This window comes from Enterobacter sp. EGD-HP1 (genome assembly GCF_000733275.2).
Taxonomy (GTDB): domain Bacteria; phylum Pseudomonadota; class Gammaproteobacteria; order Enterobacterales; family Enterobacteriaceae; genus Enterobacter.
In genome coordinates, this window is sequence record NZ_AVOP01000035.1 from 55727 (window position 1) to 171069 (window position 115343).

104 protein-coding genes (2 of these 104 running past the window's edge) are annotated in these 115343 nt (G+C 57.9%); 58 read left to right on the top strand and 46 right to left on the bottom strand.

All coding sequences use genetic code 11. From position 1 onward, the window contains the following. Window positions 1-636: the 5' portion of an NAD-dependent epimerase/dehydratase family protein gene (locus tag N037_RS20350; RefSeq protein WP_032643044.1), read on the bottom strand. The gene continues 327 nt to the left of window position 1, outside the view; the window shows 636 of its 963 coding nt (coding positions 1-636); its start codon is at window positions 634-636; the stop codon falls past the left edge of the window. Between the two features lie 94 nt (window positions 637-730). Here N037_RS20350 and N037_RS20355 point away from each other — a divergent pair, with 94 nt between their 5' ends. Continuing rightward, entirely contained in the window at window positions 731-1639 is a 909-nt protein-coding gene (locus N037_RS20355; RefSeq protein ID WP_032643046.1) for a LysR family transcriptional regulator, read from the top strand. A gap of 259 nt (window positions 1640-1898) precedes the next feature. Here N037_RS20355 and yjjJ read toward each other — a convergent pair whose 3' ends face one another. From yjjJ to N037_RS20380, 5 genes are read right to left on the bottom strand one after another with little or no spacing between them, the layout of a single operon-like run. Continuing rightward, the gene (gene yjjJ / locus N037_RS20360; RefSeq protein WP_032643048.1) at window positions 1899-3203 is read right to left on the bottom strand and encodes a type II toxin-antitoxin system HipA family toxin YjjJ; all 1305 of its coding nucleotides are present in this window, start codon (window positions 3201-3203) and stop codon (window positions 1899-1901) included. A gap of 44 nt (window positions 3204-3247) precedes the next feature. Continuing rightward, entirely contained in the window at window positions 3248-6424 is a 3177-nt protein-coding gene (gene silA, locus N037_RS20365; protein WP_032643050.1) for a Cu(+)/Ag(+) efflux RND transporter permease subunit SilA, read from the bottom strand. Window positions 6425-6434: 10 nt separating this feature from the next. Further along, window positions 6435-7685 (bottom strand): efflux RND transporter periplasmic adaptor subunit, encoded by a 1251-nt coding sequence (locus N037_RS20370; protein WP_032643052.1) that lies wholly within the window; start codon window positions 7683-7685, stop codon window positions 6435-6437. An 11-nt stretch (window positions 7686-7696) separates the two neighbouring features. Continuing rightward, a complete protein-coding gene (gene cusF, locus N037_RS20375) occupies window positions 7697-8038 on the bottom strand; it encodes a cation efflux system protein CusF (protein WP_032643054.1) in 342 nt (113 codons plus the stop codon). 28 nt (window positions 8039-8066) lie between these two features. Further along, window positions 8067-9452: an efflux transporter outer membrane subunit gene (locus N037_RS20380; protein WP_032643055.1), complete on the bottom strand. Its 1386-nt coding sequence runs from the start codon at window positions 9450-9452 to the stop codon at window positions 8067-8069. A 162-nt stretch (window positions 9453-9614) separates the two neighbouring features. Between N037_RS20380 and N037_RS20385 the strand changes: the two genes are divergently transcribed. Both N037_RS20385 and N037_RS20390 read left to right on the top strand, forming a co-directional pair. Further along, window positions 9615-10298 carry a copper/silver response regulator transcription factor gene (locus N037_RS20385; RefSeq protein ID WP_032643057.1) on the top strand — a complete coding sequence of 228 codons (684 nt, stop codon included), beginning with the start codon at window positions 9615-9617 and terminating at the stop codon, window positions 10296-10298. Beyond that, window positions 10288-11742: a Cu(+)/Ag(+) sensor histidine kinase gene (locus N037_RS20390; protein ID WP_032643059.1), complete on the top strand. Its 1455-nt coding sequence runs from the start codon at window positions 10288-10290 to the stop codon at window positions 11740-11742. Before N037_RS20385 ends, N037_RS20390 begins: the two co-directional genes overlap by 11 nt. Before the next feature lie 3 nt (window positions 11743-11745). Here N037_RS20390 and N037_RS20395 read toward each other — a convergent pair whose 3' ends face one another. After that, window positions 11746-12651, bottom strand: a complete 906-nt coding sequence (locus tag N037_RS20395) for a LysR family transcriptional regulator (protein WP_032643061.1) — start codon at window positions 12649-12651, stop codon at window positions 11746-11748. A 117-nt stretch (window positions 12652-12768) separates the two neighbouring features. Between N037_RS20395 and N037_RS20400 the strand changes: the two genes are divergently transcribed. Beyond that, the gene (locus tag N037_RS20400; RefSeq protein WP_032643063.1) at window positions 12769-14169 is read left to right on the top strand and encodes an MFS transporter; all 1401 of its coding nucleotides are present in this window, start codon (window positions 12769-12771) and stop codon (window positions 14167-14169) included. A 92-nt stretch (window positions 14170-14261) separates the two neighbouring features. Here N037_RS20400 and N037_RS20405 read toward each other — a convergent pair whose 3' ends face one another. From N037_RS20405 to N037_RS20415, 3 genes are read right to left on the bottom strand one after another with little or no spacing between them, the layout of a single operon-like run. Then, window positions 14262-15257 carry a DUF2891 domain-containing protein gene (locus tag N037_RS20405; protein WP_032643065.1) on the bottom strand — a complete coding sequence of 332 codons (996 nt, stop codon included), beginning with the start codon at window positions 15255-15257 and terminating at the stop codon, window positions 14262-14264. Between the two features lie 9 nt (window positions 15258-15266). Then, a complete protein-coding gene (locus N037_RS20410; RefSeq protein WP_032643068.1) occupies window positions 15267-16253 on the bottom strand; it encodes a DUF979 domain-containing protein in 987 nt (328 codons plus the stop codon). Beyond that, the gene (locus N037_RS20415; RefSeq protein ID WP_021240145.1) at window positions 16250-16972 is read right to left on the bottom strand and encodes a DUF969 domain-containing protein; all 723 of its coding nucleotides are present in this window, start codon (window positions 16970-16972) and stop codon (window positions 16250-16252) included. Before N037_RS20415 ends, N037_RS20410 begins: the two co-directional genes overlap by 4 nt. Window positions 16973-17171: 199 nt before the next feature. Here N037_RS20415 and N037_RS20420 point away from each other — a divergent pair, with 199 nt between their 5' ends. Further along, the gene (locus N037_RS20420; RefSeq protein WP_023311843.1) at window positions 17172-17717 is read left to right on the top strand and encodes a winged helix DNA-binding protein; all 546 of its coding nucleotides are present in this window, start codon (window positions 17172-17174) and stop codon (window positions 17715-17717) included. A gap of 2 nt (window positions 17718-17719) precedes the next feature. Here the strand turns inward: N037_RS20420 and glgX are convergent, their stop codons facing one another. The 3 genes from glgX to treZ are packed head-to-tail and all read right to left on the bottom strand — an operon-like array spanning window position 17720 to window position 24063. Next, window positions 17720-19795: a glycogen debranching protein GlgX gene (gene glgX / locus N037_RS20425; RefSeq protein WP_032643070.1), complete on the bottom strand. Its 2076-nt coding sequence runs from the start codon at window positions 19793-19795 to the stop codon at window positions 17720-17722. A 15-nt stretch (window positions 19796-19810) separates the two neighbouring features. After that, the gene (gene treY, locus N037_RS20430; protein WP_032643072.1) at window positions 19811-22279 is read right to left on the bottom strand and encodes a malto-oligosyltrehalose synthase; all 2469 of its coding nucleotides are present in this window, start codon (window positions 22277-22279) and stop codon (window positions 19811-19813) included. Further along, entirely contained in the window at window positions 22276-24063 is a 1788-nt protein-coding gene (gene treZ / locus N037_RS20435) for a malto-oligosyltrehalose trehalohydrolase (RefSeq protein WP_032643074.1), read from the bottom strand. The genes treY and treZ overlap by 4 nt, the downstream gene beginning before the upstream one ends. Window positions 24064-24195: 132 nt before the next feature. On the opposite strand from treZ, the gene N037_RS20440 reads away from it, so the two are divergent. From N037_RS20440 to N037_RS20455, 4 genes are all read left to right on the top strand, one after another. Beyond that, window positions 24196-24723 (top strand): GNAT family N-acetyltransferase, encoded by a 528-nt coding sequence (locus tag N037_RS20440; protein WP_032643076.1) that lies wholly within the window; start codon window positions 24196-24198, stop codon window positions 24721-24723. A gap of 77 nt (window positions 24724-24800) precedes the next feature. Beyond that, window positions 24801-25559, top strand: coding sequence for a 5'-nucleotidase, lipoprotein e(P4) family (locus tag N037_RS20445; protein ID WP_032643078.1), 759 nt, complete (start codon window positions 24801-24803; stop codon window positions 25557-25559). Between the two features lie 142 nt (window positions 25560-25701). Next, window positions 25702-26688, top strand: coding sequence for an MBL fold metallo-hydrolase (locus N037_RS20450; protein ID WP_023335760.1), 987 nt, complete (start codon window positions 25702-25704; stop codon window positions 26686-26688). Between the two features lies 1 nt (window position 26689). After that, window positions 26690-27601, top strand: coding sequence for a LysR family transcriptional regulator (locus N037_RS20455; RefSeq protein WP_032643081.1), 912 nt, complete (start codon window positions 26690-26692; stop codon window positions 27599-27601). On the opposite strand, the gene N037_RS20460 is transcribed toward N037_RS20455, so the two are convergent. Then, a complete protein-coding gene (locus tag N037_RS20460) occupies window positions 27592-28476 on the bottom strand; it encodes a LysR substrate-binding domain-containing protein (protein ID WP_032643083.1) in 885 nt (294 codons plus the stop codon). The genes N037_RS20455 and N037_RS20460 overlap by 10 nt on opposite strands. Before the next feature lie 110 nt (window positions 28477-28586). Between N037_RS20460 and N037_RS20465 the strand changes: the two genes are divergently transcribed. After that, on the top strand, window positions 28587-30074 hold the full coding sequence (locus tag N037_RS20465) for a UbiD family decarboxylase (protein ID WP_032643086.1): 1488 nt from the start codon (window positions 28587-28589) through the stop codon (window positions 30072-30074). 28 nt (window positions 30075-30102) lie between these two features. On the opposite strand, the gene N037_RS20470 is transcribed toward N037_RS20465, so the two are convergent. Genes N037_RS20470 through opgC form a run of 5 tightly spaced genes read right to left on the bottom strand, consistent with a single transcriptional unit; the run spans window position 30103 to window position 34209 of the window. Then, the gene (locus N037_RS20470; RefSeq protein WP_032643088.1) at window positions 30103-30528 is read right to left on the bottom strand and encodes an ATP-binding protein; all 426 of its coding nucleotides are present in this window, start codon (window positions 30526-30528) and stop codon (window positions 30103-30105) included. Beyond that, on the bottom strand, window positions 30529-30867 hold the full coding sequence (locus N037_RS20475; protein WP_032643090.1) for an STAS domain-containing protein: 339 nt from the start codon (window positions 30865-30867) through the stop codon (window positions 30529-30531). Further along, window positions 30857-32071 carry a PP2C family protein-serine/threonine phosphatase gene (locus N037_RS20480; protein ID WP_032643092.1) on the bottom strand — a complete coding sequence of 405 codons (1215 nt, stop codon included), beginning with the start codon at window positions 32069-32071 and terminating at the stop codon, window positions 30857-30859. The genes N037_RS20475 and N037_RS20480 overlap by 11 nt, the downstream gene beginning before the upstream one ends. Window positions 32072-32080: 9 nt before the next feature. Further along, window positions 32081-32980: a hypothetical protein gene (locus tag N037_RS20485; protein ID WP_082440908.1), complete on the bottom strand. Its 900-nt coding sequence runs from the start codon at window positions 32978-32980 to the stop codon at window positions 32081-32083. 11 nt (window positions 32981-32991) lie between these two features. Further along, on the bottom strand, window positions 32992-34209 hold the full coding sequence (opgC, locus tag N037_RS20490) for an OpgC domain-containing protein (protein ID WP_032643096.1): 1218 nt from the start codon (window positions 34207-34209) through the stop codon (window positions 32992-32994). A gap of 281 nt (window positions 34210-34490) precedes the next feature. Between opgC and N037_RS20495 the strand changes: the two genes are divergently transcribed. From N037_RS20495 to N037_RS20535, 9 genes are all read left to right on the top strand, one after another. Further along, on the top strand, window positions 34491-36308 hold the full coding sequence (locus tag N037_RS20495) for a glycosyltransferase family 2 protein (RefSeq protein ID WP_032643098.1): 1818 nt from the start codon (window positions 34491-34493) through the stop codon (window positions 36306-36308). Beyond that, complete coding sequence (locus N037_RS20500) at window positions 36305-37636, top strand: DUF3131 domain-containing protein (RefSeq protein WP_032643100.1); 1332 nt, start codon at window positions 36305-36307, stop codon at window positions 37634-37636. The genes N037_RS20495 and N037_RS20500 overlap by 4 nt, the downstream gene beginning before the upstream one ends. Continuing rightward, complete coding sequence (locus N037_RS20505) at window positions 37633-39180, top strand: DUF3131 domain-containing protein (RefSeq protein WP_032643102.1); 1548 nt, start codon at window positions 37633-37635, stop codon at window positions 39178-39180. The genes N037_RS20500 and N037_RS20505 overlap by 4 nt, the downstream gene beginning before the upstream one ends. Continuing rightward, the gene (locus N037_RS20510; RefSeq protein ID WP_032643104.1) at window positions 39165-40559 is read left to right on the top strand and encodes a DUF3131 domain-containing protein; all 1395 of its coding nucleotides are present in this window, start codon (window positions 39165-39167) and stop codon (window positions 40557-40559) included. Before N037_RS20505 ends, N037_RS20510 begins: the two co-directional genes overlap by 16 nt. Continuing rightward, window positions 40556-40981 carry a globin gene (locus N037_RS20515; RefSeq protein ID WP_032643106.1) on the top strand — a complete coding sequence of 142 codons (426 nt, stop codon included), beginning with the start codon at window positions 40556-40558 and terminating at the stop codon, window positions 40979-40981. Before N037_RS20510 ends, N037_RS20515 begins: the two co-directional genes overlap by 4 nt. 11 nt (window positions 40982-40992) lie before the next feature. Next, window positions 40993-43659: a hybrid sensor histidine kinase/response regulator gene (locus tag N037_RS20520; protein WP_032643108.1), complete on the top strand. Its 2667-nt coding sequence runs from the start codon at window positions 40993-40995 to the stop codon at window positions 43657-43659. Then, window positions 43656-45827 (top strand): glycoside hydrolase family 2 protein, encoded by a 2172-nt coding sequence (locus N037_RS20525; protein ID WP_032643110.1) that lies wholly within the window; start codon window positions 43656-43658, stop codon window positions 45825-45827. The genes N037_RS20520 and N037_RS20525 overlap by 4 nt, the downstream gene beginning before the upstream one ends. Window positions 45828-45921: 94 nt before the next feature. Next, window positions 45922-46209: a VF530 family DNA-binding protein gene (locus N037_RS20530; protein ID WP_032643112.1), complete on the top strand. Its 288-nt coding sequence runs from the start codon at window positions 45922-45924 to the stop codon at window positions 46207-46209. A 7-nt stretch (window positions 46210-46216) separates the two neighbouring features. Continuing rightward, the gene (locus N037_RS20535; protein ID WP_032643114.1) at window positions 46217-47509 is read left to right on the top strand and encodes a glycoside hydrolase family 10 protein; all 1293 of its coding nucleotides are present in this window, start codon (window positions 46217-46219) and stop codon (window positions 47507-47509) included. Between the two features lie 39 nt (window positions 47510-47548). On the opposite strand, the gene dsbG is transcribed toward N037_RS20535, so the two are convergent. The 14 genes from dsbG to N037_RS20605 form a co-directional block, all read right to left on the bottom strand. Continuing rightward, the gene (dsbG, locus tag N037_RS20540; protein WP_032643116.1) at window positions 47549-48307 is read right to left on the bottom strand and encodes a thiol:disulfide interchange protein DsbG; all 759 of its coding nucleotides are present in this window, start codon (window positions 48305-48307) and stop codon (window positions 47549-47551) included. 41 nt (window positions 48308-48348) lie between these two features. Continuing rightward, window positions 48349-48960, bottom strand: a complete 612-nt coding sequence (locus N037_RS20545; protein WP_032643118.1) for a DsbA family protein — start codon at window positions 48958-48960, stop codon at window positions 48349-48351. Window positions 48961-48966: 6 nt separating this feature from the next. Beyond that, a complete protein-coding gene (locus N037_RS20550; protein ID WP_032643120.1) occupies window positions 48967-50991 on the bottom strand; it encodes a protein-disulfide reductase DsbD family protein in 2025 nt (674 codons plus the stop codon). A gap of 47 nt (window positions 50992-51038) precedes the next feature. Further along, complete coding sequence (locus tag N037_RS20555) at window positions 51039-51410, bottom strand: hypothetical protein (RefSeq protein WP_023335770.1); 372 nt, start codon at window positions 51408-51410, stop codon at window positions 51039-51041. An 87-nt stretch (window positions 51411-51497) separates the two neighbouring features. After that, window positions 51498-52058: an RNA polymerase sigma factor gene (locus N037_RS20560; RefSeq protein ID WP_082440909.1), complete on the bottom strand. Its 561-nt coding sequence runs from the start codon at window positions 52056-52058 to the stop codon at window positions 51498-51500. Window positions 52059-52063: 5 nt separating this feature from the next. Then, window positions 52064-52483, bottom strand: coding sequence for a hypothetical protein (locus N037_RS20565; RefSeq protein ID WP_032643124.1), 420 nt, complete (start codon window positions 52481-52483; stop codon window positions 52064-52066). Between the two features lie 200 nt (window positions 52484-52683). Next, complete coding sequence (locus N037_RS20570) at window positions 52684-54234, bottom strand: methyl-accepting chemotaxis protein (protein ID WP_032643127.1); 1551 nt, start codon at window positions 54232-54234, stop codon at window positions 52684-52686. Between the two features lie 89 nt (window positions 54235-54323). Beyond that, on the bottom strand, window positions 54324-55340 hold the full coding sequence (locus N037_RS20575; protein ID WP_032643129.1) for a LacI family DNA-binding transcriptional regulator: 1017 nt from the start codon (window positions 55338-55340) through the stop codon (window positions 54324-54326). Between the two features lie 28 nt (window positions 55341-55368). Next, entirely contained in the window at window positions 55369-56775 is a 1407-nt protein-coding gene (locus N037_RS20580) for a sucrose-6-phosphate hydrolase (protein WP_032643132.1), read from the bottom strand. Then, on the bottom strand, window positions 56775-58145 hold the full coding sequence (locus N037_RS20585) for a sucrose-specific PTS transporter subunit IIBC (protein ID WP_023619263.1): 1371 nt from the start codon (window positions 58143-58145) through the stop codon (window positions 56775-56777). The genes N037_RS20580 and N037_RS20585 overlap by 1 nt, the downstream gene beginning before the upstream one ends. Window positions 58146-58211: 66 nt before the next feature. Then, window positions 58212-59729 (bottom strand): carbohydrate porin, encoded by a 1518-nt coding sequence (locus tag N037_RS20590; RefSeq protein ID WP_032643135.1) that lies wholly within the window; start codon window positions 59727-59729, stop codon window positions 58212-58214. Window positions 59730-59902: 173 nt separating this feature from the next. Continuing rightward, window positions 59903-60793 carry an aminoimidazole riboside kinase gene (locus N037_RS20595; RefSeq protein WP_032643136.1) on the bottom strand — a complete coding sequence of 297 codons (891 nt, stop codon included), beginning with the start codon at window positions 60791-60793 and terminating at the stop codon, window positions 59903-59905. 88 nt (window positions 60794-60881) lie between these two features. Beyond that, window positions 60882-62093 carry a diguanylate phosphodiesterase gene (locus N037_RS20600; protein ID WP_032643138.1) on the bottom strand — a complete coding sequence of 404 codons (1212 nt, stop codon included), beginning with the start codon at window positions 62091-62093 and terminating at the stop codon, window positions 60882-60884. A gap of 95 nt (window positions 62094-62188) precedes the next feature. Beyond that, entirely contained in the window at window positions 62189-63670 is a 1482-nt protein-coding gene (locus N037_RS20605) for an alpha/beta hydrolase (protein ID WP_032643140.1), read from the bottom strand. 266 nt (window positions 63671-63936) lie between these two features. On the opposite strand from N037_RS20605, the gene N037_RS20610 reads away from it, so the two are divergent. The 7 genes from N037_RS20610 to N037_RS20640 are packed head-to-tail and all read left to right on the top strand — an operon-like array spanning window position 63937 to window position 70770. Next, on the top strand, window positions 63937-64791 hold the full coding sequence (locus N037_RS20610) for a MurR/RpiR family transcriptional regulator (RefSeq protein WP_023335781.1): 855 nt from the start codon (window positions 63937-63939) through the stop codon (window positions 64789-64791). A 12-nt stretch (window positions 64792-64803) separates the two neighbouring features. Next, complete coding sequence (gene ddpX / locus N037_RS20615) at window positions 64804-65379, top strand: D-alanyl-D-alanine dipeptidase (protein ID WP_023335782.1); 576 nt, start codon at window positions 64804-64806, stop codon at window positions 65377-65379. Between the two features lie 14 nt (window positions 65380-65393). Continuing rightward, on the top strand, window positions 65394-66926 hold the full coding sequence (locus tag N037_RS20620) for an ABC transporter substrate-binding protein (protein ID WP_032643142.1): 1533 nt from the start codon (window positions 65394-65396) through the stop codon (window positions 66924-66926). A gap of 23 nt (window positions 66927-66949) precedes the next feature. Then, window positions 66950-67972, top strand: a complete 1023-nt coding sequence (locus N037_RS20625; protein ID WP_032643144.1) for an ABC transporter permease — start codon at window positions 66950-66952, stop codon at window positions 67970-67972. Further along, window positions 67969-68862, top strand: coding sequence for a D,D-dipeptide ABC transporter permease (gene ddpC / locus N037_RS20630; protein ID WP_023335785.1), 894 nt, complete (start codon window positions 67969-67971; stop codon window positions 68860-68862). Before N037_RS20625 ends, ddpC begins: the two co-directional genes overlap by 4 nt. Then, window positions 68862-69848: an ABC transporter ATP-binding protein gene (locus tag N037_RS20635; RefSeq protein ID WP_032643147.1), complete on the top strand. Its 987-nt coding sequence runs from the start codon at window positions 68862-68864 to the stop codon at window positions 69846-69848. Before ddpC ends, N037_RS20635 begins: the two co-directional genes overlap by 1 nt. After that, window positions 69841-70770, top strand: coding sequence for an ABC transporter ATP-binding protein (locus N037_RS20640; RefSeq protein ID WP_032643149.1), 930 nt, complete (start codon window positions 69841-69843; stop codon window positions 70768-70770). Before N037_RS20635 ends, N037_RS20640 begins: the two co-directional genes overlap by 8 nt. On the opposite strand, the gene N037_RS20645 is transcribed toward N037_RS20640, so the two are convergent. Further along, window positions 70767-71516: an SDR family NAD(P)-dependent oxidoreductase gene (locus N037_RS20645; protein WP_032643151.1), complete on the bottom strand. Its 750-nt coding sequence runs from the start codon at window positions 71514-71516 to the stop codon at window positions 70767-70769. The two genes, N037_RS20640 and N037_RS20645, sit on opposite strands and share 4 nt — an antisense overlap. A 114-nt stretch (window positions 71517-71630) precedes the next feature. On the opposite strand from N037_RS20645, the gene N037_RS20650 reads away from it, so the two are divergent. Next, window positions 71631-72536: a LysR family transcriptional regulator gene (locus N037_RS20650; protein WP_032643153.1), complete on the top strand. Its 906-nt coding sequence runs from the start codon at window positions 71631-71633 to the stop codon at window positions 72534-72536. 23 nt (window positions 72537-72559) lie between these two features. Here the strand turns inward: N037_RS20650 and N037_RS20655 are convergent, their stop codons facing one another. Beyond that, window positions 72560-72988, bottom strand: coding sequence for an OsmC family protein (locus N037_RS20655; protein WP_023311893.1), 429 nt, complete (start codon window positions 72986-72988; stop codon window positions 72560-72562). A gap of 115 nt (window positions 72989-73103) precedes the next feature. On the opposite strand from N037_RS20655, the gene N037_RS20660 reads away from it, so the two are divergent. Then, complete coding sequence (locus N037_RS20660) at window positions 73104-74063, top strand: hypothetical protein (RefSeq protein ID WP_032643155.1); 960 nt, start codon at window positions 73104-73106, stop codon at window positions 74061-74063. A gap of 7 nt (window positions 74064-74070) precedes the next feature. On the opposite strand, the gene N037_RS20665 is transcribed toward N037_RS20660, so the two are convergent. Next, window positions 74071-74946 carry a LysR family transcriptional regulator gene (locus N037_RS20665; RefSeq protein ID WP_029740896.1) on the bottom strand — a complete coding sequence of 292 codons (876 nt, stop codon included), beginning with the start codon at window positions 74944-74946 and terminating at the stop codon, window positions 74071-74073. Window positions 74947-75056: 110 nt separating this feature from the next. Here N037_RS20665 and N037_RS20670 point away from each other — a divergent pair, with 110 nt between their 5' ends. The 12 genes from N037_RS20670 to N037_RS20725 all read left to right on the top strand — a co-directional run bounded on the left by N037_RS20670 (window position 75057) and on the right by N037_RS20725 (window position 89073). Then, a complete protein-coding gene (locus tag N037_RS20670; protein ID WP_032643158.1) occupies window positions 75057-75908 on the top strand; it encodes a Vmh family MBL fold metallo-hydrolase in 852 nt (283 codons plus the stop codon). Between the two features lie 232 nt (window positions 75909-76140). After that, complete coding sequence (bdm, locus tag N037_RS20675; protein ID WP_023335793.1) at window positions 76141-76356, top strand: biofilm-dependent modulation protein; 216 nt, start codon at window positions 76141-76143, stop codon at window positions 76354-76356. A gap of 95 nt (window positions 76357-76451) precedes the next feature. Then, a complete protein-coding gene (sra, locus tag N037_RS20680) occupies window positions 76452-76589 on the top strand; it encodes a stationary-phase-induced ribosome-associated protein (RefSeq protein ID WP_008501714.1) in 138 nt (45 codons plus the stop codon). Window positions 76590-76765: 176 nt separating this feature from the next. After that, window positions 76766-78463 carry an NAD-dependent malic enzyme gene (locus tag N037_RS20685; RefSeq protein WP_023335794.1) on the top strand — a complete coding sequence of 566 codons (1698 nt, stop codon included), beginning with the start codon at window positions 76766-76768 and terminating at the stop codon, window positions 78461-78463. Between the two features lie 426 nt (window positions 78464-78889). Then, complete coding sequence (locus N037_RS20690) at window positions 78890-80602, top strand: ABC-F family ATP-binding cassette domain-containing protein (protein WP_032643160.1); 1713 nt, start codon at window positions 78890-78892, stop codon at window positions 80600-80602. Window positions 80603-80798: 196 nt separating this feature from the next. Next, window positions 80799-81809: an alcohol dehydrogenase AdhP gene (gene adhP, locus N037_RS20695; RefSeq protein ID WP_032643163.1), complete on the top strand. Its 1011-nt coding sequence runs from the start codon at window positions 80799-80801 to the stop codon at window positions 81807-81809. 149 nt (window positions 81810-81958) lie between these two features. Further along, window positions 81959-83578: a TIGR04028 family ABC transporter substrate-binding protein gene (locus N037_RS20700; RefSeq protein ID WP_032643166.1), complete on the top strand. Its 1620-nt coding sequence runs from the start codon at window positions 81959-81961 to the stop codon at window positions 83576-83578. A 10-nt stretch (window positions 83579-83588) separates the two neighbouring features. Next, the gene (locus tag N037_RS20705) at window positions 83589-84533 is read left to right on the top strand and encodes an ABC transporter permease (protein WP_032643169.1); all 945 of its coding nucleotides are present in this window, start codon (window positions 83589-83591) and stop codon (window positions 84531-84533) included. Beyond that, on the top strand, window positions 84530-85378 hold the full coding sequence (locus N037_RS20710) for an ABC transporter permease (protein ID WP_032643172.1): 849 nt from the start codon (window positions 84530-84532) through the stop codon (window positions 85376-85378). The genes N037_RS20705 and N037_RS20710 overlap by 4 nt, the downstream gene beginning before the upstream one ends. Next, window positions 85378-86985 (top strand): dipeptide ABC transporter ATP-binding protein, encoded by a 1608-nt coding sequence (locus tag N037_RS20715; protein WP_032643174.1) that lies wholly within the window; start codon window positions 85378-85380, stop codon window positions 86983-86985. The genes N037_RS20710 and N037_RS20715 overlap by 1 nt, the downstream gene beginning before the upstream one ends. Then, complete coding sequence (locus N037_RS20720; RefSeq protein WP_032643176.1) at window positions 86982-87971, top strand: putative FMN-dependent luciferase-like monooxygenase; 990 nt, start codon at window positions 86982-86984, stop codon at window positions 87969-87971. Before N037_RS20715 ends, N037_RS20720 begins: the two co-directional genes overlap by 4 nt. A gap of 10 nt (window positions 87972-87981) precedes the next feature. Next, entirely contained in the window at window positions 87982-89073 is a 1092-nt protein-coding gene (locus tag N037_RS20725) for an alkylhydroperoxidase domain protein (RefSeq protein WP_032643178.1), read from the top strand. A 6-nt stretch (window positions 89074-89079) separates the two neighbouring features. On the opposite strand, the gene araJ is transcribed toward N037_RS20725, so the two are convergent. Then, window positions 89080-90255, bottom strand: a complete 1176-nt coding sequence (gene araJ / locus N037_RS20730; RefSeq protein ID WP_032643180.1) for an MFS transporter AraJ — start codon at window positions 90253-90255, stop codon at window positions 89080-89082. A gap of 165 nt (window positions 90256-90420) precedes the next feature. On the opposite strand from araJ, the gene ppk2 reads away from it, so the two are divergent. The 3 genes from ppk2 (at window position 90421) to N037_RS24405 (ending at window position 91853) form a co-directional block, all read left to right on the top strand. After that, on the top strand, window positions 90421-91239 hold the full coding sequence (gene ppk2 / locus N037_RS20735) for a polyphosphate kinase 2 (RefSeq protein ID WP_032643182.1): 819 nt from the start codon (window positions 90421-90423) through the stop codon (window positions 91237-91239). Between the two features lie 102 nt (window positions 91240-91341). Continuing rightward, the gene (locus N037_RS20740) at window positions 91342-91530 is read left to right on the top strand and encodes a type II toxin-antitoxin system CcdA family antitoxin (protein WP_023335805.1); all 189 of its coding nucleotides are present in this window, start codon (window positions 91342-91344) and stop codon (window positions 91528-91530) included. Beyond that, entirely contained in the window at window positions 91530-91853 is a 324-nt protein-coding gene (locus N037_RS24405) for a CcdB family protein (protein WP_072164030.1), read from the top strand. Before N037_RS20740 ends, N037_RS24405 begins: the two co-directional genes overlap by 1 nt. A 51-nt stretch (window positions 91854-91904) precedes the next feature. Here N037_RS24405 and fdnI read toward each other — a convergent pair whose 3' ends face one another. Genes fdnI through fdnG form a run of 3 tightly spaced genes read right to left on the bottom strand, consistent with a single transcriptional unit; the run spans window position 91905 to window position 96497 of the window. Continuing rightward, window positions 91905-92561, bottom strand: a complete 657-nt coding sequence (gene fdnI, locus N037_RS20745; RefSeq protein ID WP_032643184.1) for a formate dehydrogenase-N subunit gamma — start codon at window positions 92559-92561, stop codon at window positions 91905-91907. Continuing rightward, window positions 92554-93438 (bottom strand): formate dehydrogenase subunit beta, encoded by an 885-nt coding sequence (gene fdxH / locus N037_RS20750; protein WP_032643186.1) that lies wholly within the window; start codon window positions 93436-93438, stop codon window positions 92554-92556. The genes fdnI and fdxH overlap by 8 nt, the downstream gene beginning before the upstream one ends. Window positions 93439-93449: 11 nt before the next feature. Beyond that, on the bottom strand, window positions 93450-96497 hold the full coding sequence (fdnG, locus tag N037_RS20755; protein WP_156369745.1) for a formate dehydrogenase-N subunit alpha: 3048 nt from the start codon (window positions 96495-96497) through the stop codon (window positions 93450-93452). A gap of 221 nt (window positions 96498-96718) precedes the next feature. On the opposite strand from fdnG, the gene yddG reads away from it, so the two are divergent. The 3 genes from yddG (at window position 96719) to N037_RS20775 (ending at window position 99817) form a co-directional block, all read left to right on the top strand. Then, window positions 96719-97597, top strand: a complete 879-nt coding sequence (yddG, locus tag N037_RS20765; RefSeq protein ID WP_023335810.1) for an aromatic amino acid DMT transporter YddG — start codon at window positions 96719-96721, stop codon at window positions 97595-97597. A 619-nt stretch (window positions 97598-98216) separates the two neighbouring features. After that, window positions 98217-99299: a porin OmpC gene (gene ompC / locus N037_RS20770; protein ID WP_023335811.1), complete on the top strand. Its 1083-nt coding sequence runs from the start codon at window positions 98217-98219 to the stop codon at window positions 99297-99299. A gap of 77 nt (window positions 99300-99376) precedes the next feature. Next, window positions 99377-99817, top strand: coding sequence for a GFA family protein (locus tag N037_RS20775; RefSeq protein ID WP_032643190.1), 441 nt, complete (start codon window positions 99377-99379; stop codon window positions 99815-99817). On the opposite strand, the gene N037_RS20780 is transcribed toward N037_RS20775, so the two are convergent. Beyond that, a complete protein-coding gene (locus tag N037_RS20780; RefSeq protein ID WP_032643192.1) occupies window positions 99807-100751 on the bottom strand; it encodes a LysR substrate-binding domain-containing protein in 945 nt (314 codons plus the stop codon). The genes N037_RS20775 and N037_RS20780 overlap by 11 nt on opposite strands. 170 nt (window positions 100752-100921) lie before the next feature. On the opposite strand from N037_RS20780, the gene N037_RS20785 reads away from it, so the two are divergent. From N037_RS20785 to N037_RS20815, 7 genes are read left to right on the top strand one after another with little or no spacing between them, the layout of a single operon-like run. After that, the gene (locus N037_RS20785) at window positions 100922-101872 is read left to right on the top strand and encodes a branched-chain amino acid ABC transporter permease (RefSeq protein ID WP_032643194.1); all 951 of its coding nucleotides are present in this window, start codon (window positions 100922-100924) and stop codon (window positions 101870-101872) included. A gap of 8 nt (window positions 101873-101880) precedes the next feature. Beyond that, window positions 101881-102987: a branched-chain amino acid ABC transporter permease gene (locus N037_RS20790; protein WP_032643197.1), complete on the top strand. Its 1107-nt coding sequence runs from the start codon at window positions 101881-101883 to the stop codon at window positions 102985-102987. After that, entirely contained in the window at window positions 102984-103751 is a 768-nt protein-coding gene (locus tag N037_RS20795) for an ABC transporter ATP-binding protein (RefSeq protein ID WP_032643199.1), read from the top strand. Before N037_RS20790 ends, N037_RS20795 begins: the two co-directional genes overlap by 4 nt. Next, the gene (locus N037_RS20800) at window positions 103744-104463 is read left to right on the top strand and encodes an ABC transporter ATP-binding protein (protein WP_032643201.1); all 720 of its coding nucleotides are present in this window, start codon (window positions 103744-103746) and stop codon (window positions 104461-104463) included. Before N037_RS20795 ends, N037_RS20800 begins: the two co-directional genes overlap by 8 nt. Window positions 104464-104491: 28 nt before the next feature. Beyond that, window positions 104492-105649 (top strand): branched-chain amino acid ABC transporter substrate-binding protein, encoded by a 1158-nt coding sequence (locus N037_RS20805; protein ID WP_032643203.1) that lies wholly within the window; start codon window positions 104492-104494, stop codon window positions 105647-105649. Window positions 105650-105667: 18 nt separating this feature from the next. Then, a complete protein-coding gene (locus tag N037_RS20810; protein ID WP_032643205.1) occupies window positions 105668-106150 on the top strand; it encodes an L-2-amino-thiazoline-4-carboxylic acid hydrolase in 483 nt (160 codons plus the stop codon). After that, window positions 106147-107373 carry a Zn-dependent hydrolase gene (locus N037_RS20815; RefSeq protein ID WP_032643208.1) on the top strand — a complete coding sequence of 409 codons (1227 nt, stop codon included), beginning with the start codon at window positions 106147-106149 and terminating at the stop codon, window positions 107371-107373. The genes N037_RS20810 and N037_RS20815 overlap by 4 nt, the downstream gene beginning before the upstream one ends. Before the next feature lie 8 nt (window positions 107374-107381). Here the strand turns inward: N037_RS20815 and N037_RS20820 are convergent, their stop codons facing one another. Together N037_RS20820 and N037_RS20825 are read right to left on the bottom strand one after the other, a co-directional pair. Beyond that, entirely contained in the window at window positions 107382-109265 is a 1884-nt protein-coding gene (locus N037_RS20820; RefSeq protein ID WP_032643211.1) for a potassium transporter Kup, read from the bottom strand. Window positions 109266-109342: 77 nt separating this feature from the next. Then, complete coding sequence (locus N037_RS20825; RefSeq protein ID WP_032643213.1) at window positions 109343-110830, bottom strand: MFS transporter; 1488 nt, start codon at window positions 110828-110830, stop codon at window positions 109343-109345. 116 nt (window positions 110831-110946) lie between these two features. Between N037_RS20825 and N037_RS20830 the strand changes: the two genes are divergently transcribed. Beyond that, window positions 110947-111522 (top strand): TetR family transcriptional regulator, encoded by a 576-nt coding sequence (locus N037_RS20830; RefSeq protein ID WP_032643215.1) that lies wholly within the window; start codon window positions 110947-110949, stop codon window positions 111520-111522. 108 nt (window positions 111523-111630) lie between these two features. Continuing rightward, complete coding sequence (locus tag N037_RS25450; protein ID WP_442855943.1) at window positions 111631-111750, top strand: respiratory nitrate reductase subunit gamma; 120 nt, start codon at window positions 111631-111633, stop codon at window positions 111748-111750. 27 nt (window positions 111751-111777) lie between these two features. On the opposite strand, the gene N037_RS20835 is transcribed toward N037_RS25450, so the two are convergent. Further along, complete coding sequence (locus N037_RS20835; protein WP_032643216.1) at window positions 111778-112227, bottom strand: hypothetical protein; 450 nt, start codon at window positions 112225-112227, stop codon at window positions 111778-111780. 95 nt (window positions 112228-112322) lie between these two features. Continuing rightward, window positions 112323-113168, bottom strand: a complete 846-nt coding sequence (nhoA, locus tag N037_RS20840) for an N-hydroxyarylamine O-acetyltransferase (RefSeq protein ID WP_032643218.1) — start codon at window positions 113166-113168, stop codon at window positions 112323-112325. Between the two features lie 109 nt (window positions 113169-113277). Here nhoA and N037_RS20845 point away from each other — a divergent pair, with 109 nt between their 5' ends. The 3 genes from N037_RS20845 to N037_RS20855 all read left to right on the top strand — a co-directional run bounded on the left by N037_RS20845 (window position 113278) and on the right by N037_RS20855 (window position 114763). Further along, entirely contained in the window at window positions 113278-113850 is a 573-nt protein-coding gene (locus tag N037_RS20845) for a flavin reductase family protein (RefSeq protein WP_032643220.1), read from the top strand. Window positions 113851-113976: 126 nt separating this feature from the next. Beyond that, window positions 113977-114255: a hypothetical protein gene (locus N037_RS20850; RefSeq protein ID WP_331456756.1), complete on the top strand. Its 279-nt coding sequence runs from the start codon at window positions 113977-113979 to the stop codon at window positions 114253-114255. Between the two features lie 82 nt (window positions 114256-114337). Then, window positions 114338-114763: a DUF3828 domain-containing protein gene (locus tag N037_RS20855; RefSeq protein WP_032643225.1), complete on the top strand. Its 426-nt coding sequence runs from the start codon at window positions 114338-114340 to the stop codon at window positions 114761-114763. An 83-nt stretch (window positions 114764-114846) separates the two neighbouring features. Here the strand turns inward: N037_RS20855 and fusA are convergent, their stop codons facing one another. Beyond that, window positions 114847-115343: the 3' portion of an elongation factor G gene (fusA, locus tag N037_RS20860; protein ID WP_032643227.1), read on the bottom strand. It continues 1603 nt past the right edge of the window; the window shows 497 of its 2100 coding nt (coding positions 1604-2100); the start codon falls outside the window, past its right edge; its stop codon occupies window positions 114847-114849.

Below are 115343 nucleotides of genomic sequence, written 5' to 3' on the forward strand. Positions count from 1 at the left end.
CAGTGCTGCGAGCGTTTCGGCGACATCCGGCAGATAAGCCCACTGATGGCCTGCGCCGGCTTTCCCGGGATTTTTCACGATCAGCGGTGGATGCCCCGGTTTGACTAATCCCTGTGAAAACCAGTTGTTGCCAGCATGGGGACCAAAAAAGTCGCCAGCCCGCAAAATCAGCACTTTTCCGCCACGCTGTGCATAGGCGGCGAGCGCCTGCTCCATTTGCACGCGTATGGCTCCTTTTCGGGTAATCGGATTCTGAGGGGAACCCTCGCGTAAGAGGGGAAAAGCGTCCGGTCCGTAGTTATAAATCGTGCCCGGCAGAACGATCAATGAACCGTTACGCTCCGCTGCGTTAATGGTGTTATGCAGCATGGGCATAACCAGCTGCTCCCAGTTTCGATAACCCGGCGGGTTAACGGCATGGACAATAACGCTGCATTCCGACGCCGCCGCCTCAACCTGCTCGGCATTTTGCGCATCACCGCTTCCCCATGTAATACACGTGTTGTGCTCGTCATTTTGCGGAGCACTACGCCGCAGTGCACGAACATCCCATTCGTCACGGATTAATTTACGGGCAATTTCGCCACCGATCCCGCCCGTTGCGCCCAGTATCAGTACCTTATTTGTGCTTTTCATCGTCTGACCCTCATTGGATATCTGATTGACATCTTAATGAGCGCACGTGATAAATGTAATTGCATAATATAAGCTAGCAGGTATGCATTTTTGTATGAAGCTAAATATCCCGTGGGAATGGTATCGCACCTTTTTGGCCGTGATGAAAGAAGGGTCCTTGTCTGGAGCCGCGCGCGTGCTTGCCATCACCCAGCCAACAGCCGGACGTCATATTGCAGCACTGGAATCAGCCCTCGGCCTTGTTCTATTTACACGTTCGCAGACAGGATTGCAGGCCACGGACGCAGCCGTCGAGCTGAGAGGCCATGCGCAAGCGATGGAAAATACGGCCATGATGATTGAGCGGTCGGCTGCCAGCTTCGGTTCCGGCGCAACCGGATTACGAGGCGTGGTGCGCGTTGCCGCCAGTGAAATCATCGGTACCGAGGTTCTGCCTTCAGCGATCGCGCGAATAAAGGAAGAATACCCGCAAATAACCGTTGAGCTGGTTCTGTCTAATCGCGTTCAGGATTTACTGAACCGGGAAGCGGATATTGCAGTACGCATGACCACACCGGTGCAGGAGCAACTGATTGCACGTCGGATGGGGAAGATAGAAATAGGTCTGCATGCCGCGCCAGAGTATCTGTCACGACAGGGTGTACCGGAAAGTATTGATGCGTTATTCACCCATACGCTTGTGGGTTTCGATACGATGACGCCCTTTATTTTACAAGCGCTTAAACAGTACCCACAGCTAAACCGCGATCTGTTTACCGTGCGAACCGACAGTGATATTGCACAATTAAATCTCATACGCGCCGGAGCAGGTATCGGTATGTGTCAGGTGCAGCTCGCCGATTTTTCTCCGCCGTTACAAAGGATAATGCCTGATTACTTTGCATTTCATCTCGACACCTGGCTGGTGATGCATGAGGATTTACGCAACAGCCAGGCCTGCAAAACGGTATTTGATTTTCTGGCTGAGGATCTGGAGAGTTATATCAACAGGACAAAACGGTGAGGTGGTCAGCGAAGACGTTTTCAAAAGCTTTCAGCATGCAGGCCCAGTGTGTCCAAAAACCTTAGATTTCGCCTTACTTCATATTGGTGCGCATAATGTATATTATGTTAAATGCAATATAGCCGTAACCCCAACTCCAATACCTTCCGTGACATCTCGCCTTTATCCATTAAAAGCTCCCTCTTCCTTCGCCGGTCAGAAAAACGCGGGATGCACACTTGTCACACTGAGGATGCATCCCGTAAAAATCCCGCGCTCATTATCCAAGACGCGACACTTTTAATCTCGCCTCGTCCAGATGGCTGCGCAATGCTGCAAGACATGGCGCAAAATTGGCAGAAAAACGGCTGCAGCCGCTGGTCAGTGCATAAAATCGCTCAGCCAGTTCCAGTGCTTCATGCCACGTCTCTCCCGCAATCCCGTCAATAAGCGTGGCCGGACGAAGCGTATTCACCAGCGCGCCTCCTGACTTAGGGGCAAATCCCATCGGCAGCATGTCATAAGCTGGCGCAAGATCATAAGGCCGACCATGGGAACTGATAAACGACAGATTACCATGATGCATGTCGGTATTACCGATCAGCATCCCAAACGCCCAAAGCCTTGCCGTACTGGCGACCGCATCCTGATGAACACAGCCCTGCTTTGCCAGCTCGTTCACCAGTACCGGCCAGGTTTCTCTTGCCCGACCGACAAACTCCGCCTCAAGTGCACGTAAAGAAAAAAGCCCCTTACGACCAAGCGGTCCCGTGCGGTCGAACCGTGGGATTTCGAGGAAGCGCTGTCCGCCAAAATCGAACACCTCTGTCTCAACGCCAAGGACCTTTAACGCCAGATGCTCCGCCAGTAACAGGTCTCGCCAGCGTTCACTTACAGGGTTATCGTCCGGTGCCGTGAATTTCACAATGACGTGGCCACGTTCTGTGTAAGTACAGAATTTCGGCTGCTCACCGCCTGCGGAGGAACCCGGTACATCGCCGGCGCTAACGGCCAGTGCCAGTGAGGGGTATGCCGTTGCCCGATCCACTGCAACAGGCAACGGCATCTCTACAAAATGATTCCGCGCCTGCTCGCCAATGACCAGGTTCCCCACTGCATCATGTCCATGCGCCAGCAGAGCCCTGATAACATCAGTGTCGCTCCAGTTCTCTGGATTTGCCGGCAGGCCAAGTTCGGATGAAAATCGGGAGGCATACGCGCGGCCAAGATAACCCTGAGGCCGCATGTCAAACAGCCACCACGGCAACCCATCGCTATGGAGACATATATTGTCCGTTTGCTCCATAACAAATCCGTCTGGATAAACCGGAACGAGTTTACCCAGCGGTTTAACCTGCCCCTCTTCCGTTATACGGTAGATGGGGGCCGAACTGAATCCACGATGTGCATCGCGCAGAACATAGTGAATAGATGGACCGGACCCAACGCGAACAACTTCATCGCCAAGCGCTTTAATCGATCGCGAAACGGTAGGCTGACTAATCCCCATAATATCAGTAAGTTGCCTTACAGATACAGGGCCTTTCCTCAGTAATTGTCGTAGCGTTTCGGATCGATTTATCATGGTATTGAATCGCTTTGTGAATAGGTTATTGAATAGCTAATTTATCAGCTATTTTCTCCCCTGTCATCTTCACCTATGGCTGTCTTTGTTTTATACCTGCGCAACCAAATTAACTTATACGCCGCTGGAATAATAAACAGCGATAGCAGCGGAGCCGTGATCATCCCGCCAATCATCGGTGCCGCTATCCGGCTCATAACTTCTGACCCGGCACCGGTCCCCCAAAGAATGGGCAGCAGACCGGCAATAATCACCGCGACGGTCATCGCCTTTGGCCGCACGCGCAGCACGGCACCATGATAAAGCGCGTCATCAAGCCCCTGTTCGGTGAACGTTTCCCGATGGGATAACGCAGGTTGCGCTTCAATGGCATGACGCAAATACATCAGCATCACCACGCCAAATTCTGCCGCTACCCCGGCCAGGGCGATAAAACCGGTGCCGGTTGCCACAGACATATGGAAGCCCTGCCAGTACAGGAACCATATTCCCCCGACCAGGGCGAACGGCAGACTCATCAGGATCAGCAATGCTTCATCCACGCGTCGGAACGCCAGATACAGCAGAATGAAGATGATCATCACCGTCATCGGCACCATCAGCTTCAGCTTCTTGTTAGCGTGCTCAAGCAGCTCAAACTGCCCGGAGAATGAGACGCTGGTGCCCGGTCTCAGCTTTACGTTCTGACTAATGGCCGTCTTAATGTCGTTCACCACCGACACCATATCCCTGCCGCGGGCATCGATATAAATCCAGCTCGCAGGCCGGGCATTCTCCGTTTTCAGCATCGTGGGGCCGGAAACCACGTTGATATCCGCAACATCGCCCAGCGTGATCTGCTGTTTCATCGGCGTCAGGATCGGCATCTGCTTCAGCGCGTTCGGGCTGTTCCGGTAGTCATGAGGATAGCGAATATTGATCGGGTACCGGGCGACGCCTTCCACCGTTTCTCCCACCGTCGCCCCGCCGATGGCCGAGGAGACAAAGAGCTGCACATCGCCCACCGTCATCCCGTAGCGGGAGGCCTTCTCCCGGTTGATGTTGACATCAATGTAGCGCCCGCCCTCCAGACGTTCAGCCAGGGCCGACACCACGCCTGGCACCGTTTTGGCAACCGCCTCGATGCTTTGCGCCGTGGCGTCGATATCAGACAAAACGGTACCGGACACCTTGATACCAATCGGGCTTTTGATCCCGGTTGAGAGCATATCAATGCGGTTACGAATGGGCGGAACCCATAGGTTAGCCAGGCCGGGCAAACGAACGGTCTTGTCGAGCTCGTCAATAATCTTGTCAATCGTCATGCCGGGCCGCCACTGATCCTCCGGTTTAAGCTGGATAGTGGTTTCCACCATTTCGAGCGGCGCGGAATCCGTAGCCGTTTCGGCCTTACCCGTCTTGCCGAAAACTGAGGCCACCTCAGGCACGGTTTTGATGAGTTTGTCCGTGGTCTGTAACAGTGCGGCCGCTTCTGCCGGAGAAACGCCCGGCAATGTTGACGGCATATACAGCAGATCGCCTTCGTTGATCTTTGGCAGGAACTCGCCGCCCACCTGGCTCAGGGGCCAGATCACCGTGAAGATGGATAAGGCCGCAACCAGCAGGGTTGTTTTTGGCCAGTGGAGCACCCTAATCAGAAGCGGGTGGTAGGCTTTAATCAGCAACCTGTTCAACGGGTTACTGGTCTCGGCAGGGATTTTACCCCGGATCCAGAATCCCATCAGGATGGGGATAACGATGATAGCCAGCGCGGCCGCGCCCGCCATGGCGTACGTTTTCGTGAAGGCCAGCGGACCAAACAGCCGCCCTTCCTGACCCTCAAGGGTAAAGATGGGGATAAACGATAAAGTAATGATTAACAGGCTGATAAACAGCGCGGGGCCCACCTCGACAGAGACGTTGGTGATCGCTTTCCAGCGCGTAGCGTTGTCAATCTGCTCTCCCGGATGCTGGCGATCCCACTCTTCCAGCCGTTTGTGCGCGTTTTCAATCATCACGATGGCGGCATCCACCATCGCGCCGACGGCAATGGCAATGCCTCCCAGCGACATGATATTGGCGTTCAGCCCCTGGAAATGCATGACGATAAAGGCAATACACAGGCCAAGCGGCAGAGAGACAATCGCCACCAGCGCAGAGCGAACGTGCCACAGGAACAGGGCGCAGACGATGGCCACCACGATAAACTCTTCGAGCAGCTTGGAACTCAGGTTGTCGATTGCCCGATCGATGAGCTGGCTGCGATCGTAGGTAGTCACTATCTCAACGCCTTCCGGCAGGCTGGCCTTCAGCGTCTCCAGTTTCTCTTTCACCGCCGTAATGACTTCACGCGCATTTTTGCCCGAACGCAGGATCACCACGCCACCTGCAACTTCCCCCTGCCCGTTCAGCTCGGCAATCCCGCGCCGCATTTCCGGCCCCGTTTGTACGCGGGCAACATCGCGCAGGTAAATCGGTATCCCGTTCTCGCCGGTTTTCAGGGCGATGTTATTGAAATCATCCATTGTCTGCAGATAGCCGCTGGCCCGGACCATATACTCCGCTTCCGCCATTTCAACTGACGATCCTCCTGCCTCCTGGTTAGACGACTGAAGGGCCTGCTTTACCTCGGGCAGACTAATGCCGTACTGAGCCAGTTTTAACGGATTGACCTGGATCTGGTACTGCTTCACCACGCCGCCGACGGAGGCCACTTCGGCCACGTTCGGGATCGTTTTCAGCTCAAATTTCAGGAACCAGTCCTGCAACGAGCGCAATTCGGCGAGATCGTGTTTTCCGCTGCGATCCACCAGCGCATACTCAAATATCCAGCCCACGCCCGTGGCATCAGGACCGATTTCGGAACTGACACCGGCAGGGAGTTTGCCCTGAACCTGGTTCAGATACTCCAGCACGCGCGAACGGGCCCAGTATAAATCGGTGCCGTCTTCAAAAATGACATACACGTACGAATCACCAAACTGCGAAAAACCGCGCACGCTCTTTGCGCCGGGAACCGACAGCATGGTGGTGGTGAGTGGATAGGTCACCTGGTTTTCAACAATCTGCGGGGCCTGGCCGGGATAGCTGGTTTTGATAATCACCTGAACGTCAGAGAGATCGGGCAAGGCATCGACCGGGGTGTTGATAATGGTCCATGTCCCCCAGACGCTGAGGAACAGCGCCCCCATCATGACCAGGAAACGGTTGGCGACCGACCGCCGGATAATCCATTCAATCATCATCGTCTCCTTAATGGCCAGAATGCGCGTCGTCAGCAGCTTCAGCGTGGCGCATGCGCTCCAGCGCGCCGGTAATATTGGCCTCCGAGTCAATCAGGAACAGACCGCTGACCACTACCGACTCCCCCTCTTCCAGTCCGCTACCAATGCCGGACTGCTGCTGAGATTCATGCAGAACATGGATCCTTTTCGGCACAAAATTCCCTTCCGCATCGACGGTAATCACACGCTGTTCTTTGCCGGTATCAATAACGGCCTGGGAGGGGATCAGCAGCATTTCCTGACTTTGGGTATTCAGCTTCAGGTACGCATTCATGCCCGGTTTCAGCAGCTCATCCCTGTTAGCGACCTGCAGGCGCACCTGCAGCGTGCGGGTGGTTTGATCCACGCTCGGCAGAAGACTCCATTTTTCAACCGGGAAGGATTTATCCGGATAAGCCGGTATCGAAACGGCAAACTGCGAGGTGTCTTTAAGCAGATAAGCAATGGACTCAGGCACTGCCGCGCCGATCCAAACCGGATCCATCCCCTGAATTTGCGCCACCACCTTATCTTTGGAAATATTCATGCCGGTACGCAGGTCAAAGGCGGTGATCACCCCGTCGATTGGCGCCCTGATGGTAAACCGGGTCTGGATAGTGCGGGTCGCACGCAGCCGCTGGATATCCTCATCCGGCATACCGGCCAGGCGCAGCCGCTCCAGGACCCCTTTTATCTGCGTGGGCGTACCGCCGGTGCCGGAGAGTAGCAGGAATTCGCTCTGCGCTTCGACCCAGTCCGGGATCGTGATATCAACCAGCGGCGTGCCTTTCTTCACCTTATCGCCGATTGTCAGCGGGTACACTTTCTCTACGAAGCCTTCCGCGCGCGCCTGCACAATCACAAACTGATAGTCGTTATAGCTGACGTTTGCCGGGATCGTCTGGGCATAATTCAGCGTTCCGCGCGTCACCTTTTGCGTTTTTAATCCCAGGTTCTGGACCTGCGTCGGGTCAATACGGATACCGGCACTGCGTTTATTGTCGTTTTCATCCGCATATTTCGCTACCAGATCCATATCCATAAACGGCGATTTACCGGGCTTATCGAATTTAACGTCTGGCTTCATCGGGTCATACCAGAAAAGCACCTTTCTTTCCGGGGCGCTATTTTCCGTTTTTTCAGATGAATGAATCGCCTGCCATGCCGTCACCGATATCAGCCCTCCCGCAATTAGGCTGCTGACTATCATGGCAGCATATTTTATTTTTAATGAGGCCATGCCGTGTCTCGCTATTTAATGCTCTTCAGTAAAGAGATATTGCCCTGCTGAACAAACGTAAAATCAACGTGACTGCCGACTTTTAAGGCCGTGATGCTCTCGTCAGCCTGAATAAAGGTGAAACGCATGGTCATCGCGGGCCAGCCAATCACCGGGATGGCTTCATGAGAGATCGTGACTTTTTTATTTGTGAGATCAATGTCCTTCACGATACCGGTCCCGGTGATGAGCTGCTCTGAGGTCCCTTCGCTGGCAGAACTCATCCCCTCGTGCTGATGGACCTCGGCCTGGACGCCAGCAGAAAACACAATGGAGAACGTACCGAATACAAGGGCCTTAAGTGAATTGCGCATGTTTATTTTCCTGTTTAATTAAATAAGGTTATTCGACCCAACCGCCGCCGAGCGCGGTGAAAAGATTAATTTCATTAACCTGACGGGCATAAATAAGGTCGAGAATGTTTTGCTGCGTAGAAAACAACGAACGTTCCGCGTCTAATACTTCGATATAGCTAACTGCACCGCTGGAATATAACCCTCTGGCGCGCTGCAGGGTGATGCGTAGCGAATCAAGATACCGATGCTGTGCGGACAGCTGCTGGCTGAGGCTGCCCCGCAGCGCAAGCGCGTCGGCAACCTGTTTGAAGGCGGACTGAATTTTTTGTTCGTAATTCACAACCGACTGCTGCTGGCGAATTTCGGCCAGCTTCAGGTTGGCCTTATTTCTGCCCGCATTAAAAATGGGAATGTCGATTTTAGGAATAAAATTCCACATCCCGCTCCCTGACGTGAACAGGCTTGACAACTCCGTGCTGCTGGTTGAGAGCCCGCTGGTAAGTGATATGGACGGGAAAAAGGCAGCGCGCGCCGCACCGATATTCGCATCGGCCGCTTTAAGCTGATACTCCGCCTCCATAATATCCGGGCGCTGCAGCAGTATCGCTGAAGAAAGGTGTGGAGGCAGCGTTACCGGCGCAACGTCGCTGGCATTCATGCCGCCGTCACCCGGCAGTGCGCGATACGTGCCGAGGACCAGCTGCAGGGCATTATTGGCCTGCGCCAGATCCCCCTCTCTTTTAGCAATATCTGCTCGCGTACTTTCGATCTGTCCCCGCGCCTGTTCCAGCGCCAGGACGTTCGTACTGCCCGTCACCAGCTGCTGCTCAACGAACGCATAAGACTGCTGGTAATTTGTCAGCGTATCCCGCGCAATGCGCAGCTGTTTATACGCCAGCTGCTGGTTGAAATAGCTCTGCGACACGTTAGAGACGAGCAGGATATGCACCGCGCGACGGGCCTCCTCGCTGGCGAAAAAGTTTTGTCGGTCAGCATCGCTCATGTTCTTCAGCTTGCCGAAAAAGTCGAGGTCATAGCTAAGCGCAAAACCCGCGTCGTACTGCTGCGCGGTGGGTTTGTCACTTTTCAGCCCGCCGCTGTAGGTGATACCCGAGGAGGCATTTAGCTGAGGGTAACGATCCGCATCCGTCACGTTGAACTGCGCCCGGGCTTCTTCAACCTTCAGGGCGGCCATTTTTATATCGCGGTTGTTCTCCAGAGCTTCTGTTATCAGCCCGGCAACCTGAGGATCGACAAAAAAGTGTCGCCAGCCGGTGTCCTGATACCCCGCCACCGCGGGCGTCAGGCCGTTGCGCGAAAGTGAAAACTGCTGGGGCACCGGTGCCGCCGGGCGCTGGTATTCAGGGGCCAGCGAGACGCAGCCTGCAAGAATAAATACCGTACTGATGCTAAGTCGTTTTAACGGGAACATAACGGTTCAAATGAAGTCCAGAGGAGTTTTAGGGCTACTCTACGGAACGCATCCTGTTTGACGGGTGACAGGATAATGACAATGTTGTCATTTATGGCGTAAGTCATTGTTAACGGTCGCAGGCTCACTAGAATGTCATCAGCAGCCATTCTGGGGAGCACGATGAAAATACTGATCGTCGAAGACGAAATTAAAACCGGTGAGTACCTGAGTAAGGGTCTGACTGAGGCGGGGTTTGTGGTGGACCACGCGGATAATGGCCTGAACGGCTACCATCTCGCCATGACCGCTGAATACGATCTGCTGATTCTGGATATCATGCTGCCCGATGTGAACGGCTGGGACATTGTCCGCATGCTCCGCTCTGCCGGCAAGGGGATGCCCATCCTGCTACTGACGGCACTCGGCACGATTGAGCACCGGGTTAAAGGGCTTGAGCTGGGCGCGGATGATTACCTGATTAAGCCTTTCGCCTTTGCTGAGCTGCTCGCCAGGGTAAGGACGCTGTTAAGACGCGGAAATACGGTGATTGCGCAAAGCCAGCTGCAGGTGGCTGACCTGACGGTTGACCTCGTGTCGAGAAAGGTAAGCCGGGCCGGAAGCCGTATCCTGTTAACCAGCAAAGAGTTCAGCCTGCTGGAGTTTTTCATGCGTCATCAGGGAGAGGTGCTTCCCCGCTCCCTGATTGCCTCCCAGGTGTGGGACATGAACTTTGACAGCGACACGAACGCAATTGACGTGGCCGTAAAGCGGCTTCGTGCGAAAATTGACAACGATTTTGAACCGAAGCTGATCCAGACGGTGCGCGGCGTGGGCTATATGCTGGAGGTGCCGGATGCACGTTAAGCTTCCCAGGCGCCCTTTTTCGCTTGCTCTGCGGCTGACCTTTTTTATCAGTCTCTCCACAATTCTGGCTTTTTTCGCCTTTACCTGGTTTATGCTGCATTCCGTTGAAAAACACTTTGCCGAGCAGGATATCAGCGATCTGCAGCAAATCAGCACCGCAATGCACCGCATACTGCAAGCTCCGGCCGATCCCGACCAAAAGAAAATCAGCAAGATCAAAGAGTCAATTGCCAGCTACCGCAACGTGGCCGTCCTGCTTCTGGATCCCCAGGGCAATATCCTGTTCAGCTCGGCGCAAGGAGCGGCACTGCGCCCTGCAATGAATACGGCGGACTTTAGCGAACACCGCCGCGCGCAGGATGTGTTTCTCTGGACGGTTGACGGCCCTGCTACAAACATGCACGCAGGGTCCGATATGAACATGGAAACCTACCGGATTATCGCCTCTTCCGGCACGGCGACGCTGCAGGGCAAAACCCAGGGCTACGTCATGCTGATCGGGCTCTCGATTAATTTTCATCTCCACTACCTTGAGGCGCTGAAAAAGAATCTCCTGGCGATTGCCGCGGCGATCAGCCTGCTGATTATTCTTGTCATTCGCATCGCGGTGCGTCAGGGACATTTGCCTCTGCGTAACGTCAGCAACGCCATTAAAAATATCACCTCCGAAAATCTGGATGCACGACTGGAGCCGTCGCGCGTGCCCGTTGAGCTGGAACAGCTGGTCATCTCCTTCAACCATATGATCGAAAAGATAGAAGATGTCTTTACCCGTCAGGCGAATTTTTCCGCTGATATCGCGCATGAAATCAGAACCCCCATCACCAACCTGGTGACGCAAACGGAAATCGCGCTGAGCCAGAACCGCTCGCAGAAAGAGCTGGAAGATGTTCTTTACTCCAGTCTTGAAGAGTACAACCGGATGACGCGGATGGTCAGCGATATGCTTTTCCTGGCGCAGGCGGATAATAATCAGCTGATCCCCGACCGGGTGATGTTTGATTTGAGTACGGAGGTCATGAAAGTCTTCGATTTCTTCGAAGCCTGGGCGGAAGAGCGGAATATCACGCTGAAATTCAACGGGATGCCCTGCCTGATAGAAGGCGATCCGCAGATGTTCAGAAGGGCCATCAATAATCTTTTATCCAACGCCCTGCGCTATACGCCAGCGGGCAAAACGGTGACGGTCTCCCTCAAAAAACGGGATAACGACGTTGAACTGGTGACAGAAAACCCCGGCACGCCGATCCCTCAGGAACATCTGCCGAAGCTGTTTGACCGTTTCTATCGCGTCGATCCGTCAAGGCAGCGTAAAGGCGAAGGCAGCGGGATCGGGCTTGCCATCGTGAAGTCCATCGTCACCGCGCACCACGGAAAAGTCCGCGTGGAATCGGATGCGGTGTCGACACGCTTTATCCTCACCGTGCCGGGAAAAGCGACCTGAGCGTCAGCGCACGGGCCGACACACGTCCAGTACCTTTTCCCTGAGCCATCGATGCCCCGGGTCCCGTTCCATGCGCGGATGCCACATCTGCGACACCGTAATGGTCCGGGTTTTAAACGGCAGCTCAAAAACGTGTACGCGCTCGTTCATCGGCTGATTGAGCAGGTACAGCGCCGGCACCATGGCAATCAGATCGGACGCCAGCGCCACGGATAGTGCCGTCGGAAATCCGGGCACCACGCTGGCGATCTTGCGCTTCATCCCCCGTTCCGCCAGCGCGTCATCGACAAAACCGTGTAACGATCCGTCCGGTGAGGCCACCACGTGGCCCCACGCGACATAATCGGCAAGGCTGACATCAGGCCGTAATGACAGCGGATGCCCCTTGCGCACCGCGCCAACAAACCGATCCTGAAAGAGCCGTTGCAGCCGTATTTCAGGCCCCATATTGCTCTGCACGCCGATCTCCAGGTCGACCAGCCCCTCACGCAAATAGCGCGACGTTTTTTCAGGTTTCGGCGAGAAGCGGATGCACACCTCGGGCGCAACGCTCGCCACCGCCGCAATCAGCAGTGGCCCAAACGCCACCACAAAACCGTCGTTGGCTCTGATGGTGAACAGCCGCTCGAGATTTTCCACCTTCAGCGCGTCGGTGGAGGGCTGTAGCACCGCCCTCGCCTCGTGTACGGCGCTTCTGGCGCGGTCCCGGGTGGCTTCGGCCCAGGGCGTCAGCACCATATGACGACCGGCCCGTACCAGAATAGGATCGCCGGTCACCTCCCGCAGCCTGCTCAGGGTGCGGCTCATGGCGGAGGTGCTGAGGTTCAAACGTCGCGCCGCGCCCGCCACGCTGGCTTCGGCCAGCAGAACGTCGAGCGCAACCAGAAGGTTAAAATCAGGATCGGACACGATGGCTCCTCAGATAAGGCGTTATATGCAACGATTAAGTGCAGCTGATGCGTCTTCCGCCCTGTATACCGCATGATTATAGTTTCGTCATCACTATTCTTATCCGGAGTAACGACGATGACGCTATTTTCAAACCAGCCCGGCGATGAAGGTTTACCCGGGCATGAACGCGCCCGGGTAATGGCCGCCGTTATGACTACCACGCTGATGGGCGTCTTTGACGGCACCATGATCAACATCGCGCTGCCCTCCATGGCAAGGGCGATGCAGGTTCCCGCGAACGTCGCGGTCTGGTTCGCCAACGGTTATCTGCTATCAGCGGCAATGACGTTAGCCCTCTTCGCGGCGCTGGCGGCGCGCGTGGGCTATCGCCCGGTCTTTCTGGCCGGGCTTGCCACCTTTACGCTCACCTCGCTCGGCTGCGCGCTGGCGACCACGCCAGAAATGCTGATCGGCATGCGTATTTTGCAAGGCATCGGCGGCGCGGCGACCCTGAGTATCGCCCCGGCCATCCTGCGATCCGTTTTTCCGGGTCGACTGCTTGGCCGCATTCTGGGGCTGCACGCCCTGCTTATCGCCTCCAGCACGGCGATTGCTCCCGTGCTGGGCGGAACCCTACTGGACGCGCTGAGCTGGCAGTGGCTGTTCGCCATTAACATTCTTCCGGGCAGCATCGCCCTGCTGCTGGCGTGGCGGGCCTTGCCGCGGGAATCGGCCGTTAACCGCTCAACCTTTGACGCGCCGGGCGCCGTGCTCTCCGCCGTGCTGTTAGGCTCAGCGATCATGCTGGCTGACAGTCTTCAGAGCGTGACGCAACACATTAACCAGGCGGCCACAGGCTGGGGGCTGCTCACGCTGGTCAGCGCCCTCGCCTTTATCTGGCGAATTCGGCGCGCGCAAAGTCCCATCCTGCCGCCCGTCATGTTCAAAAACGGACGCTTCACCCTCGCAGCCCTGACCTCGCTGGCCTCGTTTGTGAGCCAGGGCATCACCTTTGTTGCGCTGCCGTTCCTGTTTCAGAGCGTATATGGCTACAGCCCGGTGGTCTCCGCGCTGCTGTTCACCCCGTGGCCGATTGGCATCGTGCTGATCGCGCCGCACGCCGGGCGCTGGGCCGATACGATTTCCGCGCCGCTGATCTCGACAATCGGGCTGATGATTTTTGTCGGTGGACTGGTCCTGCTGGCGACGTTGCCGGAAAGCCCTTCCGCATGGAATATCTGCCTGCGCAGTCTGGTGTGCGGGATTGGGTTTGGCTGCTTCCAGAGCCCCAATAACCGGGAAATGCTCTCTAACGTGGCGCGGGAATATGCCAGCTACGCCTCCGGCGTGTTGTCTATCGTCAGGACGTTTGGGCAGTGTCTAGGCGCCGCCGCGGTGGGCGTGCTGCTTGCAACGACCGGATCAGACCATGACCGGGCCGTGCATCTGGCGCTGTGGATAGCCGTCATCGCCTCGACGGGATCGGTGTTGTTTAGCGTGAGCAGGCTGCGCCCTGCGGTTCGGGCATCAGCCTGATTAGCCCGGCGGCGCTACGCTTGCACGGGCCTACAAGGAAGCGTAGGCCGGGTAAGCGCAGCGCCACCCGGCAAAAAAGGCGACTCGTTCGTTTACTCCAGCGCCAGCAGCGCAAAGCTCGCCAGCCAGTGCCCGCCGCTGTAATGGCTGCCAACCACATGCTCGACGCTTGCCGTCAGGTGTTTCGCCACCGCCTCGCGCAGCGCCTGCTGCGCCGGATGGTTAGCGGGAAGCGCGCGGGCAATATGCTTCATGCACCAGGCGCGGCTGAGGTTTAACCCGTCGAGATGGGCGATTTTCGGGTCGGTACGGTCGCTCACTTCCGCCGGGTTCATCAGCGCCGCAACGGAACCTACCTCCGGGAGAAACGCGTCAAACCAGGCCGGGAAGCCCTCCGACACCTTGCTCATCAGCAGCGCTTCCGTCAGCGCCCCGGAAATGTACTCATCCCCGCCGGGTTCGTAATGCGCCGGATAGCGCGTGTCGGTGAGATAAAACCGCTCAGCCGCCGTCACAATCGCCTGCTCAAGCGCGCTATCTTCTACGGCTCGGGCGTAGTCCAGCCCCAGCGCGAGGGCAAACGCCGTGTTGTAGTGCGTCCCGACGCGGATCGGATAGGTAAGCTTGCCGAGGTAATCCACCAGCCGATTGCGAATATCCTGGGTTAACGGCTCAAGCGTCTGGTACCAGACTGCGGCCTGCGGCAGCGACGACTGCTTCAGCTCCTGGGCCAGCGCCAGCAGCCAGCCGTAGCCATACGGGCGCTCAAACGAGGCGCGGAACGGCGCGGTGAAATAGGCCAGCTCTTTCGCCACGTTCTCTTCGGTCAGGTGCTCGTCAAAAAGCGCGACGATCGCCTCGCGACACGGTAGTTCGGGATAAAGACGCACGCAGCGCAGCAGCAGCCAGTAGCCGTGAACCGCCGAATGCCAGTCGAAACAGCCGTAGAAAATCGGGTGCAGTTCGCGAGGCGGCAGCACGTCGCCATCATCATTCAGCAGATGCATGATGTGGTTCGGGTATTCCTGGCGCAAATAGGTCAAAGGCATGCGGGCAAACGCGTCAGCCTGATGTTGCGTTAATTCCATAACAGCTCCTTAGCGAAACACGAGGAAATACATGAGGAACACGTTCACCACCAGCAGGGTTAACGCGGTCGGGATCTGGATCTTGATCACCTGATATTTGTCCTTCAGCTCCAGCAGCGCGGCGGGAACGATATTGAAGTTTGCGGCCATCGGCGTCATCAGCGTGCCGCAATAGCCCGCGTACATGCCAATCGCCAGCAGCGGTGCCGGGTTGCCGTGATGCACGTTGATCAGAAACGGCAAGGCGATACCGGCGCTCAACACCGGGAAGGCCGCAAAGGCATTCCCCATGATCATGGTAAACAGCGCCATTCCCACGCAGTAAATCACCACCAGCATGAAGCGGTTATCCGGGTTAACGAACAGGCTCACCACCTTCTGCACTGAATCACCGGTATTGGCCGCCACGAACACGCCGCCGAGCATGGCCAGCATCTGCGGCAGGATCACCGCCCAGCCGATGGTATCGACAAGACGACGAGACTGACGAATGGCATGCAGCGGGGTACCTTTGGTCAGCCACCAGCCGGTGAAGATCGCCGCGACGCAGGCCACGCACAGCGCCGCCAGGGTGAGCTGTTTCTGATCGAGCAGAAACACGCCGCCAACCGAAACCCCTTTCAGGAAAAGGGTGCCAATAACCGTCACCACCGGGATCATCAGCGCGGGCAGAAACAGCCAGTTTTTTAGCCGGTTCGATGAGGCAACGCGCTCCTCCTCGGTGGACATCTTATAGTGCCCTTTCCCGACCAGGCCAAAGCCCGCCAGCAGCGCGATAGCGATAACGCCCCCGCCAATGATCCGGTACGCCAGCGATTTCCCCAGCTCCTGCACCATCAGGTCGCCGAAGAGGAAGATCCCGCCAAACAAGAACCAGAACAGCGCCGTGGTAAAACGCTTCGGATTGGCGCGATCGCGCAGGGTCATCACGACCAGCAGCATCACGACGAAGCCGATCAGGTAGTACACGCGGTTAATGGTGATGAGCGTCATCATTGCGCGGCCTCCTGCGTACCCTGCTCTGCACGCCAGGCCATCACGTCGCGACGGATGCTGGCATCCAGGCGCAGCAGGCGCGTCATATGAATAATTAATGCCGCAATGGCGGTTGGGATGGCCCACAGGCCGATATGCAGCGGTTCGATGCCCGGAATACCGTTCTCTTTCAGGAAGGCGTCGATCAGCAGCACCGCCCCAAAGGCAATAAAAATATCTTCCCCGAAGAAGACCGCGATATTGTCACACGCCGCGGCATGGGCTTTGATTTTGTCGCGGATGTGCTGCGGCAGCTCGCCGTATTCGTTCAGCGCCGCCCCTTCGGCCATCGGGGCCAGCAGCGGGCGCACCGTCTGGGCATGGCCGCCCAGCGACATCAGCCCCAGCGCGGCGGTGCCCTCACGGGCGACAAAATAGAGCATCAGAATACGCGCCGAGGTGGCGCTGGCGATCTTCGCCACCCAGGCCTGCGCGCGCTCCTTAAGCCCGTAATATTCCAGCAGACCAATCACGGGCAGGATCAGAATGAAGGTCGCCAGCGATCGGCTATTCACGAACTTCTCGCCGAAAGTCTCCAGCAGCATCCCGAAATCCATGCCGACCAGCAGACCCGTCGCCAGCCCCGCCACCACGACCACCAGCAGCGGGTTGAAGCGCAGTGCAAAACCAATAACCACGATCGGTATCCCGATCAGCGGCAACAGCGTAGTACCGTCCATAACGTTTACCCTATCCAAAGTGAGCGTTGCGCGCCGACGGCTATTTTTTTAATTTGCGGCGAGCGATGTTGTGTTTTTCGTCAGGTTTCGGAAAACCTGCGCTAAAAAGCTATATCTGAACCTCAAAAACATGTAAACAAATTATCAATAAAATGTTCTTATTTTATCGATGAGTTTACATTTCTGGCTAAGGAACGTTATGACCTCGAAAAAGAGTGCTTCACCCGATCGCGACGATATCAACGACGGCCGGATCGTCTCTTCCCGCCATCTGGTGTCCGAGCGCTGCGCGGAGCTGTCAGAGCTGGAGTACGCGCTGATCATGACCAGCAACGCGTTCAACAAATGGATGGTGCGCTGCATGACCGCAGCGGGCGAGCCCGACATGGGCGCCTTTGACGTCTCGCTGCTGCATCACGTGAACCACCGTGACCGCAAGAAAAAGCTGGCCGATATCTGTTTCGTTCTCAACGTGGAAGATACCCACGTGGTGACCTATGCCCTGAAAAAGCTGGTCAAAGCGGGCTACGTGACGAGTGAGAAAGCGGGCAAAGAGCTCTTTTTCTCCACCACCGAGGAAGGGAAAGCGTTGTGCATGAAGTACCGGGACGTGCGGGAGGCGTGTCTGATCGCTATCCACGCGGAGAGCGGCATTGCCGGGAAGTCGATTGGCGAAACTGCGCAGCTGTTACGCACGATCTCCTCCCTGTATGACACCGCCGCCCGCGCGGCGGCATCACTCTAGGGCTAAGGACGTCTGAAGAGGGTAATACTGCGTCCGGCCAGTTCGTACTCTACGGTGTCGGTGAACGCTGTCCCGGCGGCAGCGTCCTCTGCCGTAGACAGCTCCAGCACCCATCCCCCTTCGCCAAACTGCGGGATCTGGAACGGCACGGTGCCTTCAAACGGATTAAACAGCATCAGCACGTCGTGCCAGATGCCGTCCTCCTGCCTGAGATCCGGCCTGCTGATGGAGACCCCGAGCGTCGAGCCCTCATCCCACTGCTCGTCCTGCTGCGGACCGCCTCCGGCATTAAACCAGCGGATCTCGAGCCCGTCGCGCCAGCTTTCACGGCGCAGCAGCGGCTGCGATGCGCGCAGGGCAATAAGCCGTCGGGTAAACTCGCGCAGCGCGGCGTCGTTTTCGGATAGCCCCTTCCAGTCAATCCACGAAATCTCACTGTCCTGGCAGTAGCCGTTGTTGTTGCCCTTCTGCGTGCGGCCAAACTCGTCCCCCGCCAGCAGCATCGGCGTGCCGTGTGAAAACAGCAGCGTGGTCAGGAAATTACGCTTCTGCCGTTCGCGGGTAGCAATAATATCCGGGTTCTCGGTTGGCCCTTCCTCGCCGTAGTTGTACGAGCGGTTATCGTTATGCCCATCGTTATTGTCCTCACCGTTGTCGGCGTTGTGCTTTTCGTTATACGACACCAGGTCATTCAGCGTAAAGCCGTCGTGAGCGGTGATGAAGTTGACGCTGGCCCACGGACGACGTCCGCGCAGGTCGTAAAGATCCCCGGATCCCAGCAGGCGTGCGGCAAAATCATTGGAGACGTTATCGCCCTTCCAGTACTCGCGTACGGTATCGCGGTATTTGTCGTTCCACTCCCCCCAGCCCGGCGGGAAACCGCCAACCTGATACCCGCCGGGACCGATATCCCAGGGTTCACCAATCAGCTTCAGTCTCGATAACACCGGATCCTGCGATATGGCGTCGAAGAAACCGCCGCGTGGGTCAAACCCTTCCGGCTCGCGGCCCAGGATCGTCCCCAGATCGAAACGAAAACCGTCGATGTGCATCGACTCCGCCCAGTAGCGCAGTGAATCCATCACCATCTGCAGCACGCGCGGGTGCGAGGTGTTGACCGTATTTCCCGTCCCGGTGTCGTTGATGTAGTACCGGTGCTGGTCCGGCAGGGTGCGGTAATAGCTGTAGTTATCAATCCCCTTGAACGAGAGCGTGGGGCCAAGCTCATTTCCTTCCGCCGTGTGGTTGTACACCACGTCCAGAATCACCTCGATGCCCGCGTCATGATACGCGCGCACCATGTCGCGAAAGCCCTGGATCCCCGCCGGGCCGTAATAGCGCGACGCCGGAGCAAAAAAGCCGAGGGTGTTATAGCCCCAGAAGTTCTTCAGGCCACGATCGAGCAGATGCTGGTCGTCCGGGAACCAGTGAACCGGCAGCAGCTCCACCGAGGTGATGCCAAGACTCTTGATGTAGTCGACCGAGGCTTTGTGTCCCATCCCCTCAAACGTGCCGCGCAGCTCAGGCGGGATGGCCGGGTTCATCTGGGTAAAGCCCTTCACGTGGCTCTCATAGACGACGGTACGCGGCCAGGGCACGTTTGGCCGGCTGTTGTCCTGCCAGTCAAAGGCGTCCGGGTCGATGACCTTGCATTTTGGCGTAAACGGCGCGCTGTCGCGCGTATCAAAACTGAGGTCCAGTTCGTCATGTCCCAGCACATAGCCGAAATGCGCGTCGTTCCAGTCGATATCGCCCACCAGTTCGCGGGCGTAAGGGTCGATAAGCAGCTTGTGCGGGTTGAAGCGGTGACCGTTTTCAGGATCGTAGGGCCCATAGACGCGATAGCCGTACAGCGCGCCGGGCTTCAGGTCCGGCACATAGCCGTGCCAGACCTCATGGGTATATTCCGGCAGCTCCAGCCGGGCGATTTCGTTTTTCCCGGACGGGTCAAAAAGACAGAGCTCTACCCGCTCGGCGTGAGCGGAGAACAGCGCGAAGTTAACCCCTTTCCCGTCATAATTAGCACCCAACTGCTGGCCATGACCGGCCCGAATTTCAAACGTAGTATCCTTTGCCATTTTCGTTCTCCACGATTATTCGCAGGTAAGCAGAACCAGTACACATCCCTTTTCTGACGTTAAATCCAGCGTCTCTTGCAGAATGCGGCTTTCACCGCTGAACAGGTCCCGATAGCGCTTCCCGACCAGGTCGTCGGGTATCGCTACCGTGGTATTGATCCACAGCTCTTCGTTGCCGTTGACACCAAAAACCAGGCGCGGCACGGCAACAATCAGCGCCTCGTCCTCCTTAACGCGCGCATAGACAATCAGGTTCTCCTCGCGCTCGCCGGAGACCTTAAGCGGCAGCCAGTCGCCATAGCGGAAAAGCGCATCGTAATGCGGCCGAAGCCGCAGCAGCGTGGCGGTGACGAACTGCTTAACGCGCCCGTCTCGCCAGCATGCCTGGTCGTCAAACACCGTGGCATCCGCCGCGCTGAGGTTGTGCTCCAGGGCCGGAAAGTCCGGCTCCCGGCGGTTATCCGGGTCGACCAGGCTAAAGTTAAGCGCCTCGCTGCCCTGATAGATGTCCGGCACGCCGGGGGCAGTAAGCTTGATCACCGTCTGGCTGAGGCTGTTCATCAGCCCGGCCCGGATAAAGGGCCGCATCGCCTCGCTGAAATCATGCAGGAACAGGGTGTTGTCCGGGGAAAGCAGGTGCCGCGCGTAGCTCAGCACCACGCTCTCATAGCTCTCGTTGCTGTCGATCCAGTCGGTGCGCTGTTTCGCCTCGCGCAGCGCTTTCTCAAGAAAGCCAAGGAAACGTTCTTCGAGTGATTTCAGCCCGTCGACGTCGTCTGGTGACAACGTGGCGGGCCAGACGCCCGCCAGCGCCTGATAGATCATCCAGGTATCGGCGGCGTTCGGCGCGGTACCGTCATTGAGAAAACGCACCTGGGTCTGGTTCATCTGCCGCCAGCGGGCCAGGTTATTGCCCCATTGTTCCGGCGCTTCCGTCAGGGTGTAAAGACGTGCCCGGGCATCTTCCCCGCGCTTGGTGTCGTGCGTGGAGGTGCCCAGCAGCGCGTCGGGCTGACGGGCCAGACGAATGCGCATGTCCTGGTGGAAGCGGGATAAGGAAAACGCGCGCGGGGTCGGGTCGGCACCGACTTCATTGAGCGCAAGCTCGAGGTTGTGGCGAAAGAACAGCGTGTCTTCAACGGATTTCGCCATCAGCGGCCCGGTGAGCTGCTGGAAGCGGGTCCTGAACAGCGCGGCGCTCTCGCGGCAATCTTCCGGCAGGTCGCCGGTAAGAATGCGCACGATCAGGCTGAGCGCCGCTTCCGACGTCTCCACGCTGGCAACCACGCGGTTAAGCAGCGCCACGTCCGGCGGGGTTAATCCTTCCCGGGTGCCGTAGGTGCGGTAGACCGGAAACGCAATAAGCAGTTCGCGCAGCGCGTGGCGGATTTCCTCGCGCGGCAGCGCAACCTCATTGCGGCGTGCCAGATCCTCAGCAAGGTTTAGCAGCGTGGTGAATTCACCCTCAAAATTACGATCGGTCATCAGGCCTTTGGCATCCCGCAGTTCCGCGTGGCGATCGACCGTGATGCCCAGCGTCTCGTCGTGGGTTTTCTCAAGACGCCCCAGGCTATCGTCGTCGACCAGCACTTCCGCCAGCGAGGCGATAAACTCGTAGCCGGTGGTACCGGAGATCGGCCAGTCCGCGGGGATCTGTTCTCCCTTCGCGAGAATTTTTTCAACCGTGATGTAGCAGTCGGGGCCGGTTTTCTGCCGCAGGCGCTGCAGATACCCCAGCGGATCGGCCAGGCCGTCGACGTGGTCAATGCGCAGGCCGTCCACCACGCCCGCGTGGACCAGTTCAAGGATGAGCCGGTGCGAATCGTCGAATACCGGCTCGTCTTCAACCCGAACGCCGACCAGCCCGGTAATCTCAAAGAAGCGCCGCCACGAGAGCTGCTTCGGCGCCTCCCGCCAGGACATCAGCCGCCAGCTTTGCGCGTCATGCAGTTCAGCGATGCTTTTATCCTCGCTGTACGTACCCGGGTTGAGCGGATACTCGGCGTCATAGTAAACCAGCGCGGCCTTTTTTGTGACAGGGTCACGTTTTAAGGTAATGGCTCCCTGCTCCAGCTCCGCCTCAAAGGTGTCGCCGAGAAACGGCAGCGTGAGCGGGCGCGACGCGTCGATATCGAAGTAGCGGAAATAGCGGCTCTGCTGGCCGTATTCAATCACGTCCCGCCACCAGGGATTTTCCAGCGAGGTCGACATATGGTTCGGGACAATGTCCAGAATCAGCCCCATGCCGGCCTGCTTAAGCGCTGCGACCATGCGGTCGAAGCCGTCTCGTCCGCCGATAGCGGGGTCGATTTCATTCGGATTGGTCACGTCATAGCCGTGGGTGGAACCCGCTGTGGCGGTAAACACGGGCGACGCGTAGAGGTGGCTGATACCGAGATCTTTCAGGTACGGCACCAGCGCCGCAACGCGGTCGAAGGTCATGCCATTACGAAACTGAATACGGTACGTGGCGGAAGGGATCATAACGATGCTTCTCCATCAGCAAAGCGAACGACAATACCGTTCGGCGGTAAAACGTCAGTGACTTCCGGCCAGGCAAAGCGCGTCTCACCCGCGAGATCGGGCAGCGTGACGGGCTTATTGCTGATATTCAGCGCCAGAGAGAGCGTCCCAGCCGGGAAGCGCCAGCTCACCGCCACCATGCCGTGCGCGGTCTTGATCACCTTGCCCTGAACGGTGCCGCCATGACGCAGAAGCGGAACAATATGACGATGGCGCAGCGTCAGCAGATGGCGCGTGAAGCGCAGCCACGTTTTACCTTCGTCGGTGGCAATCTTATTCCAGTCGAGCTTTGAGCGAACAAAGGTGTTCACGTCATTCGGATCCGGGACGATTTCATCGTGTCCCGCATGGCCGGTAAACTCTTTTGCCCGCCCTTCCCGCACCGCCTTTGCCAGATCGCCGTGAAAATCGGTGAAGAACAGGAACGGATGCGTTTCCCCGAACTCCTCGCCCATAAACAGCAGCGGGATGTGGGGGGAAAGCAGCAGCGCGGCTAGCAGCACCCGCGTCTTGTCGGCACCGGCCAGGGTGATAAGCCGCTCGCCCTGGGCGCGATTCCCGGTCTGATCGTGGTTCTGAATAAAATCGACGAAGAACTGCGGCGGCTGCGTCTGGCACTCCACCCCGCGGGATTCACCGGTTTGCAGCGAAATTTCGCCCTGGTAGACAAACCCTTCCGCCAGCGCCCGGGCAAACTTTTTCTCCGGCTCAAAGGCAAAATCCTGGTAGTACGCGTGGGTCTCGCCGGTAGCAAACACGTGGGCGGCATTGTGGAAGTCATCATTCCACTCGGCGGTGAACAGCGGCGTGTTGCCCTGCTCATCGTGCGGATGCAGGAAAATCACGTTGCGGCTGTCTTCCGTGGTCAGGTGAACGTGACGGTGCGGAATGGCCTCGCGAATTTTTGCGGCAATCTCCTCGAGAATATGCGTATCCGAGCCGTCTTTAATCTGGTCGATGGCATCAAAGCGCAGACCGTCCAGACGGTACTCCGTCAGCCAGTAGAGCGGCGCGTCGGTCATGTACTGTCTCACCGGCTCGCGCTCGTAGGCGATGCCGTTGCCCCACGGCGTCATTCGATCCGCATCGAAAAACGCGGGCGACAGCAGCGGCAGATAGTTCCCCTCCGGGCCGAAGTGATTAAGTACGATATCCAGCACCACAGAAAGACCCAGCCCGTGAGCCGCGTCGATAAACGCGTGGAAATCCTCCGGCGTGCCGTAGGCGGCGTGCGGGGCATACAGCAGCACGCCGTCGTAGCCCCAGCCGCGGGTTCCGCCAAACTGGGAGACGGGCATCACTTCAAGCTGGGTAATACCGAGCTCTGCCAGATACGGCAGCTTGTCGATGGCCGCCCGGAAGGTGCCCTCCGGGGTAAAGGTGCCAACGTGCAGTTCGTAAATAACCGTCTCTTCCCACGGACGCCCGCTCCAGTCCCGGTTGACCGGCTGATAGCGCCGGGGATCGATCACCACGGAGGGGCCGTTAACGTCCCCCTTTTGCGCGCGCGAGGCGGGATCGGGCACCGTCATGCCGTCCTGAAGAACAAACTGATACTCTGCGCCGTGCCTGACGCCGGGTACGTCTGCCTGGAACCAGCCGCCGCCAGCTGCCGTCATCGGCACCTCGGCGGTAGCCAGACGTAGCGTAAGTTCTTTCTGTCCTTCTGCCCAGACGCGAAAACGTACCACGTCATCGGAAATAAACTCAGCACCCCACTGCTTTTGAAATGTCCTGAATTCCATTCATTGTCCTCGAATGACCCACGTTTTACACGGAACGAAGTACAAGCTTAGTTCAGGATTAAAAGTGTGTTAGCCCAGCGGATTTAACCGCTTCGTCTATTCTTTATGAGATAACTCACTACCGGGAAAATTATGCAGATTCGAAAAGGATTAAATACTGACCTCGTACGTCTTGAATGCTGTGACTTTTCTTTCACCATTAGCCACATTGCGCGAGAGCCCTTTATCCACTGCGATTTGCATACCGAAGCCGTCGCCGAGCCCTGGATTAAAACCTACGAACTCGACATCCAAACCCTTGAAAACCACTGCGTTAATCCGGACGCCATATTTCTTATCGCCGAAACGGATGACGGTGAAATAGCGGGTTTTATTACCGCGTCAATCGGCTGGAATAAGTTTATCTCGGTGGATTACATCGCCGTGGAGCGCACGAAACGCAGAACCGGCGCCGCGCAAAAACTGATGGCCGCCGCGCACGTCTGGGCCCGCAGCGTAAACGCGCCGGGATTACGGCTTGAAACACAAAATGTGAACGTCTCTGCCTGTCTGTTTTACCGCAACTACGGGTTTACCCTCGGCGGATACGATCGTTTTCTCTACAACGCCTTACCGGAAAAAGACGAGGTCGCCCTGTTCTGGTATTACATGCTGGTCTAACGGCGCGGCCTTCATATTTCTGTCATTGAACTTCACTACGCTTTGCGGATTTTAAACAAGGCGTTGAGGAAAGAAGCGTGAATTTTATGGCGAAGGCATTACTGCTGGCATTACCTGTTTTGAGTGCAACGGCAGCGGCGACGGCCGCCGGGCGCGACCTGTGTGAACCCAAAGCGTACGAAATGGCGCTGCGCTATCAGCAGAAATCGGCAGAGATCGTGGCTCTTCAGCTGCAAACCTATCGGTTTGCCACCGAACGTTTCAATGAAAAGTTAAAAGGTCTGAAAACGCCTGAAAATTACGCCGTGGTTATGGACCTGGATGAAACGGTGCTGGATAACACCCCTCTGCTGGTGCGCGACACGGAGCAGTGTCACGACTATACAAAATGGGACACCTGGAGCGACTGGGAAAAACAGGGAAAACCCGGCTTAATTCCGGGCGCGAAGGCGTTTCTTGACCATGTGAATCAAAGCAAGGTCCGTATCTATTATGTTTCGGACCGCATGCAGGAAAATAAAGCCGATACGCTCAGGACGTTAACAGCCCTGGGACTTCCGCAGGTGTCCGATGAAAGCGTGCTTCTGGACACGGTCAGCAAGGAAGAGCGTCGCCAGAGCATCCTCAAAAAACAGCAGATCGTGATGCTGTTCGGCGACAGCCTGCCGGATTTCGCCGTGCAGTTTAAAAACAAAAAGCCGAGCGAGCAGCAGCGCGATCTGGTTGAAGCCAGCGCGGAACACTTCGGAAACGACTGGATTGTGCTGCCAAATGCTGCTTATGGCGCCTGGTCCAAAGCCACGTTGGATAGCTGGAACGCACCGCTGAAAAAATAAGATCTTACGGGCCGGAAAAGGCATTGCCCGTCTTCCCGGCCCTTCGGTTGACTATCCATCCCGTTTATAGGTCCTATCATTTCTGGGCAGGTTCTTATAATTTTACGAAGAAGTAAGATGAGCGCTTTCAAAGGAGACTCGTATGCTTACCGTGAAAAAACTTGCTCTGTCCACGCTGATTTCAAGTTCACTGCTGTTCTATCCTGCGCTCCAGGCCTCGGCAGAGACGCCTCAGCACGTCGTTAAACAACCGGCGGGCGGATACAGCGTTCAGGTCGGCGATGTTCTGGTCACCTCGTTTACGGACGGGACCGTCGCGCAGGATCTGCACAAGCTGCTGCGCCGGACAACACCGCAAAAAATTGATGCGCTGCTCGCGAAAAATTTCCAGACCAACCCCGCCGAGGTGTCCATCAACGCGTTCCTGATTGCGATGCCCGGACATAAAATTCTGGTGGATACGGGCTCAGGCCAGCTCTTTGGCCCCGGCAACGGCGGACGTCTGATTGAGAGCCTCGCCACGCAGGGGGTTAAACCCGAGGATATTACTGAAGTCCTGCTGACCCACGCCCACTCCGATCACGCGGGCGGCCTGGTGAAAGACGGCAAGGTGGTGTTCAGTAACGCGCGCGTTTTCGTTGGCAAACCGGACGTCGACTTTTTCTTTAACGACGAGAATCAGAAGAAAACCGGCTACGGCAAGAACTACTTTGACGTCGCGCAGAAGACCTTAAAGCCCTATCTTGACGCCGGTAAAGTGGTACCGTTTAGCGGCACATCGGAGATTCTCCCGGGGCTGACCGGCACGGTTCATCCCGGCCATACGCCGGGCTCAGCCTTCTACACGCTGACGAGCAAAGGCGAGAAGATCACCTTTGTCGGCGACATCATTCATGCCGCGGCGGTCCAGTTCCCGCAGCCTGACGTGACCATTACCTACGATGAAGATCAGAACAAAGCGGCAAGCGTGCGCGAACATGCGTTTGCGGACTTTGTGAAAAATAAAGATCTGGTTGCCGCGCCCCATCTGCCTTTCCCGGGTATCGGGTATGTCACCAAAGGCGAAAACGGCGGCTATGCCTGGGTCCCTGTCACCTATACCAACCGGGACGCCGGCAGCGCGAAATAAAATGACGCCCGTCTCTGACATGGACATCGACCTGATCCTGACCCTGGACGCCCTGCTTCAGGACAGGAATATCACCCATGCGGCCGCGCGGCTGGGCATCAGCCAGCCCGCGCTGTCCGCCCGTCTCGCGCGTCTGCGAACGCTGTTTGGCGAACCGCTGTTTATTCCTTCCCCACATGGACGTGGGGTGCTGCCCACGCCGCGAGCGGAAGCGCTTAAGCCGCAGGTAGAGAGCGTGCTGCGCGGCATCAGCGCGATGTTTGCCCCCACCGCGTTTGATGCCCCCACCAGCAGCCGGACCTTTGTTATCGCCCTGCATGAAAACCCGGCGCTGATGCTGGGCAGCGGGCTGCTTAACCGGACAGGCACCGATGCTCCCGGTATCCGTCTGCGCTTCGCCCTGCCACAGATGGCCGAACTGCCGCAGCAGCTGGAAAACGGTGATGTGGATATCTACATCGGCGTAAGCGCGGGCGCCCATGACGGCTGGGTGAGGCGCAAACTGCTCGACGACGCGTTTGCCACCGCCCAGCGCAAAGGCCATCCGCGCGGGACCGGAGCGTTAGACCTGGAGAGCTACTGCGCCCTTTCTCATCTGGTGGTGTCATCGGCGGGGGATCCGTTTACTGGCTTTGTCGATCAAACCCTGGCCGGGCTGGGCTATCAGCGGCACGTCGCGATGTCCACGCAGAGCTACGCCGTGGCACCTGCGCTTGTTGCCGGAACCGATCTGGTGTGCACTCTCCCGGAACGGATGCTGAAGCAGTTTGCCAGCACGCTGGATCTCTTTGCGCCGCCGCTGCCGCTCCAGCCGATTACCATCAACATGTACTGGCACCCGAAAAACAGCCAGGATCCGGCGAACGTCTGGCTGCGCGAGCAGCTGCTGCAGGCCGCCGGACGTCAGGTGTGATCGAGGGTAATCAGGAATTTTTTAAGCACTTCTGAGCGAATAATCCGGTGACAAACCAGCGTCAGCTCGCTTTCCCGGAGCCGGTCGAGGATGTCCACGTAAACCACATTCTCGACGCTCACCGCCTTTGCCGACGCGGGCAGCAGCGCCAGCCCAAACCCCGCCGAGACCAGGCTTATCACCGTGGGCACATCCGTCGCGTTTTGCACCACGTCCGGCTGAAAGCCCGCCCCGCTGCAGGCGTCATAAAAATACTGTTCCAGCCCCATTCCCTCCGGGTCGCGCAGGGAGATCCATTTTTCGTCTTTCACTGACGAAAGCGTCAGCGCGGAAGAACCCGCAAGCGGATGCTGACGATACAGCGCCAGCACCGTTTTCTCTGAGGTGAACGGGCGGCTTTGCAGATCGTCAGGCAGCGACGGCAGCGGTGCGCGAATAATGGCAACATCCAGCTGGTTACTCTGCACGGCGGCGTAGAGCGTCTGCACATTTCCCGTCATCAGCGACATGGTGATGGCCGGCCAGCGCGTATGCATCTGTCGCAGCGCGGCGGGCAGCCTGCCGTCGAACATCGCGCTCGACACGCACCCGAGGTTTAACACCCCCTGCTCGCCCCTTGCCGTTTGCCTGGCGTCCAGCACCGCCTGCTCGGTCAGGGAGATGGCGAGCCTGGCTTTCGCCAGAAACGCGTCGCCCGCGGGCGTCAGGGTTAAGCGGCGGTTCGCCCGGCTAAAGAGCGTGACGCCCAGACGTTCTTCCAGCGCCTTTATCTGCTGGCTCAGCGCGGGCTGCGCCATGTTCAGGCGCTCAGCGGCCCGGTGCATGTGAAGCTCTTCGGCCACGACGATGAAGTTGCGCATCTGACGAAACTGCACGGAACGCCTCCTTTTAATATGAATTTACTTATCAATTTAGCAGTAATGATGCAATTGATGCTATTGGTCATTGCCATAAGAATGGAGGTATTCAACCGAGGGAGGAAAATATGGAAAACCCAATTAACGATCTCCGCAGCGCCATCGCCCTGCTGCAGCGCCACGAAGGGCAGTATATCGAAACCGATTATCCGGTCGATCCCAACGCGGAGCTGGCGGGCGTCTACCGCCATATCGGCGCGGGCGGCACGGTAAAACGTCCAACCCGCACGGGCCCGGCCATGATGTTTAACAGCGTGAAGGGCTATCCGGGCTCCCGCATCCTGGTGGGCATGCACGCCAGCCGCGAGCGCGCGGCGCTGCTTCTGGGCTGCGAGCCCTCTGAGCTGGCAAAACACGTCGGCCAGGCGGTGAAAAAGCCGGTTGCGCCGGTTGTCGTCCCGGCCTCGCAGGCGCCCTGCCAGGAACAGGTTTTCTACGCAGACGACCCTGACTTCGATCTGCGCAAGCTGCTTCCGGCACCGACCAATACGCCGATTGATGCAGGCCCGTTCTTCTGTCTGGGGCTGGTGCTGGCAAGCGATCCGGAAGACAGCTCGCTGACCGATGTCACCATTCACCGCCTTTGCGTCCAGGAGCGCGACGAGCTTTCCATGTTCCTTGCCGCCGGTCGGCATATCGAAGTCTTCCGCAAAAAGGCGGAAGAGGCCGGAAAACCGCTGCCGGTGACGATCAACATGGGTCTCGACCCGGCCATCTATATCGGTGCGTGCTTTGAGGCCCCCACCACGCCGTTTGGCTACAACGAGCTGGGCGTCGCCGGGGCGCTGCGCCAGCAGCCTGTCCAACTGGTGCAGGGCGTGGCGGTAAAAGAGAAAGCGATCGCGCGGGCGGAAATCATCATCGAGGGCGAACTGCTGCCGGGCGTGCGCGTGAGAGAAGATCAGCATACCAACACCGGCCACGCGATGCCGGAGTTCCCGGGCTACTGCGGCGAGGCGAACCCCTCTCTGCCGGTGATCAAAGTGAAAGCCGTGACCATGCGAAACCACGCGATCCTGCAAACGCTCGTGGGACCGGGAGAAGAACATACCACCCTGGCCGGTTTACCGACGGAAGCCAGCATCCGCAATGCCGTTGAGGAGGCGATTCCGGGCTTCCTGCAAAACGTCTATGCGCATACCGCGGGCGGCGGTAAATTCCTCGGGATCCTGCAGGTGAAAAAACGCCAGCCGTCAGACGAAGGACGTCAGGGCCAGGCGGCGCTTATCGCCTTAGCCACCTATTCGGAGCTGAAGAACATTATTCTTGTCGACGAAGACGTGGATATTTTCGACAGCGACGACATCCTGTGGGCGATGACCACCCGCATGCAAGGTGATGTCAGCATCACGAATATTCCTGGGATCCGTGGCCACCAGCTGGATCCGTCCCAGTCGCCGGATTACAGCACCTCAATTCGCGCAAACGGCATCTCCTGCAAGACCATCTTCGACTGCACGGTGCCGTGGGCGCTGAAGGACCGCTTCGAGCGCGCGCCGTTTATGGAGGTGGATCCGCGTCCGTGGGCGCCGGAGCTGTTCGCTGATAAGAAATAGGGAAAGTGTCGGGCGTATGGCCAGCAGGTCATACGCTGATTTTCTTATCAAGCGTGGCAATATTTTTATCTGCCTTTCTCTCCACCGAGAAACGATCGACGCTCAGCAAAATGAGCATCAGCCCCCTGCCGCTCTCCTGTAACGGCGAGATTTCGCAGAAGCGGTCTCGTCGGGCGGCCTCAAGCCGCTCCAGCGGGAATGCATCGCCCGCGTCGGTAAAGACAACGCGGACATTATGGTCCCGAATGTCGAACTCTACGCTAAATGTACGTGAAGCATCCTCATGCAGCGCGTGCCGGATGATATTCGTCGCCACTTCACAGACGGCAAGGTCGAGCGCGAAACGCCACTCATCGTCAACGGCAAGCGCGCTCAGACGGTCTCCCAGCCAGCCGGCAAGCGGCGTCAGGGAGCCGAGCGCCGCCGGAAATTCTGCATGCTCCGGCGTCTGCATCTACTGCCCCAGCTGCGCAAGCGCGCTGTTTTTATCCGGATAGATGCGGAATATGCGATCCATTCGGGTCAGGGTGAACATATTCATGATCCCGGGGTTCAGGGAGCACAGCGCCATTTCGCCTTTCCCGTTCATCAGCTTAAACAACGACACCAGCATCCCCAGCCCGCTGCTGTCGATAAAGTCCACTTTGCTAAAATCGACAATTAAGGCTTTACGATCGCTGCCAATTTCTTCCGTGACAGTGGCCTTAAACGTCGCGGCAATGGACGCATCCAGCCGCCGGACCGCTGGCGTAAGAATGTTGGCATTCGGTAATCGTTCAGTGTTAATAATCATTCTGTTCTCCCTGACGCTCAATCGCTAACAGTGAAACGTCATCGGTTAAGGCGGTCGGTTCATGTCTATTTGCATTGCGCCAGCCGGTCAGGTGTTGGCCGAACCGCGGCAGGAGCTCGTCAACCGGCAGATGGGCATGCTCATGAAGCCAGCGTTCCAGACGTTGCGGGCCAAACTGCTCGCCCTCGCTATTCTCACACTCCGTGATGCCGTCACTGAATAAGCATAAGCGATCCCCTGGATTGAGGGTAAAAGCCACATCCTCCCAGCTGAGATCGGGCATCAGTCCGACAGGCGGTCCACCTTCGCCAACGTAAGTGACGGCACTCTCTGCGTTCACAATCACGGGAGTAGGATGCCCCGCCTGACACAACAGTCCCTGACCACTTTCAGGATCGATCACGCCGTAGATGATGGTGAAATAGCTGGTGATGTCGTTTTCTTCACTGCAAAAGCGGCTGTTCAATATTCTGACGACCTCGGCAGGCGACTGAATTCCGCCCTCTGCGGTAAACAAAAAACGGTCCACCACCCGGCCGTGCAGGAACTGACGCGCCACGGCGAGGGACATCATCGCGGCCCCCACGCCGTGACCGGACACGTCAACGCAATAAAACCCCAGATGAGAGTCCAGAGGAAAAATATTGAAGACATCGCCCGATACCCAGGCAGACGGTAAGAAAAGCCAGTCGGAAAAGTAGTCCCCGAAGCGCAGGCGGTGTGAAGGCAGCACCGAGTGCTGAACGCGCGCCGCCAGCTCAAGATCCTGTTCAATCTGGCGTAACGCTCCACTCAGGCGCTTATTATGCGCCGCAAGGGTCGCTTCCAGCGTCAAAATACGTACCCCGGCATGGAGCCGCGCCCGTAACTCAGCCTGTTCGACGGGTTTGCTTAAAAAATCATCCGCCCCGGCATCAAAACCCTGCGTTAAATCTCCGGCATTCTCGCGGGCCGTGAGCAGAATGATATACACATAGTGGCCAAACTGACGGTTGCGGATCGTCTGACAGAGCGTAAGCCCGTCCATTTCCGGCATCTCCCAGTCGCTTATCACCATGCTGATCGGCTGGCTGGACAATATTTCCAGCGCGGCGACGCCATTTTCCGCCTCGCTCACGATATACCCCCACTGGGTGAGCATTCGGGAGAGTAACCGACGATAAATCAGCGAATCTTCAACGATTAACACGTGCAGCGCCGACATGTATCCCTCCTATAGCGGTAAGAACCAGATGAGGCTCACGGTCCCTTCCCTGAATTTTGCGTTACCGTTGCCGTGCCCCGGATAGCGCGTCCCCGCATAGTTCGCGTACTGAATGGAGAACGAACCTGGCGTATAGCCCGCATAGCCAAAGCTGTAGCTGTAATCGCCGTTCCAGGGCTGCTGCTGGCTGCTGTCCGGGAACCAGAACGCCGTTGCGCGAACGAAGAAATGTTGTTTGAAGGTATAGCCGCAGCCGCCGAGCATGACGTTTTTATTTTTGCGGATATCATCGCTGCTGAGGTCGTAGTAGCGCGGAACCCAGCTGTACCCGACCTGGCAAATGATAGAGTCGCCTTTATTAATCAGGAGCGTGTTTTCGACCGGTTTCGGTAGCGAAAACTTATAGGCCAGCGTAAAGGCGCCCTGTTCGAAATAGGTGTGTCTCCGGCTACCCGCCGTCCAGAAGTGGTTATCGCCATAGTTGCCGTAGACCAGGCTGAACGTATTGGCATGCCAGTCGTCATAGCCGAAGCTGTAGCGAAAATCGGCGGTATAGCGGGTGGTATCTCTGACCGGCAACCGGGAGGTGATGTTGGCAAACCAGAAGCTGTAGGGGGAATACTGCAGGCTAAGGTTCAGCGTCTGGTTAATTTTTTTCGCCTGGGCGGCACTGTCCGAGCTGTTGGGCACGCTCACCATCTGCTCTTTCAGCCCAGAACTAAAGCTCAGGGCGCCTGAAAATTTCTTGTCATTTCCTGAGAACAGGCGCCCCCACCGGCTGGTAAATACGCCTGCCTGAACGGGTTCGCCGTTCTTATCGCGCAACGTCTCTTTCTCACTGCTTTGCGCCGCATCCGCCGCAGGTATTGCGGCGAGTAAGACGCCCGCCAGGAGCCATTTTTCGCGCATAACCGCCATCCTTAGTTAGGTATCCAGCGTGCTGCGACGTTGTATTTTGCCATGAGCCACAAAATGCCCAGTGCCGCAGCATGCACTAACGTATTTTCTATCCAGGCATGACGCCACAAATCGAAGGTGATGAACTGACTCACCAGCAGCACCACGTACACATGCAAAATGAAGGTATAAAGCGAGTGCTGGCCTAACGGAATAAGAAACCATCCCAGCAGGCGGTTGAGCGGCGTCCAGCAGTATGTCAGCACCAGATAGACGGTAACCATCAGGGCGATATCGTTTAACATCCGCACCGGGCCCAGCCCATTTTTCGCCGCCCAGGTGTGATAAAAGGTGTTGAAGCTGTCAGGCGGAATCACGTGCATCAGCAGCGCGGGGGGCATAAACGGGTTGGTATGGTTCTGTGCTATGAACCCCAGAATGAGCGCCACTATCACCAGCGCAACCACCACCACTTTACCTGCAGGCGTGCGTGCGAAAGAGATCAGTTCAGCTTTATACCAGCCGCTGGCCATGCCCAGAACAAAGATGAATTGCCAGGCCAGCAGCGGAAAGGCAAATTCGAACTCCGACGGCGTCAGCCGGAGCGGCCACCGCTGCCACAGGCCGTATACCAGCAGAGACGCCCCCAGCAGCCACCAGACGTTACCCTTCTGTAGCATCCCCAAAAATAGTGGGCTGAAGAGCAGCAAAAAGATATACAGCCCCAGAATTTGGGTCTGATGAGGGCCAATCTGCAAATAGAGGATAATGTTAAACCAGGTCTCTTTTATTTGCGGCGTGACCGGATAAAGCGACCAGCTTTCACCCGAAAAGCGGTCGGTAAAATGAGTGACCTCAAAAAGATTAATATGTGGGATATAGGCCAGGAGAATAAACGACACTATGATAATGATATTTACACGATATATTTTCCACGCTCTGAGATAAAGCCCCCACGAAACCGTGAGTAATACAACTTTTTGCAGGCGAGCGCGATTCAGCATCCCCAGCATAAATCCCGAGAGAATGACAAAACCTTCTGCACCTGTGGTTAATCCAAAACGCTCCCAGGAGAATATATTAAATACCGACATCACCTCCGTATGCGCCACGACCATCATGACGAGAGCAATGCCGCGCATAAAGTCAATTCTCAGGTCCCGGGAACCTGCAAGGGCATACCGCCATGATGTTGATTTTTCTATATCCGCTTGCGCGATCGGCGGCGCAATATGGCTCATAGGGTATCCTTTACCTGGAAACGAAAATTAGCGTCTAAATAAAGTAGATAGCCTAAAGGAATAGTAACCGCAATTTATCACGGACAGATGAGGCGGATTAAGCAAAATTTAACCTTAATTAACCCCCGCTAAATAATAGTCATAAACGTGGCTGGACACTTTTATTCGGCGTTCTACACTTATCTTAAATCTTGTTTAATCGCTATTTTCTTTCGCTTTTGGGCAACTGCTTGCGCAGCAGAATAGGTCTGCATTTTCACGGAATCAGGAACGCCGGAACTATGGATTTTTATTTTTCCCGTTTTGAACATCGTCGACCTCCGGAACCGTTAAAAACACCGCGCTGGGTAATGATGACCTGGCAGGTGTTAGCGGTCGCGGCGCTTATTCTGGGCGCAAATTATATTTACTGGCGCTGGACCGCTTCCCTGAATACGGACGCCTTATGGTACGCCATACCGCTGGTACTTGCCGAAACCCTGGCCTGGATCGGTACCGTACTGTTTACCATCAACTTATGGAAAGAACAGGATCCTCCCCAGAGTCCGCCTCCGAGCGAGATTAACGACTGCCTGGCACCGGAGGAGGCCTTAGAACCCCGTCCCGTTAAGGTGGATCTGTTCATTGCCACCTACTCCGAAGATACCGAGCTGGTGAGGCTGTCCATTCGCGACGCCCTGAAGATGGATTACCCGTACCCGATTGACTACCGAATCCACGTCCTCGATGACGGCCGTCGCCCGGAGATGAAAGCCGTTTGCGATGAGGAAGGCGTCAATTACATCAGTCGCCAGACCAACATCGGATTTAAGGCCGGTAATCTGCGCAATGGTCTTGAGCAAACCGACGGCGATTTTCTTGTCATCTGCGACGCCGATACCCGTGTATTTCCCACCCTTCTCAGCCATACGCTGGGCTATTTCCGCGACCCGGACGTGGCCTGGGTGCAGACGCCGCAGTGGTTCTTCGATCTTCCGGAAGGAGAAAGTTTGTCGCGCTGGGGCCAGCGGAAAGCCGGAAAAATGGGCTATGGCCTGGGCTGGCTGATTCAAAAGTGTGTCGGCCCGGTCACGGTTGGCCGCGACCCGTTTTTTAACGATCCGCGCATGTTCTATGACGTCATCCTGCGGCGGCGCAACTGGGCGAACGCCGCATTTTGCTGCGGCGCGGCGTCCATCCACCGTCGCGAGGCGGTTATGCAGGCCGCGCTGAGAAGCTACGTTTGGTCCGTCGAAGAGGAGATCCATCGCCATACCCGCGACATTCGCGATGACGAAACGCGGAGCGCGCTACAGGAGGCGATGCGCCCGCACGTGGCATTCGACACCGAACTCACGCCCTACAAGTTTCACGTCTCCGAAGATATTTACACCTCGGTGCTGCTGCACGGTGACGCCGCAAGACGCTGGCGTTCGGTCATGCATCCGCGCGTTGAGTCGAAGATGCTCTCTCCGCAGGATATGCTGACGTGGATGATCCAGCGCTTTAAGTACGCCGCAGGTTCGCTGGATATTTTATTCCATGACAACATCTTCAGCCGTCGTCGCTTCAGGCTTTCACTCCCCCAAACGCTGATGTATGCCACAACCTTCTGGTCCTATATGGCCTGCGTGTGGAACACGGTATTTTTGATCTCGCCCATTATCTATCTGTTCACCGGCATTCCGCCGGTATCGGCCTGGTCGACGCCGTTCTATCTCCACTTTCTCCCCTTTTTTATTTTCTCCGAACTGGCCTTTATGTTCGGGACATGGGGAATTTCGGCCTGGGACGGCAGGGCCTCCTACCTCTCCTTCTTTTCCATGAACCTGCGCGCGCTCAATACGGTGCTGCGGGGCGAACAGATCAAGTTTCACGTCACGCCAAAAGAGCGGCAGACGGGCCGTTTTCTCTATCTGGTGAAGCCGCAGATTGCCATCGTGGTGCTGACCCTGGCAGGGCTTGTATGGGGAGGGATTCAGGTTGCACGCGGACAGGTCGACGATCCTTCTGGCTACGTCATCAATATTTTCTGGGGAGGCGTGAACATCGCCGCCATGCTGCCGCTGATATTCGCAGCCATGTGGACGCCCGCCGAAGACGATGAGGTCACCCAATGAGAATACGTGATGCCCTGCTTTCCGCGCGCAGTTATCTCACTATTCTGCTGGGGTTCCTGCTCGGCTTTGCCATTGTGGTATGGGTTGAGAAACAAATGCCTTCGCGCGTGGAAAGCAGCGGCGGCATTGCGCTCAGTAAAGACTTCCCGCCGCTGCCCGAAAAACGCGAGCTGACCTATGACGAGGCCATCTGGGCGCGGGTGGCCTGGCAATACTATGTGAACAATACCCAGCCAAATGGTCTGGCGAATGCCAGCGACGGTGAGCCCTGGCTGAGCCTCTGGAGCGTAGGGAGCTATCTGTTTGCGGTCGCTGCCGCAGAGCAGCTTAATATCATTTCCACCGATGAGTTTGACGAGAGGGTCAGCGCGGCCCTGTTTACGCTGGGGCAGCTGCCGCTTAATGAGAAAGGCCTCCCTGCCGCGTATTACCATGCGGACACACTCAAAATTCTGGGGAAACCCGACGCCTCCGCAATTGGGCTGAGTCGTCTGCTGACGGCGCTGCAGACCATTCTGTGGCGCTATCCTCAGCACGCGGCCGCTATCCGCGATCTGTTTAGCGTCTGGCGCACCGGCGCGCTGATTGAAAACAGCACCCAAAGCCACGCGGCGGTACCGCTCCATCACTGGACGCTGGCTGCCGACGAGCAGCGGGACAGCTTTGGCTACCGACTCTATGCCAGCCATACGCTGCGCTTGATTGACAGTACGGCGGGACTGGCGGTCACCAATCCGCCCGAAGGGCAAAAGATGATCGACCTGGATGGGATCATGGTTCCCGATGAAGGGCTGCGCACGCCCTGGGGCAAGCAGACCTCCCTGATCAGTCTGCCCTATCTGCTAACCGGACTCGAACTGGGTTTTGACGCGCAGAGCGCTGAAATTGCGTGGCGGATTATGCAGATCCAGCAGCGGCGCCACGGCCTGCGCACGCCAAAGCCGCCTGTCAGCACCGATTATGCCGAACCGGCACCGGATTACGTTACCGATCTGCCCAACAGGCAGCCGGTTCAGGCGCGCGCCCTGCGCGAAGAGGTGCCGGAGAAGGTGGCGATCGCCTCAACCCGCACCGCGTTTGCCTGGTATGCTCTGTTCCGCAATAGCTGGAGCGATGCGCTGCGCCAGCAGGTTCTGCCGCTTCTGGTGCCGGGTAAAGGCTGGCAGCGCGGCTTCAATCTTAATAACAGCGTTAATAGCGTCGTGGACGCCGACACCAACGCCATCGTGCTGGAAAGTCTGTCGTATATCGCGCACGGCCAGATGCTTTGTCTGGCCTGCTTCTCCACAGCCACTCATTCATCCACTCCCGCAGGAGCAACGCCATGAAGCCAAGATCCCCGATCCTTTTCCACCTGCTTACGGGAATAACGATCTGCTGGCTGGCGCTCTCGACCGCGCGCGCGGATACCGGGCTGCCTGCATCAGGCTACGCCCCGCGCAGCGGCGAGCTGACGGCCCGAGAGATGACTATTGCGAAAAACGCCTGGCAGTATTTCGTTTCAAACTATCAGCCCACGACGGGCCTGGTGAATGCGGTCAACAAATATCCCTCCACCACCATGTGGGACAGTGCGTCCTATCTGGCCGCTATGACGGCAGCGCGCGAGCTGGGGATCATAGATAAAGCAGAGTTCGATCGCCGGATGCTGAAATTCCTCGCCACGTTAAACACCCTGGTGCTGTTCCGCAACGAGCTGCCCAACAAAGCCTATAACACCATCAGCGGCCAGAAGGTGGACTACACCAACAAGCCCGGCGAAATTGGCTTCTCGGCCCTGGATATTGGGCGAATGCTGGTCTGGCTGAAAATCATCAAAGAGCGTTACCCGGAATACGGCAACAGCATTGATAACGTGGTGCTCGGCTGGGATTTCAGCCACGCGATCGACCCCTGCGGCACGCTGTACGGAGCCTATCTGGAGAACGGCCAGCCGAAGTATGTTCAGGAAGGCCGCCTGGGCTATGAAGAGTACGGTGCGGCAGGCTTCCAGCTTTGGGGGTTCAATACCTGTAAAGCCAGCCGTCCGCAGCCATACGAGCTGGCCGAGATTTACTGCGTGCTGGTTCCGTATGATTCACGCGACCCGCGCAACACGTCTCAGCATAACTATGTGGTGACGGAATCCTACCTGCTCTACGGTCTTGAGTTCGGCTTCGATAAGCCGACCGACCGGGATAACGCCCCGCGCGACTACTCCCTGACGTGGATGAAAAACTTTGCCGATCGCGTTTATCAGGCTCAGGAGAACCGCTATACCATCACCGGCGTCCTCACCGCGCGCTCCGAGCACCAGCTCGATAAAGCCCCATACTTCGTCTATGACACCGTCTTTAGCGACGGGTACAACTGGAACACCATTACCGACAAAGGACAATTCGTCCCTAACGCTGCCGCGATTTCACTGAAGGCGGCGCTGGGAATGTGGGTCCTGTGGAACTCGCCTTATACCGACCGCCTGCTGAATACCATTGAGAATGCCAACGAAGAGGGAAAAGGCTACTACGAAGGGCTGTATGAAAACGGCGACGGGCCGATCAAGGAGTTCACCGCGAACAATAACGGCATCATGCTGGAAGCCCTGCTGTTCAAAAAAGAGGGCAAACTGCTGGCCTTCAATACCGACAACCCGAAAAGCAAGGATTTTGCGCCGTCGCTGTGGGATCAAAAGCTGCTCGATCAGTTTGAAGAGAATAACGCCCTGCGCAGCCGCCCGTTCCTGACCAGCACGCCGGCCGTAAAAAGCTGGTGCGACCGGACCGGCATCACGCAGCGCACCAAACCCGCCTGCCAGGCCTGTCAGTGCGCGTCATGCAGCGCGGACGAGCCGGTTAAACTGCCTCCGGTGACTGCACAATGCTTAAAACCATAGCCAAAGGGCTCGCGGGATTACTGCTCGCAGGTGTGGTCATCTTTGCTCTGTTTGGCCATCAGGGGGCTGGCTGGCGCTGGCTAATCAATGGCGGCTGGCACTCCAGCGCGCGTATCGCTGCCCTGACGCCGGAAGAACGGAAATGGGCGGCGATCGCCTGGCGCTATTTCGTCAATAATACCCAGCCGCAAACGGGCCTGGTCAACGGAAGCGACAAACAGCCCCGCGTCACGCTCTGGCAAATGGGCGATACGCTTATCGCCCTGCTGGCGGCAAAAGAGCTGGGGCTGATTGATGAGGCCGAGTATGACGCCCGCCTGACGCGGCTGATGGGCACTCTCAACCGCCTGATGCTGACCGAGACCCGAACGCCAGGACGGCTCTATTCCAGCCAGACGGCGGCGCCGATCGACTTTAGCGGCAAGCCCGCTAAAAATGGCTGGTCCGCACGCGACATGGCTCGCCTGATGCTCGCCCTGCGCCTCACCGCTGAGCGGGAGCCGCAGTACAGCGAGTATCTGGATAAAATCATTCTGCGCTGGAACTTCTGCCCGGTCATCGATAGCGAAGGCGAACTGTGGTCCTCTTCCCTGCAAAACGGCCAGCCGGTGGTCCGTGAGGAGCTGCGCCTGGGCGAAAGCGAATATGCCGCGACGGCGTTTCACCTGTGGGGATTTTCCCCGGATAAAGCGTTTACGCCCCCGGCGCACCACGTCATCATCGCCCAGCGGCGCCTGGCCGTGGACGCCCGCGATCCGCGCACCACGTGGCAGCCCTCCCTGATAACCACCCTTCCCTATATGCTGCCTGGCCTGGAGTTTGGCTGGGAGCCGGAAGGCGTTGCGGCCGATCGGCAAAAGCGCCTGCGCAAGCAGGCGGAAAACGTCTGGCTAAGCCAGAAGACCCGCTGGGAGACCGATAAGATCCTGACGGCCAGAGCGGATTTTTCACTGCCTCAGGCCCCCTGGCATATACAGGATACCGTCTGGGGAAATGGCTATGCCTGGAACTCTGTTGGCGATGATGGCCGGGATTACACCCGCTTCGCGCAGGTGTCGACAAAAGCGGTTTTTGCGCTGTGGGCCTTGTGGGATACCTCTTATACCGACGTCCTGATGTCGGTCACCGAGCACCTTAACGATCCGCAGAAAGGCTGGTACGAAGGCCGCCTTGAAGCCACGGGCGATACCAACGCCTCCCTGACCCTTTCTACCAATGCCACGGTTCTGGAAGCCCTTTTCTTTAAGCACAACGCCGGGCCGCTGTTTGACGCCCGCCGGTCTAAGAAAGAGAGCTACTTTACGCGCCGTGTGGCAGAGGAATATACGCCAGTCGGGCACTGCCTGCCGGGCGAAAACGCCGTAAGGAGGACGCCGTGAAGTTTTACCGCGATCTGTTTGAGTCCAGTCTGAACCGCGTCTTTCCGGATAATGACAAAACAGCGTTTTTTCAGACGTTCTATGACGCCTTCGTCCATATGTCGCCCGAGACGGAGCAGCATTTTTCTCGCCTGCCGGATCGTGAAGGTCAGCAGACCCTGTTTAAAAGTTTCTTCGCCATGCTTGCGGTAGACGGCGCCCTGACCGTCCCTGATTTTCTCGAACGTCTGGCGCGGGAGCAAAGCGACGACGGCCTGCACCTCCCCCCACGATTTTTCGCGCTCTGGCGAGAAGCGATGTTGAACGCGGTCAGCGAGCGCGACCCGCAGTGCGACGATGAGATCCTGACGGCCTGGGCGATGGCTATCGCGCCCGGGCTGGAATACCTGCGCCGACAGGCAGAACTGCACTACCGCGAGTAGGGAGGATCACGATGAGTTCGTTCACGTACGATCTTAACGCGCTGCCGGCCGCCGTCATGATTTATGACTGCGATGAGCGCCTGCAGGCCTGGAATCACAACGTGGCCCTTTTTTATCCCGTCATCACCCCCTGGCTGCAGGTGGGTACGCCCCTTGCTGAGCTGGCGGAACGCTTTATCGACGCCGTTTATAACGTAGACCCCGGCCTGCGCCAGACGCTACGCGAGTCGGTCGTACGCAACTGTCGGCAGGATAAACACTGTGAGGTGCGTCAAGTGGGCCAGCGGCGTATTTTCGTCCAGCATCAGCGCCTTGCGGACGGCGGTATTGTCAGCCTGCACAGCGATATTACGGAGCTGGATGAGGCGCAGCGCTCGCGCCACCAGCTGCATGACGATTTTCAGCTGGCGGCGGAATCCATTCATATTGGGATCTGGGACTGGCAGGTTTCCGGCGACGCGTTACAGGTTAACGACACGCTGCTTGCCATGCTGGGCCAGTCGCGATCCCAGTGGAGATATCCGCTTCAAAAGCTGCTAGACCTTGTTCACCATGACGATCGCCTCATACTACGTGAGGCGCTGCTTGCTTCAAAACAGGCGCATCGCCCGGTCTTTGAATGTGAGATCCGCATGCATCATCCCACCGAAGGACTGCGCTGGATGCTGCTGTCCGGGCAGGTGGTCACGCTCTCCATCGAGGGAAACGCCGAGCGCGTTATTGGCACACTGCAGGATATTACGCGGCGCAAAGAGGCTGAGATTCAGGCGTTCGCCTCGGCCCTTGAGGCACAAAAAGCCAATGAGGCCAAAAGCGCATTTCTGGCGAACATGAGTCATGAAATCCGCACCCCGATGAACGGCATTATTGGCATGACCCAGCTGTGCCTGGATACCACGCTCAGCGCCGATCAGCGCGATTACCTGACGCTGGTGATGAGTTCTGCCCAGTCCTTGCTGCATATCATCAACGATATTCTCGACTTTTCCCGTATTGAAGCTGGCAAAGTGGAGCTGGAGGCGGAACCTGTCCCTGTCCGCCCCTTCATCCAGTCGCTTATTCGCCCGCATATGCCGGGCGCAAGCGAAAAAGGCATTGAGCTTCTGGTTGATATTGCACCCGACGTTCCCGACGTGCTGCTGGTCGATGGTGCCCGGCTGCGTCAAGTTCTGACCAATCTGCTGGGTAATGCGCTGAAATTTACGCACCAGGGAGAAGTTATCCTGATTGTTGAATCCGGGGATGACCCGAATCACTGGCGTTTTCGGGTGCGCGACAGCGGTATTGGTATCCCGGCTGATAAGCAAAAGGCCATTTTTGAAGCCTTCAGCCAGGCGGATAACTCAACCACCCGCCGCTACGGCGGTACGGGGCTAGGGCTAACCATCTCTTCGCGACTGGTTGCGGCGATGGGCGGCGGGTTGACGGTCACCAGCGAGCCGGGGAAAGGTAGCGAATTTTCGTTCGTACTGCCGCTTTCAACGCAGTGTCTCATCCCTGAGGAACGCCCGCGTAGCCAGCGCTTTAACGGGGAACCCGTGCTGGTGGTGGATGACAACGAAACCAACCTCCGGCTGCTGGCCACCATGCTGAGCCAGATGGGGCTGAAACCCACCTGCGTCAACAATGCCAGCGAGGCCATCAACCGGGTTAAAGCGAGTGCCTGGCCGCTGATCCTGCTGGATGCGCAGATGCCGGATATGGACGGCGTGTCTCTGGCCCTTGAGCTTTCGGTGCTGCCGCAGATTTCTGAAAGCCATATCATCATGCTGAGCTCTATGAGCCGACATTTTGATATCAATATGCTGAAGCGAATTGGCATCAAAAACTATCTGCACAAGCCTATCGCCCAGGACGAGCTGCATCAGGCGATTGCCGCGGCGTTTGAACGTGCGCCGAAGACCGTGGGGGAAACCACGCCCGCCCCCGTCGCCGCCCCGGGCGCTACGGGGCTACGGATCCTGCTGGCTGAAGATAACCTCGTTAATCAGAAGGTTGCCGCGCGCCTGCTGGAACGCCTCGGCCATACCTGTCAGATCGTCGATAACGGCGTCGCGCTGCTTGAACGCTGGCGCACGGGCGTGTGGGACGTTCTGCTGATCGATCTTCAGATGCCCGAGATGGACGGCGAGACCGCCATACGCCTGCTTCGCGAGGAGGAACGCTCCCGGCCCGGACCGGCTCAGCCCGCCGTCGCCATGACCGCACACGCCATGCAGGGGGATAAAGAGCGCTGCCTTAATATGGGCTTCGACGGCTACATTGCCAAACCCATCAGCCAGGAACGTCTCGCTGAGGAGATAGCTCGCGTGCTCGAGCATCATGATGATTCCTCCGTTTTTCCTGATGAAGCGCGCCTGCTGAAACAGTGCGCTGATGACCCTGCCCTGGTTCAGGAGCTGCTGGCCCTGTTTGGCGAAGGGCTGGAGGAGGCCATGAAAACCCTCACCCGGGCTATCGACAGCGATGACCGAGAAGCGCTGCGCCGCACGGCCCACAAGCTGCGCGGAGAAGCCGTCACGCTGGATTTCGGGCGGCTAGCCCGTCAGCTGCAGACGCTGGAGAGCGAGGCGCACACGCAGGACAGGCAACAGCTTGCGACGCTAAACCGGCGTCTTCAAATGGAATCGCAGCGTCTGATGGCGTGGCTCAACGCGCGAGGGGTAAACGAACCATGACCTGTAGCTGCGCGCTGCTCTTTGCGCTGTTTATTCCACCGCTGGCGGCGAACCCGGTACCGGTCAGCTGGTCTCTGGCTGGTACCTGGCAGGTTCAGGACGCCAGTGACGGCACGCCTCCTCCCGCATCAGGCTGGCGCGGGCTGAAAGTTCCCGCCAACTGGTACAGCGCGGGGTATGATCATCAGGGCGCGCTGTGGTATAAGCACGCCTTTACGCTACCCCTTCAACCGCACGACGTGATGAGCACCCTGGTATTTGACGGCGTCGATTACCTTGCCGATGTGACGCTGAACGGCCAGCCGCTGGGCAAGCACGAGGGCTATTTTCAGCGCTTTTCTCTGGATGCCAGTGCCGCGTTACAACGTCACAACCAGTTAGTGGTACGGGTGGATAGCCCTTACGAAGATCCGCACAAGGTCTGGCCGCTGCATAAAACGGTTATGAAGGGGATTCTTAATCAGCATGATACGCGTCCCGGCGGTGCCTGGTCGCCGGAAGGACAGGACGCCAACTCTGGCGGCATTTGGGCACCGGTCAGGCTGCATCTGAGCCGGGGCGCCACCCTGGATGAAATCATCCTGCGGCCTGACTGGTCGCAGGGGCTGAAAAGCCCTGCACTGAAGGCTGAGATTCGCTATCGCGCACTCGGGAAGGGACAGGCTACCGCGCGGCTCACCGCCACGCCCGCCAATTTCAGCGGCAAACGCTTCCAGGCAGATTTTCCGGTTACCCTGGAAAACGGCGCCCATTCCGCGCGTGTCACGCTGCCCATGCCTGCGGCAAAACTGTGGTGGCCGATCGGCACCGGGAAACCCCATCTGTATACGGTTCGCGTCTCATTACGGGATGAAAAAGGGTTAATGGATACGGCGGTCACCCGCACCGGACTGCGCAAGATCGTTGAGCAGCCAGACAACAAAGGCTGGCTCATTAACGACAGGCGCCTTTTTGTTAAGGGCAGCAATTACATCGGCTCCCCCTGGCTCGGCACCATGACGCGAGAAAAATATCGTCGCGATCTTCGTCTGGCAGAAGCCATGAACGCCAATGCCATTCGCGTACACGGACACGTCGCGGGGCGCGCGCTGTATGACGTTGCCGATGAGATGGGCATGATGATCTGGCAGGATGTTCCGCTGCAGTGGGGCTACGACAGCAGCGACGCCTTTACCAAAAATGCGGTTCGACAGACGCGGGAGATGATCGAACAGTTTGGCAACTCACCCGCCATCATCGTCTGGGGCGGCCATAACGAACCGCCCTGGAATTCGCCGTGGATGGAAAAACGCTTCCCGGACTGGAACAAAAACCTCAACCGCGAGCTCACGCAGCGGGTAGCGGATACGCTTGCCGAAGATACCTCCCGCATCGTGCATCGCTTTTCCGCCGTTGAGGAGCACTACTGGGCGGGCTGGTATTTCGGTAGCGTACGTGACCTGCTGACCCCAGCTAAAACGGGGATCATTACCGAGTTTGGCGCGCAGGCGCTGCCCTGCTTGTCCACGCTAAAAACCATCATCCCGGCTGCGCATCTCTGGCCAAAAACCACCGCCGCCGACGATCCCGGCTGGAGCGTCTGGAAATACCATAATTTTCAACCCTTTCAGACCTTTAAGTTTGCCGGTATCCCGCGCGGAAACACCATTCAGGAAATGATCCGCAATACCCAGGCGTATCAGGCGCGGCTGGTGGCCACGGCGGCCGAGAGCTACCGCCGACAGCGCTACCAGCCGGTGACGGCCCTGTTTCACTTTATGTTTGTCGAGACCTGGCCCTCCATCAACTGGGGCGTGGTGGACTATCTCCGTAAGCCTAAAGCCGGTTTTTACGCGTTAAAACGCGCATACCAGCCGGTTCTGCCGTCCATTGAACCGGTCACCCCGCAGTGGAAATCCGGCACGGCGGCGACCGTGCGTCTCTGGGCCATCAACGACACCTGGAAACCGTGCAGCGAGTGCCGTCTGTCGTGGCGTATCACCCAGCGCGATAAGGTGCTGGCAAAGGGCAGGATGACGATGACGATCCCCGCAGATTCGGGAACGATGGTCAAAACGCTGACGGCCACGCCCGTGGGCCAGGATGAGGTGTCGATTAGGTTTACGATTGAAAACAGAGCGGGAAAAACAGTCGGTGAAAATCAGCGCACGGAGCCCGTCATAAAGTGAGCAAGGGGAAAAGGAAAATTGCCGCTTCCCCTGCTTTCTTGTACCCTTTCAGCGTTTACCCCAATCCCCTAAAAATCGAGACATCCGGACGCCTATGACTGCACATATTTCCAACGATCCTTTGCACGGCGTAACGCTCGAGATGATGGTCAACGCCCTGGTGGCGAAATATGGCTGGAGCGAGTTGGGTGACAGAATCAAAATTAACTGCTTCAAAAAAGATCCCAGCGTTAAATCGAGCCTGAAATTTCTGCGCCGCACCCCGTGGGCGCGCGCGGAGGTCGAAGCCCTGTATCTGGACTCCCTCCACGATGAGGCAAGCACAGAACAGGCGGAGCCCGCCTTTAATCCCTGGGCCAACAGTCGGATTATCAAGAGCTAATACGCAAATGACGCGACACGTAAAACGGATTGGTGCGCTGGCTGCCTGCGCGCTTTTACTTGTGAGCTGCTCCTCGAAACCACCAAAGTCACTGGTTACCCCTCTCCCCACCGCGAGCAAGCCGACGCAGCAGGCAAACGAGCCGATGCGCGGGATCTGGCTGGCAACCGTCTCTCGTCTCGACTGGCCGCCGGTAGCCTCGGTGAACGGCCGCAGCGCGGACCAGCGCATCGCGATGCAGAAGCAGGCGCTGATCGGCAAGCTCGACAACCTTAAGCACCTCGGTATTAACACGGTGTTTTTCCAGGTGAAGCCGGACAGCACGGCCCTCTGGTCATCAAAAATTTTGCCGTGGTCGGATATGCTGACGGGCAACATCGGCGAATATCCGGGCTACGATCCGCTGCAGTTTATGCTGGATGAAGCGCACAAGCGCGGCATGAAGGTCCATGCCTGGTTCAACCCGTACCGCGTGTCGACCAACACCAAACCGTCGACCATCGCCGCCCTGAACCGGACGTCCTATCAGACCCCGTCCAGCGTCTATGTCCAGCACCCTGAGTGGGTGCGCATCTCGGGGGACCGCTTTGTTCTCGACCCCGGCATTCCGGAAGTGCGCGACTGGATCACCCGCGTGGTGACCGAGGTGGTGGCGAACTACCCGGTAGACGGCGTGCAGTTCGATGATTACTTTTACGCCGAATCACCGGGGTCCGCGCTCAATGATTCGCAGACCTGGCGGCAGTACGGTCAGGGATTTGCCTCAAAGGCCGACTGGCGAAGACACAACACGCAGCAGCTGATCGTCCAGGTTTCCCGCGCGATTAAACAGACAAAGCCCGACGTTGAGTTTGGCGTCAGCCCGGCTGGGGTGTGGCGTAACCGCTCCTTTGACCCGGCAGGCTCCGACACTCGCGGGGCCGCGGCCTACGATGAGTCCTACGCCGATACGCGGCAGTGGGTGCAGCAGGGCCTGCTGGACTACATCGCTCCGCAGATTTACTGGCCCTTCTCGCGGGATGCCGCGCGCTACGACGTGCTGACCAAATGGTGGGCCGACGTGGTGAAGCCGACCCACACTCGCCTGTATATCGGCATTGCGTTCTACAAGGTGGGCGAGCCGTCGAGAAACGAACCGGACTGGACGGTTCAGGGCGGCGTGCCGGAGCTGAAAAAGCAGCTCGATCTCAACGATTCGCTGCCCAACGTCAACGGCACCATCCTGTTCCGGGAAGATTACCTGAACCAGCCGCAGACGCAGCAGGCGGTGAACTACCTGAAAGGGCGCTGGGGAAGCTAAGTGACTATCAGGCAGAAACGTCCTGTTTCTGCCTGTTTTTTACGGCTTCGGCCCGAACATCGCCTCAAGCTGCTGCGCATCCGGCATACCGACCACCTGCTGCAGCTCATTTTCCGCATTCAGATAGTAAATAGCCGGCGTGGCGTTAGCGCCCAGGCTGTCCATCAGCGTCTGGTGCTTCTGCAGGATCGCTACCGTTTCGCGGGAAGCCTCGCCCTCTGGCTTCGGTAACTTTTTCCCACCGGAAAGCTCGTATTCGCGCCAAGCCGAAACCGGATCTTTCGCATTCAGAATCGCCGAGGCGTTACGTCCGCTGTTCGGGTTGAGAAACGCCACCAGCAGCGTGTTGAGCTGCACCTTGCCCGCCTTCACCCACGGCTGGGCTTCGGCCCAGAACTGCTTGCAGTACGGGCAGAACGGATCGGCAAACACAAAGACTTTACGCGGGGCGTTATCCGCCCCTTCCTTCAGGGGATGCGCCGCGTTGAGCTTTTTCCACATCTCGCGGCCCATCGGGGCGTAGATCTCTTTCTGGAAATAGCCTTCGCTAAGGTTTTTTCCTTTGTCATCGTACAGATAGCCTGAAATGACGTGCTTGCCGTCCGGGGTTAAAAAGAGCGTCACGCCCATATCCTGATACTGCCCCAGCCAGGCGGGCGCACCGCCCGGCGCATCCAGCTTCTTGATGATTTTAATGTTCTGCTGCTCGCTGAAGTGCTTCACCACGTCCGGTATGGCTTCAGCCGCCTGCGCCAGCCCTGACGTCGCCAGCGCTGAAAGTAACAGTAATTTTTTCATTTCCCTCTCCGGTTTGTCGGGGGCATTCCGCCCCCTTCAGGTTAGCGGTTTTTCAGTGCGTCACTGACCATTTCGTCGAACTGTTCAAACGGCACCCAGCCGGGCAGCAATCCCTCGCCGATGAGCGTGGCGGGCGTGCCCTGGATCCCCATTTTTTCCGCGACGATGAGGCTGCGCCTGATCGTCAGAAAACTCGCCTCGTCCGGCGTCGTCACGCTCACGCCCGCCCGCTTCTGCGCCTCCTGAATGCTGGCGTCATCGTGGTACCCCTTTTTCGCCATCAGCGTGTGGTTCAGCTTCATAAACTGCTCAGGATGCGCACGCCAGAGCGTTAACGCATCCCGCGCGGCAGTTAGCGAACTTTCCGAGCGAAAAGGTAAAAACTTAAAGACCACCGCGACGTCCGGATGCTTTTCGACAATCTTCTCCAGGTAAGGATCGAATTTTTTACAGTACGGACAGTTGTAGTCGGTAAACACCACCAGGGTGAGCTTTGGGTTTTTCGCGCCGATGCGCGGTGAGTTCGGATCGTTAAACAGGAAATCAGCGATCATCTTCTGCGCACGCTGCTCCTGGTCCGGCGTCAGCGGCTGGGCAGCGAACACCTGAACCGGGGCCAGCAGGAACAGAAGCGTAATAAGGAGTTTTTTCATAATTCGTTAGCCTTTAGCGTTGTTCAGGGTGGCGATCAGAGTGCGCTTGTCCAGCAGCGGCGAGAGGATGTCGCCGTCAGGCAGGCCGGGGCCATACACCGCGTTAAACGGAATGGCGTAACGGTTTCGCTTCGCCAGAAAATCCGCGATAAACGCGGACGGCTGGCTCCAGTCTCCGCGCAGGGCCACCACGTCCGGCTGGCGCAGCGTGGCAATAACGTCCGGCTGATTCAGCACCCGATGCTCGTTGACTTTGCAGGTCACGCACCAGTCCGCCGAGATATCCACAAACACGCGTTTTCCCTGCGCCAGCGCCTGCTGGATGGCTTCCTCGCTGAGTGGCTGCCACGGGATAGTCTGAGCAGCATTCTGCGCCACGGCGTCAGACGGGGAGTTAAGCAGCCCGCGCGCCTGATACCCGCCGAACGCCGACAGCGCGATGACCACGAGCCAGAACAGCGGTGAGGATTTTTGCCCCTTCAGCGCGAACAGCGCGAGCGCGACGGCGATGAGCACCAGCATCACCATCTGGCTGACCGACTCACCCAGATGCACGCCCAACAATGTTGCCAGCCAGAGGCTGGAGGCGAGCATCATCAGGCCCAGAACGACTTTGAGCGTGTTCATCCAGCGGCCGGGTTTCGGCAGCAGCATGGCCGTTTTCGGCACCAGGGCGACGAACAGCCACGGCAGGCTCATGCCCACGCCGAGCATCAGGAAAATGAGCCACAGGGAATGCAGCGGTGCGCCAAGGGCAAAGGCGACCGCCGTACCGAGGAACGGCGCGGAGCACGGCGTCGCCAGCAGCGTGGCGAACATCCCTTCGCAGAAGCTGCCGCCAATCCCCGATCCCCCTGCCGTCGCCAGCCGTCCCGTGGCGGCGGAAGGCAGCAGCATCTCAAACGCGCCAAACAGGTTCAGCGCAAACAGGAAGGTGACAGCGACCATCAGGCCGATAAACCACGGGTTCTGGAACTGAATGCCCCACCCCAGCGACGCCCCGGCCAGCTTCAGCGCGGTCACCATCGCGGCCAGCAGCATAAAGGAGGTGAGGATCCCGGCGCTGGTGGCCAGAAAGCGCAGCCTGATCGCGCGCCTGTCCGATCCCGCCTGCAGGATGCTGTTAAGCTTCATGCCCATGACCGGCAGCACGCAGGGCATCAGGTTGAGGATCAGCCCGCCCAGCAGCGCAAAGAGCACCATTTTTCCCGTCCCTTCAGGCGCGGAGGGTGCTTCGGGCGTCGCGCCAACGGTCATGGTGGTTTGCTGCGCGTGACCGCCACTGGTCAGCACAAACGACAGCGTCTTGCCTTCCAGCGAGGCGGGTTTTTCGCCCCATTCGTCGGTCACGGGTACCGTCACCCGAAGGGTATTGCCGTCGTGTTTAATGACCGGCTCGCCGGGAAGAATGTCACCCTCCAGCGGGTCAAAGTAGATCCCCGGGTTATCCCACTTCCCGTCCGTCGTGCCGGTAATCACCAGCTTGTCGCCAGCGAGCCAGGCGAAGAGATCCCTGGATACGCCTGACGTACCGGGCACGGCGCGCATCGCCTGCTCGAACTCGCTGCGGAAGCCCTCGTCCACCGGCTGGGTAAAATCGAGATGCAGCGGGTAGTCCGTCAGCAGGCAGACGTTACTGCACGTGGAGAGCGTGAGCGTTCCGTCGAGCGTGTCGCCCTTCACCCCGTCGAGCGCGATCGGGATAGTGACTTTATCGTGATAGCCCTGCGTGGTCATGCCGGAGATATCGAAGCGCGACGGGACCGGCCAGGACCAGCTGTCCGTTACGCCTTCCGGCCAGCTGATTTTTGGCGCCACGCCGCCCTCGCCCGGCGATCGCCAGTAGGTTTTCCAGCCGGGCTTTAGCTCAACGATGAGCAGGCCTTTAACGTGCGTTTGTTCCCTTTCCGCCTGAAAGCGGATGCGGGCGTGATCGTTTTGTGGGGAGACCTGCCAGCCGGTGTCCGCCGCATGGACAATGCCGATGCAGGACAGCCACAGGAAGACGAATCCCCTGAAGAGGTTAACCATGTATTACTCCGTGAACAGTGAAAATTATCGTGTGAGGACGATGATTTTCATTCACGGAAAACGCAGTTTTTAAGGTGTATTCGGGGAGGCGGTGCCTGAACGGGCTGTTCGACGGGAGCCAATGCCCGCCCTTGCGTAAACAGCTGCAGCAGCGCGAAGAAGATAATAATGGCAGGTAGCGCGCCGTCGAAGAACAGCGGCTGGGCGCAAAGCAGCGAGTGTGCGCCCAGCTGACAGGGCGACGGGCCGGGCTGTTCGGTGCTACTGCTTTGAGCCGGGGCATCTGCACTCAGTGAAATCTGCGGATCCAGTCCCTGTAAAAAATGGTTGAGCATCACCGCACGCTGCACGAGGCAAAGCGCCATCGCGAGACAGGTGACGATCAAAAGCCATTTTCCGAGGAGCTGACGGTTGCGCATAACGTTCCAGAGTAACAAGACGCCCCGATCATAAACGATAGTGATGAATCTACAAGTGCCGGAAGTGTAAGGTTTTGTCTGTCGCCGCTATTCGCCCGTTAGCGCGTCATAGACGTCCCGCAGCCGCGTGCGCAGAAACAGCACCGCCTTGTGCTTGCGGGATAGCAGCGCCTGTTCGCTGGCGCCGGTCTCCTCTGCCAGCATTTTAATGCTGTAGCCGTGAAGTTCGGTCTTCTCAAATACCTCCCTCTGCGGCGGCGGCAGTTCAGACAGCGCCTGTCCCAGCTCTTCCCACAGCAGCGTTTTGAGGTACTCCTCTTCCGGCGTGTGCGGTACGCCGAACAGGGTTTCGGCCAGCTCGTCCTCCGGGAACCCCTCCTCGTCTTCGCTCGTAAAATAGCCGGAGAGCGACACCTCGCGCTTTTTACGCGCCCGGTCGGTCATCTCGTTACGCGCCGCGCGGAACAGCCAGGCGGCAACGTTTTCGACCGGCTGCTCCACTTTCATCAGCTGGTACGTCACTTCCTGCAAAATGTCGTCGGCATCATCGCGAACGGAGGTCCGCCCCCGAATGAAGGCTTTCAGCCGGGCGCGGCAGGCATTGAGCGCCGACATCAGCATGGATCTGCCCGCCTCCCCGGCTTTCATTTCGCTCACTCTGCGTCCGGCGCTTTTGGCGTGGCGTCGTCGCGCTTATCGTCACGATGACCGTGCCAGCCGCAGTGGCCGCGGCCGTGGCGACCAAACCCTTCGCGGCGCTGCTGAATAAACGCCTCGCGCTGCTCGGGCGTCATGTTCATCCAGCGCTCGTGCATCCGACGGTGCGCGCCAAACATTCCCGGGCGGAAACCCAGCCCACCGAACAGAATGCGGCTCAGCACCAGAATGCCCAGCGCCTGCCAGAAGCCGATGGCCTTAACACCGAGGATGGCCGGGAGCAAGGCGTTCCACAGGGTCATCACCACCAGGCCGAGCACGATGAAAATCACCGCGCCGATGACTAAACCTTTGCCCATACGGTGGCGACCAAATCCGCGTCCGTGACCTCTGCCGTGCAGTTCAAAATCTCTCATGGTGTTTACCTCGTTTACAGTAACTGATTATGGCGTGTGATGAGGTAGACGGATGAGGGAGGGAAATATTGCTGGGATGAATGAAATAATTACTCGGGCCGCACATTCGCGGTTATTGCCCGGCGGCGCTAACGCTTGCGCGGGCCTACAGGTTTCGTAGGCCGGGTAAGCGTCAGCGCCACCCGGCACATGTCAAAGGCTTACGCCTGCACCGGCAAACTAAAACTCGAAATACTCCGCGAAAGCTGCTGCGCCTGCTCTTCCAGCGAGGCCGCTGCCGCAGCGGACTGCTGTACCAGCGCGGCGTTCTGCTGGGTCACGCCATCCATCTCTGTCACCGCCTGGCCGACCTGGCTAATCCCGCGGCTCTGCTCTTCGGAGGCGACGGAGATCTGCTCCATCAGCGTATTCACTTTATTGACCGACGAAATAATTGAGTCAATCACCTCGCCCGAGCGGCTCACCAGCTCCGCACCGTTTTTCACGCTGGAAACCGACTGGGCAATCAGGCTCTCGATGTCTTTCGCCGCCACCGCGCTTTTCTGCGCGAGAGTGCGTACTTCACTGGCCACGACCGCGAAGCCGCGACCCTGCGTACCGGCGCGCGCCGCTTCAACCGCCGCGTTCAGCGCCAGAATGTTAGTCTGGAAGGCGATGCTGTTGATTACGCTGGTAATATCTTCGATGCGCTTCGAGTTCGCCGCGATGGTATTCATCGTGTCGATGACTTCGCGGGTTACCGCTTCACCGGTGTGGGCATTTTTCACCGCGTCCTGCACCAGTTTCCCGGCCTGATAGACGTTGTCGGTATTGTTCGCCACCGTCGCGCTCAGCTCTTCCATGCTTGCCGCCGTCTGGGTCAACGCGGAAGCCTGCTGCTCGGTACGTGACGCCAGGTCGATATTCCCGGAGGCAATCTCCTGCGCCGCGTGCGTCACGGTATGGCTCGCATCGCGCACCTGGGCGATGGTCGCCAGCAGCGCCTGACGCATCTGCTCCATCGAGCTCATCAGATGGTCGATTTCGTTGCCTGAACTCCCCTTAACCGGCACCGGAATATCCAGCTTGCCTGCCGCAATCTGGCTACAGTGCTCGCGCGCCAGGTTGACCGGCGCAAACACAAAGCGCTTCATCAGCAGGCTGACGGCGACAATCACCACCACAAACAGGCTGGCGATAGCGGCAATGATCGCCAGGCCAGAGACGAAATTGCTGCTTGCATCCTCGTTCAGGGTTTTGGCGTATTTCTGGTGCACGGAAAGGACCTGGTCGAGAACGATCTCGTACTGGCGGTCGAGACGGGAGACTTCCGGGATCAGCGCGTTGAATTTGGCGACATCGTGCGCCTCGGCGGCATCGATCAGCGGCGCCAGCCCCTGGTTGCGGTAGTTTTGCCAGGCATCCTGATAGGCACTTACCAGCGGCGCTTCATCCGTCAGACGCGGCGAAGCCATGAAGGCCGCAAAGGCGTGGTCCGCTTTGGTCAGGGCCTCTTTCACGGCGGTGAGCTTTGCAGCCCCGTCCGCCGCGTTGCCCGCTTCCACCATCTTCACATACTCCATCACCCTGACGCGCAGCGTACGGCTATGGTTGATCGGGTCAATAATGGACAGCACAACCTGGATCTCTTTGTTGACGTTATCCAGGGAATTATTACTTTTAATGATGAGGCCAACGCTGGTCACAGTGCTGACAACAAAGAAGAAAAGCAGTGAGAACAGGACGATCAGAGACGACTTTTTCAACGACATAAACCAATACCTCAAGGAAAATTATTCCTTATGGTTATCGGCGATTCCAAAACTTAAATTAATTAAAGTTATTGAAGTATCAAGTTGGGCTATTTCGCTGACTTATAGCGTCGCTGCAGGGTAGCATCCAGTTTCCGTTGCAGCGGCTCGGGAGTCTCGCCCTCAATCAATTTGCTAATCAAATCAAAGCAGTGCCACGCCAGCTGACGGTTATCCTGGCGAATGGTATCCACGGGGATCGTCAGCGAATCGTAGAGATAGTGATCGTCAAAGCTGGCTAACCTGATATCACTTTGCAGCAGGTTATGTTGGCCCATATAGCGCAGTACTCCTTCCAGCAGCCCGCAGGCGGCGGCGAACAGCGCTTTCGGCGGACGCCCCAGACGGGCGCAGAGTTCAGCAAACATCTCGTAACCGGAGCTCGGGTGATAGTTACCGTGAATGATCCACTCGGGGCGCAGTTCCACACCGGCATCACGCAGCCCTTGCTTAAATCCTTCCAGACGGTCACGCGTCGGGGATAGACGGGGCTGCCCGCCGAGGAAGTAGAACTCATCGGGATGCTGGCGCGCAATGTCGGCCACCAGTTCCGCCGTTGGGGTAATCGAATCGGTGATCACCAGCGGCAGCGCGCTGTCGTTGATGTGGCGGTCAAACAGGACAACGGGCAGCTGTTCGCTCAGCTTGTGGTAGTCCGCATCGTTAAGCATGCTGGAGGCCACAATCAGCCCGTCCACCTGGCGCGCCACCATGTTGTTCACCACCACCGTCTCCTGCCCCGGGTTTTCATCGCTACAGGAGATCAGCAGCTGAACGCCCGCCTCGCGGCACAGCGTTTCCAGCTCGTGAGAAAAGACGGCAAAACCGTAGTTGGTGATCTCCGGAACCACCAGACCAACGGTGTGGCTGCGGTTATCGCGCAGCGACCGGGCGTGAATGCTGGGCTGATAGTGGTGCTCTTTTGCAATCGCCAGCACGCGCTCGCGCGTCTCCTCCGCCACGCGAAGCTCTTTGCTGCGCCCGTTGAGGACCAGGCTGGCGGTGGCTTTTGACACGCCCGCCAGCTCCGCGATGTCTTTAATGGTGACGCGTTTTGTTTTTCTCACAACGACTTAGATCCGGCTGCCAAAACCCTCATTCTATCATGCAGGCGCGCAGCGACCAGTAGCGTAATGTGATATCGGACGCACCTTCGAATCGCACCCGGGCCGGATGGTCAGGAAAATAGCGGCTGCTCATCACCCCTTCACCGTGATTGATGAAAATTTCAACGCTGGAGCGGTCGCACAGAACGCGCAAATGAGTGACGTCGCCCTGCCAGTAGCGGGTCAACGTTTCACCGGTTTTCAGGCTCGCGCGTTCCAGGCGTATGCCCTGCTCATCGAGCGTGAGTCGCAGCGCGCCGCCAAAATCGACATTCACCTGCGATGCGCTCAGCTCAAACTCCAGGCGCGTCGCGTCCAGGTCGGGTGCCTCGCTGGCGCGTCCCTGCCAGCGCTGCTCATCTTCACGCAGCGCCGCCAGCTCGCGCGCCGGGGTCTGCCAGAGCCTGCCGTCGCGATAGCGTAATTCGCGCGGGCAGGTCATCTGGTGCATCCAGCCGTGCGCCCGGGTTGGCTGAAGCATCTCTTCCCCGTCCGGTACGCCCATCCAGCCGATCAAAATGCGTCGCCCGTCTTCCGCCAGCGTGGTTTGCGGCGCGTAAAACTCAAACCCCGCGTCCAGCTCGTGCAGATCGCCGTGATCGAATGCGGCGCTGGCATAGTCAAACGCCCCGCTCATCCAGGTCGCCGGATAGGTGTTGAGGTAGCGATGCGGCTCGCGCGCCAGCCCTTGCGGACAGCAGATCAGGACGTGCGTTCCGTCGAGCGCGAACAGGTCCGGACACTCCCACATGTACCCCGCATCCGTCAGGCCGTTGACCCCGTGACCGGCGATTTCTCCGTAGGACGCCCAGGCGTGCAGATCGGCGGATTTAAACAGCAGCACCTTGCCGCGCTTTTGCACATCCTGCGCGCCGAGCACCATGTACCACTCTCCGTCGTGCTGCCACACCTTCGGGTCGCGCACGTGGCCGGTGTAGCCTTCCGGCAGCGCCAGCACCGGCCCCAGCTTCGTAAAGGTTCCGTCCGGCTGCTCCACGGCGAGGCACTGCCAGGCCGTACGGCTGCCGTCATCGAACTTGACGTTGCCGGTGTAGCACAGCGTCAGGACGCCCTGGTTATCCACGGCGCTACCGGAGTAGCAGCCGTTGCGGTCATACGCTTCGTCGGGCATCAGCGCCAGCGGCTCGTGCTGCCAGTGCACCAGATCCGCAGAGCTCCAGTGCCCCCAGCATTTAAACCGATGCCCGCAGTCCAGCGGGTTCCACTGATAGAACAGGTGGTAGCGGCCGGCAAACCAGATAAACCCGTTGGGATCGTTCATCAGCCCCGTCACCGGCGCGGGGTGCCACTGCGGGTAGTGGCTATCCGCCAGCGCCCGCGGCTGGCCTTGCATAACGGCCTGCAGGATCGCAGGCCAGCGGGAAGGTAACGTCATTATTCAGAGTCCGTTTTATACTTCAGCAGCAGTGAGACGGTAAACGCCACGCCGAAGGCAATTACCATACCGATAATATAGTTGAGCAACGAGCTGGCCTGCACGATGGCCATACCTGGAATAGCGGTCAACCCCACGGCGGTCATGTAGACATGGACTGAGACCACCCAGGCCCCGCCTACCGCGCCGCCAATCAGCGCGGCGATAAACGGCTTCACGAAGCGCAGGTTGATACCAAAAATGGCCGCTTCGGTGATGCCCAGCATCGCAGAGAACGCCGACGGTAAGGTAATGGCTTTGATTTTGGCATCTTTGGTTTTGAACCACACCGCCAGACAGGCGCCACCCTGCGCCACGTTCGCCATGGCCCAGATCGGCAGCAGAAAGTTAACGCCAATCGACGGGTTACCCAGCAGCCCGGCTTCAATCGCGTGGAAGCTGTGGTGAATACCGGTGATCACAATCACCGAGTAAAGCCCGCCGAACAGCAGCCCGGCCAGCCAGCCCGCGTGTGCAATCAGTGTACTCAGGATAAAGGAGATGCCGTCGCCCAGCGCGCGCCCCGCCGGGCCGATAATCAGCAAGGCGATAAAGCCGGAGATCACGACGGTGAGGAACGGCGTCAGGATCAGGTCTAACGCATCCGGGATCGCGCGGCGCAGGTTTTTCTCCACGATGCTCATAAACCAGACGGCCAGCAGCACCGGGAATACCGTGCCCTGATAGCCAATCATCGCGATCTCAAGGCCGAAGAAGTTCATGGTGTGGAAGCCGGACGCCACGCCCCAGGCGTTGGTCAGCGCCGGGTGCGTCAGAATGCCGCCCAGCGTCGCGCCGAGATACGGATTGCCGCCAAACTCCCGCGCGGCGGTAAAGCCAATCAGAATAGGCAAAATGATAAACGCCGCGGAGCTGCACATGTCCAGCATGATGTAGATGGCGTTATCCGCATTAACCCAGCCGTAGGTTTTCACCATGCCGAGCAGGCCCATCAGCAGGCCGGATGCCACAATCGCGGGAATGATCGGGACAAAAATGTTGGAGAGCAGACGGGCAATACGCTGGAACGGGTTCAGCTTGCGCGCCGCCAGATCCGCGGCTTCCGATTTACTGGACTCGCTAATCCCTGCCGCCTGAATAAACGCGGCGTAAACCTTGTTGACCACGCCCGTGCCAAAAATCACCTGCATCTGCCCGGCGTTGCGGAAACAGCCTTTTACGCCGTCGACCTTGCCGATAGCCTGCTGATCGGCAAGCGCGTCATCAACCAGCACCAGACGAAGACGCGTTGCGCAGTGCGCCGCGCTGGCGATATTTTCCTTGCCACCGAGCAGCGGAATAAGCTCGCGGGCGATTTGATTAAAATCCATAGATACCTCTGCCTGACTTCTTTTTATGATGTGCGAAACGCTCCCGCCAGGCGGGAGCGTGATGGGTTAAAACCAGGTTTCCATCTGGACCCCAAAGTTCCATTCCCCGCCGGCGTTGAAGCCGCTGCTGCCAAAGGCATCATCGCTGGCGTAATGATCCAGTTTGCTGCTCCAGTCCATCCAGGTGGCAAACAGGCGCAGCTCCGGACGACTGAAGAAATCGCCGATTTTGCTCGCTTTTAACGTTGGCGCAAAGGTGAGCTTGTAGAAACTGCCGTTGACGGCGTTGCGGTCCTTATAGCCTTCCGGATTTAAATCCATGTACTGATAGCTTCCCTCAAACGCCAGAGCGAAGTTCTGCGTCACCTCTTTAATCAGGCGGGTGTTGAGCGTCACCCACTCATAGCTGTCGCCCTTCACGTAGCGATCTTTACTGCTCTGCGCCAGTACGGCGGGCGCAACGCTCCAGCCGCCGCCGATTGGCGTGACACCGTAACTTGCGAAGCGCCAGGTATCCGCCTCAGACAGCAGCGCGCCGTCGGAGCCGATGCTTTTCACTTCCGCACCCAGCCCGTGACCGTACAGCAGCGCCGTTTTAGCGGTCCCTTCCCGCAGGCCGTAGAAGCTCTCGTTGTGCAAGCCGACCAGCGCATGAACGCCGGTATTAGCGGCATCGGTTTTGATGAGATCGCCGTTAGTGTCTTTACGGTCGTCGTTATCTTTCGCCCGCAGGCCGCTCACCATCAGCTGGAACGGTCCGGCGAAGTGGTTCATGGTGAGGATATAGTTCTGAACGTTATTGTCGGTCTGCTCCACGCTGCCGAAGTTGCGGCCATAGATGGAGAAGTTGCTGCGCAGCGAATCGTTCCATTTCACGTCGTAGACGCCGCCGCCGGTACCGGCGAGGAACACCACGTCGGAATCCAGCCAGTGAATGTCAAAGTTGTCTCGGTCGAAGCGTTTACCCGCCCAGAAGGTGCTGCCCTTCAGCGCGCCGGTAAAATCAGGCAGATTGCCCAGCTCCGCGAAGGCCTGGCGAATATTGAGATCACTGGTATCGGCTGACCAGTCGTTATAGGTTCTCTGCCCGTCGGCCAGCATCGCTTTGAAGCGCGTGGTAGCACCGTTGTCCAGGGTTTGCTTGTGCTCCAGGTTCAGCTCCACGTAGGTATCGGCTTCGTTACCCAGACGCCCCACCGCACCGCCGGTTTCACCGGCCGGGGTCAGATACGGGCCGCTTTTGCTGCTGGAGGCCGCATCGTTCATCAGCAGGCCCGAACGGGCGTAGCCGTGGAACTCAAACCCGCTGCTTTGATCCGCCTTCTTCTCCAGCGCGGTGGTGCGCTGCGCCACCGCCTGGGCTGTCGTTTGCGTCTGCTGCTGGGCGGCAACCAGCTGCTGCGTTTTTTGTTCTGCATCCGTGGCGCGCTTCTCCGCCACCTGCGCACGCGTTTCCGCCGCCTGGAGGCGCTGCTCCATCGCGGCAAGACGCGCTTCGATAGTTGTCATATCCGTTTGGGCAAAAACAGAGGTACTTCCGGCCAGCATGCCTATCATCACGGCAAGTCTGCGTTTTTTATACATTTTGTCGCATCCCTAAAAGAAGTCATTAAACGTGCTAAATTGCTAAACCGGTTTAGGTAGCTGATACTAAACCCCGGAATTTTGGATCGGCAATCTTTTTTGCTAAACCGATTTAGTAAGTGTGATCGAGGCGACAATTCAGGCCGCCGGAAGACGGCCAGTGAAGGAAGGAATTACAGTTCGTGCTGCCAGGGCAATGCGGTCATCGCCCCTTTGGCCGTGGTGGCTAACGCGCCGCAGCGCTGGGCTAAGGCGATGACCGGCGTCAGATCCTGCCCGGCGGCCAGCCCGTAGAGCAGTCCGGCGACGAAGGCATCGCCCGCGCCGGTCGTATCGACGCACTGAACGGGGGTGGCCGGATAGTGCTTCACGGTGCCGTCATGCCAGGCGATGACGCCCTCTTTACCCTGAGTAACCAGCACCAGACGCGCCGGGCAGCGCGCCATCAGCACGTCCAGGCCGACGCTTACTGGCACATCGCCGGTTAAGAACGCCAGCTCTTCGACAGAGAGTTTCACCACGTCTGCGCTTTGCAGGGCCTGTTCCAGGCAGCGGCGCAATTCGTTCTCGTCCGGCCAGAGGTCTGGCCGAATATTGGGGTCGAAGCTGACGTAACCGCCCGCCTCGCGAATGGCGGCCATCGCCTCAAACGTCGCGGAACGACTCGGCTCTGCGCTTAACGCGATAGAACAGACGTGCAGCCACTCCCCGGCGCTGAACGTCGGCAGATCGGCGGTTTCCAGAAACAGATCGGCGCTCGGACGCACCATAAAGGTAAACGAGCGTTCGCCGTGGTCATCAAGATCGACCACCACCGTTGAGGTGCGGTGCGCCGGGTCAAGGCGCATATGCTTCACGTCGACCCGCTCGTCGGCTAATGTCTTAGACATAAAACGTCCGAAAGGATCGTCGCCAACCCTGCCGATAAACGCGCTCTGGCCGCCCAGTCGGGCAATGCCGACCGCAACGTTTGCCGGTGCGCCGCCGGGACACTGCAGCAATCTGCCTTCTCCATCAGGCAGCAAATCCACCACCGCATCGCCAAGTACCCAGATTTTTTTCATGTAACCCTCTTAGCTAAACTATGTTAAACCGTTTTAGCTATTTAAGCACAGGCAGGGCGAAGGGGAAATAACGCGGGAGGAAAATTGGCTAACGCACCAGATGAGGCCAGTGAATATCACCGACGCCATTAATTTGCGGACGGGCAAACAGAAAGCCCTGGAAACGGCGGATCCCGGCAGACTCGAGCCAGCACCACTCCTCTATCTTCTCGATCCCTTCGGCCACCAGGGTAATTTCGAGATCGGAGCAACAGCTGACGATGGAGCGCACAATCGCCTGCTTCGGGCCGCTGAGATGGACATCGCTAACTATCTCCCGGTCGATCTTAATTTTGTCCGGCTGGAAGCGGGTCAGCAGCGAAAGACCGGCATAGCCGGACCCGAAATCATCGATTGCCAGACCCACGCCCTCGCCGCGAAGCTGTTTAATGGCGCTATTAAACTGGTTGAAGCCGGAGATCATCTCGTTTTCAGTCACTTCAATGACCACCTGCTCCGGCTGAAGGCCATGTTTTTTAATCTGATCGACCAGAAATTCCACTGCGCCGGGGACATTCACCAGCGACATCGGGAGCAGATTGACCGCAATTTTATGGCTGCCAATGCCCAGCTTTTCCGCCAGCGCGAAGGCATACGCTTTCGTCTGGAGATCGACCTCGTAGAGTTTGTCCGGGTTGAGAGAGCTGAAGAAATGCTCCGGGCTGCCGCCGTCGTTGCCGCGAATAAGGGCTTCCAGCGAGCTGATCTTCCCTTCCGAGGGTTCCACGATGGGCTGTAGCGCGAACTGACAGGTTTGGTTGGCCATCAGCCCCAGACGCTCGCCAAAGGGCAACGCCTCGGGTGAAAGCGTCCATTTTTCAGGGACGTAACGTGCGCCCGACAAGGCCGGACGTTTACCTGTGATAAACGTCTGGATAAATTTGAACACCCGGTCATCGGATGTGAGATAGCTTTCCAGCTTGCTGTAATTCAGAACCGACTGCAGCACCTCTTTCGGTGACTGCGTCTGCAGATCGAACAGCAGCATACCGACGTTTTCGAAGCGTCTTCGCGGGCCATAGTCCCGCATCAGTTCCACCACTCCAGTGTGCCGCTTATCATCGCGGATTTTATGGAACAGCTTAACCACACTCTCTTCCGACCCTTCGAGGATTTGCAGAACGTCACTCCCTTTAGCAAGGAGTACACCGGTAATATTCAGATTTGCGTTACGGCCTCTGGCGCGCGCTACGAGCTCCCGCAGCTCGGTGGAGGGGCGGGATAAATTCAACTGGCTTCGGTAAATCAGAGTCGTCAGCACAAAAATGGGTTCCGATGAGAAAGAGAGGTGCCTTGAAGCTATTATTTAACATACTTAATCAATGCGACCTAACATATTCACACCACAGGGGAACGTTACTTTTCCCCGCCCCCGATCCGGCTGTTAATCCTCTCCTGCATATAGCCGTAAAACGGGTTCGAGGTGACCCTCATCAGCGCCTCTTTCCCAACGCTTAGCACGGACGTTTCGCCCCAGAGCGCAATTGTCCCCAGGCTGATCCCGTAGCGGTTTTTCATGCCAGGCTCGCGGCCATAGAGATCGTCATCCGGGGGGAACGGCACCGCAATATGCGACAGGGAATAGACATCCTGCGGCCAGGCCTGCGCAAGCGGCACGAGCGTCTCCCGGGTGCTGCCTGCCGGAGTGATTTTCGCCACCGTCGAGAAACTGTGTGCGTCCGCATTGGTGATAATCGTGACACCGTAACGTCTCTGTGCAACCGGAAGCAGCGCCGAAGTTGCCGTCCACGACGACGGTTTGAACAGCGGACGGAAGCTGGCTGCCTGGTTGATATCAAACACCACCAGCTCGCTGCCGTTGGCCGGAAGCTGATCAAACAGACCGGTCACCACCGCGCGGGTGCTGACCGTAGAATCCATCACCGACTGGAACGCCAGGATCGGTGGCAAATTCACCAGCCTGTTCTCCCGCGCTTCGCGGCCAATTTGTTCCTGAAGAGCCTTCGTCAGCAGCCATGACTGCCGGGCAGCGTTCACCGGGAACGAATTATATTTATACGGGTTATATTCCGGGGCGATATTCAGCCACGCCGCTTTGGCAAACGCCGGCAGCAGCGCCGGTAGCCCGGCGAAACCGGCAAAGCGCGCAAAGGCCGTCACGCCAATCATTGGGGAGAGCAGTATCACCTGCTGCGGTTTTCGCAGCGCAGGCGCGTCAAGCGCATCGAGGGTATATTTCATCGCCAGCGCCCCACCGTTAGAGTAGCCCACCAGATGCAGAGGCACAGCCTCACCCGCCAGACGCGTGGCTTCCCGCACCGCAAGACGCGTCGCCGCTAGCCACATCTCCCAGTCAACGTCCGTCAGCGCGCCGGGCGCGGTGCCGTGCCCGGGCAGGCGCGGGACCACCGCGACAAAACCGCGTTGCTGATAGTTCACCGCAAGACGCCGGACGCTGTAAGGCGAGTCCGTCAAACCGTGCAGCAGCACCACCGCGCCGCGCGGCTTTCCGGCAGGCATCAGCACAAATGAGCGGTTGGCATCGGGGGTAAACTGACCGGGCCACACCAGGCTCTGGCGATAATAGCGGTTTAACGGGGTTTGTTCCTCGCCCCCTGTTTTCGCCGTCACCGCGATATCAAGATCGGCAAAAATGACGTTTTCCCGGGTGAGGTACCCGGCAAAATCGGCCTTGTCCAGCTCGCGCACGGACATCTCGTCGGCCCGCCAGGTATGCCACAGATGCAGTTCCGGCCCCTGCTGCGAGAGATACACCCGCACCGCCAGCAGGACGATCAGCACGATCCCCACGACCATCCCTATTTTCTTTGCAAGCGTCATCAGGCGCACGCTGACTCGCAAGGGCCAATTTGCCATGCCGGGATCCCTTTTATATTCACAGTACTTCTATCTTATCAAAAATGTGAACGGACTGACGTATTCACCAAATACATACCTGCCGGTTCAGACAGTGCACCAAAAGTGAACTACGCTGCACAAATGTTGATCATTGGTTAACTAAATATTGCATGAAGTTTACCGCGCAGCGGGTTTACGCCCTCCTGCGAACATGGCACGCGTCATGCATTGTTAACCGGGTAACACAAATTCAGCCATTGACAGCCTGTTAACAGCGAGGCGGTATGACGACGAAACCTGAGATGTTGAGCCGTATCGAAGCGACGTTCAGCCAGCTTACGCCCAGCGAAAAGCGGGTCGGGAGCTGGCTGCTGGCGCATGCCGCGCAAATCCCGTTTGAAACGGCTGAGAGCGTGGGTCAGGCCAGCGGGACCAGCGGAATTACCGTCGGACGCTTCCTGCGCAAGCTGGGGTATCGCAACCTGGAGGATGCCAAGAAAAGCCTGCGCGATCCGTATCAGCCCTGGGGCATGAACGAGCGCCTTGACTCCTGGCAGCAGCAGCGCCCTCTTTCCAGCCGCCTTCAGCACGCCCTGTCGCTGGAAGTGGATGCCATCTCGCAGGTGTACCAGCTGGCGCAAACGGACGCCTTCCGTCAGGTGGTGCACAACCTGGCCCACGCCGACGCGGTGTTTGTGCTGGGGATCCAGTCCACGCGCGGGATTGCCAACGCCTTCTTCAGCCACCTCGAGTACCTCCGCCCGCGGGTGAGCTATTCGGAGGGCGCGTCCGGCAGCTGGGTGGAATCGCTGAACTCGGGGTTTTCGCACCCGTACGTCGTGCTGACCGATACGCGCACCTACTCCTCAATGGCCCGCCAGTACTGCCGCGTCGCCAGCGAGAAAGGCATTCCGCTGGCCTTGATCACCGACATCTGGTGCCCGTGGGCGCGGGATTACCCGATGGATTTACTGCAGGTGAAAACCGATACCGGTCATTTCTGGGATTCACTTGCCCCCGTGAGCTGCCTGTTCAACCTGCTGCTGTCGGGCGTGGTGGAGGCGCTGGGTGACGCGCTCCCGGCGCGTCTGGCGGTAAACCGACAATTACAACAAGAGTTTGGTCAATTCGAACGCTAAAGGAGCGGAGCTATGCCCGAAGAGAGTCAACTGATTGATGTGGCGAAGACGTTTCCCACGCTGCATATCGATCTGAAGTACGCCACCGCCGACAACATCACCGGCCGCCCGATCTATCAGGAGGCGCTGTGCCTGCTGCATACCGACGCGGCCACCGCGCTGGCAAAAGCCATCAGCATTGCCACGCTGGCCGGGCTAAAGCTGGTGGTCTATGACGCCTACCGGCCGCAGCAGGCGCAGGCTCAGCTGTGGGATGCCTGCCCGAACCCGGAATACGTGGTCGACGTGGCGATTGGCTCCAACCACAGCCGCGGTACGGCCATCGACGTCACCCTGATGGATGAACATAACGCCGTGCTGGATATGGGGGCCGGTTTTGACGAAATGCATGACCGATCGCATCCGTATCACCCCTCCGTGCCGCCGCACGCCCAGCGCAACCGTCTGCTGTTAAACGCCATCATGTTTGGCGGCGGTTTTGTGGGTATCAGCAGCGAATGGTGGCACTTCGAACTGCCGAACGCCGCCAGCTACCCGCTGCTTGACGACCGTTTCGCCTGTTTTCCCCTGACGCACACCTCTCTTTAAACTGGAGCACTGCCATGAAAACATCGCTTCTCTCGACCGTAATTGCCGCCACGCTGGCCCTGAGCGCCCCGCTGGCGCTGGCTGCCGTCCCGAAAGACATGCTGGCGATCGGTAAAGCCGCCGACCCGCAAACGCTCGATCCGGCCATCACCATTGATAACAACGACTGGACCGTGACCTATCCGTCCTACCAGCGTCTGGTCAAGTACAAGCCTGGCTCGACCGAGGTAGAGGGCGATCTGTCGACGGGCTGGAAGGCATCCGACGACCAGAAAGAGTGGACCTTTACCCTGGCGGATAACGCGAAATTCTCTGACGGCACGCCTGTCACCGCGGAAGCGGTTAAACTCTCTTTTGAACGCCTGCTGAAGCTCGGCCAGGGGCCGTCTGAAGCCTTCCCGAAAGACCTGAAAATTGATGCCGTCGATGACCATACGGTGAAATTCACCCTCAGCCAGCCGTTCGCGCCCTTCCTGTACACCCTGGCAAACGACGGGGCGTCCATTATTAACCCGGCGGTGCTGAAGGCAAATGCCGCAGACGATGCGCGCGGTTTTCTGGCGCAAAACACCGCCGGTTCCGGGCCGTTTATGCTGAAAAGCTGGCAGAAAGGCCAGCAGCTGATCCTGGTGCCGAACCCCCACTGGCCGGGTGAGAAGCCACACTTTAAGCGCGTCTCGGTGAAAATTATCGGTGAGAGCGCCTCCCGCCGATTGCAGCTTTCCCGCGGCGATCTGGACATTGCCGACTCCCTGCCGGTCGATCAGCTTGCGGCCCTGAAGCAGGAAGGCAAAGTCGCCGTCGCGGAATACCCGTCCCTGCGCGTGACGTACCTCTATCTCAACAACGGTAAAGCGCCGCTCAATCAGGTGGATTTACGCCGGGCCATCTCCTGGGCGACGGATTACCAGGGGATGGTTCAAGGCATTCTGAGCGGCAACGGCAAGCAGATGCGCGGCCCGATCCCGGAAGGCATGTGGGGCTTTGACGCCACGGCAATGCAGTACAGCTTCGATGAGGCCAAAGCCAAAGCGGCGCTGGAGAAGGTCAAAGACAAACCCGCCAGCCTGACCTTCCTCTACTCGGATAACGATCCGAACTGGGAGCCTATCGCCCTCTCCACTCAGGCCAGCCTCGGCAAGATCGGCATTAGCGTCAAGCTGGAGAAGCTGGCGAACGCCACCATGCGCGACCGCGTCGGCAAAGGCGATTACGACATTGCCATCGGCAACTGGAGCCCGGACTTTGCCGATCCGTACATGTTCATGAACTACTGGTTCGAATCGGACAAAAAAGGGCTGCCGGGCAACCGTTCGTTCTATGAGAACAAAGAGGTCGATTCCCTGCTCCAGGCCGCGCTGAAAACCACCGATCAGGCGGAACGCACCAAAGATTACCAGCAGGCGCAAAAGGTGGTCATCGACGAGGCAGCCTACGTTTATCTGTTCCAGAAAAACTACCAGCTGGCGATGAACAAAGAGGTCAAAGGCTTCACCTTTAATCCGATGCTTGAGCAGGTGTTCAACATCGCCACCATGAGTAAATAGCGGTTCTCGCCGGGGGAAAGTGTATGACGTTCTGGAGCATCGTGCGCCAGCGCTGCTGGGGGTTACTCCTGGTGGTGGCCGGTGTCTGTATTATCACCTTTATTATTTCACACCTGATCCCCGGCGATCCGGCCCGTCTGCTGGCCGGCGATCGCGCCAGCGACGAAATCGTGCAGAACATCCGCCAGCAGCTAGGGCTGGATCGGCCGCTGTATATACAGTTTGGTCGCTACGTGGACGCTCTGGCCCACGGTGATTTAGGCACGTCCATCCGTACCGGACGCCCGGTCGCGGAAGATCTGAAGGCCTTTTTCCCCGCCACGCTGGAGCTGGCCTTTTGTTCTCTGCTGCTGGCGCTGGTCATCGGCGTGCCGCTGGGGATTTTATCGGCGGTGTACCGCAACCGCTGGCTGGACCACCTGGTGCGTTTAATGGCGATGACCGGGATCTCCACGCCGGCCTTCTGGCTTGGGCTGGGCGTCATTGTGCTGTTCTACGGGCATCTGCAGATTCTGCCGGGCGGCGGCAGGCTGGACGACTGGCTCGATCCGCCAACGCACGTCACCGGGTTTTATCTGCTGGACGCGCTGCTGGAGGGTAACGGTGAGGTCTTTTTCAACGCGCTTCAGCACCTGATTTTGCCCTCGCTGACGCTGGCGTTTGTTCACCTGGGGATTGTGGCGCGCCAGGTCCGTTCGGCGATGCTGGAGCAGCTTAGCGAGGACTACATCCGCACGGCCCGCGCCAGCGGCCTGCCCGGCTGGTTCATCGTCCTGCGCTACGCCCTGCCGAATGCGATGATCCCGTCCATTACCGTGCTCGGGCTGGCGCTGGGCGATCTGCTTTACGGTGCCGTGCTGACCGAAACCGTCTTTGCCTGGCCGGGCATGGGCGCCTGGGTGGTGACATCCATTCAGGCGCTCGATTTCCCTGCCGTGATGGGCTTTGCCGTCGTTGTTTCGCTGGCCTACGTGCTGGTTAATCTGGTGGTCGATCTGCTTTACCTGTGGATTGACCCGCGAATCGGGCGCGGAGGTGCCGAATGATGTTAACGCAGGAAACGCCCGTCCCGGTTAAAACCGCCAGACAACGCATCAACTGGGCAAAGCTGTTCTGGATGCTGCGCCAAAGCCCGCTCACGATCGTTGGCGGCGTCATTATGATGGCGATGCTCTTTCTGATGGTGGCTTCGCCGTGGATCGTACCGCATGACCCGAACGCGCTGGATTTGACCGCCCGCCTGCAGGCGCCGTCCGTGCAGCACTGGTTTGGCACCGATGAGGTGGGACGCGACCTGTTCAGCCGCGTGCTGACGGGCAGCCAGCAGTCGATTACCGCCGGGCTGGCGGTGGTGGTGATTGCGGGCGGCATCGGCTCGCTGCTGGGCTGTCTGTCCGGCGTGCTGGGCGGGCGCGGCGACGCCATCATCATGCGGGTGATGGACATTATGCTCTCCATTCCCTCCCTGGTGCTGACCATGGCGCTGGCCGCCGCGCTCGGTCCGAGCCTGTTTAACGCCATGCTGGCGATTGCGATTGTCCGCATTCCGTTCTACGTCCGCCTGGCGCGCGGGCAAACCCTGGTGGTGCGTCAGTTTACCTACGTTCAGGCCGCCCGCACGTTCGGCGCGTCCCGCTGGCATTTGATCCGCTGGCATATCCTGCGCAACGCCCTTCCGCCGCTGATTGTGCAGGCTTCGCTGGATATCGGCAGCGCCATTCTGATGGCCGCCACGCTGGGGTTTATTGGCCTGGGCGCGCAGCAGCCCACCGCCGAGTGGGGGGCGATGGTGGCCGTGGGCCGTAACTACGTCCTGGACCAGTGGTGGTACTGTGCCTTTCCCGGTGCGGCGATTTTGATTACCGCCGTGGGCTTTAACCTGTTTGGCGATGGCATCCGCGATCTGCTGGATCCGAAATCGGGAGGAAAACAGTGATGACCGAACCGGTATTACGCATTGAAGACCTGCACCTGAGCTTCCCGATTTTTCGCGGCGAGGTTCACGCGCTGAACCACGTTTCGCTGGAGATTGAAAGGGGCGAAATTGTCGGCGTGGTGGGCGAGTCGGGGTCGGGTAAATCGGTGACCGCCATGCTCGCCATGCGCCTGCTGCCGGAAGGGAGTTACCGCATTCATCATGGTCAGGTGAAGTTACTCGGCGAAAACGTCCTGACGGCGTCCGAGAAGCAGCTTCGCCAGTGGCGCGGCGCAAAGGTCGCGATGATTTTTCAGGAGCCCATGACAGCCCTCAACCCGACGCGGCGGATTGGCAAACAGATGGTGGAGGTCATCCGCCAGCATCAGCCGCTTTCCCGGCGCGAGGCGCAGCAAAAGGCGATTACCCTGCTGGAAGAGATGCAAATACCCGACGCGAAGCAGGTCATGGAGCGTTATCCCTTTGAACTGTCCGGCGGCATGCGCCAGCGGGTGATGATCGCCCTTGCCTTCTCCTGCGAGCCGGAGCTGATCGTCGCCGACGAGCCGACCACCGCGCTGGACGTTACCGTCCAGCTGCAGGTGCTGCGCCTGCTTAAGCACAAGGCGCGGGCCAGCGGGACCTCGGTGCTGTTTATCAGCCATGATATGGCCGTGGTGTCGCAGCTTTGCGACAGAATGTACGTAATGTACGCGGGCAGCGTGATCGAGAGCGGTGCGACGCAAACGCTGATCCACCGCCCCGTGCATCCCTATTCCATTGGCCTGCTGCAGTGTGCGCCGGAACACGGCCAGCCGCGCGATCTGCTGCCCGCCATCCCCGGCACGGTGCCCAACCTCAGCCAGCTTCCGCAGGGGTGCGCCTTCCGCGAACGCTGTTTTGCCGCCGGGGTGAAATGCAGCGAAACGCCGCGCTTACAGCCCACTGGTGCAGAAGGCCAACAGGCTGCCTGCTGGTATCCACAAAGGGAGAAACACCATGTCTGATGTACTGCTGGAACTGGACAGCGTGCACGTGAACTTTGCAGCGCGCAAAAACTGGCTGGGTCGCGTAACGGAACAGGTCCATGCCCTCAACGGGCTCGATCTTCAGATCCGTCGGGGAGAAACGCTCGGCATCGTCGGGGAATCCGGCTGCGGGAAAAGCACCCTGGCCCAGCTGCTGATGGGCATGCTTAAGCCCAGCACCGGCGCATGCCAGCGGGCGCACCACGCGGGCGGCATGCAGATGGTGTTTCAGGATCCGCTCTCCTCGCTCGACCCGCGATTGCCGGTCTGGCGCATCATCACCGAGCCGGTGTGGGTGCAAAAGCGCAGCCGCGAGCGGGAGCGCCGCCAGCTGGCTGAAAACCTGGCGCAGCAGGTCGGCATTCGCCCGGAATATCTTGACCGGCTTCCGCACGCCTTTTCCGGCGGGCAGCGCCAGCGCATCGCCATCGCCCGGGCGCTTTCATCAGACCCCGATATTATCGTGCTCGATGAACCCACCAGCGCGCTGGATATCTCCGTGCAGGCGCAAATCCTCAACCTGCTGGTGACGCTACAGCAGCAGCGTAATCTGACCTACGTGTTAATCTCGCATAACGTCTCGGTGGTCAGGCACATGAGCGACCGCGTGGCGGTGATGTACCTCGGGCAGATTGTGGAGCTGGGCAGCGCCGCGCAGGTTCTGGGTGAGCCGCGCCATCCCTATACCCGCCTGCTGCTCGATTCGGTTCCCCGCACCGGTGAACCGCTGGATGAAAATCTGGCGTTACGCAAAACGGAGCTTCCCGGCAACCGTCATCTGCCCGAAGGCTGTTTTTTCCTCGACCGTTGCCCGATGGCAGCGCAGGGGTGTGAACGCCCGCAGCCGTTACAGCCCTCACGCGAGGGCCGTAACGTTCGCTGCTGGCGCAGTCTGGATTAGATTTGCGTCATCCCGCCGTCTACAAACAGCTCGATGGCGTTAATAAAGCTGGCCGCATCGGAGGCCAGAAACGCCACCGCTTTCCCCACCTCACCCGGCGCGCCTAAACGCCCCAGCGGTACCTGGGCGGCCAGCGCGTCGTACAGCCCCTGACGGTGTTCTTCCGGCACCAGACCGCCGAGGCCTGGCGTTTTGACCGGGCCCGGGCTCACCACGTTGACGCGGATCCCGCGGCCCTGCAAATCCAGCGCCCAGGAGCGGGCAAAGTTGCGCACCGCAGCCTTACTGGCGCTGTAGACGCTGAAGTTTGCCGTCCCCTTAACGGAGACCGTCGAGCCGGTCAGAATAATCGACGATCCGGCGGAGAGCAGCGGCAGCGCCTTCTGCACCGTAAACAGCACCCCGCGGACGTTGGTGCCGAAAATACGGTCAAACTGCTCTTCGGTGATCGCGCCCAGCGGCAGCATATCGCCGCCACCGGCATTGGCGAACAGGATATCAAGACGGCCTTCATCTTTGGCTATCTGGGCATAAACCTCATCCAGATCGGCAAGCTTTGAAACGTCCGCGCGAATGCCTACTGCGTCAGACGCAATCTCTGCTACCGCGGCGTCCAGTTCGGCCTGACGACGACCGGTGATGTACACCTTCGCGCCCTGCGCCGCCAGCTCCTGCGCCGTGGCAAGACCAATGCCGGTGCTGCCGCCGGTGACCAGTGCGATTTTTCCTGAGAGAGTCGTGTTCATGTCATTTACCTATTGTTGGGTTTGCGTTGGACAAACTTTAGCCCTTGCGGGATTAGTGAAAAACCGGCAAAAATGAAAATGACTATTCACCTACAGAAATAATCAGAGGTCATCATGGACCAGCTCATGGCAATGCGTGCTTTCACGCGGGTGGTGGAGTCCGGCAGCTTTACCCGCGCGGCGGACTCGCTGAATATGCCGATTGCCACGCTGAGCAAGCTGGTTAAATCGCTTGAGGCGCATCTGGAGATCCGTCTCCTGCACCGGACGACTCGCCGGGTGGTCGCGACGCCTGAAGGGATGGAATACTATGAAAAAGCGCTCAGGGTGTTGATAGATATCGAAGATATCGACACCTCGTTTCGCGTTTCCCGCGCGACGCCAAAAGGGCTTTTACGGGTTGACGTGGGCGGATCCACCGCCCGGGACGTGCTTATCCCCCTGCTGCCGGAATTTATGCGGCGCTACACGGATATCCGCATCGACCTTGGCGTGGCCGACCGGCCGGTCGATCTCATCAGCGGCAACGTAGACTGCGTGATCCGCGGCGGGCCGCTGGACGACTCAACCCTCATCGCCCGTCATCTCGGTAACGCCGAGATGGTCACCTGCGCGACGCCGGGCTACCTGAAAAATCACGGCGTCCCGGCCTATCCGCAGGAGCTGTGCAACGGGCACAAGCTGATCAGCTACCTCTCGCCCGTCACCGGGCGGGCATTTCCGTTTCGCTTCAGACAGAACGGCGAGGCGCTGGAAATCAACATTCCGCACTATCTCGGCGTCAATGAAAGTAATGCCCATCTGGCGGCTGCCGCGGCGGGGCTGGGGATCGTTCAAACCTTTGAGTATTCGGCAAAGTCGTATTTGCAGGCGGGGGCGCTGACGGCGATCCTGGGCGACTGGCGCCCCGCCGCCTATCCGTTTCACGTGGTATACCCGCAAAACCGGCATTTGACGCACCGTCTGAAGGTGTTTATTGGGTGGCTGGCGGAGGTATTCCCCGCCGCGCTGAAGGGATAGCCGGGCGCAAACCCGGCGGGGTGTTAATTAAGCTTATAGTCCAGCGTAATCTCAGCCTTCAGGAGCTGTGAGACCGGGCAGCCCGCTTTGGCTTTCTGAATAATGCCGTCGAACTGCTGGGGGGCGATGCCGGGAACGGTCACCTTGCTTTTCAGGGCAACCTTCGTGATGGCAAAGCCGCCGTCGGTTTTATCCAGAGAGACGTCCGCGGTGGTATCAATGGAATCGGCGGTATACCCTGCTTCACCGAGCATCAGCGACAGCGCCATTGAGAAGCAGGCCGCATGTGCCGCGCCAATCAGCTCTTCGGGGTTGGTCCCCTTTTCACCCTCAAAGCGGGTATTGAAACCATAAGGCTGTTGATTGAGAACGCCGCTCTCGGTGGAAACCGTTCCTTTACCGCGCTTAATGTCGCCAGACCAGTGTGCCGAACCGTGCTTATGAATAGTCATTCTTGCTCTCCTTTTGGCTTACAAAGGGTTAAGTATAGACTACGCATCTGGCCCACCCTGGAACACAGACAATTCCGGGACTTTCACCTGCTGTACCGACAAAAAGGATAAAACTATGGCGCTAAAAATCAGGATGGCCGTTGCCGTAACCACGCTGGCTTTGTCACTCTCTTCTCTGGCCAAAACGCCTGAGAACTTTATCTATACCAGCTCCGGCGATCTCGACGCGGCGTTTCCGCTCGTTGCGCGAAGCGATATCGGCGGCGTGCAGATCGTTTACAACTGGCGCCTGCTGGAACCCGAGAAGGACAGCTATGACTTCTCGCGGATTGAACAGGATCTCGCGCGCGTTAAGGCAGCCCGAAAAAAGCTCTTTATTCAAATCCAGGATCGTTTCTTCGAGCCGGACGCCCGGTACGTGCCGGACTATCTGATGTACGATAAGCAATACGGTGGCGGGATTGCGCCGCAGTTCGATAACCCCGGCGAAGGCAAGCCCGTCGGTTCAGGATGGGTGGCGCGTCAGTGGGATCCCGCCGTCCGCCAGCGCTACCAGGCTTTGCTGGCCGCCCTCGCCAAACGCTTTGACGGCGAAGTGTATGGGGTAAACCTGCCCGAAACCGCCATCGATCTCGATGAAAAAAATCCGCCCGCCGGGTTTACCTGCGACAGCTATTTCGCGGGTGAAATGGAAAACCTGGCCTTTGCGCAAAAGGCTTTTCAGAAATCACACGTGGTGCAATACGTGAACTTCTGGCCGTGCGAATGGGATAATGACCACAACTACATGGGGCGTCTGTTTGCGTATGCCACCGCTAACAGCGTCGGCCTGGGTGGGCCGGACATTGTTCCCAACCGCAAGGCGCACATGAAGAATGCCTATCCCTTCTTCCATAAAAATAAACAGGCTCTGCCGCTCATCGCCATGGCGGTTCAGGAACCGACCCTGACCTATAAGGATCCTCAGACCGGAAAACCGTTCACCAAAGCGGAGTTTGTCCGCTTCGGCGAAAGTTATCTCGGGGCCGATATTATTTTCTGGAGCACATCTTCTCCCTGGCTAAAGGCAAAGTAATCCCTGCTTACGCCAGGTAGCGGGACAGTTCGTCAAGGAACACGCGCAGCGCGGCAGGCTGGTATTCCCGGGACTGATAAATGCCATGGATGGCAAGCGGTTTAGGCTCAAGTGCCTCGAGCACCGGCACCAGTAATCCCTGTTCCAGCGCGGCAGACGCTTCGCGCTCCGGCAGCATAGCGATACCGCAGTGCTTAATCGCCGCGTCCATCAACAGCGAAGAGATGCTGGCGCTCAGGTTGCCGCTGACGGCCACGCTCAGGCTTTCCCCTTCCGGCGTCAGAAAGTGCCAGGACTGCCCGGCGAAAAAGCTGTAGTGCAGGCAGTTGTGCTGCGCTAATTCTTCGGGGCTGACGGGGGTACCGTGCTGTGCCAGGTACGCCGGCGAGGCGCAGAGCACCGACCGACACTCCCCCAGCCGGCGGGCAATCATCCCGGGCTCGGGGTTGTCGGTAATGCGCACGGCGACGTCAATGCGCTCTCCCACCAGGCTGACCGGGTGGTTATTCACGTCCAGCTCAATGCGCAGTTGCGGGTAGCGCGAGAGCAGGCCGGGCAGTACCGGCGCAATCAGGTGCATCGCAGTAAAGTGCGCGCAGGCCACCCTTAGGGTGCCTGACGGGAGATCTTTCTCCGACTGCCCCTCAATTTCCTGTGAGATCTGCGAGAGCGTCCGCGTTTTTTGCAGCACCTTTTCCCCTGCCGCGGTCAGCGTCAGCTTGCGCGTGGAGCGGTTTACCAGCCGCGTTCCCGCCCACTTCTCCATTTGTTCAAGGTAGCGGCTCACCATCGGTCGGGAAATGCCCAACGCGCGGGCCGCCGCACTCAAACTTCCCAGCTCGCATATCCGGTTGTAGACCTGAGCGGCGATAACGCGATCCATATAAGCTCCATTTGCTCGATTTATGAAACTAAGCATGTCTTGTTTCAGGAATTCTGGCAAATACGAATATCCGTACAATAGACACATTCCTGAACAACAGAGACAACAGCATGAAACTCACTCACCTTGCCCTGCTTTCCACCCTTATCACGCCTGCCGCGTTTGCCGCACAGCTGAATGTTGATACCTACAACCCACAGGATAAAGGCATTTTCCCGGTCTCCTCCACGCTGGTTTCCGGCCCGAAAGAGGCGGTGCTGTTTGACGCGCAGTTCAGCGTGAAGGATGGCGAAGCGCTGGTAGAGAAAATTCGCCGCAGCGGTAAAACCCTGAATAAGATTGTGATTACCTCTGGCGATCCGGATTTCTATTTTGGCCTGCAGCCGCTGGTCAAAGCCTTCCCGAATGCCAAAGTGGTGGCCACGCAGCATGTGGTTGACCATATTAAAGCCACCAAAGACGCCAAGCTCGCCTTCTGGGGCCCGCAGATGAAAGACGGCGCGCCAACGGAGCTGGTTGTCCCGCAGGTGCTTGCCTCCACCACGTTCATGGTTGACGGGGAAAAAATCGATATCGAGCAGCCGGAAAGCTACGCGGCCTATGTGTGGATCCCGTCAGCAAAAACGATCCTCGGCGGCACGGGAGTAGCCTGGGGCATTCACGTCTGGACGGCAGACACCCAGACCCCGGAAAGCCGTAAGCAGTGGCAGGACACGCTGCAGGCTATGGCCGCGCACAAGCCAGAACGCGTGATCCCGGGCCACTATCTGGGCACCCCACCAGCGGGTACTGGCGCGATTGATTTTACCCGCGACTATCTGCAGCGCGTTGAAAAGGCCTTAACCGCGCATAAAGATTCCGCAGGCGTTATCAATACCCTGAAAAAACAGTATCCAGGCCTCGCTGACGAAAGCTCGCTGGAATTAAGCGCCAAAGTGAATACTGGCGAAATGAAGTGGTAATTTAAAAACGGCTCCTGCTATATTTCCGCGATAGCAGGAGCACCGCCAAAATATCCCCGCCGTTCCCCGTCGATATAGCCACACGTTTTAAAAGTACATAAAAGCATGCACTTATGTCATTTTTATTTCTAAGATGAATCTGAGCCACAACCGGGAAAATATTTGCCATTCTGTTTATGAATTAAATTTTTTGCGAGCCGTACCATTAAACAGACAACGACACGGAGGCAGCATGTTTACTTATTACCCGGCTAATACCACAGCAGCACAACCTGAACTCGTTAACGCGATTGCGCAGGGTCTTCACGCCGAGCACGGTGCTGTGACTGAAGATGACATTTTGATGGAACTGACCAAATGGGTGGAATCCACGGATAATGACATCCTCAGTGACATCTACCAGCAGACCATTAACTACGTCGTCAGCGGGCAAAACGCACCATTGTAAAAACCTGCTAAGCTGGATCAGCAACCTAAGGGGTTACATTTCGTTTGCGTAAGCAAACTGGTCCTTAAAACTATCAACAGGATTGAGGAGTTAACATGAAATCGAACCGTCAGGCACGCCATATTCTGGGACTGAACTACAAGCTTTCCAATCAGCGTAAAGTGGTGATTGAAGGCGACCATGAAACGCAGGTCACTCACGCTACCGGCAGAAAACGCCACGCCGGCAAGTAAGTTCCATACTGAGATCCAGAACACCATCGGTAATCCCGATGGTGTTTTTGTTTATGTGTTGCGGTAATTAATATTTAGCTCCTTTATAATACCGCCTGACCGCACCCCATCGCACAGGCAAGAAAGATGACAAACAGCAGTGTCAGGGACGGATCTTCATAAAAAGAGTGAGTGACATGGACAACAAACTGAAAAAACATCGTTCCTTATACATCCCATACGCCGGACCGGTTTTACTCGAATTCCCCCTGCTCAACAAAGGCAGCGCCTTCAGCATGGAAGAACGCAGCAGCTTTAACCTGCTTGGCCTGCTGCCGGAAGTGGTTGAGACCATTGAAGAACAGGCGGAGCGCGCGTGGATCCAGTATCAGGGTTTCAAAACTGAAATCGACAAACACATCTACCTGCGCAACATTCAGGACACCAATGAAACCCTCTTCTACCGCCTGGTGCAGAACCATCTCGAAGAGATGATGCCGGTGATCTACACCCCGACGGTGGGTGCGGCCTGCGAGCGTTTCTCAGAGATCTACCGTCGCTCACGCGGGGTATTCATCTCTTATCAGAACCGTCACAACATGGACGATATTCTGCAGAACGTGCCAAACCACAATATCAAAGTGATTGTGGTGACCGACGGCGAACGTATTCTCGGCCTCGGCGACCAGGGCATTGGCGGGATGGGGATCCCAATCGGTAAACTCTCACTCTACACCGCCTGCGGCGGCATCAGCCCGGCGTATACTCTGCCGGTGGTGCTGGACGTTGGCACCAACAACCAGCAGCTGCTCAACGATCCGCTCTATATGGGCTGGCGCCATCCGCGCATTACCGACGACGAGTACTATCAGTTTGTCGACGATTTCATTCAGGCCGTGAAGCACCGCTGGCCGGACGTTCTGCTGCAGTTTGAAGACTTCGCACAGAAAAACGCGATGCCGCTGCTGAACCGCTATCGCGATGAGATCTGCTCCTTTAACGACGACATCCAGGGCACCGCAGCCGTGACCGTGGGGACGCTTATCGCCGCCAGTCGCGCTGCCGGCAGCCAGCTGAGCTACCAGAAAATCGTCTTCCTGGGCGCAGGCTCTGCGGGCTGCGGTATCGCCGAGCAGATTATCGCCCAGACGCAGCGTGAAGGCTTAAGCGAAGAGCTGGCCCGCTCCCGCGTCTTTATGGTTGACCGTTTCGGCCTGCTGACCGACGGCATGCCGAACCTGCTGCCGTTCCAGACCAAGCTGGTGCAAAAGCGCGAAAACCTGAAAAACTGGGATACCGACAACGAAGTCCTTTCCCTGCTGGACGTAGTGCGCAACGTGAAGCCGGATATTCTGATCGGCGTTTCCGGGCAAACCGGTCTCTTTACCGAAGAGATCATTCGCGAGATGCACAAGCACTGCGAGCGCCCTATCGTGATGCCGCTGTCTAACCCGACCTCCCGCGTGGAGGCGACGCCGCAGGACATCATCGCCTGGACCGAAGGTAACGCGCTGGTCGCGACCGGCAGCCCGTTCGACCCGGTGGTGTGGAAGGATAAAACCTATCCGATTGCCCAGTGCAACAACTCGTATATCTTCCCGGGCATTGGTCTTGGCGTGATCGCCTCCGGCGCGTCCCGCATTACCGACGAAATGCTGATGTCGGCGAGCGAAACCCTCGCGGGCTACTCGCCGCTGGTCAACAACGGTGAAGGACTGGTGCTGCCGGAGCTGAAAGACATTCACAAGGTGTCGCGCGCCATCGCGTTTGCGGTAGGTAAAATGGCGCAGCAGCAGGGCGTGGCGGTGAAAACCTCTGCCGACGCGCTGCAGCAGGCCATCGACGACAACTTCTGGAAGCCTGAATACCGCAGCTATCGCCGTACCTCGATTTAATTCTGCGCTTTAACCGTTCCCTCTCCCGGTGGGAGACGCTGTGCGGCCCAATCGCCCGGTGGCGCTTCGCTTACCGGGCCTACGGGCCGGATGTTTTCCCTCTCCCTGTGGGAGAGGGTTAGGGTGAGGGCAACAGACCGCACCATCGAATACCCACTAGCCAAACCCCTTTTCCCCCGCTACACTCCCTTCATCCATTAACCTACTGAATATATAAGGAGGCCAATTATGCTGTACTGTGAAATTTTCAATGTTTCACATACATTTGGTGATCGCACCAGCTCAAGCGTTATCGGTATCGTGCTGCGATAACTTCTGCTTGAGCGAAGACACCAACCCCTGAATCCCTTCTCTCGGGCTTACTGAGTTATCGTCAGCGATGTTTGACGAGGCATAAACATGCCTGTAACTCTTGGGTAAGCAACAATGAGCACTTTACTCACTGCACAATCTTTACGCGTTGATACGGCGTTTGGCACGCTTTTCGACTCACTCTCCTTTACGCTGAAAAAAGGCGACCGCATTGGCCTGCTGGGCGACAACGGCTGCGGAAAAAGTACGCTGCTGAAGGTGCTGGACGGCACAGACTCCCTCGCCGCCGGTACGGTAGCGCTGGACGGGCACTGCCTGATGGCGCGCGTGGAGCAACATCTTCCGGACGCTATTTTCCCGCTGACCATGCTGGATGCCGTACTCGCACAGCTGCCTTTTGCCGAGCGCGACAGCCTGCGCTGGAAAGCCGAAACGCTGCTGGCGAGCATGGGCTTCACGCCGCAGGATATGATGCTGCAATCCGCCACGCTGAGCGGCGGGCAACACACCCGCCTGCTGCTGGCGCGAGCGCTGATTCACGATCCGGACCTGCTTCTGCTCGATGAACCCAGCAACCACCTTGATTTGCCGACCATGCTCTGGCTGGAACACTTTCTTCAGAACTGGTCAGGCAGCTTCGTGCTGGTCTCGCATGACAGACAGCTGCTGGATGCCGTCACAAACGGCAGCTGGATCCTGCGCGATAAAACGCTGCACTACTTCGCCCTTCCCTGCACGGCCGCCCGCAAGGCGCTTGAAGCAAAGGATGAAAGCGACGCGCAGCGCCACAAGGCGGAGCAAAAGGAGGTCGACCGCGTGACCGCCAGCGCGAAACGGCTGGCGACCTGGGGCAAGGTTTACGACAACGAAGACCTGGCCCGCAAAGCCAAACAGATGGAAAAACAGGTCGAACGGCTGAAGGAGAGCCAGACAGCCCTCACGGCAGGCAGCCCGTGGACGTTAACCCTGCGCGGCGACGCGCTGCGGGCCGATCGTCTGCTGGAGATGGAAAACCTCAGCGTCCCGCCTGCACCCGGGCTACCGCCGCTGTTTACCATCGACATGGCGCGGCTAAAAAGCGGCGATCGCGTGGCAATCGTTGGGCGTAACGGCTGCGGCAAATCATCGCTGATGAGGCTTATCTGGCAACAGTTCGCCGATGAGCCCGCAGACAGCGGGTTGAAAATCCATCCGCGCGTCTCGCCAGGCTATTACGACCAGACGCTTCATCAGCTTGCGGACAACGCCACGCTGCTCGACGCGCTGGAGCCTTTCGCACCGGATCCGCAGAACCGCAAAATGGCACTGATAAGCGCGGGTTTCCCGTGGGCGCGTCACGGGCAAACGGTCAGCACGCTCAGCGGTGGCGAACGCTCGCGCCTGCTGTTCGTTGGCCTGACGCTTGCCCGCTACAGCCTGCTGATGCTGGATGAGCCGACCAACCACCTCGATATGGAAGGCAAAGAGGCGCTGGCGCAAACCCTCCAGCAGTTCGAAGGCGGCGTCCTGCTGGTCAGCCATGACCGTCAGCTAATTAGCCAAAGCTGCAACCGTTTCTGGCTGATTGAAGACGGAAAGCTGAGCGAGTGGCACGATGCAGAAGCGGTGTTTGAGCGCCTGCGTGAAAGCGCGGGGCTGGTGACATCCACCGCACCTGTTATCGCTACTCAGACGGTTCAATCCTCACCGTATGACGATCTGCTCGAACGGCTGGTAGCGCTGGAAACGCTGCTGGAAGACGATCTGGCGCGTAAGCCAAAGCATCAGAAGCCGCAGCTGCAGGCGCAATGGCGTAAAGAGATTAAGGAGATAGAAGCACAGCTGTAAGTCTGCGCCCGGCGAGCATCTCGTCGGGCCAGTATTTTCCCCCTAAATTATTGGAGGAACGCCGTATTCTTAACCTGCAATCGAATCAAATGATGACATTATGTTGCCGCAGCCTTGCATTACCAGGCTAATGTATCAATCCTTAAGGGGTACTACACCTGCTACACAGATTCTTATCATGAACAAGGAGATACACATGAAGGCTGCTGTTGTCACTCAGGATCACCAGGTCAACGTCACCGAAAAAACTTTACGCCCGCTTAAGCATGGGGAAGCCCTGCTGAAGATGGAGTGCTGTGGCGTATGCCATACCGATCTCCACGTGAAAAACGGTGATTTCGGCGATAAGACCGGGGTTATCCTGGGCCATGAAGGGATTGGTATCGTAAAAGAAATCGGCCCAGGCGTGAAGTCGCTGAAAGTCGGCGACCGCGCAAGCGTGGCCTGGTTTTTTGAAGGCTGTGGCCACTGCGAATACTGTAATACCGGCAACGAAACCCTGTGCCGCGATGTGAAAAATGCCGGTTACTCCGTTGACGGCGGCATGGCGGAAGAGTGCATCGTCACGGCGGATTACGCGGTAAAAGTGCCGGACGGTCTGGATTCGGCGGCGGCCAGCAGCATCACCTGCGCCGGGGTCACCACCTACAAAGCGGTAAAAATTTCCGGAATTAAACCGGGCCAGTGGATTGCAATTTACGGTCTGGGCGGGCTGGGCAACCTCGCGCTGCAGTACGCCAAAAACGTTTTTAACGCCAAAGTCATCGCCCTTGACGTTAACGACGAACAGCTGAAGCTGGCGGCCAGCATGGGGGCCGATTTAACCATCAACTCCCGCAGCGAAGACGCCGCTAAAATCGTGCAGGAGAAAACCGGCGGCGCGCATGCCGCAGTCGTTACCGCTGTCGCAAAAGCCGCATTCAACTCCGCCGTTGATGCCGTGCGTGCCGGTGGCCGCGTGGTCGCGGTTGGCCTGCCGCCGGAAGCGATGAGCCTCGACATTCCACGTCTGGTGCTGGACGGCATTCAGGTGGTAGGTTCGCTGGTCGGCACCCGTCAGGATCTGCAGGAAGCCTTCCAGTTCGCCGCGGAAGGTAAGGTGGTGCCGAAAGTCACGATGCGTCCAATCGAGGACATCAACGCCATCTTTAAAGAGATGGAACAGGGCCAGATCCGCGGCCGTATGGTGATCGACTTACGTTCATAACCGATCATCTTTCATCACCGCCCCTCGCTGGGGCGGTTTTTTTATAGCCATTTTCCGGCAATCCTTATCTTAATTCCTTTGTTCCCTTGTTTTCCCCCGCGCCCGATGATGAATCCGACGCTAACAAGAAGATAACAAAGGAATTCACCATGCAAACCCCATTTCGTCTGCCGCTGCTGGCGGCGCTGATTCTGGCGACAACCGCAGCCTGGGCAGCAGATGCGCCCGTCAAAGGCGGCACGCTGATTTATCTGGAGCAACAGGCGCACACCAACCTCTATCCCCCTGCCGGTGGCTTTTACCCGAACGGCGGTATTCTGAATCAAATCACCGACAAACTGACCTGGCAGAACCCAAAGACGCTGCAGGTGGAACCCTGGGTGGCAGAAAGTTGGACCACCAACGCCGATAAAACCGAATACACCTTTAAACTTCGTCCCGGCATCACCTTCTCCGACGGCACGCCGCTGGACGCGAACGCCGTGGCGAAAAATTTTGATACCTACGGTTTAGGCAATAAGGCGCAGCGCCTGCCGGTGTCAGAAGTGATCAATAACTACGATCGTAGCGAAGTCATCGACCCGCTGACCGTGAAGTTCTACTTCAAAAAACCGTCGCCGGGGTTCCTGCAGGGCACCGCCACCATTGGCTCGGGTCTGGTCTCGCTCAGCACGCTGAAGCGCAACTTCGAAGAGCTGGGGGATGCCCGCCACATCATCGGCTCCGGCCCGTTTGTGGTAAAGGACGAGAAGCTGGGTCGTGAAGTGACGCTCGAAGCCCGCAAAGACTACCAGTGGGGACCGAAAAACCTGGCACAACAGGGGCCAGCCAATCTCGATGGCATCAAGTTTATCGTGACCCAGGAAGACAGCGTGCGCGTGGGCGCCCTGCTGGCGGGTCAGGCCGACTTTATTCGCCAGGTGCAGGCGTATGACGAAAAGCAGGCGACAGACCAGGGCTATAAAATCTACGCCGCCCCGACCCGCGGGGTGAACGACAGCATCAGCTTCCGCCCGGATAACCCGCTGGTCTCCGATATTCGGGTTCGTCAGGCGCTGCTGCACGCCACCAATGCAAAACAGGTGGTCGAGACCCTCTTCTCTGCCAACTATCCGCAGGCGAAGTCGGTTATTGCCGATTCCGCCGCAGGCTTTGTCGATCTCAGCGACAAATTGACCTTTGACCCGGCAAAAGCCAACCAGCTGCTGGACGAGGCAGGCTGGAAAGCGGGCGGCGATGGGATCCGCGCCAAAGACGGCCAACGTCTGGCGCTGACGGTGTATGAATCTCTGCCGCAGCCGCAAAACAAAGAGGTGCTGCAGCTGGTTGCCCAGCAGTGGCGCCAGGTGGGCGTGGCGCTGAGCGTCAAAGCCGGGGACGCAGGCAGCCGCACGCTGGATAACCTTGATCCGCTGAAAACGCCGCTAACCGTCTCCGAAGTGGGCCGCGCCGATCCTGACGTGGTGAAAAGCATGTTCTACCCGGCTAACCGCGACGCGCTGCTGCAAAAAGGCGGATCCAGCGACAAGGTCAAAAACTTCCGTGACGACAAGCTGAATGCGCTGCTGGTGAATATCTCCTCAGAAATCGATCCGCAAAAACGCCTGCAACTGACGGGAGACGCCCAGCGCTACCTGCTGGATCACGCCTACGTCATTCCAATTTTCGAGGAGCCGCAGGTCTTTGCCGGTGCGCCGTGGCTAAAAGGCGTCAATTTTGAAGCGGTAGGCCGCCCGTCGTTCTACGGCGCGTGGATTGAGAAACACTGAGGAGCTAACGATGCGCCACGCACTTCTTCAACGCTTTGGGCACGGGCTGCTGGTACTGTGGGCCGCCTTTACACTCTCGTTCGTGTTGCTCCAGGTGCTGCCGGGCGACGCGGTGCTGATTAAATTTCAGACCCCGGACCTGGGCTTAAGCCCGGCGCAAATCGAGGAGATGCGCGTGGCCTACGGCGCGGACAGCCCGCTGTGGCAGCAATACGGCCACACGCTGCTGGCGATGCTGCGCGGGGATTTCGGCTATTCGCTACAGGCAGGGGTGCCGGTCAGCAAGCTGATTGCCAGCAATCTGCCGGACACCCTGAGTCTTGCCCTACCCGCGTTTGTACTCGCGGTCCTGCTGGCGTTTGCGCTGGCCTTTACGTCGCGGCTGCCCGGTCTGCGCTGGCTGAGCAATACTCTCCAGTCTCTGCCGGTCCTGTTTATCTCCTTACCGACGTTCTGGCTGGGGATTGCCCTCATCCAGCTCTTCTCTTTTCAGCTGCGGCTGATCCCGGTGATTAACCCGACGCCGCTGCAGGGACTGATCCTGCCTATCGTCACCGTCGCGATCCCGATCTCCGCCCCGCTGGCACAAATTCTGATGCGCAGTCTCGACCAGGTGGCGACGCAGCCGTTTGTCGCCGTTGCCCGGGCCAAAGGGCTGAGTGAAGCCGCCGTCCTGTGGCGCCACGTGACCGGCAACGCCCTGCTGCCGGTCCTGAACATTGCCGGGCTGCTGCTGGGCGAGCTGATTGCCGGGGCGCTGATCGCGGAAACCGTTTTTGGCCGCAGCGGGCTCGGACAGCTGACCCAGCAGGCGGTGAATAACCAGGATATCGCCGTGCTTCAGGCGGTGGTGATGATTTCCGCCCTCGGTTTTGTCCTGATCAATCTGCTGGTGGATCTGCTGATGCCGCTGCTGGATCCCCGTCTGCAAACCGTTACCGGAGGTGCATCATGAGTCTGGTCGATTACGCGGCCGCCGCGCGAAAACGCGTTCCAGCCTGGCAGGGCGTGGAATGGCAGCCCGGACTGTGGCTGGCATGGGGAGTAATTATTCTCGCTGCGTTTGCCGCCGTGGCGCCCGGCCTGTTAACCCACTACAGCCCGATTGAGGGCATCGCCGGGGCACAGCGCCTGGCACCGCAGGCGGGACACTGGCTCGGGACCGATCAGCTTGGCCGCGATGTTTATACGCGTATTGTTTATGGCGCGTCACATTCCCTGAGCGCGGCGCTGGCCGCCGTTGCGATAGGTCTGGTGGTAGGCACCGGCTTAGGGGTGGTTGCCGGGGCGTTCGCAAGACGCGTCGAGTCTCTGCTGATGCGTTTCGTCGACGTGCTGCTGTCCATCCCGTCTCTGCTGCTCTCGCTGACGGTGATTATTCTGCTCGGGTTTGGCACCGTTAACGCCGCGATTGCCGTCGGCGTGGCCTCTATTGCCAGCTTCGCCCGCCTCGCGCGCGGTGAAGTCGTGCGCATCCGCCACACGGATTACGTTGAGGCGGCGTTTGGCAGCGGCGGGACGTTTTTCGCCGTGCTGTGGCGACACATCCTGCCCAACGCGTTAACCGCCGTCCTGGCTTTTGCCACGCTGCAGTTTGGTCAGGCCATTCTGGCGCTCTCCACGCTGAGCTTTCTCGGCTACGGCACCCCGCCGCCCGTGCCGGAATGGGGCTTATTGATCGCCGAAGGCCGTAACTATCTCTCTACCGCCTGGTGGCTCACCACCTTCCCCGGCGTCGTCGTCATCGCCGTGGTGCTGGCCACCAACCGTATTAGCCAACAGTTCAGCGGAGGTCGCTAATGACCGTTCTCTCAGTGGAAAATTTGACGATTAGCTACCGTACCGCGCGCCAGTGGCGAGAGGTGGTGCATAACGTCAGCTTCACGCTCGGGCGAGGGGAAATGCTGGCGTTTGTCGGTGAATCCGGATCCGGCAAAACAACCACGGCGCAGGCGATCATTGGTCTGCTGGCTGACAACGCCCGGCGCGATGCGGGAAAAATATCGCTCAACGGCGAAGAGATTAGCGGATGGTCCGCGAAGCGTCTTGATACCCTTCGCGGGGCGCGAATTAGCCTGGTTCCGCAGGATCCGGGTAATTCACTCAACCCGGTGAAGACCATCGGTGCGCAGGTCGGAGAAATTATTCAGCAACACCAGAAAGTAACCCGCCCCCAGCGCGACGAGCAGGTGCTCGCCCTGCTGACAAAGGTCGGCCTGAGCCACCCCGAGCAGCGCATGACGCAATATCCCCATCAGCTCTCCGGCGGAATGAAGCAGCGCGTGCTGATTGCCATCGCCATTGCGCTGCGCCCGGATGTGATCGTTGCCGATGAGCCCACCAGCGCGCTGGATGTGACGGTGCAAAAACGCATTCTCGATCTGCTGGATATCCTGCGCCGGGAGTCGGGTACCGCCGTTCTGTTTGTCACCCACGATCTGGCGCTGGCCGCACAGCGCGCGGACAGGCTGCTGGTTTTTCGCGATGGCGAGGTTCAGGAGCACGGCGACACCGCCGATATCGTCCGCACACCGCAGCACGCCTACACCCGCCAGCTGCTGAGCGATCTCCAGGGCCAGCGCCTGACCATCGCCCCGGTGGCCGGTCGCCCGCTCGCGTCCCCGGCCATTCGCGCCCGCGCCATCAGCAAACAATTCTCCCTGGGCAAAGGTCATCAGCTTCAGGCGCTGGATCGGGTGACGTTTGACGTCAGGCGCGGCACTACGCATGCGCTGGTTGGTGAATCCGGCTCCGGGAAAACCACCCTCGCCCGTATTTTGCTGGGTTTTGAACAGGCCGACAGCGGACAGGTCATCATTGATGATATTGATGCCACCGCGCTCAGCCGCGAGGCCCGTCGTCAGCTGCGCCAGAAGATACAGTTTGTTTACCAGAATCCGTTCGCCTCTCTCGACCCGCGTCAGACGCTGTTCGAGATCGTCGAAGAGCCCCTGAAGAACTTTTCTCGCCTCGGTAAGGCGGAGCGAAAGGTCCGCGTGGAGACAGTCGCGCAGCGGGTTGCTCTGCCCGTCCATATTCTGAGCCGCACCGCCCGGGAACTTTCAGGCGGACAGCGCCAGCGCGTTGCCATCGCCCGGGCGCTGATCCTGGAGCCGACCATACTGGTGCTGGACGAAGCCACCTCCGCGCTGGACGTCACCGTCCAGGCGCAGATCCTGGCCCTGCTTCAGCAACTCCAGCAGCAGCTGGGATTGACCTACCTCTTCATCACGCACGATCTGTCTACCGTCCGCCGGATCGCCCACAGCGTCACGGTGCTGCGCAGCGGTCAGGTGGTCGAACAGGGCGACGTCGGAACCTTATTCGCGTCGCCGCAGAACGATTATACCCGCGAGCTGATTGACGCCATTCCCCATTTTTCACCCGCTACGGAGGAGTTCGCATGACGCGAAAACGCCTGGGATTTTTCACCCGCCTGCTTGACGACGCCACGCCGAAGGAGCGCTATCGTCTGGCAATTGAACAGATCCGCCACGCCGAACGCCACGGTTTTGACAGCGCCTGGATTGCGCAGCACCACTTCCACGAAAGTGAAGGCGGTCTGCCGTCGCCGCTGCTGTTTCTGGCGCACGTCGCCGCGCATACCGAAACCATCCGGCTGGGCACGGCCATCATTACCCTGCCGATGGAAAACCCGCTGCGCGTCGCAGAAGATGCCGCCGTGCTCGATTTACTCGCCAATGGACGTCTTGAAGTCGGTTTTGGATCGGGCGGCACTCCGACCTCATTTCTGCCGTTCGGCCTGACGTTTGAGGCGCGCGGCGCGGCCTTTGCCGACCATTTGTATGTAATTCAAAGCGCCTGGCGCGGGGATTCACTGACCCATCCGGATAACCACCTTTACCCGCCTGCGCCACAGCTTGCTGACCGTATCTGGATTGCCACCTTCTCCGTTGACGGTGCCGTTCGCGCCGCGCAGTCCGGACACGGCTTAATGCTCTCGCGCACGCAGCCGCGCCCGGCAGACCGGCTGGATTTGACGCTCGACGAGATCCAGAACCCAATCGTGGATGCCTACCTCGATGCGCTGCCTGCGGGCATCGCACCGCGTATTCTGGCCTCCCGAACGGCGTTCGTCGCCGACAGCGACGACTATGCGCTTAAGGTCGCGGCGCCGGGCCTCACGAAACAGGCCCAGCAGCATCGCGCCGCCGGGCACATTGTAAAAGGTGACAGCGTCACCGATTATCGCCGCCAGTTTGACGCCCATATCGGTTCACCCGACACGGTACTGCATTCGCTGAATGCCGATTCCATTCTCAGGCGCGCCACGGATATCTCATTCCAGGTCCATTCGGTCGAACCTACGCATCGCGACACGCTGCGGTCCATCGAACTGATCGCCGAACGCATTGCCCCCCACATACTTTGAGGAGACACCTATGTCATTAAGTCAGGACATTCTCGCCGAGCTGGCGGAAATTAAACCCGGTTCCCCTCTGGCAGAGGCGCGCGCCACGCGTGATGCCGCCACGCGCCACGCGCAGGGCAGCTACGAAATCCTGTTTAGCCAGCAGGATGATGATTTTGCACTCGACGAGCGCTTCGCCGTGGCGGCCAAAGTCGCCCGGTGGCACAGCGCGGAGGCGCTGGCAGCGCACTATGCGGGGTTTGGCCTGGCCGATCCCACCTCAGAACGCCTGACCCCGGCGCTGAATTTTGCGCGGCTGCTGACGTTCTCCCCCGTCGAAGCGACGCCTGCAGCGTTAAGGGCGCTGACCCAGGCGGGATGGAGCAAGGAAGGCATTGTTACCCTGGCGCAGCTCGTCGCGTTTGTGAGCTTCCAGAGCCGACTCATCACCGGGCTGCGGCTGCTGAACGACAGGCCCGTCGCCAAAAGCGATGCGCCGGTGGCGGCAGGCATCTGGCACACCACCGCAACAACGGTCACCAGAAAGGCGGCCCCCGTCGCGTTTACCCAGCAGGAGCTGGGATGGGAACCGTGGATAGCGGCCAAACCGCTGGCGGATTTCCGTGACGATGAGGTTGCCATCCTGACGAAATTTGGCCATACCGATTCCGACTACTTCCGCCTGCTGGCGCGCAACCTGCCGGTGCTTGAACAGCGTACGTTAACGGATAAAGGGATTTTTTATACATCGGGAGGATTGCCGCGCGCCGAGCGCGAGCTGGCCGCAACGGTCGCCAGTAAAATCAACGGCTGCATTTACTGCGCATCTGTCCATGCGCGTAAAGCCAGCCAGCTGTCAAAGGATGACGCTGCGGTAGAGGCGCTTCTGGCGGTGCGTCCGGGGCAGTCCCTCAGCGAGGGGCAGTCTGCGCGCTGGCAGGCGGAAATTAACGTTGCGGCAGCGCTGTCGGTCACCCCGCCTGCCGCCACGCCGCTACACTTTGCCGCGCTGGAAAAAGAGGGGCTGGATACCCTGGCGCAGCTTGATCTGGTGCAGTCCGCCGCGTTCTTCGCCTGGGCCAACCGCCTGATGCTGACCCTGGGTGAGCCCTGGCTCGCCTGAAGCCTGTCAGGCTAGCGCGCGAGCGTTAGCCTGAGCCCGTCTGGCCCGCAGGTGACCGTAGATCAGCAGCGCACTCATGGCCGAGAACGAAAGTATCGCCGCCGGCAGCGTGACGTAGCTCCAGCTAAAGCCGAGGGTAATCATCATCCCGCCAAAGTACGCACCAATCGCGCTGCCGAGATTAAACGCCATCTGCCCGCCTGCGGCCCCCAGCATCTCACCACCCTTCGCATTTTGCAGAAGCAGAATTTGCAGCGGTGCAGAGAGCGCGAACAGCCCCGCGCAGCAGATAAAGCCCATGACCAGCGAGGCCGTTTTCAGTTCACCAAAGGCAAAAAGCAGCAGCAGCGAGGCGACAATCACCATGTCGGTGGTGGCCGCAATGCGCAGCGGGCTAAAACGCCCCGAGAGCTTACCGCTCAGCAGATTGCCCAACACCATACCAAGCCCCATCAGCATCATGATGGCCGTCATCATCCCTTCTGAAAAACCGGAGACGTTGACCATAAACGGCTTAACGAAGCTAAACCACGCGAACACCCCGGCGTTGCCAAACATCGTGGCGGCAAAAATCAGCCAGGGTTCTGGTTTTTTCAGAAAGTGGAACTGCTCGGTCAATTTAATTTCTGATTTGTCATGGATGTCCGGTACCCAGAGCAGCACTGAAAGGATCACCAACGCATTGAACACGGCAATCAGGAAAAAGGTATAGCGCCAGCTGAACTGGTGCCCAAGCCAGGTGCCCAGCGGAACGCCCACCAGGTTAGCCACGGTCATACCGGCGATCATCCCCGCCACCGCGACCGTCACCTTACCCGGCGGCGCAATTTTGGAGAGGATAATCGCCCCGACGCCAAAAATGGCCCCGTGCGGAAAACCGGAAATCAACCGTCCCAGCGCCAGCCAGAAGTACGACGTTGAGAACGTAAACAGGCCGTTGCCGACAGCGGACATCGCCACCAGAAACAGCAGCGTGGTTTTTAACGAGAACTTGCCTGAGAACAGCGCCACAATCGGGGCGCCAATCACCACCCCGAACGCATAAAACGAGATCATATTCCCGGCAGAAGGAATCGAAATACCGGTGTCATGTGCCAGTTCGGTGAGCACGCCCATAATGCCAAATTCAGCCATTCCGAGGCCAAAGGTGCCAAGCGCCAACGAAAAAATTGTCTTTTTCATACTTCAACCACTGGTTAATCACTCGCGACGGGCATTATTGAATAATCTTGTATGGTGAGCCAGTTCAAATCAGCTGGCTGACAGGTTAATCCATTAATTCAGGTGGATTACACTTCATATTGCGGCCTCGCTTTTCCCGCGCCGGACAACCTGAGGATGACAATCATGGGAAGCAAAAAGAAAACCAGCGTCGCTGTTGATGTCGTAAAGAATGCTCCGTTAAAGACCAAAGAGTATGAACAAGAGTTACGTCGCCTCCACGTTGAACTGGTTAAGCTCCAGCAGTGGGTCGTCGCCAAAGGGCTAAAAGTGTGTATTGTTTTTGAAGGGCGCGACGGCGCCGGTAAAGGCGGTACCATTAAAGCGATCACCGAGCGCGTCAGCCCCCGCGTGTTTCGCGTTGTTGCGCTCCCTGCCCCGACGGATAAAGAAAAAAGCCAGCTCTACTTCCAGCGCTATGTGCCGCATCTGCCTTCGGCTGGCGAAATAGTGATATTCGATCGCAGCTGGTATAACCGCGCGGGCGTGGAACGGGTGATGGGGTTCTGCACGGAAGAACAGGCGGAGAAATTTTTGGACGGCGCACCGGTCATGGAAAAAGCGATGGTGGATGCCGGCATTATCCTGCTGAAGTACTGGCTGGAGGTGACGCCTAAAGAGCAGGAGCGCCGTCTGCGCGACCGTATTAATGACGGTCGAAAAATCTGGAAGCTCTCACCGATGGATATTAAATCCTTTAACCTGTGGGACGAGTACACCCGCGCACGCGACGCTATGTTTGAAGCCACCGATACCGCCTGGGCGCCGTGGTTTGTGGCGCGTTCAGAGGATAAAAAACGCGTGCGACTGAATATTATTTCGCACCTGCTTTCGCAGATCCCCTATAAAGAAATACACGTCGACAAGGTGGATTTACCGAAACGTAAAATCGGTAAAGTCAAACCCACAAAATACCCGTTCCGGTATGTGGAGGAGCGGTTTTGAAATTACTGGAATAGGCCTCGCAGAACGTAGATTACCAGAGGATACAGTATTGTTTTTTGTTGGCTGCGGTTGATAATAACCGCACCAACAAAGGAGCTAAAAATGAAATCAAACCGAAGCAAAGACTATGGCAAAAGGGAGAGCGTGGCGGGTGGAGTCTCCCGCGAAGCCCGGACACCAGAGGCGCGAAGACGAGAGCAAAAGCAAGATAAAGAGTTCATAAGAGCCATGAATGAATTTACGGCTAAGGCGGGACTCTTATCAGATGATCCTTTCTTTGGAGGGATTTAATGTGCTTTCAGTTTGACGTTTACCGTAACACTTCGGAGAGAACACGGGAATATCAGCCTTATTTTATGATAATTCAACATGACTATTATGATGATTTATCAACAAGACTGATTATTCCATTAAGTTACCACAGCTATTTACGCGGACATATCAACGCCGCAACGCCTTTAGTGAATATTGATTTTGAGCGATATTTTCTTAATACCTCTGGCATAACACACGTGGAGAAAAAGAAACTAAATAATAAAAATTATGTATGCAATCTTCGCGGCGCGAGAAGCACTGTAATTGCGGCGATAGATGCGTTCGTGACCAATACATAACGTAGGCCCGCGCAAGCGCAGCGCCGCCGGGCAAAGCCGACGGCGCAGGTCTTACTTCATCCCTTCCGGACTTTCCTGTTTCGCTTCCAGACGTTCAACATCGCGATACCAGCGCGGGTGATGTTTCTGCGCCCAGCGGCGGCTCACCTTCCCTTCAATCATCCCTTTAATCGATCCTTTTACCCAGAACGCCATATACATATGGATCAGGATGGCGTGGATCAGAATGATGGCCGACGTGGCGTGGATCAGCAGCGCGTAGCGAATCACCTGAATCGGGAAGTAGTGCGCAAAATAGGGACGCCAGATAATCACCCCGGTCACCAGCAGCACAAAAATCATGCTCATGATGGTCCAGAACATCATCTTCTGCCCGGCGTTGTATTTCCCCACCTTCGCGACGTTATGCTCGTTACCCTTCAGGACTTCGACGATCCCTTTCACCCACGGGATATCCTGCTTGTCCGGGATGTTATGGTGGACAAAGCGCACGAACATAAACATCAGCACCACGAAAATCAGCACGCCGAAGAACGGGTGTAGAATGCGCCCCATCTGCGGCGTACCGAAGGTTTCGGTCAGCCACTGCAGCGTCGGGAAGAAGAACGAAATCCCGGATACCGCCACCAGGAAGAAGCAGATCACGACCGTCCAGTGACAGGCGCGGTCAACGAATTTCGTGCGCACGATCGTTTTCGACTTACTCATGACGATCCTCCTCGTCTTCATCCACCTCTTTGTTTGGCCCGATACCGATGTAGTGATAAATCAGCCCCGCAAAGGTAGCGATAAAACCCGCCGCCGAGAGCGGCTTAAGCGCTCCTTTCCACAGGTTGATGGAGGTATCGATCGCCGGATCCTTCGGCAGCTTGTGATACAGCTCCGGCTGGTCGTTGTGGTGCAGCACATACATGACGTGCGTCCCGCCCACGCCCTGCGGGTTATAGATGCCCGCATTCTCATAGCCGCGCGCTTTGAGCTTATCCACCCGCGCCTGCGCCACGTCCAGCATCTCTTTTTTGGTGCCGAAGTGGATAGCCCCGGTCGGACAGGTCTTCACGCAGGCAGGCTCCTGCCCGACGCTGACGCGGTCCACGCACAGGGTGCATTTGTATACCCGGTTATCCTCTTTATTGAGTCGCGGGATATTAAACGGACATCCCGCGATGCAGTAGCCGCAGCCGATGCAGTTGTCCTGCTGGAAGTCGATGATCCCGTTGGCGTACTGAATAATCGCGCCGGCAGACGGGCACGCCTTCAGGCAGCCCGGATCTTCACAGTGCATGCAGCCGTCTTTGCGGATGAGCCACTCCAGCCTGCCGTTCTGGTCGGTTTCGCTAAAGCGCATTACCGTCCAGGACTTGGCGCTCAGATCTGCCGGGTTGTCGTAAACCCCAACGCAGTGCCCCACCTCGTCGCGGATGTCGTTCCACTCCGAGCAGGCCACCTGGCAGGCTTTGCAGCCCACGCAGGAAGAGACGTCGATAAGCTTAGCGACCTCTGCCTTGTAGTCCCGCGCGCGGGGCGCGGGCGTTATCGGGTTGGTCGCGGAGCGTTTGATAACGTCTTGTGTTTCCATCGCCATTGAATCGCTCCTTACGCTTTCTCGATGTTGACCAGAAACGCCTTGTACTCCGGCGTTTGCGAGTTGGCATCGCCGACGTTAGGCGTCAGGGTATTGGCGATGTAGCCTTTCTGCGCCACGCCCTCAAAGCCCCAGTGCAGCGGGATACCGACGGTTTCCACCTGCTGTCCGTGCACGTTCAGGCTTTGAAGACGACGGGTCACCACCGCCACGGCGCGAATAAAGCCGCGCTTGCTGCTCACCGTCACACGGTCGCCGTTGGCGATGCCTTTCGCCTTCGCCAGCGTTTCGCTGATCTCCACAAACTGTTCCGGCTGCGCGATAGCGTTAAGCCGCGCGTGCTTGGTCCAGGTGTGGAAATGCTCGGTCAGGCGGTAGGTCGTCCCCACGTACGGGAACTTCTCCTTTTTACCCAGCCGCAGCACGTCCTCTTCGTAGATGCGCACAACCGGGCTGGAGACCACGTTCGGGTGCAGCGGGTTCGTGCCCAGCGGCGTCTCCATCGGCTCGTAGTGTTCCGGGAACGGCCCTTCTGCCAGCTTGTTGAGGGCAAACAGGCGTCCCAGCCCTTCCGGCTGCATGATAAACGGCCCGGTGTTGCTGCCCGGCGCGGCGGTGTTGTAGTCCGGGATGTCGTTCCCCGTCCACTTCGCCCCGTTCCACTGGATCAGCATGCGTTTCGGATCCCACGGCTTGCCGTTGATGTCCGCCGACGCGCGGTTGTACAGCACGCGACGGTTGAGCGGCCACGCCCATGCCCATCCCAGCGTATTGCCCAGCCCGGACGGGTCGGCGTTGTCGCGGTTGGCCATCTGGTTACCCTGCTCCGTCCAGCTGCCGGTGTAGATCCAGCATGACGACGCGGTCGTGCCGTCGTCGCGCAGCAGCGCGAAGCTGTTCAGCAGCTGGCCTTTCTTCGCCACCAGGGTGCCGTTCGCGTCATAGAGATCCGCCAGCGCCACGCCGTTGTTCTCTTTGGCGACCTCTTCAGACTCGGGATGGTCCGGCTGCTTATAGCTCCAGCCCATTTTCAGCAGCGGCTCAGCGCCTTTGCCGCCTTCGGTGCGGTACATTTCGCGCAGACGATGGTAAATCCCGGCCAGGATCTCGCCGTCGTTACGCGCTTCGCCCGGGGCGTCCTGGCCTTTCCAGTGCCACTGCAGCCAGCGGCCGGAGTTGGCAATAGATCCGTCTTCTTCTGCAAAGCAGGTAGACGGCAGGCGGAACACTTCGGTCTGGATCGACGCCGGATCAACGTCGTTTGACTCCCCGTGGTTCTGCCAGAAGGTGGAGGTCTCTGTTACCAGCGGGTCGATAACGACCATGTACTTCAGCTTGCTCAGGCTGCGAACGACTTTGTTTTTGTCCGGGAACGAGGCCACCGGGTTAAAGCCCTGGCAGATATAGCCCGTGACGTCGCCCTTATCCATCATGTTGAAATACTTGATGACGTCGTACGCCTGGTCCCACTTCGGTAACCACTCAAACCCCCAGTCGTTTTCCTTCTGCGCCGCATCGCCGTAGAAGGATTTCATCAGGCTGACGTAGAACTTCGGATAGTTGCTCCAGTAGTTCACCTGGTCCGGCAGCGTCGCTTTTGGCGTATTGGCCTCAAGATACGTTTGCAGATCGGCCTGCTTTTCAGACGGCAGCGTCAGGTAGCCCGGCAGGCTGGTCGACAGCAGGCCGAGGTCGGTCAGGCCCTGGATGTTGGAGTGACCGCGCAGCGCGTTTACGCCGCCGCCTGCCATGCCCATGTTGCCGAGCAGCAGCTGGATCATCGCCATGGTGCGGATGTTCTGCGCGCCGACGGTGTGCTGCGTCCAGCCCAGCGCGTACAGGAACGTCGTGGTTCTGTCTGCGGCACTGGTTGAGGCCAGCACTTCACAGACCTTCAGGAAGTCCGCTTTCGGCGTGCCGCAGATGTTTTCCACCACCTCCGGCGTGTAGCGGGAAACGTGCTGCTTAAGCAGGTTCCACACGCAGCGCGGGTGCGTCAGGGTTTCATCACGCAGCGCATAGCCGTTTTCGTCGAACTGATAGTTCCAGGACGTTTTGTCGTACTGGCGTTTTTCGGCGTCATAGCCGCTAAACAGCCCGTCATCGAAGGCAAAATCATCCCGCACCAGCAGGTTCGCGTTGGTGTAGTGCTTAACGTATTCCGCGTTAATTTTGTTGTTTTCGATCAGGTACAGCAGTACCCCAGACAGGAACGTAATGTCCGTGCCGGAGCGGATTGGCGCATAGATATCGGCCACCGATGCCGTGCGCGTAAAGCGCGGATCGACAACGATAAGCGTCGCGTCGTTGTTGTTTTTCGCTTCCATCGCCCAGCGGAACCCCACCGGATGGGCTTCAGCGGCGTTACCGCCCATCACCACCACGACGTTAGCGTTTTTGATATCAACCCAGTGGTTGGTCATCGCACCGCGACCAAATGTTGGAGCAAGACTTGCTACCGTTGGTCCGTGTCAGACGCGCGCCTGGTTATCTACCGCCAGCATGCCGAGAGAGCGCACAAATTTTTGCGTCAGCATGCCGGTTTCATTACTCGCCGCGGACGCACACAGCATCCCGGTGGAGAGCCAGCGGTTGACCGTTACGCCCTGCGCGTTTTTTTCAATAAAGTTGGCGTCGCGGTCGGCTTTCATTAATTTGGCAATACGGGAAAAGGCCTCGTCCCAGGAGATACGCTGCCATTTATCTGAACCCGGCGCGCGGTATTCCGGGTAGCGCAGACGGTTTTCGCTGTGTACATAGTCCAGCAGCCCCGCCCCTTTCGGGCAAAGCGCCCCGCGGCTCACCGGATGATCCGGGTCCCCTTCAATATGGTAAATCGCTTCTCTGGCGTTCTTCGCGCCATCGCCCAGGCTATACATCAAAAGCCCACAACCTACGGAGCAGTATGTGCAGGTGTTACGGATCTCTTTCGCGCGCAGCAGCTTATAGTTGCGTGCCTGAGCCAGCGCCATTTTGGGAGCAAATCCCAGCATGGCTGCCGTTGTTCCGGCCATACCGCCCGCGCAGATTTTAAAAAATTGTCTGCGGCTGACGTCCATTGTTGTCCTCGTTATCTGAAAAGACTTCGTGGCGCAAACTAACAGCAACCTCCCTGATTTTTTTGCGTCAAATCAAGGTCATCTGTCTTCACCCCCTTAATAGTCACCTCCGGTACGGTTAAATACCCCTTTTTGATTAACGGCTTAAGAGAATAATTCGCGACAGCGTCAGGAAGAATGCGATACATTTTTCGTTTGATTTTTATTGCAATGGCGAAGTAATGGACAGAAAAAGAGCAACGCTAATTGGGCTGGCGGCAATACTGTTATGGAGCACCATGGTCGGCCTTATTCGCAGCGTGAGTGAGGGACTCGGCCCGGTAGGCGGTGCGGCGATGATCTACACCCTCAGCGGATTACTGTGTCTGGTGACGGTAGGATTTCCTGATGTCAGACGTTTTTCACCCCGCTATCTTATTGCCGGCAGCGTTTTATTTGTCAGCTACGAAATATGCCTGGCGCTGTCGCTGGGCTATGCCGCAACGCGTTCGCAGGCTATTGAAGTGGGCATGGTCAATTACCTTTGGCCAAGCCTGACCATTGTGTTTGCGATCTTGTTCAACGGGCAGAAATCTACCCTGTGGGTGATCCCCGGCTTAGCCGTCTCATTGCTGGGCGTGTGCTGGGTATTGGGCGGTGAACAGGGTTTACATCTCGATGAAATAACCCGCAATATCGTTTCCAGCCCGCTAAGCTACGCGCTGGCGTTTGCCGGGGCATTTATCTGGGCAGCCTACTGCACGGTAACCAGCAAATTTGCGAAAGGACAAAACGGCATCACCCTGTTTGTTTTGCTGACCGCGCTGAGCCTGTGGGTGAAATATGCCCTGAGCGATCAGCCTGAGATGGTGTTCACGCTCCCGGTGGTGGTGAAACTCGTCATGTGCGGTATCGCACTCGGGTTTGGATACGCCGCATGGAATATTGGCATCCTTCACGGTAACGTCACGGTACTGGCTGCCGTATCGTATTTTACCCCTGTCCTCTCAGCCGCGCTTGCCGCCGCAGTGCTGAATTCCCCCCTCTCATTCTCGTTCTGGCAGGGCGCGCTGATGGTCTGCGCCGGGTCGTTGCTCTGCTGGTACGCAACCAGAAAATAATTCCGCTTTCGCTGTCGGGTGGTATTTATCCCGATAGCGAAAACTTAACATAAATTTAATATGTGAGCGCACGCCAGAATATTCATCAGGCCGGTAGAGCGCGTGTTTAGATTCTGTTTATATTAGCGTCCTTTCGTAAATTCTCATTCACTTCTATTGACACAACTTGACACCCCTGCGTGATTAGTTCTTTGCGAATACTCACGATCTTAATAGCACAAAGTGCAATAGTGTGTTTCTGTTTATTTCATTCAATACAACGGAATTTCCGCACTCTTTAGGTTAACAACAAGGATTTATGGTTCAATTTATCACCCAACCCCCTTAAAAGAACGAAAATACCGATAATTACCGCTTTTTATAAAACCATGTCGAAATTATATTAACGACAACCAATCCCAGAATAAATTGATTAAACACTGAACATTTCACGCTGTTTCATCGCCATTTACCCGATCTCGATCACACTAACTGAAATTATTGCTAATAATTTGAAACTTATTATTGAAATAGGACTACAAGATTTTTAAAAATAGCATGCCATTGACGAACAGCCTCGTTTAGAAATCGTTCAAAGTGGCTCAGGAAATACCAAAGAAAATTATAAGGAATATTTAAGATGAAACTTAAATTAGTTGCAGTGGCAGTGACTTCCATGTTGGCGGCAGGCGTTGTAAACGCGGCTGAAGTTTATAACAAAGACGGTAACAAGCTGGATCTGTACGGTAAAGTAACAGGTCTGCACTATTTCTCTGATGATTCCAGCAACGACGGCGACAAAACTTACGTTCGTCTGGGCTTCAAAGGCGAAACTCAGATCAACGATCAGCTGACCGGTTACGGCCAGTGGGAATATGAGTTCAAAGGCAACCGTTCTGAATCCCAGGGCGCTGACGGCAACAAAACCCGTCTGGCATTCGCGGGTCTGAAATTCAACGAATTCGGTTCATTCGACTATGGTCGTAACTACGGTGTTGCTTACGACATCGGCGCATGGACTGACGTTCTGCCAGAGTTCGGTGGCGATACCTGGACTCAGACCGATGGCTTTATGACTGGCCGTACGACTGGCGTTGCAACCTACCGTAACACCGACTTCTTCGGTCTGGTTGACGGTCTGAACGTTGCTGCTCAGTATCAGGGTAAAAACGACCGTAATGACATCACCGAAGCGAACGGTGACGGCTGGGGTCTGTCTTCTACCTATGAAATGGACGGCTTTGGTGTGGGTGCAACCTACGCGAAATCTGACCGTACTGACCGTCAGGTTGCTGCAGGTCGCGTCGCTAACACCGTTAACGCTGGCGGTGAGAACGCAGAAGTATGGGCTGCTGGCCTGAAATACGATGCGAACAACATCTACCTGGCAACCACCTACTCTGAAACCCGCAACATGACCAACTTCGGTAACGGTTATATCGCGAACAAAGCTCAGAACTTTGAAGTTGTTGCTCAGTACCAGTTCGACTTCGGCCTGCGTCCATCCATCGCTTACCTGAAATCCAAAGGTAAAGACATCGGTTCATACGGCGACCAGGATCTGGTTGAATACGTTGACGTTGGCGCGAGCTACTACTTCAACAAAAACATGTCTACCTATGTTGACTACAAAATCAACCTGGTTGACGACAACAGCTTCACCAAAGCAACTGGCGTTGCTACCGACAACATCGTAGCTGTAGGTCTGACCTACCAGTTCTAAGATTTGTCACGTTAAAAGGCCAGCCCCTGTGGCTGGCTTTTTTTATACGGATTTCTGGCGTCAAAAAGGAGTACGCCATGCACATATTCAAAGGACGCTGCTTGTGCACAATGAGTCAGTTCAGCGTGAGCCTCAACAATTTTGACGTGTACGCGTGTCACTGCACGCAATGCCAGAAGTGGTCGGGCGGTATTGCCATGTATCTTGAGACGCAGGGCCAGCCGCTGGTAGAGCAAGACTCCATTTCCCCTTCTCATTTTGCGTCATCCGCACGCGGCGAACGCTGGTTCTGTCCCGGCTGCGGCTGCCCGCTGTGGTTCAAACTGACCTCAACCTCACGCTACTTCATTCCCTGGACGCTGCTTGAGATGAGCGAGGATGAACGACGTCGGCTGGTGCTCGCGGCAGAAATCTACACCGAAACCCAACCTGCGTTTTTTGGCCTGACCGGGCAATACGCCCGCTACAGCGGTTCGGAAATTGAAGCGCTGAACCAACACTGCCTGCTTACGCCGTAAGCGGTTCAACGCTCGCCGCCCGACGCAGCCAGTTTTGCAGCAGCTTACCGTCCTCGGTCATCTCTGAATCTGAACGAACGCAGAGGTGATAGTCGCGCCCGTCATCAATGGGTAAGTCAAATATCTTCACCAGCTCGCCGCTCTCAAGATAAGGTGCGATCAGCGGCTCGCGCATTAACGCGCAGCCCAGCCCGGCCTGCACGCCCGCCAGGGTTAACAGCCCGTCTTCGAACAGAGGGCCGCTGCGCCGGAGTGGGCGTTTTACCCCCTGCTGCAAAAACCACTGCGGCCAGCTGGTGCGCTCCTCATCATGCAGCAGCGGCATTTGCAGCAGCTGCTCAGGCGTGTCGATATGGCCATGAATGCGCAAAAACGTGCGGCTGCACACCGGCACCATCTGCCCGGAAATCAGCTTTTCGCTCTGATAGCCCGCCCACTGACCGTTACCGAAACGAATCGACATATCCGAGGCATCGCTCAGATAGTTACGATGGTTGGCATACACAACGTTGATCTCGGTCTGCGGGTTGGCACGCATGAAATCAGGCAAACGCGGGATAAACCACCCCATACCAAAAAGCGGGATCAGGCTGATAGTCACCTGACGCGTTTGCGCCTGCTCAGCCAGATGCTCCGTCGCCTGGCGCAGCACGTTAAACGCCGCACGGATCGAGCGGTAGTATTCACGCCCGTGCTGGCTCAGAACCAGCCTGCGCCCCTGACGCTCCGTCAGCGGCATTTGCAGATACCCTTCGAGCACCTTCAGCTGATGGCTGACGGCCGATGGAGAGATAGCCAGCTCCTGCGCGGCCAGCGTGACGCTGCCCAGCCGGGCGATGGCCTCAAAGGCACGCACGGCCCGAAGCGGCGGATCGTTTGCAAGGCGACTTTCTGCATACGCAGACAGGTCAACTGATTGTTCTGTTTTATTCATATGTTGATTTCTTTAGGCTTTTCACCCAAAAGCAGGATTTCATTATCTTTATATAAATCATAAAGATAAAGCAATATCTATTTATCATAAGAAATAATAGATGCGTATTTTACAATTTAATTCATTTATCGGATGGTAGCCGCAGACAGAGCACTTTGCGGGTACAGACGTTGGATACATTCATACAACAACTGATCAACGGTGTGATGCTGGGAAGCATCTACGCGCTGATCGCGCTGGGCTATACCATGGTGTATGGCATCTTGCGCATTATTAACTTTGCTCACGGCGATATTCTGATGGTCGGCGCGCTCACCACGCTCTCCGCCATTAACGCCCTGAATGCCACCTTTCCGCACATGCCGCTGCTGTTGCAGCTTGGCGCTGCCCTGGTGATTGCCATGGCCGTTTGCGCCCTGCTGGCAATGGCCGTGGAGCGCTTTGCCTACCGCCGACTGCGCAACGCCCCGCGCCTGGCACCGCTGATCTCCGGTATCGGCGTCTCGGTCCTGCTGCAAACCGTGGCGATGATTATCTGGACGCGCAATCCGCTGATGTTCCCGCAGATCCTGCCCATGGACCCGATCGCCGTAACGTCGGGAAGTGAACTGCATCCCCCTGCCATTGTGACCGTCACCGGCATTGTTACCGTGGCGCTGGCGCTTGCGGTAATGACCGGGCTGTGGCTGCTGGTGGAATACACTCGCCTGGGTCGCGGCATGCGCGCCGTGGCGGAAAACCCGCGCGTTGCCACGCTGATGGGGGTTAACCCCAATGCCATTATTGCCCTGACGTTCGCCATTGGCGGCGTATTTGCCGCCCTGGCAGGCGTGATGATGGCGAGCAACTACGGCAACGCCAGCTTCTCGATGGGCTTCCTGCCGGGGATTAAAGCCTTCACCGCCGCCGTGCTGGGCGGGATTGGCAACATTCGCGGCGCAATGATTGGCGGGATCCTGCTCGGCATTATCGAAGCGCTGGGCGCGGGCTACCTGGGTGAACTGACCCACGGCGTATTTGGCAGCAACTATCAGGACGTTTTTGCCTTCATGGTCCTGATTCTGGTGCTGGTCTTCCGTCCGGCAGGTCTGCTGGGCGAGCGCGTGGCGCACAGGGCGTAAGGAAAAAGATGACTACTCTTCAACTACAAACCCCGGCGGCAACGCGCAAATTCTGGTCAGGCATGGTTCTGTTCTGCCTCGCGCTGCTGGTTGCCCCCGCGGTGGCCACGCAGCTTGGCGGCAACTACTGGGTGCGCGTTATCGACTTCGCCCTGCTCTACATCATGCTGGCGCTGGGGCTCAACATTGTGGTGGGCTATACCGGCCTGCTGGATATGGGGTTTATCGCCTTTTACGCGGTCGGGGCTTACCTCGCAGCACTGATGGCCTCGCCACACCTGCTGGAGGTGTTTCCTCTCCTCGGCGTCTGGTTCCCGGACGGGCTGCACACGTCATATCTGCTGATTATTCCGCTGGCGGCCCTCGTCGCTGCGGTCTGCGGTATTTTACTCGGTGCTCCCACGCTGAAGCTGCGCGGCGACTATCTGGCGATAGTGACCCTCGGCTTTGGCGAAATCATCCGCATCCTGATGCGTAACCTCGACCGTCCGGTGAACATCACCAACGGTGCGAAGGGCATTACCGGGGTGGATACGCTGCATCTGTTCGGCCTGAAGTTCAGCGGCGTGTACCACTGGTTTGGTTTCAAAGTGCCCGCCCTGTGGCTGTGGTACTACCTGCTGATGCTGGTGATTGTGGCGATTATTTTCGTCTGCCTGCGCCTGCAGCATTCTCGTATTGGTCGCGCCTGGCACGCCATCCGTGAAGATGAGGATGTCGCCCGCGCGATGGGCATTAACGTGCGTAACTATAAGCTGCTGGCCTTTGCGATGGGTGCCTCTTTTGGCGGCGTGGCGGGTGCTCTGTTCGGCGCGTTTCAGGGCTTTGTCTCCCCTGAATCCTTCACGTTACAGGAATCCATTGCCGTACTGGCGATGGTGGTGCTGGGCGGTATGGGACACATTCCCGGCGTGATCCTCGGCGCGATACTGCTAACCGCCCTGCCGGAACTGCTGCGCAGTCAGGCTGCTCCGGTTCAGCAGGCGCTGTTCGGTACGGTGCTGATTGACCCGGAAGTGCTGCGTCAGCTTTTCTACGGCCTGGCGCTGGTGCTGGTCATGCTGGTGCGTCCTGCCGGGATCTGGCCGGTACGCCATAAGGAGGTGAATACATGAGCCTGTTAACCGTACGCAACATGTCAAAACGCTTCGGCGGGCTTACCGCCGTGGATGACGTTTCGATCGCCGTAAACAAGGGCGAGATCTACGGGCTGATTGGTCCTAACGGGGCGGGAAAAACCACCTGTTTTAACCTGATCACCGGGCTTTATCCGGCGGACAGCGGTGAATTTTCCATTGCCGATAAGCCCTATTTCCCAAAGCACATTGAGAAAGTCACCACCGCCGGGATCGCGCGCACCTTCCAGAACGTGCGCCTCTTTAACGACATGTCGGTGCTGGAAAACGTGATGGTAGGTCGCCACGTGCGCACCCGTAACGGCCTGTGGGCCGCGCTGAGTCGCCACAAACGCGCCCGCGCGGAAGAGACGCAGACCCGGGAACTGGCCTGGCACTGGCTGGAGTACACCGGCATTGCGAAGTTCGCCCACTACCGCGCCTGCGATCTGGCCTATGGCCATCAGCGTCGGCTTGAAATCGCCCGCGCGCTGGCAACGGATCCGCTGCTGCTGGCGCTGGACGAACCCGCAGCCGGGATGAACGCAGCGGAAAAAGTAGCGCTCGGCGAGCTGCTTATCCGACTGCGCGATGACGGCAAAACCCTGCTGATGATTGAGCATGACGTCAAGCTGGTGATGGGCATCTGCGATCGCCTGACGGTGCTGGATTACGGCAAAACGCTCGCCACCGGCACGCCTGAGAGCGTGCGTCGCGACCCGGCAGTGATCGCCGCCTGGCTTGGAGGCAACGCCCATGTCTGAATTACTGAAGGTGGAACGTCTGGACGTGCATTACGGCGGCATTCAGGCCGTACGCGATGTCTCTTTTACCCTGCACGAGGGCGAACAGGCTACGCTGATCGGCGCTAACGGTGCGGGGAAAAGCTCCACCGTGCGCGCCATTACCGGGCTGGAAAACTTTAGCGGCCGTATTGAATTCAACGGTAAAGCGGTACGTAAGCACACTCCCGAAACCCTGCTCCGTGACGGGTTGGTCATGGTCCCGGAAGGTCGTGGGATCTTCTCCCGCATGACGGTGCTGGAAAATCTGCAGATGGGCGCCTGGCTCAGGCGTGACACTGTCACCGTTAAGCGTGAGATGAACGAGATCTTCGAGCGCTTCCCGCGCCTGGGAGAACGCCAGCACCAGCTTGCCGGCCTGCTTTCCGGCGGAGAACAACAGCTGCTGGCCCTTAACCGCGCCCTGCTCAGCCGACCGCGGCTGCTGATCCTCGACGAACCCTCGATGGGCCTTGCGCCAAAGATGGTCGAAAACATTTTTGCCGTCATTGCCGGCCTGCGCGAGCGCGGCGTTGCCCTGCTGCTCATCGAACAAAACGCCCGTCTCGCGCTGGAAGTCACCGACAGCGCGTGGGTGATGGACAGCGGCGGCATTGTTCATCATGGCGAATCGAAAGCGCTGCTCAATGACGACCAGATTGCACAGATTTATTTGGGCGAAATGCCCGTTTAACAACACCAGCCAACATCAGGGAAATACAATGAAAACAGTAAAAATCAGTGCGCTCAGCGCCGCTATCCTCCTCGGCAGTTTTGCCTCGACGGCCGCGTGGGCCGCTGACGGTGAAACCGTGGTTATCGGTCTGGCAGGCCCGCTTACCGGCCCGTCCGCCCGTATCGGTAAAGATCTGGAGAACGGCGCGCAGCTGGCCATTGACGACATTAACAAGCAGCACCCGACCATCGACGGCAAAGCGGTGACCTATAAACTGCAGTCCGAAGACGATCAGTCCGACCCGCGCACCGCCGTAGCCGTCGCGCAGCGTCTGGTGGACAGCGGCGTGGCGGGCGTTGTCGGCCACTGGAATACCGGCACCAGCATTCCTGCGGCCCGCATTTATCACGATGCAGGTATTGCCCAGGTGGCACCGGTCGCAACCGGTCATGCCTATACCAAACAGGGTTTTGACACCAGCTTCCGCGTGATGGGCCACGACGATGACGGCGGTCAGCTCGCCGGCCAGTACGCGGTGAATACCCTGAAAGCCAAACGCATTGCGGTGATCGACGACCGTACCGCCTTTGGTCAGGGTCTGGCGGACCAGTTTATTAAATCGCTGGAAGCGCAGGGCGTGAAGGTTGTCGATCGTCAGTACGTGGATGACAAAACGGTGGACTTCAGCGCCGTGCTGACCGCCATCCGGAGTAAAAACGCCGATCTGATCTTCTTCGGCGGCGTCGACAGCCAGGCCGCACCGCTGGCGCGTCGTATCAAACAGCTGGGCATGAACGCTACGTTGATGGGCGCAGGCGGATTTGTCAGCCAGACATTCCTGCAGCTGGCGCAGAAAGAAGGCGAAGGCGTGGTCGCGCTGGAGCCGGGTCTGCCCGTTGACCAGATGCCGGGTGGAAAGGCATTCGAACAGGCCTATCAGTCCCGCTACCACACCCATATCGAACTGCACGCCCCGTTCGCCTATGACGCCACCCGCGTGCTGGTTGCGGCGATGGAAAAAGCGAACTCCGTTGAGCCGTCCGACTATCTGCCCGCCCTGCGCGCCATCAGCTACTCCGGCGTCACCGGACAGATCGCGTTTGATAAAGAAGGAAACCTGAAATCGCCGTCTTTCACCGTTTACAAAGTTGTCGACGGCAAATGGCAGCCGCAGACCGTGCTGGGTGGCGCAAAAGCGAAGTAACGCAGCGAGGGCAATGTGATGAGTGATAATAACGAGCTGGGCATTCTCGCCCGCCGCAAAATTGAAGCAGAAATTATTAAGCCAATCTATGAAATCCTCGTGCGCGAGATAGGAAAAACCCGCGCCCAGGCGGTCATTGGCGAGGCCATTGAGCAGGCGGCGATTGACGCTGGCAAAGCCTTTGCCAGCAAAGAACCCAACGGCGCGGACGTCAAAAGCTTTATCGCCCTGCAGTATCTGTGGGAGAAAGATAACGCCCTGGACGTGAAGGTGATCGACGCCGACGACCAGCAGTACAACTACAACGTCACCCGCTGCCGCTACGCGGAGATGTATCACGAGATGGGGCTGGGCGAGATTGGTCATCTGCTCTCCTGCGCGCGCGATGAAAAGTTCATCGTTGGCTATGCGCCGGACGTGAAGCTGACCCGCACGACCACCATCATGCAGGGCGGCGCGTGCTGCGATTTCCGCTACCGCAGCAGTAAGGACAAGACATGATCCGCGTTAACGCCGAACGGCTGTGGTCAACGCTTGAGATGATGGCGCAGATCGGCGGCACGCCCGCCGGTGGCGTGACCCGTCTGGCATTGAGTGAGGAAGATCGTATTGCGCGTAACCTGCTGCGCGACTGGGCGCTGGACGCGGGTTTCACCTGCGACGTTGATAGCATGGGCAATATGTTTATCCGTCGCGCGGGGAAAAACCCGGCTCTCGCGCCGGTCCTGACCGGCTCGCACGTCGATACTCAGCCGCAGGGCGGTAACTACGACGGCGTTTACGGCGTGCTGGCCGGGCTGGAGCTGCTGCGCACCCTCAATGACCATCGCGTTGGGACGGAGCGCGATATTGTGCTGGTGAACTGGACCAACGAAGAAGGCGCGCGCTTCGCGCCAGCCATGCTCTCTTCAGGGGTCTGGACGGGACAATTTAGCGAAGCGTACGCGCATGCCCGCGCGGATAACGATGGCACTACCGTGGGCGAAGCGCTGGAGAGCATTGGCTACCGGGGTGAAGCCCCTGCCCGCGCGTTTCCTCTTCACGCCTGCTACGAACTACACATCGAACAGGGCCCGATTCTCGAAGATGAAGCCATCGATATCGGGTTAGTCCGCGCGGCAATGGGCCAGCGCTGGTTTACCCTGACGCTGGACGGATTCGCCGCCCACGCGGGCACGACGCCGATGCACAGCCGCCGCGACGCGCTGACCGCCTTCGCAGAGCTGGCGCTGAAGGTGGAAGAGATTGGCTATCGGCATGCGCCGGACGGACGCGCGACGATCGGTATGGCGAAGGTTACGCCAAACTCCCGCAACGTTGTGCCGTCTCGCGTGGAATGCAGCGTTGAGTTTCGCCATCCGGCGCAGCAGGCGCTGGAAGCCATGGAAGCGGCGCTGCACAAGGTGGCTGAAAGTCTGAAGCTGCGCGGCGTCGCGGCTGCCGTTGAACGCATCTTTGACTACGCGCCCATCGCGTTTGATGCCGAATGCCTGGCGCGTACGGAGAAGGCCGTGGCGGATCTGGGCTACTCGTCGAAACCGATGGTCTCCGGCGCGGGACACGACACCTGCTACGTCAGCAAGATTGCGCCCGCCAGCATGATCTTTATCCCCTGCGTGAAAGGCATCAGCCATAACGAAGCGGAGAGGATCCTGCCGGAGTGGTCAGAGAAAGGGGCGAACGTGTTGTTACACAGCGTCCTCGCCGCGGCCCAGGAGAAATAGGCGCGGCGCTACACGGCAACGCGCCGGCTGATTTCGACAACCCGATCGCTGGGAAGGTGGTAATGGTTGATCACGTGCGTGCAGTTGCGCTTCATGAAGGCAAAAATGTGCCGTTGCCACGCCGCCATTCCGGCCCCGCCTTCGCCTGCCACAATCGTTTCATGCCCGACGTACCAGGTAGCGTCATCCGTGGCAAAAAGCGCGTTAATCTCGCTGACGCCCTGCAGCAAGCGCGGGATGTCCGGATGTTCCATAAAGCCATACTGCGCCACGCCGTGCCAGTAGCCCGGCGCGCGCTGCTCTACCCTGATACGCTGTTCTTCCCCCACATAGGGCACATTCAGAATATCAATGGTAAGCGACAACACATCCTGCTGTAGCGCCCGGTTTCGCGCGACGTGCCAGCGCATGACCGGCGGGATATTGTTCTGCGTACGGGTCAAAAAGACGGCGGAGCCCGCCACCCTGGGCACCGTCTTTTGCTGAAGCTGGGCAAAGAACGCATCCACGCTGACGCCCTTCTCGCCCACCGATGCGGATACCGCCTTAACGCCGCGGTGCCAGATCAGCATCACCGTACAAATCGCTGCGGCCATCAGCAGCGGAATATAGCCGCCTTCCAGGACCTTAATCAGATTGGCAAACAAGAAGGTGGCATCAATCACCAGGAAACAGAGGGCAATCACCGCGCTGCTGGCCAGGCTCCAGCGCCACACTTCCCGCATCGCCACGAACAATAGCCCCGTGGTCATCAGCATGGTTAACGACACGGCGATGCCGTACGCCGCGGCAAGCTTATCGGAGGATTTAAAGAACACCACCAGCCCGATGGTCACCACCATCAGCAGCCAGTTTATGATCCCGATATAAATCTGACCGTAGCTTTCTGCCGCCGTCTGTTTGATGCGTAATCGGGGTAACCAGCCAAGCTGAATGGCCTGACGCGTCATGGAAAACGCGCCGGTAATAATCGCCTGACTGGCAATGATCGTCGCCAGCGCGGCAAGAACGATAAGCGGAACCTGGAGCACAGGCGGACAGAGCGTGTAGAAAAGGTTTTGCTTGCTGTCGGCACCGGCCAGAATCAGCGCTGACTGGCCAGCATAGTTGAGCAGCAGCGAAGGAAAGACGATACCGTACCAGGCAAGCCAGATGGGCTTTTTACCAAAATGCCCCATGTCTGCATACAGGGCCTCGGCACCCGTCACGCAGAGAAAAACGCCCCCCAGGACCAGGAAACTGGTGTACCCGTTCGAAAACAAAAACGCAATACCGTACGCAGGATTGAGGGCCAGCAGTACCGAGGGGTGTTGGACGATCCCCCGCACGCCCAGCGCAGCAATCGCCAAAAACCACAGCGCCATCACCGGGCCAAATATTTTCCCTATTCGGGCGGTACCAAAAGGCTGGATAAGAAACAGCGCCAGCAGAACTGCCACCGTCAGGGGTAATATGTACGGCTGGGACTCAGGGATCACCATCTCCAGCCCTTCAAGAGCGGAAAGCACGGAGATCGCCGGGGTTATCGCGCCGTCACCGTAAATCAGGGCTGCGCCAATCAGGGCGGCAAAAATCACCCACCGCCCGCCTTTGCCTTTTTCTACCAGAAGCGACATCAAGGCCATGATGCCCCCCTCGCCATGATTATCAATTCGCATGGCGAAGGCGGCATATTTTATGGACGTTACCAGGATGAGTGTCCAGGTAATCAGCGAGAGCAGGCCCAGTATGACGCCGGGCGTTGGGTCATGCTCAGAGAGCGAAAGCACCGTCCGGAAGGTATAGAGCGGGCTAGTGCCGATATCACCAAAAACGACGCCCAGCGCGCCCCCTGCAAGCAGGGTTAACCGGGAGAGCGGTTGGGACGGTTCACTGCTGTCGCGAGGGCGCATATTTTCCAGCAAGAGTCAGATAATCCTATAAAAAACATAGCCGATCTGCCCAGCCCGCGCCAACCGCGCGTCCTGTATTACTGCGGCTTGACCTTCGCCAGGCTGAACCAGATCCCCACTGCCAACAGCAGCAGCATTCCGCCCGCGCTGCCCAGCGCTACGCTGTGCGAGGTGATAAACGCGCTTTTCGCCGCCTCAATCACCGACACCGCCAGGGTCGGGGTCAGATCCTGCGCCACCTTCATCGCCTCGCCAATGGATGACGAGGCTTTATCGACGAGCGAGGCATTCAGCCCTTGCGGCAGGTCAATTGACGCCGAGAAGCTGCGGGTCAACAGCAGACCAAAGATGGCGATCCCCAGCCCCGCGCCCAGTTCATAAGACATGGTTTCAATCGCCCCTGCGGCAGCGGCTTTCTCTTTCGGCGCGGCCGCCATAATTGCCGAGGTTGAGGCCAGCAGCGCGCTGGCGGCACTGAAGCCGAGCAGCACCATCAGCCCCCACGCCTGCCATTGCTGCGTGCTGAAGTCGAGCATCGACAGGCCGATAAAGCTGACGGCGCTGAGCCCCATTCCGCCGGCGGCGACGATGCGTAGCCCCAAACGCCCGACCAGCACACCCGCGATCGGCCCGCTGAACCCGCTGGCGACCATCACCGGCAGCATGAACATTCCCGCTTCAAACGGCGTAAAGCCATGAACAAACTGCAGCTCCTGAGCCATCAGCAGCTCAAACCCGACCAGGGCAATCATGGCGGTCATCGCCATCACCACGCCGCTCAAGATGATGCGATGGCAGAACAGACGCATGTCGATCATCGGTACGCGGGCGCGGAGCTGAATACGCACAAAGACAAACAGCAGCACCGAGCCGGTCACCAGCGCGGACGCGACTACCCACGGTGACAGGACGCCTTTTAGCGCGGTTTTCGCACTGTAGACCAGCAGCAAAATCGCCACAATGAGCATAATGGCATGGCTAATATTCAGCGGCTGCTCCGGACGGCCCTGCTGAGGAGGCACAAAACGCGCGGCCAGCGAAACCACCACCAGCACGATCGGCACGTTGATCAAGAATACCGAGCCCCAGTAGAAATGCTCAAGCAGCATACCGCCAATCAGCGGGCCAAACGCCGCCCCGCCGGAACCCACCGCGGCCCAGACGCCGAGCGCAATATTACGATCCCGCGCGTCGATAAACAGCGTGCGGATCCCAGCCAATGTAGCCGGAATGATCATCGCCGCACCGATTGCCAGCGAGGCGCGGGCCGCAATCAGCCACCCTGCTGACGGGGCAAACGCTGCCGCCAGCGACGACAGGCCAAACAGCGTACTGCCAATCATGAGCAGTCGTTTAAAACCAATGCGGTCACCCAGGGCACCCATCGGCAGCACCATACCCGCCATCACCAGCGAGTAAATATCGATAATCCACAGCAATTCATTACCGCTGGCGCCCAGCGTCATGCTCAATGTCGGCGCCGCCACGTGCAGCACCGTCGCGTCGATCGCCACCGGGATATACACCAGCACGATAATCACTAACGCTAACCACTGACGAAACATAAATATCCTTTTCTTTTAAAACATGGACACATGTCCAGGATGCGATCCTACGTAAAGTTGAACGTATGTCCAGCTTTTTGTTACACTCGTTTCATCCCCATTGAGAGTGAGTAAACATGCGATATCTGAGCAAGGATGAACGGCGGGAAGCCATCTTACAGGCCGCCATGCGCGTGGCGCTGGCTGAAGGACTGGCGGCCATGACGGTACGACGTATTGCCGCCGAGGCCAGGGTCGCCACCGGCCAGGTGCATCATCACTTTACGTCCGGCGGAGAGCTAAAATCGCTGGCCTTCGTACGGTTGATTCGCGAGCTGCTGGATGCGGACGTCGCGAGTAAACAGGCTGGATGGCGCGAGCAGCTTCATGCCATGCTCGGCAGCGATGACGGGAGGTTTGAGCCCTATATTCGCCTGTGGCGGGAAGCGCAGATCCTTGCCAGCCGTGATGCCGACATCAAGGGTGCCTATGTGATGACCATGGAGATGTGGCACCAGGAAACGGTGGTGATTATTCGGGGAGGTGCTGAAGCCGGAACCTTTACGCTCACTGACCGGCCGGAAAATATTGCCTGGCGTTTGATAGGCCTGGTATGTGGCCTGGATGGGATTACGGTATTGAATATGCCAGAAATGGACGACGCGGCATTTAATAAGCACCTCGATAAGCTTATTTCCCTCGAGTTATTTTAATACTCCAAACGGAATATTATTCTTTACAAAACTTACAATTAGTGCGAGCACTGCCTCAAGCCAGGCAGCGTGGCTTCCTCCCCGAGCGGTGCCATCGACAACGGCATCGTGCCGATCGTTCTTATCTTCCCCTTCACCCGCCTGGTGCACGTGTGGAACGCGCCGCTGACTGTGTCGGGTGGCGGCTTCGCCTTACCCGACCTACGTTCGAACCCTGTAGTCCGGTAAGCCGTAGCCGCCCCCCGGGCTATAAGGTCAGAACGGAGTGCTTCCGCTTATGATTGAAACAATTAACATCAGGAGCAAAACCGCAGCGATAAGACCAAAAGCCAGTAACGCTGCATGAAAAGCGATCGTGGCCCCGGAAAAAAAGAGTGCCCCACTCACGGTCCATTTGTTCTCTTTGCGTAGGCCACTAATGAAAGCAAGTCCCAACGCCATCACAGATAACATTATTCCGCTAGCGACCAGTAACCGGTCAATATCTACCGGTTCCTTTTTCTTCTCGACGGTCGGCTGCTCTCCTTTTATACCAGCCATTATTCCTTTTTTTACCGCCGAAACCTTTTCAGCCACAACAACTTCAAGCGCTGTCGACTTTGAAGAAAACGGACCGAGGGTGAACTGAGCTAATGAGAGAAGCAGTGCAATAACGCCGAGCAACATTCCCACTGAACTGAATTTATTCCGAATCAAGATTTCCATATCAGTATGCCTTTGATATTGTCGGGTGGCGGCTACGCCTTACCCGACCTACGTACGAGCCCTTGTAGGCCCGGTAAGGCGTAGCCGCCACCGGGCTATTTTCCTGCCTGTGGATGCGTATCAAACCCTGCCATCACCGCCGTCAATTCTGACAGTGTAAAGCCGTGCTTAGGATCGTCAACCCCAAGACCAAACCGCGACTGCATCAACTGGTAAAGCGCCTCAGCATCCGGCAGGTGGATCTGCTCTTCAACGTGACCATTCTGCCAGTGGGTAAAGTTGAAGTTGGTCAGCGTCAGCTTGCCGCCGTCAGGCAGATGACGACACATCAGCAGATGATGACGGAAATGCGACTGCGGCCAGTGCGCCGACCAGAAATTCCCCATCACGTAATCACTGAAATACTGCGTTGTGAGGTCAAACTGGTACATCGACTGCCAGTGCTCGTGGTGACGGAACTGCAGCACCCAGTCATTACCCTCGCTCAGCAGTCGATACAGCCCGTGCGGCGTCTCTTGTTCTTCACTGGCGAGCAGACGAATCGGCGCCGTCAGCGTCTGGCCGCCAAAGCCGACATCGGCAATCCAGCGCTCACCGTTAAGCTCGACCAATAGCAGGCGGTGCGTGCGCGGGGGCATCTGAGGCGGACTCGCTAATACCACGCGTCCCAGCACGCTACGCACCGTAAACCCGACCTCGCGCAATACGCGTTCGAGCAGGCCGTTTTGCTCAAAGCAGTACCCTCCGCGACGTGCGGCGACCAGCTTGTCGACCAGGCAGCGATCGTCAAGCTGGATTTCGCGCGGCAGAACGACATCAATATTCTCAAAAGGGATCGCACAGTTGTGATGTAAATGCAGCGCGCGCAGGGTATCGATATCCACTCGTGTCGGTTGCGTCCAGCCGATGCGGGCGAAATAGGCGGTCAGGAATGGGGACATGAATCATGTTTCCTTTGATTGTGATGTTCTGTTTATAAACTAATTTTACGCACTCACTTTGATTTCAGTGCTTTTTCGTCATACTCATCGGTATAGATGAGGAGAACCTATGAGCCACTTTCGTCCTGTTGAATTACGTCATGCCAGCCGTCTGCTGAACCACGGTCCTACAGTGCTTATCACCAGTCGGGATGAAAGCCTCGACAGACGCAACGTGATGGCCGCCGCATGGTCAATGCCCGTTGAGTTTGAGCCGCCGCGCATCGCAATAGTCGTGGATAAAAGTACCTGGTCGCGTGAGCTGATTGAACGCAGCGGGAAATTTGGCATCGTCATCCCCGGCGTTGCTGCGGCCAACTGGACTTACGCGGTCGGTAGCGTCAGCGGGCGCGATGAAGACAAATTCAACTGCTACGGGATCCCGGTCGTGAACGGTCCTGAACTTGGCCTGCCGGTGATTGAAGAAAAATGTCTGGCATGGATGGAGTGTCGGTTATTACCCGTCACCTCCGCGGCAGAAAAATACGATACGCTGTTTGGGGAAGTGATTTCAGCGGCAGCCGATGAACGCGCGTTTGTCGCCGGACGCTGGCAGTTTGACGAGGATAAGCTGAATACCCTGCATCATCTTGGTGCCGGGACGTTTGTGGCGAGCGGGAAGATGGTGAAGGCGCTGGATTGATTGCCTAAATCCTATCTTACTGAATTATAATAAATTTCTATGGCATTTTATGTTTACTATTGCGTTGTAAAACGGAGGATATTTCCGGAGTTGCTGCATTAGCACTCTCGCGTTAAGGAAATATCAATGACATGGAATAAAGATGGCGCAATCTCCTATGCCAAATCACACGCCCAGCCGAAGAGCACGGGTTATTGTGCTCACTACGTCACCGAAGCGATCAGAACAGGTGGAAGATTAAAAATCCCCAATACGCGTCTGGCAAAAGACATGGGGCGTACATTGGTCAACGCTGGCTTCCGCCTGGTATACGATCAACCTCATGCCGGTGACGTTGCCGTTACCAAAATATTGTGGGTCACGATAGCGGGCACGTTTGCATCTACGATGGTCAGCAGTGGATAAGCGATTTTGTACAACGCACTTTGTATCCCGGACAGGCTTACCGAAACATACAGCCCCATTACGAATTGTTCAGGCATGACTAATGAAAACACTCTGTTTTTTTCTTTTCGCCCTGTCGCCGTTCGCGGTCGCAGATAGCATCTCTTCACCAGGCCAGGCGGCGCTAAAATTCAATCAATGGTATATCGCGCAATTAGATCAGAACAAACCGCCTGTACTTAATCCAGACATCATGAACGAGTACGTAGCCTCAGGGACCATTGCAGCAATTAAAGAAATGTACTCTGGCGACAGTAACGAAAAAGACATGCCAGATGCAGATATGTTCATCAAATCGCAGGATTGGGATGAAGACTGGAATCAGATAACCGTCTTACACTCTGATTTTGATGCCGTTTGCACAAACGTCTATATCGCGTTTGGTAAGAAACAAGATCACGTTGTAGCAGATTGTCTCGTTCAGGAAAAAGGCGTATGGAAAGTTCGCTCGGCCACGCTGATAAAGTAACAACGTGATATGAAAGGAAACGCCCTCTGTTGCAGAAGAAAAAGCACACGGTAGCCCAGCGGCTACCGTGTGCAATTCATTCACTACTTCGCACGTCGTGAAATAATCTCATCCGCAACATTCCGCGGTGCTTCCGCAAAATGATGGAACTCCATCGTATACGTCGCGCGCCCCTGGGACATCGAGCGCAATGTCGTGGCGTAACCAAACATCTCTGCCAGCGGCACGTCAGCACGAATAATCTGGCTTCCGTACTGCTCTGCCATCCCCTGCACCATGCCGCGGCGGGAAGAGAGATCGCCCATAATGTTACCGGCGTACTCTTCCGGTGTTTCCACCTCCACGTGCATGATCGGCTCGAGAATCACCGGATCCGCCCTGCGGGCGCCCTCTTTGAAGCCGAGGATCGCCGCCATGCGGAACGCCATCTCCGAGGAGTCAACGTCGTGATACGAGCCAAACGTCAGCGTCGCCTTGACATCGACTACCGGATAACCCGCCAGCACGCCGCTGTTTATCGCTTCCCGCAGCCCTTTCTCAACGGACGGGATATACTCGCGCGGTACCACGCCGCCCTTGG

What these genes read in the sequence shown, in the direction of transcription:
- ppk2 (WP_032643182.1), top strand. Translation starts at nt 90,421, where the DNA reads ATGGGAAGCAAAAAGAAAACCAGCGTCGCTGTTGATGTCGTAAAGAAT.
- N037_RS20355 (WP_032643046.1), top strand. Translation starts at nt 731, where the DNA reads ATGAAGCTAAATATCCCGTGGGAATGGTATCGCACCTTTTTGGCCGTG.
- N037_RS20805 (WP_032643203.1), top strand. Translation starts at nt 104,492, where the DNA reads ATGAAAACAGTAAAAATCAGTGCGCTCAGCGCCGCTATCCTCCTCGGC.
- N037_RS20815 (WP_032643208.1), top strand. Translation starts at nt 106,147, where the DNA reads ATGATCCGCGTTAACGCCGAACGGCTGTGGTCAACGCTTGAGATGATG.
- N037_RS20800 (WP_032643201.1), top strand. Translation starts at nt 103,744, where the DNA reads ATGTCTGAATTACTGAAGGTGGAACGTCTGGACGTGCATTACGGCGGC.
- N037_RS20810 (WP_032643205.1), top strand. Translation starts at nt 105,668, where the DNA reads ATGAGTGATAATAACGAGCTGGGCATTCTCGCCCGCCGCAAAATTGAA.
- N037_RS20510 (WP_032643104.1), top strand. Translation starts at nt 39,165, where the DNA reads ATGCTTAAAACCATAGCCAAAGGGCTCGCGGGATTACTGCTCGCAGGT.
- N037_RS20420 (WP_023311843.1), top strand. Translation starts at nt 17,172, where the DNA reads ATGACCTCGAAAAAGAGTGCTTCACCCGATCGCGACGATATCAACGAC.
- N037_RS20555 (WP_023335770.1), bottom strand. Translation starts at nt 51,410, where the DNA reads ATGCGCAACCGTCAGCTCCTCGGAAAATGGCTTTTGATCGTCACCTGT.
- fdxH (WP_032643186.1), bottom strand. Translation starts at nt 93,438, where the DNA reads ATGGCGATGGAAACACAAGACGTTATCAAACGCTCCGCGACCAACCCG.
- N037_RS20565 (WP_032643124.1), bottom strand. Translation starts at nt 52,483, where the DNA reads ATGAGAGATTTTGAACTGCACGGCAGAGGTCACGGACGCGGATTTGGT.
- N037_RS20605 (WP_032643140.1), bottom strand. Translation starts at nt 63,670, where the DNA reads ATGGCAAATTGGCCCTTGCGAGTCAGCGTGCGCCTGATGACGCTTGCA.
- dsbG (WP_032643116.1), bottom strand. Translation starts at nt 48,307, where the DNA reads ATGAAAAAATTACTGTTACTTTCAGCGCTGGCGACGTCAGGGCTGGCG.
- ddpC (WP_023335785.1), top strand. Translation starts at nt 67,969, where the DNA reads ATGATGTTAACGCAGGAAACGCCCGTCCCGGTTAAAACCGCCAGACAA.
- N037_RS20415 (WP_021240145.1), bottom strand. Translation starts at nt 16,972, where the DNA reads ATGGACGGTACTACGCTGTTGCCGCTGATCGGGATACCGATCGTGGTT.
- N037_RS20685 (WP_023335794.1), top strand. Translation starts at nt 76,766, where the DNA reads ATGGACAACAAACTGAAAAAACATCGTTCCTTATACATCCCATACGCC.
- nhoA (WP_032643218.1), bottom strand. Translation starts at nt 113,168, where the DNA reads ATGTCCCCATTCCTGACCGCCTATTTCGCCCGCATCGGCTGGACGCAA.
- N037_RS24405 (WP_072164030.1), top strand. Translation starts at nt 91,530, where the DNA reads ATGTGCTTTCAGTTTGACGTTTACCGTAACACTTCGGAGAGAACACGG.
- N037_RS20465 (WP_032643086.1), top strand. Translation starts at nt 28,587, where the DNA reads ATGGAAAACCCAATTAACGATCTCCGCAGCGCCATCGCCCTGCTGCAG.
- N037_RS20380 (WP_032643055.1), bottom strand. Translation starts at nt 9,452, where the DNA reads ATGTTCCCGTTAAAACGACTTAGCATCAGTACGGTATTTATTCTTGCA.
- N037_RS20475 (WP_032643090.1), bottom strand. Translation starts at nt 30,867, where the DNA reads ATGATTATTAACACTGAACGATTACCGAATGCCAACATTCTTACGCCA.
- N037_RS20405 (WP_032643065.1), bottom strand. Translation starts at nt 15,257, where the DNA reads ATGGAATTAACGCAACATCAGGCTGACGCGTTTGCCCGCATGCCTTTG.
- glgX (WP_032643070.1), bottom strand. Translation starts at nt 19,795, where the DNA reads ATGGCAAAGGATACTACGTTTGAAATTCGGGCCGGTCATGGCCAGCAG.
- treY (WP_032643072.1), bottom strand. Translation starts at nt 22,279, where the DNA reads ATGATCCCTTCCGCCACGTACCGTATTCAGTTTCGTAATGGCATGACC.
- N037_RS20550 (WP_032643120.1), bottom strand. Translation starts at nt 50,991, where the DNA reads ATGGTTAACCTCTTCAGGGGATTCGTCTTCCTGTGGCTGTCCTGCATC.
- N037_RS20620 (WP_032643142.1), top strand. Translation starts at nt 65,394, where the DNA reads ATGAAAACATCGCTTCTCTCGACCGTAATTGCCGCCACGCTGGCCCTG.
- N037_RS20775 (WP_032643190.1), top strand. Translation starts at nt 99,377, where the DNA reads ATGCACATATTCAAAGGACGCTGCTTGTGCACAATGAGTCAGTTCAGC.
- N037_RS20645 (WP_032643151.1), bottom strand. Translation starts at nt 71,516, where the DNA reads ATGAACACGACTCTCTCAGGAAAAATCGCACTGGTCACCGGCGGCAGC.
- treZ (WP_032643074.1), bottom strand. Translation starts at nt 24,063, where the DNA reads ATGGAATTCAGGACATTTCAAAAGCAGTGGGGTGCTGAGTTTATTTCC.
- silA (WP_032643050.1), bottom strand. Translation starts at nt 6,424, where the DNA reads ATGATTGAATGGATTATCCGGCGGTCGGTCGCCAACCGTTTCCTGGTC.
- N037_RS20725 (WP_032643178.1), top strand. Translation starts at nt 87,982, where the DNA reads ATGTCATTAAGTCAGGACATTCTCGCCGAGCTGGCGGAAATTAAACCC.
- N037_RS20450 (WP_023335760.1), top strand. Translation starts at nt 25,702, where the DNA reads ATGCTTACCGTGAAAAAACTTGCTCTGTCCACGCTGATTTCAAGTTCA.
- N037_RS20400 (WP_032643063.1), top strand. Translation starts at nt 12,769, where the DNA reads ATGACGCTATTTTCAAACCAGCCCGGCGATGAAGGTTTACCCGGGCAT.
- N037_RS20470 (WP_032643088.1), bottom strand. Translation starts at nt 30,528, where the DNA reads ATGCAGACGCCGGAGCATGCAGAATTTCCGGCGGCGCTCGGCTCCCTG.
- N037_RS20545 (WP_032643118.1), bottom strand. Translation starts at nt 48,960, where the DNA reads ATGAAAAAACTCCTTATTACGCTTCTGTTCCTGCTGGCCCCGGTTCAG.
- N037_RS20440 (WP_032643076.1), top strand. Translation starts at nt 24,196, where the DNA reads ATGCAGATTCGAAAAGGATTAAATACTGACCTCGTACGTCTTGAATGC.
- sra (WP_008501714.1), top strand. Translation starts at nt 76,452, where the DNA reads ATGAAATCGAACCGTCAGGCACGCCATATTCTGGGACTGAACTACAAG.
- N037_RS20610 (WP_023335781.1), top strand. Translation starts at nt 63,937, where the DNA reads ATGACGACGAAACCTGAGATGTTGAGCCGTATCGAAGCGACGTTCAGC.
- bdm (WP_023335793.1), top strand. Translation starts at nt 76,141, where the DNA reads ATGTTTACTTATTACCCGGCTAATACCACAGCAGCACAACCTGAACTC.
- N037_RS20520 (WP_032643108.1), top strand. Translation starts at nt 40,993, where the DNA reads ATGAGTTCGTTCACGTACGATCTTAACGCGCTGCCGGCCGCCGTCATG.
- N037_RS20485 (WP_082440908.1), bottom strand. Translation starts at nt 32,980, where the DNA reads ATGCGCGAAAAATGGCTCCTGGCGGGCGTCTTACTCGCCGCAATACCT.
- N037_RS20740 (WP_023335805.1), top strand. Translation starts at nt 91,342, where the DNA reads ATGAAATCAAACCGAAGCAAAGACTATGGCAAAAGGGAGAGCGTGGCG.
- N037_RS20665 (WP_029740896.1), bottom strand. Translation starts at nt 74,946, where the DNA reads ATGGATCGCGTTATCGCCGCTCAGGTCTACAACCGGATATGCGAGCTG.
- N037_RS20820 (WP_032643211.1), bottom strand. Translation starts at nt 109,265, where the DNA reads ATGCGCCCTCGCGACAGCAGTGAACCGTCCCAACCGCTCTCCCGGTTA.
- N037_RS20525 (WP_032643110.1), top strand. Translation starts at nt 43,656, where the DNA reads ATGACCTGTAGCTGCGCGCTGCTCTTTGCGCTGTTTATTCCACCGCTG.
- cusF (WP_032643054.1), bottom strand. Translation starts at nt 8,038, where the DNA reads ATGCGCAATTCACTTAAGGCCCTTGTATTCGGTACGTTCTCCATTGTG.
- N037_RS20495 (WP_032643098.1), top strand. Translation starts at nt 34,491, where the DNA reads ATGGATTTTTATTTTTCCCGTTTTGAACATCGTCGACCTCCGGAACCG.
- N037_RS20410 (WP_032643068.1), bottom strand. Translation starts at nt 16,253, where the DNA reads ATGATGACGCTCATCACCATTAACCGCGTGTACTACCTGATCGGCTTC.
- N037_RS20635 (WP_032643147.1), top strand. Translation starts at nt 68,862, where the DNA reads ATGACCGAACCGGTATTACGCATTGAAGACCTGCACCTGAGCTTCCCG.
- N037_RS20660 (WP_032643155.1), top strand. Translation starts at nt 73,104, where the DNA reads ATGGCGCTAAAAATCAGGATGGCCGTTGCCGTAACCACGCTGGCTTTG.
- N037_RS20780 (WP_032643192.1), bottom strand. Translation starts at nt 100,751, where the DNA reads ATGAATAAAACAGAACAATCAGTTGACCTGTCTGCGTATGCAGAAAGT.
- araJ (WP_032643180.1), bottom strand. Translation starts at nt 90,255, where the DNA reads ATGAAAAAGACAATTTTTTCGTTGGCGCTTGGCACCTTTGGCCTCGGA.
- N037_RS20535 (WP_032643114.1), top strand. Translation starts at nt 46,217, where the DNA reads ATGACGCGACACGTAAAACGGATTGGTGCGCTGGCTGCCTGCGCGCTT.
- ompC (WP_023335811.1), top strand. Translation starts at nt 98,217, where the DNA reads ATGAAACTTAAATTAGTTGCAGTGGCAGTGACTTCCATGTTGGCGGCA.
- N037_RS20835 (WP_032643216.1), bottom strand. Translation starts at nt 112,227, where the DNA reads ATGGAAATCTTGATTCGGAATAAATTCAGTTCAGTGGGAATGTTGCTC.
- N037_RS20390 (WP_032643059.1), top strand. Translation starts at nt 10,288, where the DNA reads ATGCACGTTAAGCTTCCCAGGCGCCCTTTTTCGCTTGCTCTGCGGCTG.
- N037_RS20795 (WP_032643199.1), top strand. Translation starts at nt 102,984, where the DNA reads ATGAGCCTGTTAACCGTACGCAACATGTCAAAACGCTTCGGCGGGCTT.
- N037_RS20640 (WP_032643149.1), top strand. Translation starts at nt 69,841, where the DNA reads ATGTCTGATGTACTGCTGGAACTGGACAGCGTGCACGTGAACTTTGCA.
- N037_RS20845 (WP_032643220.1), top strand. Translation starts at nt 113,278, where the DNA reads ATGAGCCACTTTCGTCCTGTTGAATTACGTCATGCCAGCCGTCTGCTG.
- N037_RS20715 (WP_032643174.1), top strand. Translation starts at nt 85,378, where the DNA reads ATGACCGTTCTCTCAGTGGAAAATTTGACGATTAGCTACCGTACCGCG.
- N037_RS20850 (WP_331456756.1), top strand. Translation starts at nt 113,977, where the DNA reads ATGACATGGAATAAAGATGGCGCAATCTCCTATGCCAAATCACACGCC.
- opgC (WP_032643096.1), bottom strand. Translation starts at nt 34,209, where the DNA reads ATGAGCCATATTGCGCCGCCGATCGCGCAAGCGGATATAGAAAAATCA.
- yjjJ (WP_032643048.1), bottom strand. Translation starts at nt 3,203, where the DNA reads ATGATAAATCGATCCGAAACGCTACGACAATTACTGAGGAAAGGCCCT.
- N037_RS20705 (WP_032643169.1), top strand. Translation starts at nt 83,589, where the DNA reads ATGCGCCACGCACTTCTTCAACGCTTTGGGCACGGGCTGCTGGTACTG.
- N037_RS20625 (WP_032643144.1), top strand. Translation starts at nt 66,950, where the DNA reads ATGACGTTCTGGAGCATCGTGCGCCAGCGCTGCTGGGGGTTACTCCTG.
- yddG (WP_023335810.1), top strand. Translation starts at nt 96,719, where the DNA reads ATGGACAGAAAAAGAGCAACGCTAATTGGGCTGGCGGCAATACTGTTA.
- N037_RS20570 (WP_032643127.1), bottom strand. Translation starts at nt 54,234, where the DNA reads ATGTCGTTGAAAAAGTCGTCTCTGATCGTCCTGTTCTCACTGCTTTTC.
- N037_RS20530 (WP_032643112.1), top strand. Translation starts at nt 45,922, where the DNA reads ATGACTGCACATATTTCCAACGATCCTTTGCACGGCGTAACGCTCGAG.
- N037_RS20690 (WP_032643160.1), top strand. Translation starts at nt 78,890, where the DNA reads ATGAGCACTTTACTCACTGCACAATCTTTACGCGTTGATACGGCGTTT.
- N037_RS20855 (WP_032643225.1), top strand. Translation starts at nt 114,338, where the DNA reads ATGAAAACACTCTGTTTTTTTCTTTTCGCCCTGTCGCCGTTCGCGGTC.
- N037_RS20830 (WP_032643215.1), top strand. Translation starts at nt 110,947, where the DNA reads ATGCGATATCTGAGCAAGGATGAACGGCGGGAAGCCATCTTACAGGCC.
- N037_RS20580 (WP_032643132.1), bottom strand. Translation starts at nt 56,775, where the DNA reads ATGACGTTACCTTCCCGCTGGCCTGCGATCCTGCAGGCCGTTATGCAA.
- N037_RS20595 (WP_032643136.1), bottom strand. Translation starts at nt 60,793, where the DNA reads ATGAAAAAAATCTGGGTACTTGGCGATGCGGTGGTGGATTTGCTGCCT.
- N037_RS20480 (WP_032643092.1), bottom strand. Translation starts at nt 32,071, where the DNA reads ATGTCGGCGCTGCACGTGTTAATCGTTGAAGATTCGCTGATTTATCGT.
- N037_RS20710 (WP_032643172.1), top strand. Translation starts at nt 84,530, where the DNA reads ATGAGTCTGGTCGATTACGCGGCCGCCGCGCGAAAACGCGTTCCAGCC.
- N037_RS20505 (WP_032643102.1), top strand. Translation starts at nt 37,633, where the DNA reads ATGAAGCCAAGATCCCCGATCCTTTTCCACCTGCTTACGGGAATAACG.
- N037_RS20385 (WP_032643057.1), top strand. Translation starts at nt 9,615, where the DNA reads ATGAAAATACTGATCGTCGAAGACGAAATTAAAACCGGTGAGTACCTG.
- N037_RS20590 (WP_032643135.1), bottom strand. Translation starts at nt 59,729, where the DNA reads ATGTATAAAAAACGCAGACTTGCCGTGATGATAGGCATGCTGGCCGGA.
- N037_RS20670 (WP_032643158.1), top strand. Translation starts at nt 75,057, where the DNA reads ATGAAACTCACTCACCTTGCCCTGCTTTCCACCCTTATCACGCCTGCC.
- N037_RS20650 (WP_032643153.1), top strand. Translation starts at nt 71,631, where the DNA reads ATGGACCAGCTCATGGCAATGCGTGCTTTCACGCGGGTGGTGGAGTCC.
- N037_RS20790 (WP_032643197.1), top strand. Translation starts at nt 101,881, where the DNA reads ATGACTACTCTTCAACTACAAACCCCGGCGGCAACGCGCAAATTCTGG.
- ddpX (WP_023335782.1), top strand. Translation starts at nt 64,804, where the DNA reads ATGCCCGAAGAGAGTCAACTGATTGATGTGGCGAAGACGTTTCCCACG.
- N037_RS20825 (WP_032643213.1), bottom strand. Translation starts at nt 110,830, where the DNA reads ATGTTTCGTCAGTGGTTAGCGTTAGTGATTATCGTGCTGGTGTATATC.
- N037_RS20700 (WP_032643166.1), top strand. Translation starts at nt 81,959, where the DNA reads ATGCAAACCCCATTTCGTCTGCCGCTGCTGGCGGCGCTGATTCTGGCG.
- N037_RS20370 (WP_032643052.1), bottom strand. Translation starts at nt 7,685, where the DNA reads ATGGCCTCATTAAAAATAAAATATGCTGCCATGATAGTCAGCAGCCTA.
- N037_RS20455 (WP_032643081.1), top strand. Translation starts at nt 26,690, where the DNA reads ATGACGCCCGTCTCTGACATGGACATCGACCTGATCCTGACCCTGGAC.
- N037_RS20720 (WP_032643176.1), top strand. Translation starts at nt 86,982, where the DNA reads ATGACGCGAAAACGCCTGGGATTTTTCACCCGCCTGCTTGACGACGCC.
- N037_RS20585 (WP_023619263.1), bottom strand. Translation starts at nt 58,145, where the DNA reads ATGGATTTTAATCAAATCGCCCGCGAGCTTATTCCGCTGCTCGGTGGC.
- N037_RS20655 (WP_023311893.1), bottom strand. Translation starts at nt 72,988, where the DNA reads ATGACTATTCATAAGCACGGTTCGGCACACTGGTCTGGCGACATTAAG.
- N037_RS20560 (WP_082440909.1), bottom strand. Translation starts at nt 52,058, where the DNA reads ATGAAAGCCGGGGAGGCGGGCAGATCCATGCTGATGTCGGCGCTCAAT.
- adhP (WP_032643163.1), top strand. Translation starts at nt 80,799, where the DNA reads ATGAAGGCTGCTGTTGTCACTCAGGATCACCAGGTCAACGTCACCGAA.
- N037_RS20500 (WP_032643100.1), top strand. Translation starts at nt 36,305, where the DNA reads ATGAGAATACGTGATGCCCTGCTTTCCGCGCGCAGTTATCTCACTATT.
- fdnI (WP_032643184.1), bottom strand. Translation starts at nt 92,561, where the DNA reads ATGAGTAAGTCGAAAACGATCGTGCGCACGAAATTCGTTGACCGCGCC.